Source organism: Nonomuraea sp. NPDC004186 (assembly GCF_053603495.1).
Genome location: NZ_JBSGFQ010000047.1, coordinates 1 through 91704, shown reverse-complemented (window position 1 = coordinate 91704; position 91704 = coordinate 1). Strand labels below are relative to the sequence as shown.

The window sequence follows — 91704 nt, the reverse complement described above, 5'->3', positions numbered from 1 at the left end:
GTAACTGATCTGCTTCAGGAAACCGCCCCGGTCGTACGGCAGCACCCGGTAGACCTCATAATCGCAGCCGGGCATGCAGAAGTAGTTGGTCTCCCACTCGTAGGTGCCACCAGCATCAGGCCCGCGGCCGCGGGCGCCCGACAACGCCTGTTATGAATCACGGATCGGCACCGATCTCATCTGGGAGAGCGCTCTCTCTCCTACTGGAGGTACCGTGTTCCGATCCAGACGCCCGTTATGGGTGGCTCTTTCCCTGGTCGCCGCCCTGATCGTCGCACCACAGGCGGCTGCGGCCGCCGACCCCCTCACGATCACCGATTTCGAGTCGGACAGCGTTCCCTCAGGCGTGTACGCCTGGGGCAACGACGCGGCCTCGACCCCCACGCTCACGATCGAGCCTGGCCCCGGCAGGCCGGGAGCCCCGGCGACCAACCGGGTGCTCAAGTCGGTCTACACCGTGAGCCAGTGGGGCGGCTGGTCGCACGATCTGGCCGCCACCCAGGACTGGTCCCCGTACGAGGGCTTCTCCTTCTGGGTGAACGGCGCCGCCTCGGGCCAGAAGATCTTCTTCGAGGTCAAGGACGGTGGCGGCGGGGCAGGCGCCGCCGAGCTGTTCGAGTCGTCGTTCACCGACGACACGGCGGGCTGGCGGCAGGTGAAGGTGCCGTTCGGGAGCTTCACCAGGCGCGCCGACTACCAGCCCGGCGGCGCGCCGTCCGACGGTGAGCTGGACCTGGTCGCCATGTGGGGCTACTCGATGCGGCTCCCGGCCTCCTCCCAGGGCACCCTGGAGTGGGACCAGGTCGAGCTCTACGGCACCGCTCCCCCGCGCCCGGTCAGGCTGTCCACTGACCGGCCCGTCTACCCGGTGAACGAGAAGGGCGAGGCCAAGGTCAACGTCACCGTCGCCACCGCCGACGGCCGCCCCCTGCCCGCCGACCTGGCCGTGTCCTACAGGACCGGTACGGGCACCGCGACCCCCGGCGGCGACTACACGCCCGTCGAAGGCACGCTGACGTTCCCCGCGGGCACGGCGTCCGGGGCCGCCAAGGCGTTCACGGTCAAGACGCTGAAGGACGGCCAGGACGAGGTCGCCGAGACCATCCCGATCGAGCTGTCCGGCACGGGCACCAGGCCCCCGGCCGAGGCCCCGGTGGTCATGATCAACGCACACGGCCTCCCCTACCTGAACCCCCGCAAACCGATCAAGGAACGCGTCGCCGACCTGATCGGGCGGATGACGCTGGACGAGAAGATCGGGCAGATGACGCAGGCCGAGCGCGGCGCGCTGGGCAAGCAGAGCGACATCGCCACGTACGTGCTCGGCTCCCTGCTGTCGGGCGGCGGCTCCACCCCCTCGTCCAACACGCCGCGGGCCTGGGCCGACATGATCGACGCGTTCCAGCTCCAGGCGCAGCGGACCCGGCTCCAGGTGCCGCTGATCTACGGCGTGGACGCCGTGCACGGCCACAACAACGTGGTCGGCGCGACGATCTTCCCCCACAACGTGGGCCTGGGCGCCACCCGCGACCCGGACCTCGTCGAGCGGGCGGGCGAGATCACCGCCCGCGAGGTCAAGGCCACCGGCATCCCCTGGGACTTCGCGCCGTGCCTGTGCGTGTCGCGCGACGACCGGTGGGGGCGGGCCTACGAGTCGTTCGGGGAGGACCCGGCGCTGGTGTCGCGGATGGCCACGGTCATCGACGGCCTGCAGGACAACGGGGTGCTGGCCACGGCCAAGCACTACGTCGGTGACGGCGGCACCGCGTACGGCTCCTCGACCAGCGGCGACTACACGATCGACCAGGGCGTCACCAAGGCCGGCCGCCAGGAACTGGAGGCGGTCCACCTGGCGCCGTTCGTGGAGGCGGTCAAGCGCGGCGTGGCCACCGTCATGCCGTCGTTCTCCAGCGTCGACTTCGGTGACGGCCCGCTCAAGATGCACGCCCACAAGGAGCTGATCACGGACGTGCTCAAGGGCCGACTGGGCTTCAAGGGATTCGTGATCAGCGACTGGCAGGCCATCGACCAGATCCCCGGCGACTACCCGAGCGACGTGCGCACCTCCGTCAACGCCGGGCTCGACATGATCATGGTGCCATACGCCTACCCGGCCTTCGAGAGCACGCTGAAGGCCGAGATCGAGGCCGGGCGCGTGCCGGTCGGCCGGGTGGACGACGCGGTCGCCAGGATCCTGACCCAGAAGTTCCGGCTGGGGCTGTTCGAGCACCCGTACGCCGACCGGTCGGGGATCGACGACGTCGGCTCGGCGGCGCACCGGGCGGTCGCGCGCACGGCGGCGGCCAGGTCGCAGGTGCTGCTGAAGAACGACGGCGGCCTGCTCCCCCTGCGCCGCGACGCCAGGATCTACGTGGCCGGCTCGAACGCCGACGACATCGGCAACCAGACCGGCGGCTGGACGATCAGCTGGCAGGGCTCGTCCGGGCCGATCACTCCCGGCACCACGATCCTGTCAGCGATCCGTTCCCGCGCGTCCTCCGTGACGTACTCGCGCGACGCCTCGGCCGAGCTGGCCGGGCACGACGTGGGCGTCGTGGTGGTGGGCGAGACCCCGTACGCCGAGGGACAGGGCGACGTGGGCCGCGCCGGGCGCACGCTGGAGCTGTCGGCCGCCGACCGGGCCGCGATCGACAAGGTGTGCGGGGCGATGAAGTGCGCGGTCCTGGTCGTCTCCGGGCGTCCGCTGCAGCTCGGCGACCTGTCGGGCGTCGAGGCCGTGGTGGCCTCCTGGCTGCCGGGCACCGAGGGCGCGGGGGTGGCCGACCCATTGTTCGGGGCGGTGCCGTACACGGGGCGGCTGCCGTTCACCTGGTTCCGTTCGGTGGCGCAGTTGCCGATCAACGTGGGCGACGCGGCTTATGACCCGCTCTGGCCTTACGGGTGGGGGCTGCGTACCGACCGGGCCCGCGACCGGCTCAAGGCGGCGCGCGACCGGCTCGCCTCCGGCGACGGGTTCTCCAAGGCCGCGTCGCTGCTCCTCGCGCTGCCCGCGCGCGCCTGGAACGCCGACGGGTCCGTACGTGACGCGCGGGCCGTCCTGGGCGCCCTGGGCACGGCCGCGACGCTGCTCGAACGGTCGAAGACGGACGCGTACACCGTGGACGACGCCGTCGTGTCGGTGGCCAGGGACGTCGCGCAGGGCGCGGGCAGGCGGCCCGACCTGCAGGCGGCGGCCGACCACGAGCTGGCGGCGGGCAACCTGAGGAAGGCGGTGGACCTGCTGGCCCAGGCCGCCCGCTGAGGTCACGAGGGGCTGTTCCCGCCCCGGCGGGAACAGCCCCTCACATCAGTCGCGGCACAGGCAGAACGGGTGTCCGGCCGGATCCAGGAACACCCGGAAGCTGTCGTCCTCGCTCGGCTGGTGCCCGTGCTTGGTCGCGCCGATCTCGATCACCTGCTTCTCCGCCTCGTCCATGTCGACCACCGTCACGTCGAGGTGGAGCTGCTGGGGACGCTCCGGGTCCGGCCAGGTGGGCGGCCGGAAGTCGGGGGCGAGCTGGAACCCCACCCGCTTGGGAGCCCCGCCGTCGCTCACCACCGCCCACTCGTCATCGGCGTAGGTGACGGGCCATCCCAGCAGCCGGGAGTAGAACTCGGCCAGCGCCCTGGGGTCGGGACAGTCGAGCACGACAGTGCGGAACTCAGCGATGCCACTCACTCGATTCACCTCTCATATTCGTTTGCGGGCACGTCCGCAGACAAGAATGGATGCCATGGCTGCCAACTCGTACATGGTGCCGCTCGGCACTCCAGCACCCGCCTTCGACCTGACCGCCATCGACGGCGGCAGTGTCTCACTCGGGGATCTCAAAGGCTCGCCCGCCACTCTGGTGGTCTTCCTGTCCAACCACTGCCCGTATGTGCGCCACATCGAGAAGGGCCTCGGCGCCTTGGCCGCCGACTACGGCGCCAGGCTTTCCATCGTCGCGATCAGCAGCAATGACAGCGTGAACTACCCGGACGATGATCCGACACACCTGGCTGAGCAGGCGGCGCGGGCCGGGTTCTCGTTTCCGTACCTGCTGGACGACACCCAGGAGGTCGCCAAGGCCTACCGGGCGGCGTGCACGCCTGACTTCTTCCTGTACGACGCGCACCTGCAGCTCGTCTACCGGGGCGAGTTCGACGGCGCCAGGCCGGGCAACTCGGTGCCGGTGACCGGCGAGTCGCTGCGCGCCGCCATCGACGCCGTGCTCGAGGGCGAGCCGGTGCCCGGGGAGCAGAACCCTTCGCTGGGCTGCGGCATCAAGTGGAAGCCGGGCAACGCTCCCGCGTGATCCGGTTCCGGCCCTGCTCACCGGGCGGTGCCCAGCCGAGCAGCTACCGGGACGCGGTGACGGCCGACCGACCTCGGCAAGCCGGTCGGAAGTGCCCCGCTGCCTGCCCGTGTGGCGCGTCGCCATCGCCTGCCCCCGGCAGTCACCTGGTCGGCCCTGGCGGTGGGGGCCGCCGGGAAGGAGCCGGCGCTGCGGCCGCGAGAAGGTGGCACGCTTGTTCGCCGGGTTCGACGTGCTCGAACCCGGCGGCACCCGCGTGGCGGAGCCCGCGGGCGGCGAGCGGGCGGGCCGCTCAGGCGCCCGCGGCGCTGACGGCGGGCGGGAGGGCCAGCAGCAGTTCGTGCGGCTCGCCGCCGTCCCAGTGGCGGATCAGCTGGTTGCCTCCCTCCCCTGGGTCGAAGCTCTCGCACCCCAGGGGCCCGTAGCAACCCGCCTGGTCCAGCATGAGGATCAGCGGATCGTCCTCGGGCAGGCTGGCCGCATAGGCGGCGGTGTCGAGGAGAGCCAGGGCCAGCCTGGCGTTGCGACCGCCGTCCTTGGACTCCACGCGGTCGAGGCGGCGCCGGGCTTGGGCACGGAGGTACTCGGCGAGCGATTCGGACCTACTCACGACAAACCTTCTTCGATCACGTACATACGGCTACGACATCATCACGCAAGGTGACGGTTTTTCGTGGGACGTTTGCCAACTCCAGCCAGTCGCCACCCCGTCCATCACTGGCTTTGGGGCGCAGTGCATCATTTGTTGCATGAGTGCGTTCGACGACCTGTATGCCGCCAACGCGAGGTTTTCCAAGAAGTTCGGAAACTCCGGCCTCACAGGCCGCGCCGGCCGTGGGCTGGCCGTCGTGACCTGCATGGACTCCCGCATCGACCCGCTCGGCCTGCTGGGCCTGAAGCCCGGCGACGCCAAGATCCTGCGCAACGCGGGCGCCCGGGTGACGGACGACGTCCTGCGCACCCTGGTGCTGGCCGTCTACCTGCTCGGCGTGGAACGCGTCCTCGTCATGCCCCACACGGACTGCGGCATGGCCAAAGTCACCGACCCGGACGTCCACGCCCTCACCCAGGAACGCGGGGTGGACACCCGCAGCCTGGAGTTCCACACGGTCCCCGACCAGACCGAGGCGCTCCGCCACGACCTCACCCGCATCAGGACCAGCCCGTTCCTGCCGGAGGGCATGCCGATCGCGGGAGCCATCTACGACGTCCGCACGGGCCGGCTGACGCCTGCCGCGTTCTGAAGGACTTCACCTGACCTGAGTGGTGCCCGGTCCGTACAGCATGACCGGGCGCCCCGGGCCCGCCCTGGGCGCGTACGAGAGGACGCGCTTTGGGCGATCCGAGCTCTCCCCCCGTCCCCGTACGAGAGGACGCGCTTTGGGCGATCTGAGCTCTCCCCTCGTCCCCGACGGCGCGAGCGCGGACGACTTCGTGGGGGCACTGCGCCGGTTGCGGTTGTGGGCGGGCTCGGTGGAACCAAGGTGGTTTCAGGGACCGAAGTCGCCGTCATGCCCCTCAGCACGATCTCGTACGTGCTGGCGGGGTCGGGCTGCCCAAGCTGCCGCGCCTGAAGTTCGTGGAGGCGTACGTCGCCGTCTGCCTCGCGACCTGCGCTTGTCCGGAGGGGGACATACGGGAGCAGGTGGAACACTGGCGCACGATCTGGCGCCACTTATCCCACAACCGACCAGCCGGTACCAGGCACCCCAGACGGCGCGAGCGGCCCGCTCATTCAAAGCCCAGGACCCTCACAACCGAGCAGCCCGCACACCACGACCCCTGAGACGACCCGAGCGGCCCCGCAAAGGCCCTGAGAACCGTCAGCGAAGAGCCAGCGGCGCACGCGTAGCAATCCGGAGCCCCGCTCCGCGCGTCAGAGCCTCGAGAGGCCGCGCTGAGCCGCGACCCGGGGTACCACTCCAGGAAATCGCCAAACGGCCCTGCATGGCACCTCAGAGCCGCGCGCGCATGCCTCAGGAACTCCCCTGACCGTTCACAGGGGGCTCACCAGCCACCCTGGGCACCCCGGGCTGTCTCTCCCTGGGTCCCTTGGGCGGCCTCCCAGACGCCCGCCGCGCACACAACCTCACCGGACAGCAGAACGGCTCCACGTCCTCACCGGACGGCGGAACAGCTAGGCGTCGATGTGGTCGCGATCGACCTCGGCGGCGCTGTTGACGATGAACTCCCGCCGAGGCGCAACCTCGCTCCCCATGAGCAGGTTGAAGATGGCCTCGGCCTCCTCGACGTCCTCGATGCGGACGCGGCGCAGGACGCGGTGGCGCGGGTCCATGGTCGTCTCGGCCAGCTGGTCGGCGTCCATCTCGCCCAGACCCTTGTACCGCTGCACGGGGTCCTTCCACCGCTTGCCCCGGCGTTCGAGATCCCGCAGCACCTTCTGCAGCTCGGCGTCCGAGTAGCAGTAGATGTACTTCTCCTTGCCCCGCCCGGGATTGGTCAGCTCGATGCGGTGCAGCGGCGGCACGGCGGCGAACACGCGCCCCGCCTCCACCATCGGCCGCATGTAGCGGTGGAAGAGGGTCAGCAGCAGGCAGCGGATGTGGGCACCGTCCACGTCGGCGTCGGCCATGAGGATGACCTTGCCGTAGCGGGCGGACTCGATGTCGAACGAGCGCCCGGACCCGGCCCCGACGACCTGGATGATGGCGGCGCACTCGGCGTTCTTGAGCATGTCGCTCACGGACGCCTTCTGGACGTTGAGGATCTTGCCCCGGATCGGCAGCAGCGCCTGGAACTCCGAGTCGCGGGCCAGCTTGGCCGTGCCAAGGGCCGAGTCACCCTCGACGATGAACAGCTCGCTGCGGTCGATGCCGTCGCTGCGGCAGTCGACCAGCTTCGCCGGGAGCGCCGAGTTTTCCAGCGCGCTCTTGCGCCGCTGGTTGTCGCGGTGCTCGCGGGCCGCGATGCGGGCCTTGGCGGCGGCGACGATCTTCTCGAGCACGGCGCGCAACTGCTGCTTGAAGCCGCGCGGCGGGTTGGTGAACAGCTCCCTCAGCTCGCGGGAGACCACGTGGGAGACGATGCGGGTGGCCGCAGAGGTGCCGAGCACCTCCTTGGTCTGGCCCTCGAACTGCGGCTCCGGCACCCGGACCGTGACCACGCCGGTCAGGCCCTCGGAGATGTCGCTGTTGGTGACGGGGTCGTCGCCGTTCTTCAGCAGGCGCGTCTCGCGCAGCAGCTCGTTGACCGTGCGCACCAGGCCGCGCTCGAACCCGGTCAGGTGGGTGCCACCCTTGGGGGTGGAGATCACGTTGACGAACGAGCGGACGGTCGACTCGTAGCCCTTGCCCCAGCGGATCGCCACGTCGACGGTGAGCTCGCGCTGCACCTCGGTGGGCGTCATGTGGCCCTGGTCGTCGAGGACCGGCACGGTCTCGTGGAAGTGGCCCAGGCCCTGCAGCCGCAGCACCTCGCACACGGCCTCGTCGCGGGCCAGGAACTCGGTGAACTCGGAGATGCCGCCGTCGAAGCGGAACTCCTCCTCGGTGCGCTCCTCGTGCCTGCTGTCGAAGACGGCCAGCGTCAGGCCGGGCACCAGGAACGCGGTCTGCCGCAGGCGCACGTGGATCTCGTCGAGCGAGACCTCGGCGTCGGGCAGGAAGATCTGCTTGTCGGCCCAGAAGCGCACACGGGTGCCGGCGGGGTTCTTGGGGAGCTTGTCGCCGATGCGCAGGCCGGACTTCTTCTTGAACTTCGCGGTGGGCCCGGGGCCGTCGAAGATCCCGGGGACGCCACGGCGGAAGCTGATCTCGTGGACCTTGCCGTCGCGGTCGACCTCGACGTCCACTCGCGAGGACAGGGCGTTGACCACGGAGGCGCCGACGCCGTGCAGGCCACCGGACGCGCCGTAGGAGCCGCCGCCGAACTTGCCGCCCGCGTGCAGCTTGGTATAAACCAGCTCGACCCCGGCCAGACCGCTCTTGGGCTCGATGTCGACGGGGATGCCCCGGCCGTTGTCGCGCACCTCGATGGAACCGTCGGCGTAGAGCTCGACCTCGATGCGGTCACAGTGACCCGCCAGCGCCTCGTCGACGCCGTTGTCCACGATCTCCCAGAGGCAGTGCATGAGCCCGCGGCTGTCGGTGGACCCGATGTACATACCAGGGCGCTTGCGAACTGCTTCCAGGCCCTCAAGCACCGACAGGTGACGAGCCGTGTAACCCGCCTCCACTAGCGTCACTCCAGCTCCCCTGGTCTAGGCATCGAACACGTGTGCGTAGCTTACCGTTCTTCCCACACGCGCGCGTACAAGCTTGCCATGCCGACACGTTTGCCGTTACCAACCGGCTGATCGTCATTACTTTGGGACACATTCCGCTCTGGGCGTAGAGAGGGGGCGGTTGGGAACGTCCACGTCCGGTTAGATGTTGTTCCAAGTGACTGACGCCAGATCCTCGCTTCGGCGGGGGTGACCCGAAAGGCGATACGTGACTGGAGCTCTCGCCCCCGTTAAGCCGCTGACGGCCCTCGACCGCTGCGACCGCTGCGGCGCCCAGGCCTACATTCGCGCGACCCTGCCTGTGGGTGGGGAGTTGCTGTTCTGCGCCCACCACGGGCGTCAGCACATCGCAGCGCTGCGCGAAAAGGGTGCCGACATCCTGGACGAGTCGGCTCGACTCAGCGAAACCTCTTCAATTGCCCCCAACGACGAGCGCTGACGCAGCGCCTGTCGTGCTGAGATAACCACATATAGCGACAACGCAGAACGGCGACCCCGGCACCGCCCGGGGCCGCCGTTCTGCGTTCAGTCACTCTGGTATGCCCGGAGACACGCCGTCATGCACGGAGAACGGGCTTTATACGAGCGGATCGGCCGGTGCACACGCAGACGCGCGACTTCGCAGGCAGGTCGGTCACTTCGCAGGCAGACGCGCGACTTCGCGACAGACGCGCCGCTTCACAGGCAGACGCGCCGCTTCGCAGGCAGACGCACGACTTCACGGGCAGACGTGCGACTTCACGGGCAGACGTGCGACTTCACGGGCAGGTAAGCCGCTTCACGGGCAGACGCGTGACTTGGCAGGCGGACGCGCGACTTTGCGGGACGCCAGACCCCCGCAGAGCGGCCGCCGGGACCGATATCGACGCGGTCGTGCCCAGAAGCATCGGCCGCGCCCAAAGCGACAGCGAGGCCGGTCAGCGGACCCGGTAGTGGTACCGGTCCACGATCTCGAGTCCCTCACCACGGTAGAGAGCCTGCGCGGCCAGGTTCGGGGCCGTGGTGACCAGGTAGGCGGATTTCGCATCCGCATGCCGCACGAGCGCCCGGATGACCGCACGAGCCAGTCCCCGCCTGCGGGCCTGGGGCAGGGTGGCCATGCAGTAGATCCCAAGCGTGTCACTCTGCGAGGACGCCTCGTCCCGAGAGACACCGTACGTGCCGGCCTGGGGCACGGCCCGGCCGACGGCCAGCGCCACGCCGTCCTCCTCGAACGCCGCGTACCAGGCGGGCACCCCGGTGCAGATGCGCTCCGCCTCCTCGAACCCGGTGCCGTAACGACCGTCCACGGCCCACCACGTCTCCAGCCAGCCCTGCCACGGCCGGTCCTCGATCCTCACCTGGTACGGGGGCGGAGGGCCGGCGGGCGAGCCGGCCATGATGACGGTCGGATCGACCAGTTCATAGCCTCTCCGCTCCAGCTCCTCGTCCAGCCCGGGCGTGGCGTTCGGCCCCAGCGAGAAGACGCAACGCACCCCGCGCTCCCCGTAGAAGGCCTCCGCCGCCTCGATCGCCCCGTCCAGGTCGGCGGGCTCGTCCAGAGGGAGTACCGAGTTGGCCCGCTTGGTCACGCCACCGGCGTAACGAAGCACCCATCCGTCGTGAACGCGCTGCTCATAGGCGGGCCAGGCTTCATGGACAAGGAGGTCGAAATTCACCCGCGCAGCCTAGCCGACCTCCGAATACGCCCTCCCTCCTGCCTGCCGGGCGCCGGTTGCCGGGGCTGAAGCCTCCCCAGAACGCTTCCACAGCGTGCCGCAGGGCCGGGCCGACGCCGGAGCGGGACTCGCCGCCATGCCGGGAGCCTGCGCCCGAGGCCGACGATTCAGCGAAGAACATGGCCCAGAGGGCGCCGTTGCGGCGGCCCCGGCCGTGTCCACCCGGTGAGCGTCACCCTGGACAGAGCCCGGCCACGGTCGGCGGGTGGTGCCCGCTTGGGCCACCGTAAAAGATCGTGACGGGGACGGCGGGAGAGCCTCCGACCAGGAGCAATAAGGTAAGGGGTTGTGCTGATCCTGTTGCCGCCGTCCGAGGGGAAGGCGCCCGAAGGCAGCGGGCCGCCCGTCGGCGAGCTGTCCTTCCCCACCCTCGACAAGGCCCGCAAGCGCGTGCTGAACGCGCTCGTACGGGCCTCCAAGCGCCGCGACGCCCTCGACGTGCTCGGCCTCACGCCTGGGCTCGCTGGCGAGCTGGTCAAGAACGCGGCCCTCAAGACCGCCCCCACCCTGCCGGCCGCCGACCTCTACACCGGCGTCCTCTACGACAACCTCGGGCTGGGCACCCTCGACGACGAGGCGCGGAGGCGGGCGGAGGAGGCGGTGCTGATCTTCTCCGGCCTGTGGGGTGTGGTGAGAATCACAGATCTCATCCCGCCGTACCGGCTCTCGATGGGCGTCAATCTCCCGCCTCTCGGCGGGCTGGCCACGTTCTGGCGTCCGTTGATCGCCAAGGAGCTGGACCGGGTGCCGGGGCTGGTGGTGGATCTCCGTTCGGCCACGTACGCGAGTGCCTGGCAGCCTGGTGCACGGTCGGTGACGGTACGGGTGTTCCGGGACGGCAAGGTCGTCAGCCACATGGCCAAGGCGACCCGGGGCGAGATCGCCCGAGCCCTTCTGCGGCACGACACCGCCCCGGACACCCCTGACGAGCTGGCCAAGACCCTCGATGCCCTGGGCTACACCATCGACCTGGCCGAGCCCGCCCGCGCCAACCGCCCCTGGACCCTCGACGTGCACGTCACCGACCCGGCGTAAGGGGTCGCGGGACGGCTACTGCCCATCGCCCGATCGCAGGGAGCCGGTCAAGGGCGGGCCCGCCCTGGTGATGCCGCCTCTCGACGGTGACCGTCCGTAGCGACGACCCTCAGGCGGGGATACGTCTCCACGAGCCGTGCCACAACGGGCGTGGGGTGGGGCGATTGGCGTGCGGTGGGGGTACTGGGACTGCTGACCGTCGCTGACGCGGGGCATACATCCGGGCTCGGGCGAGGCGCATGCGCCTGAGCTCGGGCGTGTCGGAGGCACGCGGCGGGCTGCGGGCCACGATCGTCAGCGCAGCGCCCCGGGCATGTCGCACGATCGCGAACTGCCCGGGCATGTCGGAGGCACGTCACGGGCTACGGCCACGATCGTCGGAGCAGCGCGTTGGGCATTTCGCTCGATCGCGGGCCGCCCGGGCGTGTCGCACGATCGCGAACTGCCCAGGCGTTTCGCACGATCACCGGCTGCCCGGGCGTGTCGCACGGCCGCGACGCTGGATATACGCGGCGCCAGCGATGCGACCGGGGGCGCCCCGTAGTGCGGTGGAGAGCGACGGGAGCGCGACAGAGCCACCCGTGGTGCAGTGGGGGCGGTGGTGACAGTGCGTCAAGCCATCGACGCTGCAGCGGCGGTCCCGTAGGGGTACGGCGGCGCGGCGATGGTGCAACTGAGGCGTTGGGGACTGCGAAAAGCCACCGACGGCGCAGCGGCGGTGCCACCGGCCGAGGGGGCGGAGGTGCAGCCGAGGTGCCAACGGCCGATGGGGCGGGGCGGCGGCATGGGTGCAGCCGAGGTGGCAACGGCCGGGTGCAGCTGAGGTGCCAACGACGCGACGAGCGACCATGATCCAGCGGCGGTGCGGGGAGTACGGCAGAACCGTCAGCGGTCTGGCGCGGCGTGCAGCAGGGCCGTCGGCTGGGTGCTGGGGCGTGCAGCAGGGCCGTCAGTCGGGTGACGGGGCGTGCAGCAGGGCCGTCGGCTGGGTGGTGGGGCGTGCGGCGGAGGCGGCTGCGGTGTGGCAGACGCGGAGTGGATGGTGGGTGGGAATGCCGCCGCCCCGCACGGAAGGACCGGGCGGGGCGGGGGATTCGTGCGGGTTAGTCCAAGTAGTCCCGGAGGACCTGGGAGCGCGAGGGGTGGCGCAGCTTGGACATGGTCTTCGACTCGATCTGGCGGATGCGCTCACGGGTGACCCCGTAAACCTTGCCGATCTCGTCCAGCGTCTTCGGCTGCCCGTCGGTGAGACCGAAGCGCATCGAGACGACGCCCGCCTCCCGCTCCGACAACGTGTCGAGAACGGAGTGCAGCTGCTCCTGGAGCAGCGTGAAGCTGACGGCGTCGGCCGGGACGATGGCTTCGGAGTCCTCGATGAGGTCGCCGAACTCGCTGTCGCCCTCCTCACCCAGCGGGGTGTGGAGAGAGATGGGCTCACGGCCGTACTTCTGGACCTCGACGACCTTCTCGGGCGTCATGTCCAGCTCGCGGGCCAGCTCTTCCGGCGTGGGCTCGCGGCCCAGGTCCTGCAGCATCTGCCGCTGGACGCGGGCCAGCTTGTTGATCACTTCGACCATGTGGACCGGGATGCGGATGGTCCGCGCCTGGTCGGCCATGGCACGCGTGATCGCCTGCCGGATCCACCACGTGGCGTAGGTGGAGAACTTGTAGCCCTTGGTGTAGTCGAACTTCTCGACGGCCCTGATCAGACCCAGGTTGCCTTCCTGGATCAGGTCGAGGAAGAGCATGCCGCGGCCGGTGTAGCGCTTGGCCAGCGAGACCACGAGCCGGAGGTTGGCCTCCAGCAGGTGGTTCTTGGCCCGGCGACCGTCCTCGGCGATCCACTCCAGCTCGGCCTTGACGTCGACCGGCAGCCCCTCGGTCTCCCCGCCGCCGAGCTGCTCCTCGGCGAACAGGCCCGCCTCGATGCGCTTGGCGAGCTCGACCTCCTGCTCGGCGTTGAGCAGGGGGACCTTGCCGATCTGCTTGAGGTAGTCCTTGACCGGGTCGGCGGTGGCGCCGGCGGCGGCCACCTGGGCGACCGGGGCGTCATCGTCGTCGTCGGACAGGATGAGGACCTCGTCCTCGGTCTTCTGGACCGCGGCGACCTCGGAAGGCTTGGGCTCGGCGTCGGACTCGTCGTCGGACTCCTCCTCACCTTCGGAGTCGGAGTCCTCGGCCACGATCTCGTCGTCCTCGACGTCGATGTCCTCGAGGTCCTCCAGCTCCACGTCGCCGTCGAGCTCGATGTCCTCGTCGTCGTCGGCGTCGGCCCGGGACTCGGGCTTCGGCTTGGTCTCGGCAGGCCCAGCGCTCTTCGGCTCGGCCTTCTTGGCGGCGGCGGGAGCCGCGGCCTTCTTCGCCGCCGGAGCGGCCTTCTTGGCAGGGGCCGCCTTCTTGGCGGCCGGCTCGGCTTCAGTGGTGCCCACGACCGCGGTCACGGTCTCGGGCTGCTGCTCTTTGGCGGCCGCTGCCGTCTTGGTCTTGACGGGGGCAGCGGTGCGGCGCTTTGCTGGACCACGAGACTTCTTCGGCGCAGCCGAATCCGCGGCGGTCACGACCACGGTCACGCCCTCTTTGCTGAGGTTCCGCAAGAACGCGGCGGCGTGCGACATGGGGATGTCCGCCTCCTCAAAGGCCTGACGGACATCCTCAGACTCGAGGAAACCCTGCGAGCGCCCACGCTCGAGCAGTCGCTGAATGACGGGCTCGTTCAGCTCTTGTGGCTTCGAGCGAGTCGAACTTGCAGGCGACACGAACACCTCTCGAACGAACGCGTGGCGACTATGGACCCAGATGCCCGCTGGGGGGCTGTTGCCTCTCTCGGAGATCGGTGAGGCCGTGCGGACCGCGACGGACCTGCACAGCATTCTGGCACGACCCCGCGCTCCGTACGGCCACCTCCCGGCGGTTGACCTCCACCCTAGGCCGACCGAGACAGTAGTGCGTACGTAAGCGGGGCACTGATACCCGAAAGCAACCGTTATGACTGTTTCATTCAGTCACTCTTCGTGGCTGGCGGGACGTGAATTGCTAGCGCGGTAACGTCATCATCCTGTTCATATCCAGACAACATCCGGTCAACCAGGAAGTCCAGCAACATGTGCGGACTACTCACAACTTCAGGCGGAGCTTCGGTCACAACACTGCAAAGGTCTGCCAATCCGGCATCCAGCCCGCGCTTCCTGTTCTCGACGAGACCGTCGGAGTAGAGCACGGCGGTATGGCCGGGCGGCACCACGAACCGGAACTGCCTGCGGCTGGTCGGCCAGCCTAGCGGAGTGCCGGGCTCGCCGTCGCACAGGATCGCCGTGCCCTGCGGCGAAACCAGGACGGGAGGCGGGTGGCCGGCCAGGGCCAGAGTGCCCTCGCCGGTGACCGGCTCCACGACCATGTACGCCAAAGTCGTGACCTGTTCTTCCTCTTCCGTGGCCTCGAAGACCCGGTCGAGCCCGGTCAGCACGGCCGCGGGCGGCGGGTTGGTCAGCGCCAACGCCCGCATGGCGTTGCGGATGCGGCCCATGCCCGCCGCGGCCTTGACGCCCTTGCCCATGACGTCGCCGACGACCGCCGCGACCCGCCCGTCCTGCAGGACGAACGCGTCGTACCAGTCACCGCCGACCTGGACGTGGCGGCTGCCCGAGCGGAAGCGCTGGGCCAGCACCAGACCCTTGATCACGGGCAGGCGGTCGGGCAGCAGGCTGCGCTGCAGCGTCTCGGCGGTGCGGTGCTCACGCTCGAACAGCGTGGCCCGCTCGACCGCCAGCGCGCACTGGCCGGCCAGCGCCTCCAGGAAGACGCCGTCCTCCTGGGAGATCTTCACCGGCCTCGTGAAGGAGAATCGGAGCGCTCCCAGAGCCCTCCCCGCCGCCAGCAGCGGCAGGCCCACCCAGGCCCGCTCGTCGCCGTGGGTGATGAAGCCGGCCAGGATCTCCTCGTCGTCGCCCGCCTCGAGCAGCTGGGCCTTCAGCGACTCGGGCGACTCGGCGAAGACCGGGCGGCGGCTGTTGACGGCCATGGTCATCACGTTGGAGTGGGACAGCGGGATCTCGTCACCCGTGATCCCGGAGGCCTCCATGATGCCCTCGCCGTTGATCAGCTTGAGCGCCGCGCGGTCGGGGTCGAGCAGCGCCACGGCCGAGCGGTCGGCGGCCAGGGCCGTGCGGCCCACGTCGATGATGACCTGCACCACCTGCTCGACCGTCAGGGCCTCGGCCAGCTGGGCGGTGGCCCCCTGGAGCCGGGCGGTGCGCAGGGCGGCGGCGCCGAGCTGGTCGGTCAGCCTGCCGCGCATCTCCTCGGCCTCGCGCTGCGGGGTGACGTCGGTGTTGGCGCCGACCCACTCGACGACCCGGCCGTGCCTGATGATCGGCACGGCCCGCACCTCGAAGTGCCGGTAGCCGCTGGCCCGGGTGCGCACGCGGTAGTTCCACTCGAACATGGTGCGCCCGCGCAGCGCCTCCCTCCAGGCCTCCTCGGTCTGCTGGCGCTCCTCGGGGTGGACGACCTCCAGCCAGCCGTTGGCGAGGTATTCCTCCAGGCCCTGGCCGGTGATGGCGCGCCACTGGGGAGCGTCCTCGACGACCGCGCCGGTGGGGGAGGTGATCCAGACAAGCTGCGACTGGGCCTCGACGAGCGAGCGGTAACGCTCCTCGCTGCGGCGCAGCGCCTCCTCGGTCTGGCGGCTCTCGGTCACGTCGAGCCCGACGAGCGCGATGGCGCGCAGCTCGCCCGCCGCCTCGTCGTGGACCGGCGAGAACGACAGCGACCAGTGCCTGGTGTCGCCCTCCGCCGTCCGCACGCGTACGCGGCCCTCGGTGACGGGCGCGTCGGTCTCGATGACGGCCTGCACGGCGTGGGTGATGATCTGACTGAGGTCGGCGGCCAGCACCTCGACCGGCAGCCTGCCGGCCATGCGCTCGGCGGGCACGTTGACGACGTCGCTGAACACGTCGTTGACCCGCTGGATGCGGCCGTCGCCGTCGAAGAACGCGAAGGCGAACTCGGCCTCCGACAACATGCCCTTGAACAGAGCGGAGTCCGAGATGTCCACATCCGACTCCCGGGGACGGGGAACGGAGGTCTCGGCACTCATGGTCCGCACCTCCGTCGCGTGCCAGGGTCTCCCACGCGGCACATCTCCATAACTGTGTATCGGCGTAGCGCAGCTCCGGGCGACCGGATTCTGCAGTACATCATCGGCGATGGGCATGTGCGGACGGAAGCCCCCGCCGCGGCCCGGTCGCCTTTAGGGTCTACGCATCCTGTCAAAGTCGCTCCACATTGCGCAGCAAGATCAGGTTACAGCGCTCGATGGCCGGGGCCGAGACCCCGGCCCCAACTACTTCGCCGCGCGCTTCGCCTCCTGCTTGAAGGCTCGCACTCGGGCCAGGCTGTCGGCGTCGACCACGTCGGCGACCGACCGGCTCGACCCCTCCTCGCCATAGTGTCCGGCCGCTTCCCGCCAGCCCGGCGGCTGGACCTCCAACTGCTTCCCCAGCAATGCCAGAAAAATCTGGGCCTTCTGTTTGCCGTATCCCGGCAGGGCCATCAGTCGTTTCAGCAACTCTTTGCCGTCGGCGGCGTCTGCCCACAGCTTCTCCGGCTGACCGTCGTAGTGCTCGACGAAGTAGGCGGCGAGCTGCTGGACCCGGGCCGCCATGGACTTGGGGTAGCGGTGCACGGCCGGCTTCTCGGCCAGCAGCGCCGCGAACGCCTCCGGGTCGTAGGAGGCGATCTCCCCGGCGGTCAGGTCGTGGCCCAGACGCTGGGAGATCGTATATGGCCCCGTGAACGCCCATTCCATGGGGATCTGCTGGTCGAGCAGCATGCCGACAAGCAGGGCGAGCGGGCTGCGGCCGAGGAGCTCGTCTGCCTCGCTCCGCTGGGCGAGCTGGATGCGCATGGAGACAGCTTCGCACGAATGGGCACCGGGTGAAGTGAACACAACCGCCGCGGAGCCTTGACAGCAGCCCGAGAAAAGGTGAAATGAGAGCGCAAGTCGCCCTGCCGACATTCCTGGGGGTTTGCCCCCTGGTCTCCAGAGGAATCTCACTTCTATGCTCGCTCTGGCCACACGGTTCCTGCGGGAGCCGGTCAGTCTCAGGCTGGCCGAAGAGTTCCTGACCGTGCCCGTGGACACGATCGACCGCTGCGTGGCCGACGTGTGCGCGTGTGCGCAGCATCTCGGCGTCTCGGCGACGCCGGAGATCGTGGAGCGCATCGCTCGCGAGCATCTGCTCGCGATCGTCAACTCAGCGCCTCCGCCCCGAAGTTCCCGGTAGACAAACAAAAGCCCGGAAGTCGAGTTAAGTCCCATCCAGAAGTCCCCGATAACATCGGGGTCACCAGGCCGAGTTCTCCGCACCGTTTGCGCCTGGAATACGAGAGAGTGAGGGTGTGCGCCGACACCGACGAGATCCCCGGGAGAGCACCCCGCCAGACGACGTGTTCAAGGAGATGGTGCAGGCGGCTCGCGAGCTGCTCGCCGTACGCACCCCTCTGGACGCGGAGCTGATGGTCTCCGACATGATCGGGGCCTGGTGGGGCAGGCGGGTCAGGGGCGGCGACGTGGAGCAGGTGCTCGGGGAGGGACTGGTCGACTACGCCGCCAAGGCCGGCACGCCGGCCTCGCTGACGCTGCTCATCTGCCTGGCCTATCTGGGCACGGCCCGCCAGGGCGCCAAGGCCGAGGGCGCGGCGCTGGCCATGATGGAGTCGGGGGTGGCCCGGCCTGGCTGGGCCGACAGGGTGGGCGCGGTCAAGCCGGCGGGCTGTTACGTCTCCCGCGACTCCTACGGCGACCAGGACACGGTGATCTGCACCTTCGCCTACCGCTGGGACGAGGACTCGCTGCCCGTCGACCGGCACGCTCTCGTCATGGTGGTCGACTACAACATGAGCGGCATGGCCCGGGACGCCTGGGTGTCCTCGCAGGTCGACAAGCTGCTGGAGCAGGCCAGGGCCGAGGCGGCGGGCAATCCGCTGCTGCTGTTCGAGGAGATCGAGCCCGAGCAGGCCAGGGCGCTGCTGGAGTCGGCCATGAAGGCCACCAGGGAGCCGAAGACGCCGCCGCCGGTGAGCGACAGCTACAGCGCCTACCACGCCTTCGCCCGCGCCAGGCTCAAGGCGCTGCCTCCCGGGCGCAAGCGGCCTGCGCCGCGGCACACCGAGGCCCCGTACAGCAGGGAGCGGCGGGCCATGCTGGCGGCGGAGTTCCTGGCGTCCGACGCGGCCGAGCACCTGTCCGACCCGTCGGCGGCCTCGCGCTGCGCCGACCACATCATCGACTACGGCTGCGACCAGGACTTCAACCGTCCGCTGCGGGTCAGCCCGACCAAGTGTGAAACGTTCCTGCTCGACTGGCTGCCGCGCAAGGTGATGCTGAGCGTGGCCGAGCAGGAGGCGATGCCGCACGTGCTGTCGGCGTGGGTGCGCTTCGCCGCCCACCGCACGGGCCTGCCGGAGCAGGGGCTCAAGGCCACGCTGGACGCGGTGTGGGAGGCGATCGGCAAGTTCCCCGAGGCGTACCGGGACCCGACGTCCTTCGGGCTCGACCGGCCGCTGCTGGAGCGGCTGCTGCCGGACGGCGACCTGTCGGCGCTGGCCAGGCGGGTCTTCGCGTTCCCGTACCTGCAGGGCGTGCACAACGGGATCGAGCTCGACAAGCTCAACCCCGCCGACCAGGCGGACCGGCGTACGCTGCTCGAGATCGACCACGGCGACGCGATCGACCAGGAGCACCTGGCCTGGCACGAGGAGATCGCCACCCGGCTGTGGGAGGGCGACCCGCCGCAGCTGTGGGAGGCCGCGCAGCGCCTGCTCGACCTCGGCCACGACCGCCACGACGTGCTCCACGTGCTGATCGAGATCGCCGAGCGGATCGGCGGCGACCCCGACGAGCTGGCGGCGGCGCTGGACGACATCGCCGACATCCCGGACGAGTTCTAGGAACGGTCCCCGCGACGGACCGCCGGACGCGAACCGCCGTAGAATTTTCTTCTATGGCGATGTACACCCGCTTGACCGAAGGGCGTTATCGGTCGTCCGAGCACACGCAGGGTCCGTGGGACCCGCGCACCCAGCACATGGGCCCGGTCACCGCCCTGATCGTCCATGAGCTGGCCCAGACCGCGCCGCGCCCGGGCCTGGAACTGTCCAAGCTCGTGGTGGACGTGTTCGCCCCCGTGCCCGTGGCCGAGCTGGAGATCGCCACCGACGTGACCCGCGACGGCAAGCGCGTGCAGTGCCTGTCGGCGAGCGTCTCGTCCGGCGGCCGCGCGTACGCCAGGGCGAGCGCCTGGCGCATCCGTACGGCCGACACGCCCGCCTCGCCGGTCCCCGGGCCGCCGGGGCCGGTCCCGCCGCCCTCGGAGGAGGTCGCCGGCTCGTGGCTCGGCTCGGGATTCGGGTACGGCCGCGCGCTCGACTGGCGTTTCGCCGAAGGCGGCCCCATGCGGCCCGGCCCCGCCACGGTCTGGGGCCGGTTCACGGTGCCGCTGGTCGAGGGCGAGGAGTTCACCCCGATGGAGCGCCTGGCCGCCTTCGCCGACAGCGGCAACGGCGTCAGCGCCGCCCTCGGCTTCGACACGCACGTGTTCGTGAACGTGGACCTGACCATCTCGCTGTTCCGCGCCCCCGAGGGCGAATGGATCTGCATGGACGCCGCCACGGTCGTCGGCCCGTCCGGCAGGGGCCTGACCCGGTCCACCCTGTACGACGGCACAGGTGAAGTCGGTACGGCGATCCAGACGTTGTTCGTCGCACCGAGATAGGCGCCGAGATAGCCTCTACTGCCATGGTGATCGACCTCAACGCCGACCTGGGTGAAGGGTTCGGCGTCTGGCGGCTCGGCGACGACCTCGCCCTGCTCGACATCGTCACGAGCGCCAATGTGGCCTGCGGTTTCCACGCGGGCGACCCCGTGACGATCAGACGCACGTGCGCGGCGGCCGTCGACCGCGGGGTGACGATCGGCGCGCAGGTGTCCTACCGCGACCTGGCCCACTTCGGGCGCAGGGAGATGGACGCCGAGCCGGAGGAGCTGTGCGCCGAGGTGCTGTACCAGCTCGCGGCCGTCGACGGCATCGCCAAAGCCATGGGCGGCCGGGTCTCGTACATCAAGCCGCACGGCGCGCTCTACAACCGGATCTGCCGCGACGAGGTGCAGGCGGCGGCGGTGATCGACGCGGTGGCCGACTACGACCCCTCGCTGCCGGTGCTCACGCTGCCCGGTTCGGTGGTGCACGCGGTGGCGGCCGCCGCGGGCGTCCCGACCGTGAACGAGGCGTTCGCCGACCGCGCGTACACCCCCGAGGGGACTCTGGTGTCGCGCAGGGAGCCGGGCGCGGTCATCCACGACCCCGCCGCGGTGGCCGACCGAGCGTGCCGGATGGCCGTGCACGGCTCCGTGACGGCCATCGACGGCAGTTCTGTCCCGGTTTCGGCACGTTCCATTTGCGTGCACGGCGACACGCCTGACGCCGTCCGGCTGGCGCAGGGAGTGCGGGACGCGTTGCTGGCGGCCGGAGTGGTCCTGCAGGCGTTCGCGTGATCCGGGCGGCCGGGGAGCACGGGCTGCTCGTGGAGACCGGCTCGCTGGAGCTGTCTCACCGGCTGGACGCGGCGCTGCGGGCCGATCTGCCGGCCGGGGTGGTGGAGATCGTGCCGGGGCCGGAGACGGTGCTCGTGGTGGCTCCTGGGGCGGATCAGGCGCGGCTGCGGGCGCTTCTGGCGGACGTCGTCGGCCGCGAGCGGGACAGGGCCGGTGTACGGGCGGCCGAGGGGGAGGTCGTGACGATTCCCGTCGTCTATGACGGGGCGGATCTCGATTCCGTGGCGGCACTGGCCGGGATCCCGGTGGACGAGGTGGTCTCCCGGCACGCGGGGCGGGAGCTGGTGGTGGGCTGGCTGGGGTTCGCCCCGGGGTTCGCCTATCTCACGGGGCTGGATCCGGTGCTGGAGACGCCCAGGCTCGACACGCCGCGCACGTCGGTGCCGGCCGGGTCGGTGGCGGTGGCGGGGCCGTACTCGGCGGTCTACCCGAGCGCCTCGCCGGGCGGGTGGCGGCTGATCGGGCGCACCTCCGTGCGGGTGTGGGACGTGACGGCCGACCCGCCCTCGCTCTTCAGGCCGGGCGTGCGCGTACGGTTTCAACCCACATGATCGAGGTGATGGCGGCCGGGCCGTACGCGACCGTCCAGGATCTGGGGCGGCCGGGCCTCGCCCACCTGGGGGTGCCCCGCTCGGGGGCGGCCGACGCGCCGAGCCTGCGGCTGGCCAACAGGCTCGTGGGCAACCCGGAGGGGCTGGCGGGGATCGAGCTGACGTTCGGCATGGCGCGGCTGCTGTTCCACGACGGGGCATGGGTGGCGCTGGCGGGCGCGCCCGTGGACAGCGCGGCGGGGATGGGGTCGCCGTACTGGGTCGCGAAGGGCACGGAGCTGCGGCTGGGCATGCCGGACTGGGGGCTGCGCACTTATGTGGCCGTGCGCGGCGGGATCGCGGTGGAGCCGGTGCTCGGCAGCCGCTCCACCGACTCGCTGTCCGGGCTCGGCCCGGAGCCGCTGCGGGCGGGCACGCTGCTGCCCGTCGGGCGGCCCGAAGGCGTGATCTCCGTCGACCTGGCGCCGCCGCCCGGGCCCCGGCCCGCCGTGCTGCGGGTGACGCCGGGGCCGCGGGACGACTGGTTCGTGCCGGACGCGCTGGCCGAGCTGTGCGCGCGGCCGTACTCGGTGAGCCAGGACAGCAACCGCGTCGGGGTGCGGCTGAGCGGCGCCGAGCTGGTCAGGGCCAAGGAGGGCGAGCTGCCGAGCGAGGGGATGGTCACCGGGGCGATCCAGGTGCCGCCGAGCGGGCAGCCGATCGTCTTCCTCGCCGACCACCCGCCGACGGGCGGCTACCCGGTGATCGGCGTCGTACGCGAGGCGGACCTGCCGGTCGCCGCCCAGCTGCGGCCGGGCGACGAGGTGCGGTTCACAGTTCGACCTGGCCGGTGACGCAGGTCAGCACGGAGCCGCCCACCCACACGTCACCCTCGGCGTCGGTGGAGATGTGCACCCGGCCCGAGAAGCCCAGCACCGTGCCCTGTCTGGCCACGTACGGGGCCTTGGCCCGGCCCGAGCGCAGCAGCCACTGGGCCATGGAGGCGTTGAGGCTGCCCGTCACCGGGTCCTCGATGGTGGAGCCGTGCGCGTGCGTGAACGCCCGCACCTCGAAGTCGTACGGCGCCCCCTCGGGGTAGGGGCCCGCCACGCCCACGTAGTTGGGGACGAGGCCCGGGCGCAGCGCGAGCACGGACTCGGCGTCCGCGAGCAGCACCGCGATCCAGCCGGGGCCGTTGTCGGCCCACTCCATGTCCACGATGTCGGCCCGCCCGATCCCGAGGGACTCGGCGATCCGCCCGGCCAGCGGCTCCTCCACGGGGCCCGACCGCACGAGGGGCGGCGCGTGGAAGGCCAGCCCGTCGCCGCTCCTGCGTACCCGTACCAGCCCGGCCGCGCACTCCTGGACGATCTCGCCCTCCTGGTGCGGCACTCCCCCGGCCTCCAGCCAGGCGTGGCAGGTGCCGAGGGTCGGGTGCCCGGCGAAGGGCAGCTCCACGGACGCGGTGAAGATCCGTACCCGGTAGTCGGCCTCGGGTGTGGTCGGCGGCAGCAGGAAGGTGGTCTCGGCCAGGTTCGTCCAGGTGGCGAACCGCTGCATCTCCTCGGTCGTCAGCCCCTGGCCGTCGAGCACGACCGCGAGCGCGTTCCCGTGGTACGGGGTGGTGGTGAAGACGTCAACCTCGGTGAAAGGGCGCAACATAATTCGGAGTCTCGCAGACAGGTCTTTTCCCGTTAACACGCCACCAGCAGACTGGACGGTGTGGCGGACTTTGATGTTGTGGTCCTGGGTTCCGGGCCAGGTGGACAGAAGGCCGCGATCGCGGCGGCGAAGCTCGGCAAGCGTGTCGCCGTGGTCGAGAAACGACACATGCTCGGCGGCGTGTGCATCAACACGGGGACGATCCCCTCCAAAACCCTCAGGGAGGCCGTCCTCTATCTCACAGGGCTCAACCAGCGGGAGCTGTACGGCGCCAGCTACCGCGTCAAGGACGAGATCACGGTCACCGACCTCGGGATGCGCACCCAGCACGTGATCGGCCGCGAGATCCAGGTGATCCGCAGCCAGCTCGCCCGCAACCACGTGACGGTGCTGCAGGGCACCGGCCGGTTCCTGGACGCGCACACGATCGGGATCACGCACGAGGAGGGCAAGTCCGAGGAGACGAAGATCACCGCCGAGAAGGTCGTGATCGCCACCGGCACCTCGCCCGCCCGTCCCGACAGCGTCGAGTTCGACGACAGGACGATCATCGACTCCGACGCGATCCTGCACCTCGACCGGATCCCCGAGACCCTGGTCGTGGTGGGGGCCGGGGTCATCGGCATCGAGTACGCCTCCATGTTCGCCGCCCTCGGCACCAAGGTGACGGTGATCGAGCGGCGCGAGCGCATGCTGGAGTTCTGCGACCTGGAGATCGTCGAGGCGCTGAAGTACCACCTGCGCGACCTGGCCGTGACGTTCCGCTTCGGGGAGAACGTGGCCGCCGTCGAGCGCCGCCCCGGCGGGGCGCTGACCCTGCTGGAGAGCGGCAAGAAGATCCCCGCCGACTGCGTCATGTACTCGGCCGGGCGCCAGGGCAAGACCGCCGAGCTGTGCCTGGAGGCCGCCGGCCTGGCCGCCGACGCCCGCGGCCGCATCTCGGTGGACTCCAACTACGCCACCGAGGTGTCGCACATCTACGCCGTGGGCGACGTGATCGGCTTCCCCGCGCTGGCGGCCACCTCCATGGAGCAGGGGCGGGTGGCCGCGCAGCACGCGTGCGGGGAGCCGGTCGAGGACGCCCGCGAGCTGCCGCCCATCGGGATCTACACCATTCCCGAGATCAGCTTCGTCGGCCGGTCGGAGGACGAGCTGACCCGGGACAAGGTGCCGTTCGAGGTGGGCATCTCGCGGTACCGGGAGCTGGCCAGGGGGCAGATCATCGGCGACTCGTACGGGATGCTCAAGCTCCTCGTCTCCCCCGAGGACCGGCGGCTGCTCGGCGTCCACGTGTTCGGCACGGGGGCGACGGAGCTCGTGCACATCGGGCAGACGGTCATGGGGTGCGGCGGGACGATCGACTACCTGGTCAACGCCGTGTTCAACTATCCGACGCTGGCCGAGTCGTACAAGGTGGCCGCGCTGGACGCGATGAACAAGATGCGGGTGGTCGCCCGCCTCACCGCCGGCATGTGATCACGACAGCGTCCACTTCTGGTTGGCGGCGCCCGTGCAGGTCCAGATCTGCAGCCGGGTGCCGTCGGCGCTGGAGTTGCCGGTGACGTCGGCGCACTTGTTCGCGGCGGGGTTCACCAGGTCGCGGCCCGAGGTGTAGGTCCACTGCTGGTTGGCGCCGCCCGAACACGACCAGAGCTGGAGCTTGCTGCCGTCGGCGGTGCCGCGGTCGACCACGTCGAGGCACTTGCCGAGCGCGCGCAGCGTGCCGTCGCCCGGGCGGGTCCACTGCTGGGCGGCGGTGCCGTTGCAGGTGTAGAGCTGCACGGCCGCGCCGTCCGCGCTGCTGCCGCCGGCCACGTCGACACACTTGCCGCCCAGGCCGGTGATCGCGCCGGCCGGGTTGCCGCCCGGCGTGCCCGACCAGGTGAAGGTCGCGGTGGTACGGGCGGGCAGCGTGTACACGAACGACTGGTTGCCCCAGTTGACCCTGACCGACTGGGCCGAGGTGCCGCCGTTGTGGGCGATCAGGGCCTTGGAGCCGTCGGGGTTGCGCCAGGCGACGTTCTGCACCGTGGAGTTGGCGGTCGAGTCGATCCGGTACGCGCCAGGTCTGACGAACTTGGTGAGGTGGCCGGTCGTGTAGTACTCGATCGTGTAGTCCACCTGGCCGGCGCGCGAGCCGCCCTCCTGGACCGTGATCAGGCCGGTGCAGGTGCCGCAGCCGCCGTTGTGCGGGCCCATCTGCTGGTTGAGCGCCAGGCTCCACTTGACCAGGCTGCGGCTCCAGTTGCGGGTGTAGTTCACGATGTCGGCCATGTCCTCGTTGTGCTGGTTGCCGATCCAGGTGCCGCCGGAGTGCTCGGTGCTGAACTGGGGCACCGACGGATACTGGTCGTGCACCTGCGAGCCGACCGCCGGGTCGCCGAAGTAGCCGTGCCAGGCGATGCCGCCGAACAGCGGATCGTTCCGCAGCGCCGCGTCGGCCAGGATGGGGCCGCCGATCTGGCCGTAGTCGCCGTAGTTCCAGTCGTGTACGAGCACCTTCGTGGTGATGCCGGCGGCCCGGAAGGCCGGATACACGAAGTTCTTGGTCAGCTCGATGAGGCCGGAGGAGTTCCAGTTCATGCCGGGGTAGTTCATGGCGGTCGGGTTGGACGCCTGGCAGCAGTTGGGCTCGTTCTGGACGGAGATGTAGTTCACCGGGACCCCGGCGGCCTGGTAGCTCTGGACGTACTTGACGAAGTACTGGGCGTACATGGCGTAGTACTGCGACTTCAGCCAGCCCATCTGGTCCATCCGGCCGTTGTCCTTCATCCAGCCGGGCGCGCTCCACGGCACGCCCTTGACCCGCAGCTCCGGGTTGAGCTGCTTGGCCTGGACGGTCAGCAGGCGGACGTTGGTGTCGTAGCCGTTGGCGCCGAAGTCGTTGAGATCGCAGCAGGTGTCGTCGAGCGAGACCATGCCGGGGCGCGACAGGTCGGAGGCGCCGATCGGGTTGCGGACGAACGACAGGCCGATCCCGTCCGTGGGCGAGAACAGCTTGCGCATGGTCGCGTCCCGCGTGGCCGCGCTGACCGGGCCGCCGCGCAGCAGGTACGCGGTCGTGTCGGTGATCGACGCGCCGCCGCCCTCGAACTGCTGGTACGTGGTGCCCTCGTTGACGGTGATCGTCTGGTTGGCGCTGCCGCCGGCGGAGCCGAAGGCGATCGGGGTCTGTTGCGCGAGGCCGCGGGTGACGTTCCGGCCTCCGGAGTCCGAGGTGGTGGTGAGCCAGACGTTCACCGTCTCGCCGGCGGCGTACGCCGGGACGGGCACGGCCAGCGCCAGCACGGCCGCGCAGACAAGCGTGAGTATTCGGGACACGGCGTTGTTTCCCTTCCGGGCTGGGGGTGATGTCCATGTAACAAATGAAACAATAAAGAAACTTTCTTTTAGGTGACCACGGGTCATGGGCAGCGTCAAGGCCCATTTGTGGCTATGAAACAAATGAAACGATCAGGCAGGGCCGGTGGAGCCCCGGACGATCAGCTCGGTCTCGAGCGAGACGTGCAGCGCCTCCACCGTGTGGCGGCTCAGCAGCCGCATCAGCAGCGTGACCGCCATCCGGCCCATCTCCTGCAGGGGCTGGCGCACCGTGGTGAGGGCGGGCGAGGTGGCCCTGCTGACGTCGATGTCGTCGAAGCCCGCCACCGACAGGTCGCCCGGAACGCTCAGCCCGCGCTCGGCCGCCGCCCACAGCGCTCCGACGGCCATCTTGTCGTTGAACGCCACCAGCGCCGTCGGCCGCTCCGGCAGGTCGAGCAGCTCGCAGGCCGCCAGGTAGCCGTACTCGGTGCTCGGCTCCGGCACGCTGCGCAGCAGCTCGGGCTCGGGCAGCACCCCGGCGTCCGCCAGCGAGGCCGTGTAACCCGCGAGCCTGGCCTCGCTCGGCAGCCACTCCACCGGGCCGCCGATGATCCCGACCCGGCGGTGGCCCAGCCCGACCACGTGCGCCATCAGCTTGCGCCCGCCCGCGAAGTGAGCGGCCGAGACCGCCGCGATGTCCTTGGGGGGCGGGGTCCGCGGGTCGATCACCACGAAGGGGAAGCCGCTGTCGCGCAGGCGCACCAGCTCGTCGCCCGGCTCCGGGGGCAGGATGAGGATCGCGCCGGCCACGCCCTGCCTGCCGGGCAGCCCGGCGAGCACCGGGGCGTCCTGGGCGGCCTCGCCCGCGCCGAGGATCATCTGCCTTCCGTGCAGCTCGATGGTCTCCCCCACCGAGGAGACGATGAGCCCGAAATAGTCGGTCAGCACGTACGGGCAGCGCACGTACACGGCGCCGGCCGACGGGTCGTGGATCGTGCGCGGCCGCGGCGCCTGGTCGCCGAGGCGCCCGACGGCGCGCAGCACCAGCTCCCGGGTGTGCGGGGCGACGTTGGCCTGGCCGTTGAGCACGCGGGAGACCGTGGCGATGGACAGCCCCGTCTCCGCCGCGACGTCACGCACCGTCGCGCGCGCCCTGCCGGACCTGGCCGCCATCCACGCCCCTCGCTCCGCCCTGCCGCCAGAATAGCCGGGGCGGTCACGGCCTGGCCGAGGTGGCCGCCTCCCATGTGCGGAGGTAGGACTCGGCGCCGGCCGCCATGTCCCGGACGATCTCGTCGCCTGCGATGATCCGCATGTCCTCGATCCAGTCGGGCACCAGGCCGTAGTTGGCGACGCCGTCCGTGTTGACGTCCCACACCCGCTGGCCGGTGCGCAGCCGGTCCAGGAGCACGCTGCCGTCGTACGACCTGAACGGGTACGTCACCCCGGTGGCGCCCGCCCGCGCGGCCGGCAGCCTGCCCATGCCGTTGACGTCGAGCCCGTAGCCGTAGCCGGCGACCTGGTGCGCCTGCCTGGAGGGTCTGGTGCGGGCCCACTCGGCGACGAAGTGCTCCGCGTCGTGGCCGTACTGCGTGATCATGCCGCCGAGGGCGTAGATGCGGTCGAAGTAGAGCGGGTCGGCCCAGCTGTGGGAGGAGATCACGCCCGGGTAGCGGGCGGCTTCGAGCAGGTCGAGCGTGCGGGCGGCGGCCTTGACGCTCATGTGGTCGAGCTCGATCAGCATGCCGCGGCGGATCATGCCCTGGACCATGTACTCGCCCAGCGCGGTCAGGCCCCTGGTGTTGCAGTGCGGGGCGGGGGGATAGACCGGCAGCGAGATCCCGGGAGGCAGCAGGCCCGCGATCGGGTCGGGCAGGACGCCGCCCGGGTCGATCGGGTTGTCGTGCTCGGGGGTCGTACAGGTGCGGGCCTGCCAGAAGGAGCCGGTGCCGAGGAAGTTGCCCAGGTTGACGATCGCGCCCTGGGTGCCGGAGTCGAACCGCACGCCGCACAGGGCGTTGTCGTACTTGTGGCAGACGAACATGCTGCGTACGCCCAGCGCGTACATCTCGTCCAGGCCGCGGTCGATCTGCGCCCTGGTGCACTGGGGGATGCCCAGGATCTGGCGGCAGCCGAACGGCTCGGAGGTCTCGATCCCCAGGACCACGGCCAGCTTGCCGGCCTGGATGACCTGCCGGGCCTCGGCCGGATCGGCCACGATCCGGAACCAGCCTTTGCCCGGCCCGCCCTGCTCGGCGTCGATGTGGTCCTGCAGCTCCCTCGCCCGCTGGGCCTGGAGCCTGATGATGGTCATCTCGTCGCACGAGTTCTTCTTCAGGGGGTAGATCGCGCACAGCTGGCGGTTGGCCACCAGGTCGTTCACCAGGATCCGCAGTCCGCCCCGCCAGGCGCGCTCGACCCAGGTGTAGTAGGCCTGCTGGTGGGTCAGCGAGTCGTTCGCCGGCCAGTCCCTGAACGTGGGCCAGCCGACGGGGTCGTGGGTGCCGGTGACCGTGCCCTTGCGGGTGAAGTTCTCGAACCAGGCCAGTTCGCCGTTGGGGTAGTGGTCGGGGCAGTCGGTCAGCGCCTTGGCGATGCCGTCGGGGTCGAACGGCTTGCCGCACATGAGCCGGCCGCCGAACGCCTCGTAGGAGAAGAGGTGGCTGTGGGCGTCGATGAAACCGCTGACCTGGGCTGCCGTGGTGGTGGTCTTGGCGGTGGCCGTGGCCTGGGGGATCACCAGGGTGCCGGCGAGGAGGAGCACGAGGACGATCAACCGGTGGGCTGAGCGGCGCGGCATGGGGCACCTCACGGGGCTGGGGGTACCGGGGGCTCGCCCACCAGCATCCGCCGCGTCCGCGTGACCAACAAGACCCAAACATGAGCCCATCTCACATGCCACGCGCCCCCGGACGGCCCCGCCCCACCGCCCGCCGCGAGGGCCTCCAGGCGGAGGTGACGCGCGGCCTCCGCCTCACCCGGCGCCGGGTCGGCGAGGCGGGGTGCGGCGGAGCTCGGCGCAACGCGGTCGGCGGCCAGGCGATCCGACCGCGAGACGGCGCACGCGAGACGGCGCAGGCGAGACGGCGCAGGCGAGACGGCGCACGCGCGAGACGACGCGACGGGTCAGCCGGAGGACGCGCGAGACGGCGGGACGGTCAGTCGGAGGGTGGGCGACGGGTGCGGGCGGTGGGTTTCTTGCGGCCGGCGACCAGGGTGTCGCCCGGTGCCGGTGCGGGGTCCTCCGCGCGGCTCGTCTCCCCGCTCTTGGCGCGCGGCCGGGGATGGGGCGCCGTGTCCTCCGTGGCGGCGGTGTCCTTGGGCTCGTCCTTCGCCTCCGGCTCCGGAGCCGGTGATTTGTCGGGTCCCCGGAGTGAGGCGATGACGCGGTCCGCCTCCGTGTCGGCCGCGAACTCGTTCGCCGCCTCCGACTCCCTCCGCCTGATCACCACCATGTGGTCCACCGACACCCGTCCCGCGCCCACCACGGCGAGCAGGAGGGAGGCGGCGCCGAGGAGGATGAGCTCGTTCAGGCTGATGGGGTTGAGCGGCGGGGCCACCACGAAGACCCCCAGCGCCTCGGCGAAGAGGATCAGGCCCGTGACCGAGACGGCCAGGCCCGCGATCAGCAGCGCGCCGCCGATGAGCTCGGTGAGCATGGTCACCGTGGCCCAGGCGCCGGGTGCGGGAGCGCCCTGCGCGAGAAACTTCGCCCCGGTGGCCTTCAGCCCGTCTTCCAGCTTGGTCCAGCCGTTCGCGAAGAAGATGCCGCCCACGCCGACGCGGGCGACTAAAGCAGCAAGATCACGAAGGGCCTGTTTCACGGTAGTTGTCTGCCCTAATCGGGACATGGCACACCTCAATCACGGCTGAGCAGCGTGGCCACCGCGACGGCGGTCAGGCTGAGCAGGACGACGCTCACGACCACGGTCGTGTGCAGGGCGTTCACGAAGGCCCATCGGGCCGCGTCGAGCAGGGCGCCGCCCGCACTGCCGCCCACCTCGTGCGCGACGTGCGCCGCGCCCGCGAGCGACTGCCTGGCCTTGTCCATGCCGCTGGCGGACACGCCGGGCACCGAGTGCAGGCCGGGGGCGTACACGACGGCGGTGATCGTGCCGAGCACGGCCACTCCCAGGCCGGCGCCCAGTTCGTACGCGGTCTCCTCGATGGCCGCGGCCCCGCCCGCCTGGGACTCCGACGCCGCGGACATGATCGTGTCGGAGGCGGCCAGCAGCGCGACCTGGACCCCGAACCCGATGCCCACGAAGCAGAACGCCAGCATCACGGGATGACCCTCGACGCCCCAGGAGAGCGTGGGGGTGAGGGAGAGCGCGACGAGCCCGAGCCCGCCGCTCATCGTGGTCCGCATGCCGATGCGCGGCAGGATGTGGGCGGCGGCGAGCCCACCGGAGATGGCCGAGATCACCAGCGGCAACATCCGGACCGCCGCGCGCAGCGGGCTGTCGCCGAGCACGAGCTGCAGGTATTGGGCGAGCATGAGCTGCAGGCCCACCAGCGCGAACACGCCGAGCAGCACGCCGGCCACCCCGGTCGTGAACTCGCGCCGCCGGAACAGCCCGACCTCCAGCAGCGGGTGGCGCAGGCGCGTCTGGCGGCGTACGAACAGGAAGAGCAGCCCCAGCCCGGCCAGGAACACCAGCACCGACGCCCACAGCGGCATCAGGCTGCCCGAGCCCGCCTCCTTCAGCCCGAACGCCAGCGCCAGGATGCCGAGCACCGACAGCACCGCGCTCGCGCCGTCCCATCCCCCGTCCTTGCGCCCCGGCGAGTCCGGCAGCAGGCGGACGGCGGCGGGGATCAGCGCCAGCAGGATCGGCACGTTGATCAGGAAGACGGCGCCCCACCAGATGCCGACGAGCACGCCGCCGATGAGCGGGCCGACGGCCGCGCCGGCCGCCGCCACCGCGCTCCAGACGCCCAGCGCGATGGCGCGCTCGCGCCTGTCGGTGAAGATCTGGCGGATCAGGGACAGCGTGGCCGGCATGATCATCGCTCCGCCGATGCCGAGCAGCGCCCTGGCCAGGATCAGGGTCAGCGGCGTCGGGGCGAACGCGGCCCCGGCCGAGGCCAGGCCGAACAGTACGTAGCCGCACAGCACCAGCCGTTTGCGCCCGTACCGGTCGCCGAGCGTGCCGAACATGATCAGCAGCGGCGCGACCACCAGCGAATAGATGTCGATGATCCACAGCAGTTGCACCGCGGACGGCTCCAGCGCGGCAGTGAGCGCGGGCACCGCGATGTGCAGGACGGTCGCGTCGACGGTGATCAGCAGCAGGCTCACGCAGAGCAGCACGAGAATGGACCAGCGGCGGTCCCCGTGCTCCCGATCGGCAGTCCGTACGAGGGGTGCGGCCTGTATGACGGTCATGGGCCTCCTTGCAGGCCGATCCGTTGACAGGGCCCGCACGTGCTCTTTGGTCGGCGGCGGGAGCCCGGCTCGACGCTCGCTCCTCCCGAGCTCCTCCGCCTCGACTCCTCGCACTCCGGCTTGCGTCGCAGCTTAGGGCATGTCCAGCACTTGTCATAGCAGTATCGACTGATCCACAGATGCCCCGTTACCTCTCTAGAGAGATACAGCCATATGTCGGCATCTATCCAGGGTTCGCCCTCGACCCGATCATGGAGACCGTGGGGAGCGACGAAAGTGACAGAAATGGCGATATTTCCGACCGATCCTCACGTGAATGGTGTGACGAGGCCCTGACCAGGCTGAACGCCGGCCGCCCCGAGTCCGCGCTCGACGCCGCCCGCCGCGCGGCCGAGCTGGATCCGGGCGCGGAATGGGCGTACCGGCTCATCAGCCTCGCCCACGAACGGCTGGGCCGCGACGCCGACGCGCTGCCCGCCGCCGAGCATGCCGTGGAGCTGGCCCGCGGCTCCTGGCCGGCCCGCCTGCGCCTGGCCGCGATCCTGCGGCGCTCCCCTGGCCGCTCGCGGGAGGCGGTGGAGCACGCCACGCTGGCCGGGAAGTTCGCGCCGGAGCGGCCCGATCCCGAGGTCATGCTGGGCGACCTGGCCCTGCTGGGCGGCGACCACACCGGCGCCGAGCGGTCGTACCGGGCCGCGCTCGCCGCCGACCCCGCGAACCCCCAGGCCCGCATGAACCTCGGCCTGTCCCTGCTGCGCTGGGACCGCCCCCGCCCGCACCACGACCCCGCCTGGCCGGTCGACCCGCGTGAGACGGGCCGGGTCAGGCGGGCGCTCGAGGTCTGGTCCCGCCAGGCCCGCCTGCTGGTCGCGCTCGCCACGCTCGCGATCGCCGGGGCCGCGCTCCTCCTCGACCGGGACACCCAGCTCGGCGGGTTCGCCGTGCTGGTGCTCCTGGCGCCGCTCACGGTCAGGCAGGCGCGGCGGGTGGGGCTGTGGTCGTACGTGCCCGCGATGCTCTGCCGGGATCCCTGGCTCGGCGCGGCGGTGGTGTCGGCGGCCGTGTCGGTGGTCGCGTTCGCCGCCTGGCTGCTGCTGGGGGCGGTGCCGTCCGTTCCGTCCGCGCTCGACCCGGTCTGGGCGGGGCTGGCGGGCATCGTGGTCCTGGGCTGGCCCGCGCTGGCGGCCGTACGGGCCCTGGCCGAGACGTGGCGCGGCCGCCCGCTCCTGGCGCTGGCCGAGACCACGCGCGCCGGGGAGGCCCGGGAGCACGCCCACGCGGCGCAGATCGACCGCACCGCCCGCAGGAACGCCGGCGTCCTGCTCTGGATCCTGCTCGGCAGGACCTGGTCCGTGCTGGTCCCGCTGGTGGGCGGGGCGCTCGCGGTGGAGCCCAGGGCCGCCGTCGCCGCCGTGGCGGTGCCGTACCCGATGGTGCGCGGCTACCTGCGCGCCCGTCACAGCGGCGACCGGTGGCTGCCCACCGCGACCGCGCTCGTCGTCCTGGCCGCGGCCTCCTGCGCGGCGGGCGGGCTGCTGGAGGCCTGGCGGGCCGAGCCGGCGGCGACGTGGGCGTGGCGGCTCGGGCTGGGCGCGCTCGCGGCGGCGATGGCCGTGTTCGGGGCGCGGGCGGCGTGGGCCTGGTGGCGGGGCGGGCCGGGCCCGTTGCGGACCTCCCTGATCATGTGCGACCTGCCCGTGGGCGCCGAGCCGTCCGTCACGCTGGACGCGGAGGTGCGCCAGACCTTCTCGTACGCCCGCAGCATCGTCCTTTCCTACGGCGACGCCCTCGGCCCCCGGGTCGCCGGCGCGGTGGCGACCGTCACCTCGTCGGGCGAGCTCCGGGTGATCACGGAACTGGAGGCGTGGGACGCCATCGCGGCCGACCCCAGGGTGGCGGTGTTCGCGGCGGACCCGCTGCAGCGGCGGTTCTGGGTGGAGGTACGCGGGATCGCCCAGCCCGACTCCGACGTCCTGCGTGTCACCCCCAAACAAGTGCTCGTCGGCGAATTCCCTGGGCGGCACCAGCGCCGCTAGCTAGAATCTTGTTCTATGCGTATCCTGCGCACGCCAGAAGAGCGCTTCGCCGGCCTGCCCGGCTTCCCCTACGAGCCCCGCTACGCCGAGGTCGCCGACGGCCTGCGGATGGCGTACGTCGAGGCGGGTCCCGCCGACGGCGAGCCCGTCGTGCTCCTGCACGGCGAGCCGAGCTGGTCGTTCCTCTACCGGCACGTCATGCCCGAGCTGGCCGCGGCCGGGCTGCGCGCGATAGCGGTGGACCTCGTCGGGTTCGGCCGCTCGGACAAGCCCGCCGACCAGGCCGAGCACACCTACGCCAGGCACGTCGAGTGGACCCGCGCCCTGCTGCTGGACGCGCTCGGGCTGAGCCGCGTCACCGTCGTCGGCCAGGACTGGGGCGGCCTGATCGGGCTGCGGATCGTCGCCGAGCACCCCGAGAGCGTCGCCAGGATCGTGGCCGCCAACACGGGCTTGCCGACGGGTGACATTCCCATGCCCGAGGTGTGGCACCAGTTCAGGAACGCCGTGCTCAAGGCCCCGGTGCTGGACATCGCCCGGCTCGTCCAGGCCGGCTGCAGGACGGAGTTGCCCGAGGAGGTCCGGGCGGCCTACGACGCGCCGTTCCCCGACGAGTCGTACAAAGCGGGCCCTCGCGTCATGCCGAGCCTCGTCCCGATCACCCCCGACGACCCGGCCGCGCCCGCCAACCGCGCTGCCTGGCAGGTTCTCACGACACTCGAGCGGCCTTTCCTCGTGGCGTTCTCCGACGGAGATCCGATCACCGGGGGCATGGCGCCCATTCTGCTCAAGTCGATCTCGGGCACGTCCGGCCTGCGGCATCCCGTCATCAAGGGCGCCGGGCACTTCCTGCAAGAGGACGCGGGGGCCGAACTCGGGCGACAGATCGCCGCTTTCGTGACCTCCACCTAGCGTGTCAGGAGCGCCCAATCGTCGGTCCGGTGCGGTATAACCGGGGGCGGACCGGGGAGGCGTGATGCAGGAGTCCGGCAGGGCCCAGGCCGCGGGGCGGGTCGCGGCGCGGGATCTGTTCGAGAAGGTTCGGCTGCGTTATTACCAGATTCCCCCGGCCGTGCGCCGGGTCCTCTACGTGGTGGTGCTGGTCGCCGTCATGGGCCTGGGGGCGGCGCTCGGGTGGAATCTGCTCAACACCTTCCCCCTCGTCCTGCTGGGGCTCGCGTTCGTCGCGCTGACCATGCGCTTCCCCCGCGCCGCCGCCACCGTGCTGGTGGTCGCGGGCTGGGTCGTGCTGACGCTGCCGATCTTCTCCGGGCTGTTCCCCGCGGGCTCCGGCTCGGTGCACCTGATGGTCGCGCTGGCCCTGCCCGCCGCCGCGGGCGCCCACCTCATCCGCTGGGTGGCGCCGTGGGTGACCACGCTGCTGGCGCTCGCCCCCGCCGGCGTGCTCGCCGTGCCGCTCTCGTTCGTCTCGGCGAACGTGGCGGTCTGGGTGGCGTACGCGGTGGCCGCCGCGGTGCTGGTCTACCGGTTCGTGCTGGCCCGCAGGGTCAAGGCGGAGAGCGCCGCGGCCGAGGAGCAGCAGGTACGCGTCAGGGCGCGCGAGGGCAGGCCCGAGTCCCCCCAGGACAGGCAGGGCGGGCTTCCGCAGATCTCCGTCGAGGAGGCGCTCAGCGAGCTGGAGAGCATGGTCGGCCTGGCCCCCGTCAAGGAGCAGGTGCGCTCGATCGCCGCCTCCATCGAGGCGTCCCGGCTGCGCGCCGAGGCCGGCTACACCACCGAGCGGCCCACCAGGCACTTCGTCTTCCTCGGCCCGCCCGGCACCGGCAAGACCAGCGTCGCCCGCGCGCTCGCCAAGATCTTCTACGCGTTCGGCCTGCTGGAGACCCCCTACGTGGTCGAGGCGCAGCGGGCCGACCTGGTGGGCGAGTTCCTGGGCGCTACCGCGATCAAGACCAACGAGCTGGTCGACCGGGCCCTGGGCGGCGTGCTCTTCATCGACGAGGCGTACGGGCTGGTCAACTCCTCCGACGGGCAGCCCGACAGGTTCGGGGCCGAGGCCGTGCAGACGCTGCTCAAGCGCGCCGAGGACGACCGCGAGCGGCTGATCATCATCCTGGCCGGCTACGAGCAGGAGATGGGCGCGTTCCTGTCCAGCAATCCCGGGCTGGCCAGCCGGTTCGCCACCCGGGTGCGCTTCCCCGGCTACTCCCCCGCCGAGCTGGTCGAGGTCACCGAGCTGCTCCAGCGGCGACGGGGCGACACGATGGACGCCGAGACCAGGCGGGTGCTGCTCGGCCTGTTCGAGGACGTGCACCGGCGCGGCCTGGTCGACGAGCTGGGCAACGCCAGGTTCGCGCGCAGCCTGGTCGAGGCCGCCGCGCAGGCCCGTGACGTGCGTGTGGTGGGCGCGGGCGGCACCCCGACCACCGAGGACCTGGTGACCACCACCACGCCCGACGTGACCAAGGCGTTCGAGGAGCTGACCGCGCGCTTCCGCGGCTACGTCGCCACGCCCACGCTGGAGGAGGCGCTGGCCGACCTCGACAGGATGGCGGGCCTCGCGCCCGTCAAGCGGCAGGTCCACGCCATCGCGGCCCAGCTCCAGATGGCGCGCATGCGGCAGGAGCGCGGGCTGCCCACGCCGCCGCAGATGCGGCACTTCGTGTTCGTCGGCCCGCCCGGCACCGGCAAGACCACGGTCGCCAGGGTCATCGGCCGCATCTTCGCCGCGCTCGGCCTGCTGGCCAGGCCCGACGTGGTCGAGGCGCACCGCGCCGACCTGGTCGGCCAGCACCTCGGCGCCACCGCGATCAAGACCAACGAGCTGGTCGACCGGGCCCTGGGCGGCGTGCTCTTCATCGACGAGGCCTACAGCCTGGTCAACCCCGGCTACCAGGGCGGCGACGCGTTCGGCGCCGAGGCCGTGCAGACGCTGCTCAAGCGCGCCGAGGACGACCGCGACCGGCTCGTCATCGTGCTGGCCGGCTACGAGCGCGAGATGGACGCGTTCCTGTCCACCAACCCCGGCCTGGCCAGCCGCTTCAACCAGCGGGTGGGCTTCCCGAGCTACTCGCCGCAGGAGCTGTCCGAGATCGCGGTGCTGCTGGCCGGGAAGGCCGGCGACACCTTCGACGAGGAGGCGCTGCGCGACCTCGACGACGTGTTCGCCTGGGTGTGCGAGGAGCGGCTGATCGACGGGCTCGGCAACGGCCGCTTCGCCAGGTCGCTGTTCGAGCGCGCCGCCATGCGCCGCGACGTGCGGCTGGCCGCCCATGCCTCGCGCGGCGGGTCCGCCAGCTCCGCCGACCTGACGACGATCACGAGCGAGGACGTCCGCACCGCCGTGGACGAGCTTTCCGGACGCTGACCATCTCCAGAGCCGACCATCTTCGGCGGTTCCCTGCGCGCGACCCGTCACATGGTGTAGCAATATAACTACGTGCGGTGCGCGTCGGAGGGGGAGCGCGATGGCGGGGTTTCTGGCCCGCAGGCTGCTCAACTACGCCGTGCTGGTCGTAGTGGCCGCCAGTCTCGCCTACCTTCTGGCTGCCACGGCTCTCAATCCCCGCTCCAACTACGCGGACCGCACGCCAAAACCTCCGCCCGCCGTCGTGGACGCGCAGCTCACGGCGCTCAACCTCAACGACAAGACGCCGCTGCTGCAGCGCTACGCCACCTGGGCGGGCGGGGTGATGCGCGGCGACTTCGGCAAGTCCGTCGGGGGCGCCCCGGTCAATGAGGATCTCAAGCGGCGCATGGGTGTGACGGCCCGGCTGGTCGTGCTGGGGATGCTGTTCGGGAGCCTGCTCGGGGTGCTGGTGGGCGCCTTCGCGGCGGTCCGCCAGTATGGCTGGTTCGACCGGATCTCGACCGCCCTGTCCTTCGTGGTGCTGGCCGTGCCGGTGGTCGTGCTGGCCAACATGCTGATCCTGGTCGCCGCCTGGGCCAACGAGAACGTGTTCGGCCGCTCGGTGTTCCTGGTCAGCGGCGAGTACACCGACGGACTGGAGGCCGGGTTCTGGGGGCACGTGGTCGACCGGCTGCAACACCTGATCCTGCCGACGATCTCGCTGTCGGTGGGGCTCGTCGCGGTCTTCAGCCGCTACCAGCGCAACATGATGCTCGACGTGCAGGGCGCCGACTTCGTCCGCACCGCCCTGGCCAAGGGGCTGAGCAGGCGCCGGGCGCTCGTCAAGCACGCGCTGCGGACCGCGCTCATCCCGGTCGTGACCTATTTCGCGTTCACGTTCGGGGCGCTGCTGACGGGGGCGACCTTCACCGAGAAGATCTTCGGCTGGCACGGGCTGGGTGAGCAACTGATCAACTCCATCTTCAGCAACGACGTCAACACCGTCGCGGCCATCTCCCTTCTCGCCGCCGTCGCCGTGCTGTGCTCCGCGCTGGTCTCCGACCTGCTGCACGCGGCGCTCGACCCGAGAGTGCGGGCGTGATGACGCTTTCCGACGAGGAGCTCGCCGAGGAGCTGACCGACGGCACGGCGGCCACGGCGCCGTCCCGGCTGCGGGTGGTGGCCGGGCGGTTCTTCCGCTCCCCGCAGGGGCGGGTCGGGTTCGCGGTGCTGGCCGCGATGTTCCTGCTGGCGTTCGCGGGGCCGATCTTCTCCAGGTGGACGTACACCGACAAGGACTTCACCGCGTTCATGCAGCCGCCGTCGGCCACTCACTGGTTCGGAACGCTCCAAACCGGCGCCGACGTCTACGCGGTCACGCTGCGCGGCATGCAGAAGTCGCTGGTCGTCGGGCTGCTCGCGGCCCTGATCTCCACGGCGCTGTCGGCCGTGGTGGGCGCGTTCGGGGGCTACTTCCTGGGGTGGACGGACCGGACGCTGAATTGGGTGACCGACCTGCTGCTCGTGCTGCCCGGCTTCCTCATCCTGGCGATCATGTCGCCGCTGTTCGAGACCGGGCAGTGGCCGCTGTTCGTGGTCATGCTGGCGTTGTTCCTGTGGATGGTCACCTCGAAGATCGTCAGGGGCATGACGATCTCGCTGAAGGAGCGGGAGTTCATCCAGGCCGCCCGCTTCATGGGCGTGTCCCCCGTACGGATCATCTTCCGCCACGTGATCCCCAACCTGTCGTCGCTGCTGATCGTGGACGCCACGCTCAACGTCAGCAGCGCGATCCTCACCGAGACCTCGCTGTCGTACTTCGGGTTCGGCATCCAGCCGCCCGACGTGTCGTTCGGGACGCTCATCGCCGACGGGTCCAGGACGGCGGTCTACGCGCCGTGGACGTTCTGGTTCGTGGCGGGGCTGCTGGTGGTCACCGTGCTCGCGGTCAACCTCATGGGCGACGCGCTGCGTGACGCGTTCGACCCCTCGACCTCGCGGAGGAGGCGGCGATGAGCCCGGTCCTCGAGGTCACCGACCTCAACGTGTCGTTCGGCGGCGTGCCGGCCGTACGCGGGGTGAGCTACCACGTGGAGCCCGGCGAGGTCCTGGGCATCGTCGGCGAGTCGGGGTCGGGCAAATCGGTCACCTCGGCGGCCGTCATGGGGCTGCTGCCGCCCGGAGCGCGCGTCACCGGGTCCGTACGGCTGCACGGCAAGGAGCTGATCGGGGCCCCCGAGCGGGAGCTGACGTCCTTCCGCGGCAAGACCATCTCGATGGTGTTCCAGGACCCGCTCTCGGCGCTCACCCCCGTCTACCGCGTCGGCGACCAGATCGCCGAGGCGGTGCGCGTGCACCAGCGGGTGAGCAAGGAGACGGCCATGGTCAAGGCCGTCGAGCTGCTGGAGCTCGTGGGCATCCCGCGGCCGGCCGAGCGGGCGCTGGCCTTCCCGCACGAGTTCTCCGGCGGCATGCGGCAGCGCGTGGTGATCGCGATGGCCATCGCCAACGACCCCGACGTGATCATCTGCGACGAGCCGACCACCGCGCTCGACGTCACCATCCAGGCACAGGTGCTGGAGGTGCTGAAGAAGGCGCAGCGGAAGACCGGCGCCGCGATCATCATGATCACGCATGATCTGGGGGTCGTGGCCGGGTTCGCCGACCGGGTGCTGGTCATGTACGCCGGGCGTCCCGTCGAGGTCGGCGACGTCGATGACATCTACTACGGGATGCGGATGCCGTACACGGTGGGCCTGCTCGGCTCGATCCCGCGCGTGGACCGGGGCGCGCGGCAGCCGCTGGCGCCCATCGAGGGCAGCCCGCCCTCCCCCGAGGCGCTGCCGCCGGGGTGCCCGTTCGCGCCGCGCTGCCCGATGAAGATCGACGCCTGCGACGAGGGCGAGCCGCCGCTGTTCGACGTGGGGGCGGGGCACCGGGCGGCCTGCATCCGCTGGCAGGACGTACGCCCCCGCGAGCCCGTCCTCGTCCCCGTCGAACCGGGACGGCGCGAGCGCGGCGAGCGCACGGTGCTCGAGGTGCACGGCCTGGTCAAGGAATATCCGCTGCTCAAGGGCGCGATCTTCAAACGCAGGGTGGGCACGGTGCACGCGGTGGCCGGGGTCGGCTTCGACATCCGGCAGGGCGAGACGCTGGGGCTGGTCGGCGAGTCGGGCAGCGGCAAGACGACCACGCTGACGCAGATCCTGGAGCTGGCCGCGCCCCAGAGCGGGCGCATCGTCGTGCTCGGACGCGACACCGCGCGGCTGAGCGGCCCCGAGCGCAAGGCGATCCGGCGCGACATGCAGGTCGTCTTCCAGGATCCGCTGGCCTCGCTCGACCCGCGCATGACGGTGCACGACATCCTGGCCGAGCCGCTGCGTACGCACGGGCGGCGGCGCCCCGGGCGGCGCATCGCCGAGTTGCTCGCCCTGGTCGGGCTCGACGCCTCCCACGCGGCCCGCTACCCGCAGGACTTCTCGGGCGGCCAGCGGCAGCGCATCGGCATCGCCAGAGCGCTGGCCCTGGAGCCCCGGCTGCTGGTGCTGGACGAGCCGGTCTCCGCGCTGGACGTGTCGATCCAGGCCGGGGTGATCAACCTGCTCGGCTCGCTGAAGGCCCGGCTGGAGCTGTCCTACCTGTTCGTGGCGCACGACCTGGCCGTCGTGCGGCACATCGCCGACCGGGTGGCGGTGATGTATCTCGGCAGGATCGCCGAGATCGGCCAGGTGGACGCCGTGTTCGACGCCCCGGCGCACCCGTACACGCAGGCTCTGCTGTCGGCGATCCCGCTGCCCGATCCGGTACGCGAGCGCGCCCGGGAGCGGATCCTGCTCGAAGGCGACCTGCCCAGCCCGGCCAACCCTCCGACGGGCTGCCGATTCCGCACCAGGTGCCCGAAGTTCCGCGGCGAGCTCACCGACGAACAACGCAGGCTCTGCGTGGACGTCGAGCCCGAGGTGCGTCCGTTGGGCGAGGACCAGGGGGCGGCCTGCCATTACGCCGAGAGGCGCGAAGTCGTATAGACCTCGCTCTGACCAGGAGGAATTCTCTCGATGAAAGCATCACGTCTTGTCGTGGCCGCCGTTGTCACGGGCTCGTTGTGCCTGGCGGGCTGCGGCAAGGGCACGGGGAGCGGGCCGGGCCGGGAGAGCGGCGGTGACGAACGTACGATCAAGGCCTACGACATCAACCCGCAGCCGCGCGACAAGGTCAAGGACGGCGGGACGCTGCGGTGGGGCATCAACGAGTTCCCCGCGCAGTGGAACAGGAACCACGTCGACGGCAACCTGGCCATGGCCGCCGTGGTCAGCAACGCGCTGCTGCCCTCGCCGTTCCATTCCGACGAGAAGGCGGAGATCTCGGTCGACCGCAACTACGTGCTCGACGCCGAGGTGACCGCCCAGCGGCCCAAGCAGGTGGTCACGTACAAGCTGAACCCGAAGGCGAAGTGGTCCGACGGGAAGCCAATCACCTGGGCCGACTACGAGGCCCAGTGGCACGCGCTGAACGGGCGCAATCCGGCCTTCCACATCGCCTCGTCCACCGGCTACCAGGACATCGAGAAGGTGGCGCGGGGGAAGGACGACTTCGAGGTGGTGGTGACGTTCGACAAGCCGTTCGGGGACTGGCAGGCGCTGTTCGGGCCGCTGCTGCCCGCCGCCACCAACCGGACGCCCGAGGCCTTCGACAACGCCTGGCTGAACAAGATCCCGATGACGGCCGGGCCGTTCAGGTTCGGAGGGTTCGACCAGACGGCGAAGACGATCACGATCGTGCGGGACGACTCGTGGTGGGGGAACCGGGCGAAGCTCGACAAGATCATCTATCGGTCGTCGGAGCAGGACTCGCTGATCTCGGCGTTCAGCAACGGGGAGCTCGACCTCATCGACGTGGGGCCGTCGGCGCCCGACTACGCGCGGGCGAAGGGCACGCCTGGGGCGCAGGTGCGGCAGGCGGCTGGCCCCGATTTCCGGCATTTCACCTTTAACGGGTCCAGCGAGCTGCTCAAGGACCGCAACGTCCGGCAGGCCGTCCAGCTGGGCATCAGCCGCCAGGCCATCGCGCAGTCGGACCTCCAGGGCCTCGACTGGCCGATCGCCCTGCTGAACAACCACTTCTTCATGAACACCCAGGAGGGCTACCAGGACAACGCCGGGAAGCTCGGCGCGTACGACCCCGGTCAGGCGCGGCGGCTCCTGGACGCGGCCGGGTGGAAGCTGAGCGGCTCGTTCAGGCAGAAGAACGGCAAGGTGCTGGAGCTGCGGTTCGTGGTGCCGTCGGGGGTTCAGATCAGCAAGGCGGAGGGGGAGCTGGCGCAGACCATGCTCGCCCAGATCGGCGTGAAGCTGACCATTCAGGCCGTGCCGAGCGATGACTTCTTCACCAAGTACGTCATCCCCGGCAACTTCGACATCACGCCCTTCGCATACATCGGGACGCCTTTCCCGGTTTCCAGCAGTTTCGGGATTTATGCCAATTCCGCCGATGGCAAGACCTGGAACGCGAACTTCGGCCGTACCGGCTCGCCCGCCATCGACCAGGCCATGAACCGCGCCGCCCAGAGCCTCGACCCGGTGCGGGCGCGCGCGGCGGCCAACGAGGCGGATGCGCTGATCTGGCAGGAGGTCAACGTGCTGCCGCTCTACCAGCGGCCGCAGAACGTCGCCGCCCGCCAGACGCTGGCCAACGTGGGGGCCCGCGGCTTCTACGACCTCCGCTACGAGGACATCGGCTTCACCGGCTGACCCGTTCGGAAGTGTCGGCGGCCGGGTGTAGAAGTGGACGCGTGACTACCAAGCTGACCTGGCCGCAGATCCTGGCCTGGCGCCTGCGCAGACAGTTCGTGAGCGAGCCGGACGCGCCCGACCCCGTGGCGGTGGCCCGGCGGCTGTGCGGCGTCCAGGCACAGGTCGCCTCCTCGGCCCAGCTCGCGGTGGCGGTCCGGAGCGACAAGCCCGACCCGGGCGGCATCGACCAGGCCCTGTGGAGCGACCGCACGCTGGTCAAGACGTGGATCATGCGGGGCACCCTCCACCTCCTCCCCGCCGACGAGCTGGCCGACTTCTGCGCGGCCCTGGGCACGTTGCGCTTCTGGGAGAAGGGCTCGTGGCAGCGCGGCCACGGGGTCACCGCCGACGAGATCGCGGCGATCATCGACGCGGTCCCCCGCGCCCTGCGCGACGGGGCGCCGGGCGGGCCGGCGCTGACCAGGGAGGAGCTCGTCGACGCCGTGGTGACGGTGACCGGGGACGCTCATCTGCGGGAGGCGCTCACGTCCGGCTGGGGTGCCCTGCTCAAGCCGCTGAGCCGCCTGGGCGAGCTCTGCTACGGCCCGCCCCGCGACGGCAGGGTCACCTTCACCTCCCCGCGCACCTGGCTCGCCGGATGGCCCGCCGCGCTGCCGCCGTACGAGGAGGCCGGGGTACGGGTGGCGCGCGCGTTCCTGGGGGCGCACGGGCCGGCGACGCCGGAGATGTTCGACACGTGGCTGTTCGGCGGCGTGGCGAAGAAGACGGTGCTGAAGGGATGGTTCCGCGACCTGGCACCCGAGCTGACCGAGGTGGAGACCGACGACGGCCGGACCCTGCTGGCCCTGACCGAGCACCTCGACGACCTCGCCGCCACCGGCCCGTCGGCCGAGGTCCACCTGTTGCCGGGCTTCGACCAGTACATCCTCGGCGCCCCACGCGGCCTCGCCCCGCTGATCCCGCCGCCCCTCAAGCCCAAGGTGAGCCGTCAGGCGGGGTGGATCTCCCCCGTGGTCGTCCACGAGGGGCGGGTCGCGGGAGTCTGGGAGGCCAAGAACGGCCACATCACCGTCGACCTCGCCGCCCCCGTCCCCCCGGGCCCTCTTGAGGAGGCCATCACCCGCATCCGCACCCTGCTCCCGTAACCAGCCCGCGCCCGGGGGCGGGGTGGGTCAGCGGCCGGTGGTGGCCATGATGCGGTCGACGAGGCCCTGGCTGCCTTCCTCGCGCGCACAATGCGCACAGCAGTACCAGTGCTCGCCCGACTGCACCCCATGCCCGATGACCTTGGTGCCACAGTGCTCGCAGATGGGCGCCATCGCCTCGATCGCACACTGGAAGCAGTCGAAGGTGTGCACAGCTCCCTGCGCATGCACCTCGAACGCCATGTCGTAGTCATTTCCGCAGGTCTCGCAGACAGCCATGGTGATCCCTCCTACAGTCCATTCCGCCGGGGGGATACCCGGTTCTATGGCCTCTCTTCCTCAAAGGCCCACCAATTTCCCCAAATGTCCCTCGGAATCGGTCAGGGCCGGGCGAAGCGGGCCACCAACGGCAGGCCCAGGAGGCCGAGGAGGGCCAGGGCGGAGGGCAGGCCGAGCCATCCGCTCAGAGCCGCGACGAGCAGCGGGCTGATCACGAACCCCGCGTACGAGATCGTCGACACCCCCCACACCAGCGTTCCGCTCGGGTCGTCGGCGGCGGCCCGGCTGAGGAGGGCGGGCACCAGCGGGCCCAGCGCCAGCCCGGTCGCCGCGAAGCCCGCCATCGAGGCGAGCACGGTGCCGCCCAGCCCCGCCAGGGCGATGCCCGCGCCGCCGCCCACCCCCGCCACCAGGTACAACGCCCGCAGCGGCACCCGAGGCAGCGCCTGCACGATGAGCCGCCCGGCCGTCAGCGCCGCCATGTAGACGGACGGCGCGGCGCTCGACACCAGGGGCGTGGCCCCACGGTGCTCCTCCAGCAGCAGCACCGACCACTGCTCGACCGAGTTCTCGATGACCAGGACGCAGGCGGCCAGCGCCCCCACCACGACCGCGGCGCCCCACAGCGCGCGCCTGTCCGGGCCGCCGGACGAGGCGGACGTTCCCTCGCCCGCGGGCAGCGCCAGCACTGTCAAGGACGTGGCGATCACGATCACGGCGATGATCACGATGACCGTCCCGACGCTCAGACCCAGGGATCGGGCCAGGCCGGTGGCGGGGGACGCCGCTATGACGGCGACCGGGAAGGCCGCGTGGACGGGCTGGAAGAGGCGGCGGCCGGTCTCGCGCTCGGCGCGCCCCGTGGCCAGGTTCAGGGCGATGTCGAGCGCCCCGCTGGTCGCCCCGACGAGCAGCAGCGACAGCGCGAGCTGCCAGGGTGTGGCCACCAGCCCGATCCCGGCCACGCTGAGCCCGAACAATGCCGTCGTCACCAGCAGGGCGGTCCGCTCGCGCCCCCGCACCAGCCGCCCGGCCAGCGCCATCGCGGGCAGGGCCCCCACGGGTACGGCGCTCAGCGCGAGTCCCAGGTCCCCCGCCGAGATGCCCAGCTCCACCTTGATGGCAGGCAGGAGGGCCGACCAGGAGCCCCAGAACACGGCCCAGGCCGCACACACCGCGATAAGCGGCATTTACCACAACCCCTTGATATTTCGGTCAAGGCACAGTAAAGATCGACGTTGTCCTTATTACCCCTGCCGAAGGGAAGCTCGTGCTCACCCGAACGGTCATCGCGACGGCCTTGGTCGCGGCCGGGATCGTCGCCACCCCCTCCTCCGCGTACGCGGCCACGGCCCGCTTCACCCCCGAGCGGGTCTGCGGCCCCGGCTTCCATCGTGTCAAGGACGGCCAGCGGGCGATGAAGACCCGCGAGGGCGCGGTGCTGGGACAGGTGTACCTGATGTACAACAAGCGGAGCGGCAAGAACTGCGTGACCGCCATCAAGAGCGCGTACACGGGCACGCGCACGGTCACCGGCGCCTACCTGGAGGTCAGGGGCGGCGGCCGGGCGGAAGACGTGCAGAAGTACCGCTTCTACGCCGAGACCGGCCACATCGACGGCAAGTGGAAGTGCGTGAAGTACGCCGGCTGGACCCGCGACCCGGACAACCGCGTCGAGGCCTGGGGCGGCCGCAAGACCTGGGGCAACTGCAAGGGTTGAGGTCCCTGGAGGGCGGCGTCCCGTCAGGGGCAGACGTTCTGGTACGGCACGCCGCCCAGGTACCGGGCCCACTCGTCGGCCGACAGCGAACGCCCGGCCCGCGCGCACACCTCCTGCGCGACCCGTTCACTCCGCACGGGGATCGCGTGCAGGGCCTCGTCGGTCCCGGCGTGCAACGTCTCCCCGTCCGCACTGAACGCCAGCGACACCGGGCCGTCCCCCAGCCGGTAGGACCCGCCGAGCCGCCGCCTGGTCTCGACGTCCCAGAGCTGGAGCGCGCCTTTCTCCGTGACGGAGGCCAGGGTCCTGCCGTCGGGTGAGAAGGCCAGCAGGAGGAGTTCGTCGGCGGCCCGGGGCAGGGCGGGGCTCAGCCGGGTCGGCCCGTCCACCGACCACAGCCCGATCCGCCCGGTGGCCGCCTCGTTCACGGCCATGAGCCCGTTCCGGCTGAACTCGATCGCGTTCGTGGCCCCGAACCCGGCCCCCACGGGCTTGCCGGTGCGCAGGTCGACGAACCTGCCACCGAGCAGCGACGCGTACGCCGTGCCGCCCGGCAGCAACGGCCCGCCCTGGTACCTGGTGTCGGTCGAGCTCAGCACGCGGCCGTCGGCGGCGTCGAGCACCACTTCCTTGGCCACCGGGTTCTGGGGGAACACGACGTTCGTCACCAGCCGCCGCCCATCCCGGGTGAAGTGCACGTCGGTGACGGCGCCGGCCGGCTTGGACACCCGCGTCGACCAGAGCTTCGCGCGGGTCCGCGCGTCCCAGAGCGCGATCGTGCCGTTGGCGTCCGAGACGGCCAGCCTCGTTCCGTGGAACTCCTCGGGCTCCCCGTCGTCATCGCCGACGGGAAGGCTGCCGGTCTCCTTGCCCGCGCGCACGTCCCAGATCCGAAGCCGCTTTCCGGCTTGGAGCGCCGCCCACCGGCCGTCCGGGCTGAGGAAGGCCGAGCCCGGCGTCTGCGTCACGTGCGTACGCGACCGCAGGTCCAGGCCGACGACGGCGTCGTCCACGACGTACCGCAGCGTCCTGCCGTCGGGGTCGAAGGCGACGTCGGCCAGCTCGCCCTCGGCGCGGTAGCCGAGTGCCGCCCGCCGGGTGCGCAGATCCCAGACCTGCACGTCTCTGCCGCGGTAGGCCGCGAGGTGGCGGCCGTCCGGGCTGAAGCGCAGCTTGCTTTCCGATCCGCAGACCTCGCAGGTCAGCGGGTAGCCGAAGGCCCGGCCCGAGGCGACGTCCACGAGCGCGACCTCGGTCCCGTTGCCGCAGGCGAGCGTCCTGCCGTCCTGGCTGAACGCCGCCAGGTCGGGGTGCGTCACGCAGGCGCGGAAGGGCCGCTCGGCCCGCCAGCCCGGCAGCGAGCGCTGGTCGAAGCGGGCTCCCGGCAGCAGCAGGTGCCTGCCCGAGGGGTCCACGAGCGGATCGTTCACCGCCACCTCGCCGCGCTGTTCGAAGACGCCCTTGCCGAACCGCCTGCCGGTGGACACGTCGAGCAGGTAGTAGATCTCCTGCCTGGCGTACATCAGCGTGAGCGTGGTCTCGTGCTCGCCGAACACGGCGGTGTATTCGCCTTCGAACGCCGGTGGAATGCGCCGTTCGAGGAGCTTTCTGCCGGTCTTCAGGTCCCAGACACCCAGCTCCTCCGTGGAGGTCTCGGCCAGCAGCCGGCCGCTGCGGCTCAGCGCGGGCGTGCCGGTGATCGTCCCGTTCACCTTCATCTCGGGCCAGCTCGCCGTGCGCTCGTGGGTGCGCACGTCGTACACGTTGACCCCGCCCTCGCTGGCGCTGACCAGCGTGCGGCCGTCGCGGCTGAGCAGCCGCTCGGCCGAGCCCTTGACCGGCGGCTCGCGGAAGACGGCGGCCTCCTGCTGCTGCAGTGAGGCGATCAGGCTGGAGCGGGCCTCCGGCTGTGCCGGCGAGACCCGCCAGGCCGCCACGCTGAGCAGCATCGCCAGGGCCGGGTCGGCGGTACGCATGCGGTCGGCCTCGGCGGCCACCTGCTTGGCGGCGAGGATGTCGCGCTGGCGGGCGGTCTCCTGGCGCTGCCGGACCGCCAGCCCGCCGGCCACCAGCGCCACCACGAGCAGCAGGGCCAGCGTGACCGTGGTCAGCGTCCGGCGTCTGGCCCGGCGCCTGGTCAGGTCGGTGCCGGCGCGCAGGAAGTCGCGTTCGAGCGGGGTCAGCGTGACGTGACGGCGTCCGGTGGCGGCCCAGCTCAGCGCCTGTTCCAGGCGGCTGCCCTGGAACGCGTCGGCGTCGCGGCGGCCGTTGCCCGCCCAGTGCCGGGCCGCGGCGTTGACGGTGTTCAGCAGGGCCAGGCCGTCGCGGTCGGCGTCCACCCACATGCGCAGCCTCGGCCAGGCGCGCAGCAGGCCGGGACGCGACAGCGCCACCGAGCCGTCCCCGTCGGCGATCACGTACGAGAACGCCTCCAGCACCCGCTTGACCGCCGCCGACTCGCGCTCGGACCGCCCGCCGAACAGCTCCTCGTACCCGGCCGTCCGCCCCTCCTCGTGCCCGTCCCCGTCCACGGCCACCAGTCGCAGGAACACCTCGGCCGCGACCTCCCGCTCCTCGGGAGCCAGCGACTCGTAGGCGTCCTCCGCGATCGTGCCGAGCGCGGGATCGGCGTGGCCGGGACCGTGCACGTCCCGGGCGGTCCGGCTGCCGGCCGCCAGCAGCCCCCTGATGTCGGAGCCGGTCCCGCTGACCAGCGCGAGCAGCAGGTCGTGGGCCGCGGGCCGGGCCGCCGGGTCCTTGTCGATGGCGGCTTCGACCAGCGCGGCCAGCCGCGGGGGCAGCGCGCTCAGGTCGGGCCGGTGCGAGAGCACCCGGTGCATGACGCCGCCCAGGTTCTCGGCGCCGAACGGCTCGTGCCCGGTCGCGGCGAACACCATGACCGCGCCCCACGCGAACACGTCGGCCGGAGCACCCGCCCGCTGCCCCGTGAACACCTCGGGCGCCATGTACGCCGGCGTGCCCGACACCTCGCCGGTCTTGGTGAGCGACATGTCGATCGTGCGCGCGATGCCGAAGTCGATCACGCGTGGGCCGTCGGGTCCGAGCAGCACGTTGTCCGGTTTGAGGTCGCGGTGCACGACCCCGGCGTCGTGGATCGCGGTCAGCGCCGTCGCCACCGCCGTGGCCAGCCGGTGCAGGTCGTCGCCGCCGAACCGGCGCCCGTCCCGCACGGCCGCGCCCAGGCTCGGCCCCGGCACGTACTCCGAGACCAGGTACGGCTTGCTCCCCTCCAGGTCGGTGGCCAGCACGCGAGCCGTGCAGAACGACGACACCCGCCCCGCCGCCATGGCCTCCTTGGCGAACCGGTCGCGGATCGCGCGGTCGCCGTTCGCGTGCAGCACCTTGACCGCGACCCGTCTGCCGCCGGCGTCGTAGGCGTCGTACACGACCCCCTGCCCGCCCGAGCCCAGCCGCCCCGCCAGCCAGTAATCCCCGATGCGCTGGGGATCCCCCGTTCTCAGCGCCTCCATGGCGGGTTAGATGGCACTTTCTTCGCGGAAGTTGTCACAACTGGGCGGCCCATCCCGTCCTCCTACAAACGAACTGAGGAGAGACACATGACCCAGCGGATCAACGTCGCACAGCAGGTTCCGCAGGCGTACCACCACTTCCTGGCCGTGGAGAAGCTGCTGCACGAGAGCGAGCTGCCGACCACCACCCTCGGGCTGATCAAGTTGCGCGCCAGCCAGATCAACGGCTGCGGCTACTGCGTGGACATGCACAGCCGCGACCTGAAGAAGGCCGGTGAGAGCGATGAGCGCCTCTGGTCGGTGGCCGCCTGGCGGGAGGCGACCGTCTACACGCCGGCCGAGCGGGCCGCGCTCGCGCTGGCTGAGGAGGCGACCAGGCTGGCCGACGGCGCGGGTGTGCCGGACGCGGTCTGGGAGGAGGCCGCGAAGCACTACAGCGAGAAGCAACTGGGACTGCTCATCGTGGCGCTGGCCATGATCAACGCGTGGAACCGGATCGGTGTCACGGCCCGGCTCACTCCCGGAGCATGACATTCGTAGAAATGCATTGAGAGAGTCGGTGGTGGCCCGTTAGGTTGGCGCGCATGGCGGGTGGCAGGCGCCCGTCATGCCACCGGCCGGCGGCGCGGACACGCGCTTCCGAAGGGGGAGGCCATGAAACGCGTCAGAGTCTCGAAGTCGACGACCAAGCGGCCCACGAAGCCGGCTCTGGAGCTGGACCTGCGGACCCCGGCGGGCCGCACACTCCCCTACTGACGTGCTCTCTTTACGCCGGATTTATCGGTCCTTCGGTAGATAACTAGATAACAAAGTCATCACGGGGGACTCACGATGAAGAGGCTTGTGGTGGTGCCGCCACACATCGCCAGGCACAAGGTCCGCGAGATTCCTTCGGCCGACCGCCGCAAACAGCCCGCCGATCCCAAGGTGATCGACCTGCGGGCCTACAGCGGCCGCAACGTCATCCGTTTCCCGGGCGGTCCGACCTCCGCCGCCTGAAACGCTTTGACAGCACCGTCGCCCGGCCCGGGGCCGGGCGCGGGGCGCCGAGGTCATCCGGAGTTGGGCGCGGCGGTTGGGGTTGCGGATTATCTGTGGAGCGGGTGGGGGGTTTTCACCACATTGAGAGCGTCCTTGACGAGCCGCGCGTGGGAGGGCAGGACCTCGGGCTCCCAGCTGTCCGGCTTCCACAGCGAGGAGCGCAGGAACGCCTTGGCGCAGTGGAAGAAGATCTGCTCGATCTCCACCACGAGCGCGAGGTGCGGGCGATGGCCCTTCACGATCATCTCGTCGAAGAACGGGGCCTCGCGGATGAGCCTGGCCCGGCCGTTGATGCGCAGGGTCTCGTTGCGGCCGGGGATCAGGAAGATGAGCCCGACGTGCGGGTTCGTCAGGACGTTGAGGAATCCGTCAGCCCTGCGGTTGCCCGGCCGGTCCGGGATGGCGATCGTGGTGTCGTCGATGACGTGGACGAACCCGGCGGGGTCACCCTTGGGCGAGACGTCGCAGGCGCCCGCGTCGTCCGACGTGGCGATCAGGCAGAACGGGGAGGCCGCCAGCCACTCCCGGTCACGCTCGTGCAGCCGTACGCGCTCCTTGGTCGCCGCCCTCGGCATGACCTCGCCGAGCAATTCGCGTAGCTCGGTCTCGGACCCGATCTCCACCCAGCTCATCTGCTCTCCCTTCGAGGGTTCACCCCATTTTGCCAGGGGGCGTCCGGGTCACCAGCGGCGGGCGTTCGCCATCATGCCCAGATGCGCGTCGCGTTCCACGGCGAAGCGGACCGGGTCCATGCCCTGGCGCTCGGCCCGCAGGTGCAGCATGGTCAGCTCGGTCGCCGCCTGCTGGTAGTCGCCCATGGCCCGGCCGAGCCCGGCGCCCCTGGCCCACTTGCGGGCCGCCTTGCGGCCGGACAGCGTGCTGAGCATCCTGACATCGGCCTCCGTGATCAGCCCGGTCTGCTGGTAACCGGGCAGGTAGACGCCCATCCTGGTGACGAGCTGGCGGCGTTCGATGACGGTCACGGTGATCAGCAGGATGAGCGCCCCCATGATCACGAGGTACGCGGCGGCCACCCAGGCCAGGGAGCCCGTGGTGGCGGAGCCGTTCCAGAGACCGTGCAGGAAGACCGCGCCCAGGTAGCCGAGCGGGATCGCGGCGAACCTGGCCGCGGTGCGCCTGGTCAGGGCGTAGGCGACACCGAGGCCGATCATGGAGGTGTAGATGGGGTGGCCGAGCGGGTCGATGAGGCCCCTGATCACGAACAGTTGCAGCGCCCCGCCGGCCCCGTCCTCGTTGTACGCGAGCAGGTAGTAGCCGACGTTCTCCACGGCCGCGAAGCCCAGGCCGGCCATGGAGGCGTACACGATGCCGTCGGTCAGCCCGTCGATCTCCCGCCGCCTGCGCAGGAGCAGCAGCAGCGCCGAGCCCTTGAGCGCCTCCTCGATCACGGGGGCCAGCAGGACGGTGCCCACGTCGTCGACGACCGCCTCGCCGAACCCGGCCCTGGTGAACAGCGCCTCCCCCACGAACGACAGCGCGATGCCCAGCACGATCGCCACCCCCGCGCCCCACGCGAAGGCGAACGCCAGGTTCAGCTTCGGCTCGGGCTCCAGCCTGTCGAGCGAGAGCACGGCCGCCAGCAGCACCGGCAGCGGCGCCACGCCCAGCAGCGCGGACAGCCCGAACCCCACGGGCCCGCCCGACAGCAGCATGACGGTCAGCACGATCAACGCCAGGGCGCTGGACACGACCAGGCCGATCAAGAGGGCCTTGCTGGGACGCTGGACTGGCATCGTGGTGCCTCCCTTTCGCTGGTCCGACCACTATGCTCGGCCCGCATCTACAGCCGCTTAACGGTCACTTGATTCGCGGTAATACGGATCCGCCACGACGGCCTCGCCGTCGGCGTAGGTGTACACCTCCCGACCGGAGACGAACACCCGCAGCGCCCGGCTCATGACGTCCAGCGGGTCCCCCGACCAGATCACGACGTCGCCGTCGAGCCCGGGACGGAGCGCGCCCACCCGGTCGTCGATCCCCATGATCCGGGCCGGGTTCAGGGTGATCGAGCGCAGCGCCTCGGCCGGGTCCAAGCCCTCCTTGACCGCCAGCGTGGCCTGGTGGACGAGGAAGTGGATCGGCACGACGGGATGGTCGGTGGTGATGGCCAGCCGCACGCCCGCCCGCGCCAGGATGCCCGGGTTGCGCAGCGAGCGCCGGCGCAGCTCGACCTTCGACCGGCTGGTGAAGAGGGGACCGATGATGACGGGGACGTCCCGGTCGGCCAGGGTGTCGGCCAGCAGGTGGCCGTCGGTGCCGTGGTTGATGATCAGCCGGTAGCCGAACTCGTCCGCCAGCCTGAGCGCGGTGGAGATGTCGTCGGCCCGGTGCGTGTGCTGGCACCAGGGCAGCTCGCCGTCCAGCACGCGGACCAGGATCTCCAGCGTGCCGTCCCGGTCGAACGGCTTGCCCTCGTCGGCGGCCGCCGCCCGCCTGGCCTTGTAGTCCTGCGCCTTCATGAACGCGTCCCGGATCACGGCGGCCACGCCCTGCCGGGTGGACGGCAGCTTCTTCTGGTCGCCGTACACGCGCTTGGGGTTCTCACCCAGCGCGCTCTTGACGCTGGCCGGCTCCTTGACCAGCATCTCGTCCACGGACCTGCCCCAGCACTTGATCGCGACCGTCTGGCCGCCGATCGGGTTGCCGGAGCCCGGCTTGATCACCGCGGTCGTCACGCCGCCGGACAGCGCGTCGGCGAAGGCCAGGTCGGCGGGGTTGATGGCGTCGAGGGCGCGCAGGCGGGCGCCGTTCGGGTCGGTCATCTCGTTGGTGTCCTGACCGGCCCAGCCCTCGGCCTCCTCGTACACGCCGAGGTGCCCGTGGGCCTCGACGAAGCCGGGCAGCACCCAGCCGCCGGCGGCGTCCACGACGGGGGTCCCCTCGGGCACGGCCACGTCCCGGCCGACGGCGGTGATCTTCCCGTCCTGGACGAGTACGGTGCCGCCGTCGATGGGGTCGCCGTCGATCGGCACAACGTATCCGCTGGTAATAGCAAAATTCATGACTCGTAACCTACCGGTGGGCGGATCGCCGAGCCCGTACGCATCGGGTCCTCCGGGGCCAGGTGACATGGGGATAGGCTGATATTTCAGGATTTGCACGAGGGAGAGGATGCATGTCGCAAACGTACGGGCCAGGCGCGGGCCCGGCCCCCCAGTCCCTCGGCGACGAGGAGCTCTCGCAGTTGCTGGCCGGGCAGCGCTTCGGCGCGCTGGCGACGAACAAGAGCAGCGGCCACCCTCACCTGTCCACCGTCCTGTACACCTGGGACCCCGACCAGCGCGTGGTGCGGATCTCCACGATCGCCGACCGGCTCAAGGTCCGCCAGCTCCACAAGGACCCGCGCTGCGCCCTCTACGTGGCCAGCGACGACTTCTGGTCCTACGCCGTCGCCGAGGGCCAGGCGGAGCTGTCGCCGGTGAGCGCCGAGCCGGGCGACGAGGTGGGCATGGAGCTCCTCGCCATGCAGCAGCACATGGACGACCCGTACGCCTTCCTGCGGCAGATGGTCGAGGACCGGCGGCTGGTGATCAGGATCCGCGTCTCGCGTTTGTACGGGACCGTGCTGCCCGTTTCGTGACGACGGCGCGGTGGCGGTTGTAGGCCACCGACGCGATCACGACGAGGACGAGCCCCAGGTCGATGCCCGCCGACCAGCGCATGGCAGTGACGTGGTGCCCCCCTTCCGCCGCCGCGAAGAAGACCGCGCCGATCACCGCCACGCCGCCCGCGCCCGCGAACTGCTGCGCCGTGCTGAGGATGCCCGACCCGATGCCGGCCTGGTGCGGGGCGACCTCCACCAGCGCCGCGCCGATGAGCTGCGGCAGGACCAGCCCGTTGCCCGAGCCGACGAGCATGAGCGCGGCCATGATGTACGGCAGGCCCAGCCCGGCCCCGACCACCATCAGGGCCAGTCCGAGCCCGATGATCACGCCGCCGATCACGACGACGATCAGCCCGTACCTTCTGACCAGTCGCGTCCCCAGGATCGACGTGACCGAGAACAGCACCCCCATCGGCGCGAACGCCAGCCCCGCCTGGAAGGCCGTCAGCCCCAGCCCGCCCTGCAGCAGCAGCGTCAGCGTGAACATGAACGAGGCGAAGTACGCCATGAACGCGACGATCGAGCCCACACCCGCCAGGTAGGAGTGGACCTTGAGCAGCGCCAGGTCGAGCACCGGCTGCCCGCCGCGCGCCCCGAGCGCCTGCTGCCACCGCCAGGTCAGCACGAACACGGGCACCGCGGCCCCCATGCTGATCCACGTCCAGACGGGCCAGCCCAGGCTGTTGCCCAGGCCGAGCGGCACCAGCACCAGAGCCAGCCCGACGGCCAGGCCCGCCGCGCCCGGCACGTCGAGCCTGGCCCGCCGGGCGGTCTCGACCTCGGGCAGCAGCCAGATGGCCAGCGGCACCACGATCAGGCCGACGGGCAGGTTGATCAGGAAGATGACCCGCCAGCCGAGCCCCAGCGTGTCGGCGGTCAGCAGCAGGCCGCCGAGCACCTGGCCCGCGATCGAGCCCAGGCCGCCCGCGACGCCGTACCAGCCGAGGGCGTGCGCCCGCTCCGACGGCGAGTAGGCCGCGGAGATCGTGGCCAGCACCTGCGGCACCATCGCCGCGCCCGCCAGGCCCTGGAGCAGGCGGGCGGCCACGAGCTGGACCGGGTTGACGGCCATCCCGCACAGCACGGACGCGATCGTGAACGCGACCACGCCCCAGATGAACAGTCGCCGGTAGCCGTAGCGGTCGCCGAGCCGGCCTCCGGTGATCATGCCGGCCGCGTAGGTGAAGGCGTACCCGCCCACGATCAGCTCGAGGGCGGCCGGGCCCGCGTGCAGGTCCCGTTCGATGGAAGGAGCGGCCACGTTGACCACGAAGAAGTCGAACTGGGCCATGAACCAGGCCGCCAGGAGTACGGCCAGCATCCCACCATGCTTCACGACATTCAGGCTAGAACTCCATGATTCGCTCCTCCGGCACGGGGGTCGCGTGTCGAATGCTCATCGGTCGGGCACCGGGCCGTTACTCTGCCATCAACCTGCAGTCATGAGATCTTGTCACCGTCGAGTCGACTGTCTCTCCCCACCCGAGGAGACCCATGTTCAGGCGACTCGCCGTCATGATCGCGATCTCGTCCACCCTCCTGACGACCCCTGCCGAGGCGGCCACCGCCGTCGTCAACGTCGCGCACCGGGGCGCCTCCGCGTACGCGCCCGAGAACACCATCGCCGCCTTCGAGCTGGCCGACAAGCAGCGGGCCGACGTGTTCGAGCTCGACGTCCAGGAGACCAAGGACCACGAACTGGTCCTGATGCACGACACGACCCTGGCCCGCACCACCGACGTCGAGCGGGTCTTCCCCGGTCATGCGCCGTGGCGCGTCGGAGATCTCACGCTCGACCAGATCCGCAAGCTGGACGCCGGCTCGTGGTTCTCCGACGAGTACGAGGACGAGCGGGTGCCCACGCTCGACGAGACGCTCAGCGAGATGAGCGGCTCGGGGCTGGACCTGCTGCTGGAGATCAAGGCTCCGGAGCTCTACCCCGGCATCGAGGCCCGCGTGGCCGCGGAGCTGCGCCGCCATCCCGGCTGGCTGGCCGAAGGGCGGCTGGTGGTGCAGTCGTTCAGCTGGGCATCGATGCGGACCTTCCACCGCCTGCTGCCCGACGTGCCGATCGGGCTGCTCGGCACGCCGTCCAGCGCCGACCTGCCGGGGCTGGCCAAGTTCGCCGACCAGATCAACCCGCCGTACACCTCGTTGTCGGCCTCGTACGTACGGCGCGTGCACGCCCTCGGCATGCAGGTGCTCGCCTGGACGGTGGACAACCCGGACATCATGCGGCGGATGCTGGACTACCAGGTGGACGGCATCATCACCAACAAGCCGGACGTCCTGGACGAGCTACTGAGCGGCTGAGACGGCGAGCACGGCCTGCGCGAGCGCTCCCAGGACCGCATCCACCCCTGTGAAGCGGTCCCCCACTGAGACACTTGGCCCGGTCATCGACCGGCCTCCCCCACGCCCAGCGCGCAGGCTTCCCTCACGCCCAGCGCACAGGCCGAGGACGATCACGTACCCACCGAACAAAGTCGGCAGCACAGGCGACGAGCCCAAGCCACTCACGACGGCCCCACTTCTCGCAGCCGGCCGAATCCGCTCACGGCGAGCCGCACCGGGCCCCTTCCTCAGACGGCGGGGCGCAGCACCCTCACGATGGCCCCGCGCTCAGGCGGCGAGCCGAATTCCTCGGGAGGACCCGCGCCGGGATCCGCCCCCGAGACGACGGGGCGGGGCGAGCCGAATCCGCTCGCCCCACCCCCCAGACGACGAGGCGGAGGCGAGCCGAATCCGCTCGCCCCGCCCCGGTCAACCGATCTCGCGACTAGCTGCAGCCGCTGGTGGAGCCGCAGCCCTCACAGACGTAGCAGCTCCCCGCCGGCCGCATCTTGGTGCCGCAGGTCATGCAGAGCGGCGCGTCGGCCGTGAAGCGCTGGTGGCTCTCCAGCGTCAGCTCCTTGACCGCCGGCGACTGCTCGGCGACCTCCGCCTTCGGCTTCTCCTCGATGGGCGCCGACTGGGCCAGCGCCTCGCGGTCCACCGTCTCCTGCAGCGCCGCCGGGTCCTCGCCGCGCTGCTGCGCGGCGCGCTCGGCCGCCGAGAAGATGCCCAGGGCCGCCCGCTCGTCGTAGGGCAGGTGGTCGAGGGCCAGGCGGCGGAAGATGTAGTCCATCACCGACGTCGCCATCCGGATGTCCGGGTCGTCCGTCATCCCGGCCGGCTCGAACCGCATGTTGACGAACTTGCTCATGTACGTCTCGAGCGGCACGCCGTACTGCAGGCCGATGGAGATCGCGACGGAGAAGGCGTCCATGACGCCCGCCAGCGTCGAGCCCTGCTTGGACATCTTGAGGAAGACCTCGCCGAGCCCGTCGTCAGGGTAGGACGAAGCGGTCATGTAGCCCTTGGCACCGCCCACCGTGAAGCGGGTGGTCATGCTCGGCCGCTGGTTGGGCATGCGCCGCCGGGTCGGCCGGTTGACCTCGATGACCTTGACCTCGGGCTCCGCCTTGGCGGCCTCGTCCTTCTTGGCGGCCTCGTCCTTCTTGGCGCCGTTGCCGGCCGACAGCGGCTGGCCGACCTTGCAGTTGTCGCGGTAGACGGCCAGGGCCTTGAGCCCCAGCTTCCAGCCCTCCTGGTAGACCTGCTCGATGTCGTCGATCGTGGCCGACTCGGGCAGGTTGACCGTCTTGGAGATGGCCCCCGACAGGAACGGCTGCGTGGCCGCCATCATGCGCACGTGGCCCATCGGCGCGATCGCCCGCTCGCCCATCGCGCAGTCGAACACCTCGTAGTGCTCCTGGCGCAGGCCGGGCGCGTCGACGACGTGGCTGTGCTCGCCGATGTACTCGACGATGGCCTCGATCTGCTCCTGCTGGTAGCCGAGCTGCTTGAGCGCCCGCGGGATCGTCTGATTGACGATCTGCATGGAGCCGCCGCCGACGAGCTTCTTGAACTTGACCAGCGCCAGGTCCGGCTCGATGCCGGTGGTGTCGCAGTCCATCATCAGGCCGATGGTGCCCGTGGGGGCCAGCAGGCTGGCCTGGGCGTTGCGGTAGCCGTTCTTCTCGCCGAGCTTGAGGCACTCCGACCACTGGCGGGACGCCTCGGAGTGGATCTTCGCGTCCATGGAGCCGACGGTGCGCAGGTCGTCGTTGGCCGCCGCGTGCTTGCGCATGACGCGCTTGTGCGGCTCCGCGTTCCTGGCATATCCGTCGTACGGGCCGACCACCGCGGCCAGCTCGGCACTGCGGCGGTAGGACACGCCGGTCATCAGCGACGTGATCGCCCCCGCCACGGCGCGGCCGCCGTCGGAGTCGTAGGCGTGGCCCGTGGCCATGAGCAGCGCGCCGAGGTTGGCGTAGCCGATGCCGAGCTGACGGTACGCCCGCGAGGTCTCGCCGATCTTCTCGGTCGGGAAGTCCGCGAACGTGATCGAGATGTCCATCGCGGTGATGATCAGCTCGGTCAGCTTGACGAAGTTGGGGACGTCGAAGGAGTTGTCGTCCTTCAGGAACTTCAGCAGGTTGATGCTGGCCAGGTTGCAGGAGGAGTTGTCCAGGTGGACGTACTCGGAGCACGGGTTGCTGGCCGTGATCCGCCCCGTCTCGGGGGTGGTGTGCCAGTCGTTGATCGTGTCGTCGTACTGCACGCCCGGGTCGGCGCACTCCCAGGCGGCCTTGGCCATCTTGCGGAACAGCTCCCGGGCGTCGACCGTCTCGATGACCTCGCCGGTCAGGCGGGCACGCAGGCCGAACTTCTCGCCCTTGTCCACCGCGCGCATGAACTCGTCGGAGACGCGCACGGAGTTGTTGGCGTTCTGGTACTGGACGGAGACGATGTCCTTGCCGCCCAGGTCCATGTCGAAACCGGCGTCACGCAGCGCGCGGACCTTGTCCTCTTCGCGCGCCTTGGTCTCGATGAACTCCTCGATGTCGGGGTGATCGACGTCGAGGACGACCATCTTGGCCGCCCGGCGGGTGGCGCCGCCGGACTTGATCGTCCCCGCGGACGCGTCGGCGCCGCGCATGAAGCTCACCGGGCCGCTGGCCGTGCCGCCGCTCGACAGCAGCTCCTTCGAGGAACGGATGCGGGACAGGTTGACACCCGAGCCCGAGCCGCCCTTGAAGATCACACCCTCTTCCTTGTACCACTCGAGGATCGACTCCATCTGGTCGTCCACCGAGAGGATGAAGCAGGCGCTCACCTGCTGGGGCGACTTGGTGCCCACGTTGAACCAGACCGGCGAGTTGAACGCGAACACCTGGTGCGCCAGCGCGTGCTTGAGCTCGTGATCGAAGATCTCGGCGTCCTCGTCACTGGCGAAGTAGCCGTGCTCGATGCCCGTCTTGGTGTAGACGCCGACGACCCGGTCGATCAGCTGCTTCAGACTCCACTCGCGCTGCGGGGTGCCCACGGCGCCGCGGAAGTACTTGGTCGTCACGATGTTGGCCGCGTTGACCGACCAGAACTCGGGAAACTCGACGCCCCGCTGCTCAAAATTGATCGAGCCGTCGCGCCAGTTCGTCATGACGACGTCGCGGCGCTCCCACTGGATCTCGTCATACGGGTGCACGCCGGGCTTGGTGAAGATCCGCTTCATCTTCAGCCCCTTACGCGGACGCTTCCCCCCGCGCGCGACTGAACCGCTGGCCGTCTCCGTCATGACTCCCCCTTCTCCGCCTTCAACTGTGAGATCTCGGCCTCGAAGTCCGCCAGGCTCTCGAAACCGCGATATACCGATGCGAACCGCAGGTAGGCCACCTCGTCGAGGTCCCGCAACGGGCCCAGGATGGCCAACCCCACCTCGTTGGAGGGGATCTCGGCCGCGCCCTTGGCCCTGATGGCCTCCTCCACCCGTTGCCCGAGCTGCGCCAGCGAATCCTCGCCCACCGGTCTGCCCTGACAGGCCCGCCGCACGCCCGCGACGACCTTGTCCCTCGAGAACGGCTCTGTCACTCCGCTGCGCTTGCTCACCATCAGCAGTACGGTCTCCTGCGTGGTGAACCTGCGCCCGCACTCGGGACAGGTGCGGCGTCGCCTGATGGCCGCGCCGTCATCCGTGGAGCGGCTGTCGATGACCCTCGTGTCAGGGTGGCGACAGAACGGACAGTGCACGCTTTCGCCTCCTAGACCTACGGCCACCACACGCCGCGAAACCGCCGTCGAGGGACGCTCGCGCACGCTCCACGGCTAGCCGTGGAGCGGTACATAAAACACAAGGTGTGGTGAACTACATCGGTGTAACTACTAGATGTTGTGGTCCAACCGTAGAAGCGAGCGACCATGAACGCAAGTTGAGCAAGCCCATCGAACCGAAGTCGCTGATCAGCCCGCCGTCACCGGCGGAGCTTGGGCGTGTCGCCCGTCGAGGTGATCTTTGTGCTGCTGGAGGCGTCACACGAGTTGCTTACGCACCCCTTCGTGAACAAACCTCACAACGGTACCCAACCCCCAAACCTTCCCCCACCAGCCCCACCACCGCACCCCCCGAACCACTCCACAACCGGACAGCCTCGCAACGCCAACGGCCCCACGGGCAACCGTTCCCATGCCCCGACCCGGCCCCCACCGCCAGGCCACTCCGCACCCCACGCGACACACCGCCAGTCAGTCGCACCCGAGCAGCCTGACGACGCAGCTCCCACGCGTGAACCTCGCGGCCCAGACGGACTCCCGACCCGGACGGACTCCCGACCCGGACGGACTCCCGACCCGGACGGACTTCCGGGTTCAAGCGGACCAGCGTCTCGGTCGCAATCACGGTCCGAGCGGACTGGCGGTCCGAGCAGGCTCGCAGGTTCGAGCGGGCTCGCAGCCCAAGGGGACCAGCGTCTCGATCGCGATCACCGTCCCAGCGGGCTGGCGACCCCAGCAGACTCCCGGGCCGAGCAGATCCACAGCCCAGCCGAACTGGCGGCCCGAGCAGACTCACAGCCCGAAGCAGGGTTGCGGCCCGGACAGACCGGCAGCCCCGCGGCCCGAGCGGACCGGCAGACCGGCAGCCCGGGCAGACCGGCAGCCCGAGCGGATGGCAGCCCGAGCGGACCGGCGGGCCAGCCGAACTGGCGCCCTGGGCGGACTTGCGAGCCGAGCGAACTCACAGCTCGGGCGGACCGGCGGGCCGGACGCACCCGCGGGTCGGGCGGTCAGCGTAAGGCGGCGGTGTTGCTCGGGACGTACAGGCGGGTGCCCGGGCGAACGGGGGAGTCGGACAGGCCGTTCAGGCGCTTGATCTCCTCCACCACAGGGCCGGGGTCGCCCCCCTGGGAGAGCGCCTCCCCGATGGCCCAGAGCGTGTCACCCTCGCGCACCTCCACCCACGGCAACCCCGCATGGCTGGTCACGACGACCTGCACCGCCGCCTGCCCCACCGCACGCGTACCGAGCCAGAACCCGCCGAGCGACAGCAAGGCCACGGCGACCACCAGCACGACCCGCCCGCGCCGGGTCAGCCGCAACGGCGGAGCGGACCGCCGACGCACGCGCGCCAACGCACGCCGCGCGCGCCACCTCGCCACCCGACGGCCCCACCGGCGAGATCCCCAGCGCGTGCCACCTGTGCCGCGCCGAGATCGGCCGGCCCGGACGACGCCTCCCCGCGCAGCCCGGTCATCCCCGCCAGCACCCCGAACGCCCTTCCCGACCCCCTGGACACCCCCACTCCGAACACCATGAACGCCTCCCCCAGCACCCCGGACGCCACGCCGGACACCCCGAGCGTCTCTGCCAGCACCTTGGACACCACTCCGGGGCTCCCGCACGCCCCCGCCAGCACCGTGGACACCACCCAAGGGCTCCCGAGCGTCCCCATCAGCACCCTGGACACCATCCTGGGGGCCGCGAGCGCCTCCCCCCGCACTCCGGGCACCACTCAGCGGGCTGCGAACGCCTTCCCCAGCACCCTGGGCGGCACGACGACCGCCGCGAGCGCCCTTTCCAGCACTTCGGCCATCACCCCCGGGACCGAAGTCCTTTCCCCCAGTGCTTCGGATGCCGCCCCTGGGGCCAAGGATCTTTCCGACGGCTTTCCGGACGCCACCCCTGGAGCCAAGAGCCTTTCCCACGGCTCTCCGGGCGGGACCCCGGGGACTGCGCGCGCCTTCCCCAGCGCTCCGGGCCAGGCCCCGGGCACCGCGAACGCCTTCCCCGGAGCCCCGGACACCACCCCCGAGACCGAGAACCTCTCCCCCAGCACCCCGAGCTCCGTCGACGTCTCTCCCCGCGATCTGCGCGGGGCGCCGACTGCCGCGTGTGCCACCCTCGGCGGACTGGACGCCACCTCGAGGGCCGACGGCGCCTCCCGCTTCTCTCGTCCCGGAGCTTCCTGGTCCGCGCGCCCGCGACCGCGCGTCGCCCGCAGGGGCACGTGCACCCCGATCGTCCACCCTCGTCCCCCGCCCAGCGTCGGCGCCCCCGCCCGAGCGCCGTTGCTCTCTGTCTGCGCCGGATCTCCGGCCGGCCGCCGTTTCGTCGCCCTCGTCCGCACGGGCTCCTCCCCTGCCCGGCGGTACGGTGGCGTCCGCGTCGGAACCCGGACGCGGCGGCGGTACCAATCGCAAATGGGGCCTTCCACCATGAGCCGTGCGGGGCCCCAACCTCTTCCCCGAATTCCCGCGGGAACCGGCCTCAGTCCGCGTATTGTCTCCCCGTCGATCGTTACCCTGCGTGGCGTCGGCGATGAGTGTGAGTCGTTTGGCGTCTTGGCTGGTCATGTCGGTATTTGTGGGTGTTCGCATGGTTGACCTCCTGCCGTGCGGCCCGAGGAAAAGGCCAAATAAAGATCAGCAAATCGAACACGGTGTCGATCGAACTCCCGTACGATGTTGTACACCACGCTGGCGACAATTTCGAGGAAGACTCGAACAATTGTTTGAAGATGATCTTCAACAGCGATACGGTCGCTGTGTGCGACATTGGGACCACAGACCGGGAGGTGCGCCGGTGAGGCGGGCCGCCAGGCGAGGAGGAAGAGCATGAGCGAGCAGGATGGCGCAAACGGGGTCAGCGACCTCGCGGTGCGCCGGCGCGACTCTCTGGGCCTGACGCCCAGGCAGCGCAAGATCCTTGAAGTCATCCGCGACTCGGTGCAGCAGCGCGGTTATCCGCCCTCCATGCGCGAGATCGGCGAGGCGGTCCAGCTGACCAGCACGTCGAGCGTGTCGCACCAGTTGACGGCGCTTCAGCGCAAGGGTTACCTGCGTCGCGACCCGCACCGGCCGCGCGCGCTCGAAGTGCGCCTCCCGGGCGAGCCCGTGCTGTGGGTGGACCCTGACGCGACCGACGAAGAGCCCACGATCAACCGCCCCACGGCCGCCTATGTCCCGCTCGTCGGCCGCATCGCCGCCGGTGGTCCGATCCTGGCCGAGGAGAGCGTGGAAGACGTCTTCGCGCTGCCCAAGCAGCTCGTCGGCGAGGGCACCCTGTTCCTCCTGCAGGTCGCCGGTGACTCGATGATCGAGGCCGCCATCGCCGACGGCGACTGGGTGGTCGTCCGCCAGCAGCCGGTGGCGGAGAGCGGCGACATCGTGGCCGCCATGATCGAGGGTGAGGCCACCGTCAAGACCTTCAAGCGCAAGGACGGCCATGTCTGGCTCGTCCCCCACAACCCCAACTACGAGCCCATCCCCGGCGACGAGGCCAGCGTCCTGGGCAAGGTCGTGGCGGTCCTGCGCCGGCTCTAGCAGCGGTCAGGGCCCCGAAAGGGTCTCGGGCGCGCGTCCAACCGCTCGCGCCGCGTTCCGGCGCGCGCCGAAACACACCTGTTCATGGGTACGTACGGCTCCAACTCCACCTCGCCCTCGGGCCGAGGCCCCGTCACCGGCCATCCGGACCGGCGAGGGACGCCATGCCCCTGGAGACTGAGCCGTCCGGGGGCGCCATCCAGTCCCATGTTGTCGGTCGCGGCGCTCAAGGCCACCCAACGCCGACATCGCACCGTGTCGCCACCCCGCCATCGGACATTGGCGCCGAACTCGGTCTCGGCATCGAACCATTCCGCGGAACTCGGTCTCAGCATCGCTCCATGTCGCCACCCGGCCCTCGGGCACTGGCGCGGAACTCGGTCTCAGCATCGCACTGTGTCGCCACCCCATCCTTCGCCAACACCCGCAGCGCCCAGAAGTCGCCGCCTCCATGACCGCTTGACGAAGCCACAAGCCGCCCGCTCGACTCGATCAAGGGCCCAGATTGGGAGGGCGTCTACAACGCACCGCCTTCAGCAACGCCCGATGAGGAAGCACCACACCAAAGGTCGCGCCGTTGGAGCAGCCGCTCGGATGCGCGCCCGGCGCGGTGCAGGAAGTCGCCGCACCGGCCCGCTCACTCCGGCACGAAGCTCGCGCTGCCCTTGAAGGCGCTCGACCCGTCGTTCTGCTCGACCCGCGAGTCGCGGCCCGCGTGCGGCACCGACTGAAGGTCCCGGGGCTTCTAACGGGCCGCGTACAGCTCGTGCGCGGCCATGATCGCCTGATCGGCGAAGGCGAGCACGTCGCGCCGCCGTTCGAACGGCGAGCCGTACAGGGACTTGCGGGGGGTGCCGAAGTGCTCGCTCAGCCCGCTGACCGCGCCCGAGAGCGTCGGCAGCGCGGTCTCGTCCTCCTCGCGCAGGCGTAGCGCCTCGTTCACCACCCGATGCCAGCGCTCGGGGAACACCGCCAACGCGTACTGCCCGGCCCTCGACTTGGAGGTGATCTCGCCGGTCGCCAGCGTGTAGTGGAGCCGGGCGACGCCCGTGACGACCCAGACCGTGTTGTAGCCGCCGAGACAGGCCAGCCCCCAGGGCGAGGCCAGGTGGGAGGCCCTGGCCACCAGGCGGCGCCAGTACCGGTCGAGGTTGCCGTCGGTCCAGGCCGCGAGGACGGCTGGATCGTGCCAGATATCGATCTCGTCCGGCTTGGGGCCGCGGCAGGTCAGGCCGTTCTGGGCCAGCGTGTGCCAGGTGACCGGGTTGAGGCCGCCCCGTGGGTTGATCTTCCCCGCGTGCGCCCGGGGACGCGTCCCCAGCTCCGCGGGGTCCCGGCCGAGGTCGTCCCACGTGAGGTAGCAGCCCTCGAACGGGTACGCGCCCAACCGGGCGTGAATGCGCTCCACCACCCCGAACGGCGCCTCCGAGGCCGTCACCGCGACGAAGTCCACGTCGCTCGCGCCGGGCCGGTAGTCGCCCAGCGCCGCCGAGCCCTCCAGATAGAGACCCTCCACGAGCCCGGGAGCCTCTGCGTCGGCCACCGACAGGTAGGTCTCGACAATGGCATCGACCTTGGGGTTAGACATCATCGCCGTCCAGCCTCCCATAAGCGGCCTCGCCACCTCATCACAATCAATAATCCTAGAATTGCCGCGTGAATGAGGCATATACCCCTGAAGACCTCAAGACATCCCACGATGGCATCAAGTGGTCAGAAGTCCCGCCGGGCGTCATCCCCGCCTGGGTCGCCGACATGGACCTGTCCACCGCTCCCGAGGTGATCGAGGCACTGCGGCGCCGGGCCGCCGGCGACCTGGGCTACCCGACCTGGCTCGAACAGCCCTCAGCCGGGCCGCTGGCCGAGGCGTTCGCCGAACGCATGGCGAACCGGTACGGCTGGCAGGCCGATCCCTCGCTCGTACGCTCGTTCAACGACCTCAACCAGGCGCTCCAGGTCCTCCTCCAGGTCTGGACCCGGCCGGGCGACGGGGTCGCGTTGCACACCCCGGCCTACCATCCGTTCCTGGAGACGCTGAAGGTCATGGAACGGCCCCTTCATCCGATCCAGCTGGAGCCCGACGGGGACGCGTGGCGCTTCGAGGTGCCCGACCTGTCGGGCTGCCGGGTGCTCCTCCTCGTCAACCCGCACAACCCGACCGGCCGCTCGTTCACCCGCGAGGAGCTGGCGAAGCTGGCCGAGCACGTCGAACGCCATGACCTGCTGGTCATCGCGGACGAGATCCACGCGGACCTCACGTTCGAGCCGCACCAGCACATCCCGTTCGCCACGATCCTCCCCGAACGCACCGTCACACTCACGTCCGCCACGAAGGCGTTCAACCTGGGCGGCATCCGCTGCTCGGTGGCCCACCTGGGACACGCGGGCGTCCGCAAGGCCCTGGAGGCGCAGCCGCCCTTCGTGTACGGCTCCGCGAACCTCTTCGGCGTGGAGGCCACGGTGGCGGCGTGGCGGCACGGGGACGCCTGGCTGGAGTCGACCCGCGCCCTGCTGGACCGCAACCGCCGCATCATCGCCTCCCGGCTGCCGGCATCGGTCGGCTATCGGGTTCCGCAGGCCACGTACCTGGCGTGGCTGAACGTGGGGCGGCCGGGAATGGCGGAGGTGTACGAGCGGGAGGCCCGGGTGCGGCTGGTCGACGGCGCGGTCTTCGGGCCCGGCGGCGAGCATTACGTCCGGCTGAACTTCGCCACCACGGAGGCGATCCTGGCCGAGATCCTCGACCGGCTGACCCAGATGCCCTGACCCTGGTTTTCCCAAGGGGCGTGGCGGGATCCCCACGACACTCCTGCCACGCCGCCCGGCTGGGTGGTGATGGACCCGCGCACCGGACAACGGGGTACCCAGGCAAGCGTCCGTCCCACTGGGCGCGCGAATGGCGCGACGCACGAGGTGGCGCGGCACGCATCGCGTGGAGAAGGGGAACGGCGGGCTGCGCAGAGCGAAGGCGTGGGCGGCCCAGCAGTGCAGCGTGCCGGCGCCAAAGGCGCGCGGCTCGGTGTGGCGGCATGGTGTGGCGGCGCGGCGTTGGCGGCGCGGCGTGGGCGGCGTGGCGCGGCGACGTTGGTGCGGAGGTCGGCAGGGGTGCGGCCCGGTACCGGAGGTGGCGGAGCGGCGGGAACGCTCGGGGCGCGGCACGTCGGTGTGGACATGAGGCGCAGGGGGGTGGGCCCGACGGCGAGGCTAGCTGCCAGGTGGCGAATGGGGGGTGAGTGGGCAGAGGCCCCGACGGCGAGGCTGGCGGCCGGGTGCCGGTCGGGGCGGTGGGTGAGGCGGTGAGTGGGGGGTTACCGCAGCGAGGTTACTGCAGCGGCGGGAGGTCCGGCGGCGTGGCGGATGGGTGTTCTTCGAGGGCGGACAGCGCCAGCTCGATCGCCTTCTCGAGCTGCGGGTCCCGCCCCGCCACCCGGTCCTGTGGCGTGATCACCACCTCGATGTCCGGCTCCACCCCGTAGTTCTCCACGCCCCAGCCGTGCCCTTCGAGCCAGAACGAGTACCGGGGCTGCGTGACCCGCGTCCCGTCGACGAGCGAGTACCGGGAGTCGATGCCGATCACCCCGCCCCAGGTCCGCGTCCCCACCAGCGGGCCGATGCCGCGGATCTTGATCCCGGCGCTGACGATGTCCCCGTCCGAGCCCGCGAACTCGTCGGTGATCGCCACGATCGGCCCCCGGGGCGAGTCCTCCGGGTAGCGCATCGGCTCGTAGCCTCGTGCCCGCGACCACCCCGTGACCTTGCGGGACAGCTTCTCCAGCACGAGCTCCGACAGGTGCCCGCCGCCGTTCTCGCGCACGTCCACGACCAGCCCGTCAAAGGCCATCTCGGTACGCAGGTCGCGGTGGAACTGCGCCCACCCCGTCGCCACCATGTCGGGCACGTGCAGGTATCCGAGCCTGCCGGCGGAGGCCTCCCGGACGCGGGCGCGGCGGCTCTCCACCCAGTCGTGGTAGCGCAGCCGGGTGTCCTCCGCGATGGGGCTGACCACGACGCGGCGGGTGTCCCCGCCGGCGGCCGGCCGTACGGTCAGCTCAGTGGGCTGGCCGGCGGTGCCCGCCAGGAGGGCCAGCGGACCGCGTACCGGATCCACGGGACGCCCGCCCACCGCGACGATCGCGTCACCGGGACGGACGGCCACCCCGGGCGCGAGCAGCGGGGAGCGCGCGTCGTGGTCGGAGGACTCGCCGGGCAGGATGCGTACGACCCGCCACACGCCGTCGTCGTCCCTGGCGAGGTCCGCGCCCAGGAGCCCCTGGCTGCGGCGCGGGTCGACGCCGGCGCCGGTGGCGCTCGCGTACGCGTGGGAGGTGCCCAGCTCGCCCTGCGTCTCCCAGAGCAGGTCGATCAGCTCGGAGTGGGCGCCGATGCGCCCCACCAGGGGCTCGTAGCGGTCGAGCACGCCTTGCCAGTCGACGCCGTTCATGTCCTCGCGCCAGAAGTGGTCGCGCATGAGGCGGCCGGCCTCGCGGAAGCCCTGCCGCCACTCGGCGATCGGGTCGATCTCCACGGCGATCCGGTCGAGGTCGATGGAGACAACCTCGTCGCCCTCTGTGGCGGCGCGGGTCTGCAGGCCGTTCTTGCCGTTGGTGACGAGCCTGCCGCCGTCGCCGCTGACCTCGAACGCACGCACCTCCTTGCCCAGCTCGGACTTGGCGCGCTTCTTGAGGTCGTAGCGTTCGAGCACGATCTCGGTGACCGGCTCGGTGCCGTCGCCGATCTGCCCCGCGAGGGGGTGGCGCAGCCAGAGCAGGGCGTCCTTGGCGGTACGCAGGTTGCCGTAGCGGCCCGCGGGCACCGGCACCGGCACCACGCGCGAGGGGAGCCCCTCGGGATCGACCTCGGTTCGCGGTGCGGCGTCGTCCTTCTTGTCGTCCTTGGCGGGCTTGTCGTCCTCGCCGTTGAACCCGCGTCCCTGCAGGGAGGGGTCGAACGGCGACGGCGTGGTGGCCTGCAGGGGCACGATGTACGGCTTGCACCCGCCATGGAAGGACATGTCGAAGACGTGCGCGTCGTACACCGGGTCGAAGGTCCGCATCGACAGGAACGCCAGGTGCTTCCCGTCCTTGGTGAACATCGGATCGAAGTCGGAGAAGCGCACCGACGTCACGTCGATCACCGACGTCCCGTCGACCCGCCCCATCTTGATCTGCGACAGCGGCTCGTGGTGCGGGTGCACCCAGGCCAGCCACCCCGAGTCGGGCGAGAACGTGAGCCCGCTGACGTCTCCCTGCGTGGTCCGGTCGAGCTGCCGGATATTTCCGGACTCGATGTCGACGACCAGCAGCCGCCCGTCATGCGTGGCGACCGCCACGTGCTTGCCGTCGGGCGAGACCGTCAGTTCGAGCACCCGCCCGAGCTCCCCGGTGGCCAGCGTCCTGATCTCGCCGCCCGGCGTGCCGATCTCCAGCCCGTCCTCGCCGCTGGCGTCCGACACCCAGACGGCCCGGCCGTCCGCGTCGAGCACCTGCGGCAGCCGTACGCGGACGCCCGGCTGCGCCCGCAGCACGCCCGCGGGCCCGTCGCGGTGGGTCACCCAGTGGGCGGTGCCGCGGATCTCCACGGCGCTGGCCCGCCCGCTCGCGTCCGGCGAGAACGCGCCGACCCGCAGCGGCGCGGGGCGCTTGGCCCGCCCCGGCCGCGGCCCGCCCAGCGTCACGTCCAGCCGGTACGGCTCCGCGTCCAGGCTCTCCAGCAGCCAAAGGTCCCCGGCGTGGCCGTAGATGACCCGCTCCCCGTCACCGACGGCGTGGCGGGCGTAGAACTCCTGGTGATCGCTGTGCCTGCGCAGGTCGGACCCGTCGGGCAGGGCGGAGTAGACGTTGCCGACGCCGTCGACGTCGGACAGGAAGACGAGCCGGTCCCCCACCCAGTTGACCGCCCAGTACTGCGCGGTGCTGTCGGCGAACAGGCGGGCGAACTCCCCGTCGCCCTCCGCGTCGACCCAGATCTTGCCGGCCGTGCCGCCCCGGTACCGCTTCCACTGCGACGGCTCGCGCCACATCGGCGACACGGTGGCCACCCGCGCGCCGCTGACGGCCACGTCGCTGACCCACCCGTACGGCAGGCGCGTGGCGGGGCCGCCGTCGAGCGGCACCGCGTACGCCCAGGTCCGTCCCCGCTCGCTCTGCCCGGCCGCGGTGACCGCCAGCACGTCGCCCTCGCCCGTCCAGCCGCGTACGCCGGTCGTGGCGCTACCCCAGTAGGTCAGCCGCTCGCCCTCGGGGCCGTCGATCCCGGCCGCGAACACCTCCGGCGCGCCCTCCTTGCCACCCGTCCACGCGATGCGCGTGCCGTCGGGCGAGAATCTCGGGTGCGACACCGGGACGCGGTCGGCGGTGAACCGCCAGGCCCTGCCTCCGGACAGGGGAGCCAGCCAGACATCGTCGTCTGCGACGAAGGTGACCATGTCACCGTGGATATGCGGGTATCTGAGGTATGCGCCATTTGTCACATGTGCACATTAATGCCAGATGCCAAGGTCAGCCCAAGAATTCTCCCTCGAACGGGCCCACCACGTCCCGCGAACTGTCAAGTAGGGGATGTGCCTGAAATGCCGGGAAGAGGGTGGACTATGAAGTTTTGCGCCCGTCCACACCAGCTCCCGTCCCGCCTGGCGGCCGCGGCCGTCATCCTCAACTCCGGGCTCAGCAAGGTCCACGCCGACGAGCAGACCGCGGCGGGCCTGCACGGCATGGCCGCGAACACGTACCCGTTCCTGCGTGACATGGACCCGGTGGCCTTCACCAGGCTGCTCTCCAGAAGCGAGATCGCGCTCGGGACCGCGCTGCTCGTGCCGATCGTGCCGTCGCTGGTGGCGGGGGCCGCTCTGACCGGGTTCGCGGCGGGGCTGGTCGGCCTGTATCTCAGGACGCCGGGGATGCGGCAGGAGGGCAGCCTGCGCCCGTCCGAGCAGGGCATCGGGCTGGTCAAGGACATCTGGCTGCTCGGGATCGGCATAGGGCTGGTGCTGGAGGAACTCCAGTCCGGCGACTAAGACTGACAAACCCGGGTACGCGGCACCATATGGTACAAATCGGCTACACCTTGATGTCCGAACAGACCCCCGCGCGGGAGCTGGTCGATCACGCCGCGGTGGCCGAGCGGATCGGCTTCGACTACGCGGTCATCTCCGATCACTACTTCCCGTGGATCGAGGAGATGGGGCACTCGCCGTACTGCTGGTCCGTGCTCGGCGCGGCGGCCCAGGTCACCCGGCGCCTGCCGCTCATGACGTACGTGACCTGCCCCATCATGCGCTACCACCCGGCCGTGGTGGCCCAGAAGGCGGCGACCATGGGCGTGCTGAGCGAGGGCAGGTTCACGCTGGGTCTCGGGGCTGGCGAGAACCTGAACGAGCACGTCATCGGCGAGGGCTGGCCACCCGTGGACACCCGGCACCGGATGTTCGCCGAGGCGATCCGGATCATCAAGCTGCTGTTCGGCGGCGACTACGTCACGTACCAGGGCGAGTTCTACGACGTCGACTCGGCCAAGCTCTACGACCTGCCGGAGCGGCCGGTCCCGCTCGCCATCGCCGCCTCGGGCGGCCAGTCCGCGGAGATCGCCGCCGAGTACGGCGACGTGCTGGTGGTCAACGAACCGCTGCCGGACGTGGTCAGGCAGTTCAACGCCGCGGGCGGGCACGGCAGGCCCGTGTACGGGCAGCTGCCCATCGCGTACGACACCGATCCCGAGGCTGCCAGGGATCGCGCACACCGCCTGTGGCGCTGGGCGGCCGCCGGCGGTTGGAAGGTCATGGCCGAGCTGCCCGGTCCGGTGAACTTCGCCGCCGCGACCGGCACCGTACGGCCCGAGGACGTGGCCCAGAGCGTGCCGTGCGGGAACGACGTGGACGCGGTCGTGCAGGGCGTCAGGCAGTTCGCCGACGCCGGGTACACCCACGTCGCGCTCGTCCAGATCGGGCACGACCAGCAGCAGCCCTTCTTCGACTGGGCGGAGAAGGAGCTGCTGCCGGCACTGCGCGAGCTATGAGTTACGGGACGATGTTGACCAGCTTGGGCGCCCGGACGATCACCTTGCGGGGCGAGTTCGTCAGGTAAGGGGCGACCTTCTCCGAGGCCAGCGCCAGCTGGCGCAGCTCGTCCTCGGTGATGTCCGGCGAGACCTCCAGCCGGTCGCGCACCTTGCCCGCCACCTGCACCACGCAGGTGACCGACTCCTGCACCAGCAGCGCGGGCTCGGCCACCGGCCACCCGGCGAAGGCGACGGCGCCGGTGCGGCCCAGCCGCTCCCAGCCCTCCTCGGAGGTGTACGGGGCCACCAGCGACAGCATGATCGCCAGCGTCTCCGCGGCCTCGCGCACCGCGGGGTCGCCCGCGCCGGGGCCGGAGTCGATGGCCTTGCGCGTGGCCGAGGTCAGCTCCATCATGCGGGCCACCGCGACGTTGAAGCGGTAGGACTCGACCAGCTTGGTGACCTCGTCGATCGTGCGGTGGGTGACCTTGCGCAGCTCCACGTCGCCGCCCTCGAACGCCACGCCGGGCGCGCTGTCCACCTCGGACATGACGCGCAGCGCGCGGGCCAGGAACTTCAGCGACGCCGCCGGCGAGAGGTCGGCCCAGTCGATGTCGTCCTCGGGCGGCCCGGCGAAGACCATGGTCAGGCGCACGGCGTCGACGCCGAAGTCGTCGATCTGCTGCCCCAGGTCCACGCCGTTGCCCAGGGACTTCGACATGGCCTTGCCGCCGTTGATCACCTGGCCCTGGTTCAGCATGCGCCGGAACGGCTCGGTGAAGTCGACCATGCCCATGTCGTGCAGGACCTTGGTGAAGAACCGCGAGTAGAGCAGGTGCAGCACCGCGTGCTCGATGCCGCCGACGTACTGGTCGATCGGGCCCCACTTGCGCACCCGCTCGACGTCGAACGGGCCGTCGGTGTAGCCGGGCGAGCAGTAACGCAGGTAGTACCACGACGAGTCGACGAACGTGTCCATCGTGTCGGTGTCGCGCTTGGCCGCGCCGCCGCACTTGGGGCACTCGACGTTGACCCACTCGGTGGCGCTGGCCAGCGGGGAGACGCCCTTGGGGGCCAGTGCCTCGCCGCGCATGTCGGGCAGCGTGACCGGCAGCTGCTCGTCGGGGACGGGCACCTCGCCGCAGTCGCCGCAGTGGATGATCGGGATCGGGGTGCCCCAGAACCGCTGGCGGGACAGCAGCCAGTCGCGCAGCCGGTAGTTGACCGCGCCCGTGCCCCTGCCCTCGCGCTCCAGGATCTCGATGATCTTGGAGATGGCCTCGACCTTGGTCAGGCCGTCGAGCGGCCCGGAGTTGACCAGCGTGCCCTCGCCCGGCGTGGCCTCGCCGGTCTCGCCCGGGTCGGCCAGGCCGGTGTGCACGACGACCTTCACCGGCAGCTCGAACTTCACCGCGAAGTCCAGGTCGCGCTGGTCGTGGGCGGGCACGGCCATGATGGCGCCGTGGCCGTAGTCGGACAGCACGTAGTCGGCCGCCCAGACCGGGATGCGCTCGCCGTTGACCGGGTTGACCGCGTAGCGGCCCAGGAAGACGCCGGTCTTCTCCTTGTCGGTGGACAGCCGCTCGATGTCGCTCAGCTTGGCGACCTCGGCGCGGTAGGCCTCGAACTCGGCGCGGTGCTCGTCGGTGACGATCTCGTCGGCCAGCTTGGCGTCCACGGCGACCACGAAGAAGGTGGCGCCGAACAGCGTGTCGGGCCGCGTGGTGTAGACGTGGACCGGCTCCTCGCGGCCCTCGATCTCGAACAGCACGTCGGCGCCCTCGGAGCGGCCGATCCAGTTGCGCTGCATGGTCAGCAGCCGCTCGGACCAGCCCTCCTGCAGCTGGTCCATGTCGTCCAGCAGGCGCTGCGCGTAGTCAGTGATCTTGAAGTACCACTGCGTCAGCTCGCGGCGGACGACGTCGGCGCCGCAGCGCTCGCACTTGCCGGCCACGACCTGCTCGTTGGCCAGCACGGTCTGGTCGTTGGGGCACCAGTTGACCAGGCCGCCCTTGCGGTAGGCCAGGCCGCGCTCGAAGAACCGGTTGAACAGCCACTGGTTCCAGCGGTAGTAGTCGGGGTCGCTGGTGTGCAGACGGCGCGACCAGTCGAAGGACAGCGCGTAGCGCTTGAACGAGGTGACCTGCGTCTCGATGTTGGCGTAGGTCCACTCGGCCGGGTGGGCGTTCCGCTTGATCGCGGCGTTCTCCGCCGGCAGGCCGAAGGAGTCCCACCCGATCGGGTGCATGACGTTGTAACCCTGCTGGTACCAGTAACGAGCGACCACGTCGCCCAGCCCGAAGGCCTCGGCGTGCCCCATGTGCAGGTCGCCGGACGGGTAGGGGAACATGTCGAGCATGTAGCGGCGCTCGCGCGGGTCAGCCGGGTCTTCGCTCGCCCGGTAGGGTTCCTGCTCCTCCCACCGCTGCTGCCACTTGGCCTGCAGCGCCTGCGGATCGTACTCACTCACGGCTACTGTCCTTCTGGCTTGATTCGGACCCCATAAGAAAACCCCCCGTGCACACAACGAGGGGTAGCCGCGACGGCGAGAATCTTCAGGGCCGTCGCGGCCCGCTAAGAAGCAGGGTCGCGGAACGCATGTGTCAAGCCTAGCGCACGTCTTCGGCTGAATGCAGATACTCGATCGAGGTCCGCAGGCACAATGGACCCTTCAGGTCCAGCGAGACCTGATGGTGATGTATCCGTTGTGACCTCATTCGTCCCCTATGAATACCCTTGTCACCGTGGTGTACCCAGCTGAGCCCGAGCGACCGGAGGCAGGCCTGCCCATGCAGGACCCGCCGACGGATCCGCACGGCTTCGCTCGTTTCGCTGCGGAACCACCTGTATCTCCTGGAAAATCCCATGAGATCATGCCTGGTACGTCGAATCCGGATATAACGGGCTATCCGGACAGATACTCGGGAGGGCCGGCAGCAATGGCAACGGAGAATTCCGGACCACACCTGCCACCGTCCTGGCCAGACGCACCGCGCCGCGACGCGCCCGGCTCCCCCGCAACGGAGGTCCCCATGTCCTGGCCCGAGGCCCCGAGGTCCGCTCAGCAGGACCCGGCGTGGCCCGAGCCGCCGCGCACGGACGACTCCTGGCCGGAGCCACCCCGCAGGTCCCGCCCCGAGCCCGCCCGTTCCGAGGCCGGGGGCCCGCAGTCGTGGCCGGACCTGCCGCCCCAGGGCGCCACCGGACCCTCCTGGCCGGCCCCGCCGGCCCGCGACGCCACCGGCCCCTCCTGGCCCGAGCCCTCCCCGCAGGGCCACTCCGGCCCTTCCTCCTGGCCGGACGTGCCGCCCCCGAGCGCGGCGGGCCCGTCCTCCTGGCCCGACTCGTCGCCGCAGAGCGCCGGACCGTCCTCCTGGCCGGAGGCGTCGCCGCAGAGCGCGCCGACCGCCTGGCCCGACTCTCCGCCGCAGAACGGCCCCTCCTCGTGGCAGGACTCCCCGCCACAGAACGGGCCCTCCTCCTGGTCCGACTCCCCGCCGCAGAACGGCCCGGCCTCGTGGCCGGATGCCGCGCCGCAGGGCGGGCGGTCCTCCCGGCCCGACCTTCCGCTCCCCGGCGGACCGTCGCCGCTCCCCGGCGGGCCGTCCTCGCTCCCCGGCGGGCCGTCCTCGCTCCCCGGCGGGCCGTCCTCATGGCCGGACGGGCCTCAGCAGGGCAGCGCCGGGCCGGCCTCCTGGTCCGAGGCGCCGGGACGGGGCGGCTCGGAGTTCCCCCCGCGAGGCGGGGAGCGCCCGGTGCCGGACCCGATCCCCGCGTGGGAGCAGCCGCCGGACCCGATCCCGGCGTGGGAACAGCCGCCCCCGGCCGCCGGCTCCTGGTCGAACCTCTCCTCCCCCGCCCCCTGGCCCCCCGCCGAGCGGGACAACGCCGGCTCCCCGGAGCAGGCGACGGCCATGTACCAGGTCGACGACCTTCCGCAGGGCGCGCACGCGCCGCCCCGGCAGGCACACCCTTCCGAAGAGCGGACGATGACGTACGGCCAGCACACGGAGAACCTGCTCAACGACCGCGCCACCCCCTCCCCCACCATGGACTCATCGAACATCAGCGCCACGCCCCCCGCCGAGGACACCGGCGCCCCGCGCCCCGGCTCGAACCTGAACCGCGACCCCTCGGACCCCGACCGCCCGTTCGTGACCGCAGGCCAGATCAGCGGCTCCCGCACACCGCCGCCGGAGCGCCAGCAGGAGCTCTGGAACACCGTCTTCGGCGACGACTACCAGGCCATGGGCGACGAGGACTCCCTGGAGGAGGAGAGTCAGGGCAGGCCCATCTGGATCTACGCGCTCGGCGGCTCCGTGGCGATCGCGCTGGTCGCGGCGCTGCTGTGGGCGTTCCTCGCCGGCCCGCTGGCCGGTGACGACCCGGCGGCCTCCAACACCGTGGCCGAGAAGCCCACGACCTCGCAGAAGCCGAGCTCCACGAGGTCCTCGACCACGATCGGAGCGCTGCCGAAGTACCCGGGCAAGGCCGCCCCGATCCTCGGCAGGGTGCCCGACGCCGCCGCCGGGATCTCGCTCCCGCGCCTGGGCGGCACGTGGCGGCTGGACACGCGCACCACCGTCAAGGCCACGTACAACTACGACACCCGCCAGTTCGTCCCGATCACGCAGGACACGAGCGCCCAGCTCATGTCGGGCCCGCTGCCGCAGAAGCTGGCCTCGTACTACGAGAAGGACAACCTGGAGCCGGTCATCAAGCAGGTGGTGCTGGACGCGCGCAAGCGCTTCTTCCCCACCGGCAACAAGGTCCGCAAGATCGCCCAGCAGCCGATCAAGGTGGGCGACAACACGGGACGGCTGATCGCGTACTCGCTGACGTCGGAGACCGAGAAGGCCACGATCGTGACGATGGCCGTCAACACCGGGGGCAACGTCCCGGCCATCGTCTACATGTCGATCCCGGCGGACAGCAAGCAGCTCCTGCCCGACATCCGCACGGTCATGAACCAGCTGAGGATTGGCGCCCAGGGCTGATCAGAAGTCGCACTCCATGTGCTTGATCCCGTTGATGAACATGGAGTGCAGCCGGTCGGGCCGGCCGCCCTCGATGCGCGGCACGCGGCGCAGCAGCTCGCGGAACATCACCGTGATCTCCCGCCGGGCCAGGTGCGCGCCCAGGCAGAAGTGGGGCCCGGGCCCGCCGAAGCCGACGTGCGGGTTGGGCTGCCGGGTGATGTCGAAGCGGTGCGGGTCGGCGAACACGCTCTCGTCCCTGTTCGCCGACCAGTAGAACAGGACCGCCTTCTCGCCCTTGCGGTACAGGTGCCCGTTCATCTCGTGGTCCCTGGTGACCTTGCGGCGCATGAAGTTCACCGGGGAGGCCAGCCGGACGATCTCCTCCACGGCGCCGGGCGCGTGCCCGTCGATGTCCTCCAGCCAGAGCGCGCGCTGGTCGGGGTTGTTGGTGAGCAGGCGCAGCCCGTACGAGATGGCGTTCCTGGTGGTCTCGTTGCCCGCCACCACCAGCAGGATGAAGAACGACCCCAGCTCCTGCATCGTCAGCCGCTCGCCGTCGATGTTGGCGTTGACCAGGGACGACGTCAGGTCCTCCGTGGGGTTCTCGGCGCGGTGGGCGGCGAGGTCCTGCACGAGCTGCTGGAGCTCCATGCCGGCGGTGAGCAGGCGCTCGGCGAGCTGGGTGAGGTCGGCGCCGCCGTATTCGGGGTCGAAGCCGCCGAGGATGACGTTCGAGTGCTCGAAGACGAACCGGTAGTCCCGCTCGGGGATGCCCATCATGTCGCAGATGATCTTCAGGGGAAGGCGCGCGGCGACCTCGGTGACGAAGTCGCCGCCCGGCCCCTTCGCCAGCAGGTCGTCCACGATGCCGGCGGCCGCCGCCTCCACGTCCGCCTCGAACTGCTTGATCATCTTGGGCGTGAACGCGCGCGAGACGATCCTGCGCAGCCTGGCGTGGCGCGGGTCGTCCATGTTGATCATCGAGCCGAAGTACTCGGCGAACTCGGCGGGCATGTCGGGGATGTTCGTCGCGCCGCCGTCGCCCGAGCAGAAGACCTCGGGGTTGCGGCTGGCCTCGAGGATGTCGGCGTGCTTGACGAGGGCGTGGTAGCCGGGGCCCCTGGGCGCGAAGTCGATCTCCATCTCCTGGAAGAAGGCGGGGGTCCGCAGCGCGCGCAGCCGCTCGAACGCCTCCTCGCGCTCGCTCATGGGCCTGGCCCAGAAGTCGCGATCAGACAGATCGAAGTCAAGGACGCTCATAAGGCCATCTTTTGTGAAAGCAACCACTTACGTCAATGTGCTCATGGCCCCGGAAAACCAGTGGCTCCCGGTGGCGGGCGGGCTCTAGGGTGGCGCGCATGACGTTCTTCTTCTTCCACCTCCGGTAGCGATCCGCCGGCGGGTCGCGGACGACCCCACCGCCGGCGATGCGGGACGGCTGAGCGAGCGCCGTCCCGGGTCGCGACGTGGGAGAAGGACACGTGCATACCTTTGCCGTGGCCAGGGCGGTGCATGGCATCGAGCCCCTGGTGGCCACGGAGATTCGACGTTCCCGGCTGGGCGTGGTGCACGGGGTGCGCCATCGCGAGGTGTGGTTCGAGGCCGCGCCGGGAGCCGACCTGACGGGCCTGCGGACCGCAGACGACGTGCTGCTGGCCGCCGCCGTGGTGGACGGGATCGGCCACGGCCGCTCCGCGCTGCGCCGGCTGGCCCTCGCGGCCCGCTCCGTGAGCCTGGGAGGGCTGACGGGCAGCGGGGTGGAGGTGTCGGCGTCGTTCGTCGGGCGGCGCAACTACACCCGGTTCGAGATCGAGGACGCGGTCGGGGCCGAGCTGGCGCGGCCGCTGCGGCTGCCGTACCACTCCAGGAGGGACGGGGGGCGGCCGCCGCGGGACGCGATGTCGTGGCGGGTCACGATCGAGGGCGACCGGGCGCTCATCGCGCTGCGGCTGGCGGACCGGCCGCTGCACCGGCGGGCGTACAAGACGGACTCGATCCGGGGCACGCTGCACCCGCCGGTGGCCGCCGCCATGGCGGCGCTGGCCCGCCTCGGGGGCGCGGGGACGGTGCTCGACCCGTGCTGCGGCGCGGGCACGACGCTCATCGAGGCCCACGCGCTGGCCCCCAGAGCGCGTCTCCTGGGCTTCGACCACGACCCGGCCGCACTCCGCGCCGCCACCGCCAACGCACGGGCCGGGGGCGCAGCAAGCGCCGGGGTCGGGGCGGCGTTCGGGTGGGGGGTGGCGGACGGCGGGCGGATCCCGCTGGCCGACGGGAGCGTGGACCGGGTGCTGGTGAACCCGCCCTGGGGGCGTCAGGTGCCGCCCCGCGGGCTGCTCGCGCGGGACCTCGGCCCGCTCTGGCGGGAGGTCCGGCGGGTGCTGGCCTCCGACGGGCTCGCCGTGGCGCTGGTGCACGACGGGATCCCGCGCGGGTTCGCGCTGGAGGAGGCGGTCCGGGTCAGCCTCTCGGGGCAGCATCCGGAGATCGCGGTCCTCAGGAAGGAGGCGGGCCGCGTCAGGAGGTGAACCCCCGCGGGCGGACCTGGGTCATCTCGGCCGCGGACGGCGAGCCGAGCCAGTCCAGGATCAGCCGATTGACCTCGGCCGGGCGCTCCAGGTGGAGGAAGTGCCCGGCGCCCGCCACCAGCTCGGCCCGCGACCCCAGGGGCAGGTGGCTCATCGCGTTCTTGGCCAGCTCGGCGCTCAGGCATCCGTCCTGGGCGCCGTGCAGGAACAGGACGGGGGCGGTGATCCCGCCCTCCAGGGCCGGGTAGCGGCCGGACGGAGGCGTGGTGCCGAGCATGGCCCGGTAGTAGCCGAGGGCCGCGCTCAGGTTGGCGGGCTCGCCGATGCTGCGCCGTACGAACTCCAGGTCCTCGCGCGCGTCGTAGCCGGGCGACCAGTCGCGCCAGAGGTTCTCGAGGAAGCCGGGGCTCGCGGCGGCCGCCTCGCCCACGGCCGTCTGGAAGAGGAAGACGTAGAACGACCGCTTGAGCTGCTCGTACTCCAGGAACCCGGCGCCGAGCGAGCCGGGCGGCGGCACCGCGAGCGTGACGGCGCGCCGGAAACGTCCTGCCAGGTGGTACACGGGGAAGGCGCCCCAGTCGTGCCCGATGACGACCGCGTCCTCGTCGCCCCCGAGCTCCTCGTGCAGCGCGCGGACGTCGGCGACCAGCGCGGCGTCCTCGTACGCGCCGTCGGCGGGCACCTCGGTGGGCGCGTATCCCCGCATGAACGGCGCGACCGCGCGGTAGCCGCGCTGGGCCAGCGCGGGCATCAGGTGCCGCCAGGTGTGCGCGGAGTCGGGGAAGCCGTGCAGGCACAGCGCCAGCGGCCCCTCACCCAACGACAGATACGCGAACTCCACCCCGTTGGCGTGGATAGTCCTGATCTCCATGACTGCGAAACCTAGCATTCGGCCCGCCTCGGAGGTACCACTACTCGAAGGGGCCTGTATCACAGAGGAGAACTCATGCGGCGGGGATGGGTGCTCGCGCTCGCGTCATTGACCATCGTGCTCGTCGTGGTGGACCTGACCGCCGTGACGATCGCGCTGCCCGACATCCGCTCCGGCCTGGGGGCGAGCCTGCCCGAGGTGCAGTGGGTGGTGGACGCGTACGCGCTCACGCTGGCCGCGGTCCTGTTACCCGCCGGGGTCCTGGCCGACCGCTACGGCAGGCGCCGGCTGCTGACGATCGGGGTCTCGGTCTTCACCCTGGCCTCGCTGGCCTGCGCCCTGGCCCCGACGGCGCCCCTGCTCGACCTGGCCAGGGGCGTGCAGGGCCTGGGCGCGTCGGCGCTGTACGGGACCACGACACCGTTGATCGCCTCCGTCTACCCCGAGGGGCCGGAGCGGGGCAAGGCGCTCGGGATCTTCAGCGCGGTCTCCGGCCTGGCCATGACGCTGGGCCCGGTCGTGGGCGGGGCGCTGACGGGGGCGTTCGGCTGGCGGGCGATCTTCCTGATCAACCTGCCGATCGGCGCGTTCGTGCTGGTGGCGCTGCGGCAGCGGGTGGCGGAGTCGCGCGGCAGAGGCCATCTCGACCCGGCGGGGATCGTGCTGGTCGCGGCGGCGCTGTTCGCGATCATCCCGGCGCTCATCCACGACCTCCCGTGGCTGCTGGTGGCGGGGCTGGTCCTGCTGGCGGCGTTCGTGGTCGTGGAGCGGCGCTCGGCCGAGCCGATGATCGACTTCGGGCTCTTCAGGAACGGGGTGTTCGCGGTCGGCACGGGAACGACGCTGCTCATGCTGGCCGCGCTGCTGGGCGCGTTCACGTACCTCACCCTGTACGTGCAGGGCGAGCTGCACACCAGCCCCGTCGAGGCGGGCACGCGTTTCCTGGCCTTCAGCGCGGCGGCCGTCATCGGGCCCGTCGCGATCGGCCGGGTGCTGCACCGGTGGCCGATGGGCGTGCTCATCGCCGCCGGCCCGGCGCTGATCGCGGTCGCGCTGCTGGTCATGAGCGTCCCCGCGGCCGACCCGTGGACGCCGATCATGTTCGGGCTGTTCCTCGGCGGCCTGGGCCTGGGCGCCGGGAACGTCGTCGCCAACCAGGTCGGCCTGACCGCGCCGATGGACCGGGTGGGCATGGCCACCGGCGTCGTGAACACGGTCAAGCAGATCGGCACGGCCGTGGGCGTGGCCGTGCTGGCGGCGCCGTACCGGGCGGGGGTCACCTCGATGTTGCTGGTGGCGGCCGGGCTGGCGCTGGCCGGAGCGCTGCTGCCGGTGGCGCTGCTCCGGCGCGCAGGTCAGAAGGTGTAGCTCATGTGCTTGATGCCGTTGATGAAGTTGGACAGCAGGTGGTCGGGCTCGCCCACGGCCTTGATGTGCGGCACGCGGGTGAACAGCTCGCGGAACATCACGGTCATCTCCCTGCGCGCCAGGTGCGCGCCCAGGCAGTAGTGCGGCCCGGGCCCGCCGAAGCCGACGTGCGGGTTGGGGTCGCGGGTGATGTCGAAGGTGTCGGGGTCGGCGAAGACGGCCTCGTCGCGGTTGGCGGAGTTGTAGAAGAGCAGCACCTTGTCGCCCTTCTTGTACCGCATGCCGTTCATCTCGTGGTCCCGCGTCAGCGTGCGGCGGAACTGGATCACCGGTGTGGCGTAGCGGATGATCTCGTCGCACGCGGTGACGATGTGGCCGTCGAAGTTGTTCAGCAGGATCGCGCGCTGGTGGGGATGCTCGGTGAAGAGCCTGAGGCCGTGCGCGATGGCGTTGCGGGTGGTCTCGCTGCCCGCCACCACGAGCAGGATGAAGAACGACCCGAGTTGCTGCGGGCTGAGCCGCTCCTCGCCGTTGACCAGCAGGCTGACCAGGTCGCCCGTGGGGCGCTTGCGCCGCTCGTCGCCGAGGCGGGCGGCCAGCCGGTTGAGGGAGTAGCCGGCGCGCAGCAGCTTGCCCAGGCCCTTGGCGACGTTGCGGCGGGTGAGGTCGGTGCCGACGCCGGTGTACTCGGGGTCGGTGTTGCCCAGGATGACGTTGGTCTGCTGCAGCACCATGTCATGGAACTCGGCCGGGATCCCCATCATGTCGCAGATGACCCGTACGGGGAGCTTGGCGGCCACCTGCGCGACGAAGTCGCCCGGCCCCTGCTCGATCGCGTCGTCCACGATCTCGGCGGCGGCCCTGGCGAGGTCCTCCTCCATCTTCGCCAGGATGCGCGGCGTGAACGCTCTGGAGACGATCCGCCGTAACTGCGCGTGCTTCGGGTCGTCCATGTTGATCATGGAGCCGAAGTACACGCTCAGCCAGCGGGGCATGTCGGGGATGCTGTTGGAGCAGGGCTCGCTGCTGAACACGGCTGCGTTCCTGCTGGCCTCGGTCACGTCGGCGTGGCGCACCAGGGCGTAGAAGCCGGGGCCGCCGCCGATGAACGGCACGATCTGCTCCCGCATGAAGACCGGGCGGTCCATCTGTCGCAGCCTGCGAAAGGCCTCATTGCGCTCGGACTGCGGCAGGCCCCAGAACGGGATCTGCGACAGGTCCAGGTCGGCGGACAGTGTCATATCACACAAGCCTTCTGCAAGTGCCCACTTACGTCAAGAGGCACTTACCGGTGCTTCCCGATCAGATCGGCTGCCTTTTCGCCGATCATGATAGCCGGGGCATGGGTGTGGCCGCGGTTCAACGTCGGCATCACCGACGCGTCGACGACCCTGAGCCCTTCGACTCCGCGTACGCGCAGGGAGGGGTCGACCACGGAGGCGTCGTCCGTCCCCATGCGGCAGGTGCCGACCGGGTGGTAGAGCGTCTCGCCGCGCTCGCGCACCCACCGCGCTAGCTCCTCGTCGCTCTCCGGCGCCCAGTACGGCGCCATCGGCCCGCCCGCCCACGGCTTCATCGCGGCCGTGGCGAAGACCTGCTTGGCCGTCTTCAGCCCCGCGACCAGGCGTTTGACGTCGGCCTCCGCGCTCAGGTAGCCGGGGTCGATGACCACGTCCCGGCCGTTGAGCCCGACCCTGCCGCGGCTCTCCGGCTGCAGCAGCACGACGCCGACGGTGAGCCCGTGGCCGGTCGGCGGGGTGAGGCCGTGGTCGACGAACGGCCCGGGCGCGAAGATCAGCTCGATGTCGGGGGCGGGCTCCTCGGCCGAGGTCCTGATGAACGCGACCGCCTCGCCCACGTTCGTGGTGAGCATGCCGGAGCGCAGCACGATGTAACGCAGCAGGTTGCTGATCGACTCGGCCTTGGTCAGCGTCACCGGCTGCTTGCATTCGACGTACACGCCGCTCGAAAGGTGGTCCTGGAGGTTCTTGCCGACCTCGGGCAGCTCGTGCACGACCGTGACCCCGGCGTCGCGCAGCTCGTCGGGGGCGCCCACGCCGGAGCGCATCAGCAGGTACGGGGACCCGATCGCGCCCGCGGACAGGATGACCTCACCCTTGGCCCTGACCTGGGCGCCGCCGCTGTGCTCGATGCCGATCGCGCGCCTGCCCTCGAACACCACCCGGTCCACGGTGGCCCCGGTGATCACGTGGAGGTTGGGCCGGCCCTTGGCCGGGCGCAGGTAGGCGTCGGCCGAGCTCCATCTGCGGCCCCGGTTCTGGGTGACGGGGGTGGGGCTGTAGCCCTCGTTGGAGGGGCCGTTCAGCTCCTTGAGCCGGGTGAGCCCGAGCTCCTCGCACGCCTTGAGGAAGGCGGCGGTGGTGACGTTGGGACTGCGCAGCTCGGAGATGTAGAGGGGCCCGGAGGTGCCGTAGACGCCGCCCTCGTTGCTGCCGACGCGGTGCTCGGCCCTGGTGAAGTACGGCAGGACCTCGCCGTACGACCAGCCGGGCACGCCCCACTGGTCGTAGTCGCGTTCGCAGCCGCGCACCCACATCTGGGCGTTGAGCGAGGACGAGCCGCCGATCACGCGGCCGCGGGGCCAGTAGAGCTCGCGGCCCGACATCTCGCCCTGTTTGGCCGTGGTGTAGTTCCAGTCGTAGTCGGTCTTGAACAGCTTGGCGAAGCCCGCGGGCATGCGGATCTCCAGTTTGTCGTCCTGGCCGCCCGCCTCGACCAGCGCGACCGTCACGCCGGGATCGGCCGAGAGCCTGTTGGCCAGCACGCACCCGGCGGATCCCGCCCCGACGATCACGTAGTCGTACTCCATGGCTCCTCCAAGTAACTTGTTACTTGCTTACTCCAGGCCGGGCGGCACGTCCATACGCAGTTGTGACCTCCGTTACCTACCGGTCGGTATGGCCTGCTGCGAGGATGGCGCCCAAGCCCCGGCTTTGAGGAGGAAGGCGTCATGCTCAACCTGTCGACCGTCCTGGAGGACAGCGCCAGGAACACCCCTGACGGCACCGCCATCGTCTTCGGCGACATGCGACTGCCGTACTCCATGATCGACACCATAGCCAACCAGGTCGCGAACCTCCTGGTCGCCCGCGGTGTCGGCAAGGGGGACAAGGTGGCGCTGGCGTGCCCCAACCTGCCGTATTTCCCGTTCGTCTACTTCGGCATCCTGAAGGCCGGCGCCACGGTGGTGCCGCTCAACGTGCTGCTGCAGTCGCGGGAGATCACCTACCATCTCGGCGACAGCGACGCCAAGGCCTTCTTCTGCTTCGAGGGCACCCCCGAGCTGCCACTGGGCGAGCGCGGCAAGGCGGGCTTCGAGGCCGCGGAGGGCTGCGAGCACTTCTTCGTGCTGCCCGCGACCCCGCTCGCGACCGAGTCCGAGTACGGCGAGTCGGTCTGGGCGGCGCTGGGCGGCATGGCGGGCGAGTTCGAGACCGTGCAGACGTCGCCGGACGACACCGCGGTGATCCTCTACACCTCGGGCACCACGGGCCAGCCCAAGGGCGCCGAGCTCAGCCACCAGAACATGCTGCTGAACGCCATGGTCAGCGACAAGATGTTCCCCCGCTCCGACGAGGGCGACACGTACCTGGCGGTCCTGCCGCTGTTCCACTCCTTCGGCCAGACCGTGGTCATGAACACCGGCTTCCTGCGCGGCGCCACCGTCGTGCTGCTGCCGCGCTTCGACCCGGGCGACGCGCTGGCGCTCATGGCCAAGGAGGGCGTCACCTTCTTCGCCGGGGTGCCGACGATGTACTGGGGCATGCTCACCAAGATCCACGCGGACGGCGTGGAGGTCCCCCGCTCCCTGCGCGTCGCCGTCGCGGGCGGCGCGTCCTCGCCGGTGGAGGTGCTCAAGGACTTCGAGCGCACCTTCGGCATCGGCATCCTGGAGGGGTACGGCCTGTCGGAGACGTCGCCGGTGGCCAGCTTCAACCAGCTCGGCCGTCCCACCAAGCCCGGCACCATCGGCACCCCGATCTGGGGCGTGGAGATGAAGCTGGTCGACGGCGACTGGAAGACCGTCGAAGGCGAGGGTCCCGGCGAGATCGCCATCCGCGGCCACAACATCATGAAGGGCTACTACGGCCGCCCGGAGGCGACGGCCGAGGTGATGAACGACGGCTGGTTCCGCACCGGTGACATCGCCACCCGTGACGCGGACGGCTACTATTCCATCATCGACCGGGCCAAGGACATGATCATCCGTGGCGGCTTCAACGTCTATCCGCGGGAGCTCGAAGAGGTCCTGATGACCCACGAGGCCGTGTCGCTGGCCGCCGTGGTGGGGGTCGCGCACGAGTCCCACGGCGAGGAGATCAAGGCGTACGTCATCCCCGCGCCGGGCTCTGCGATCACCGAGGACGAGCTGATCGCCTGGGCCAAGGACAACATGGCGGCCTACAAGTACCCCCGGATGGTCGAGTTCCGCGACTCCCTGCCGATGACGGCCACGGGCAAGATCCTCAAGCGCGAGCTGCGGTAACCGGTCGACTCCTTTCCCTCAGGCGCGGGCACTCTGCCCGCGCCTTTCTCTTTGTGGAGGTCTCGTGGCGGACGGGTACGTCGTCATCACCGGAGGGCCGGGCGCCGGGAAGAGCACCCTGGTCGAGCACCTCGCCTCGCTGGGGTTCCGGGTGCAGCCGGAGGCCGGGCGGGCGATCATCCGGGACCAGGTGGCGATCTCGGGGCCGGCGCTGCCGTGGCTGGACCCGGAGCTGTTCGCCGAGCTGATGCTGGCGTGGGACCTGCGGTCCTACCACGCCGCCTCGGGGACGGGGCCCGTGGTCTTCGATCGGGGGCTGGTCGACACGATCGGATATCTGCGCATGCTGGGACGTACGGTGCCGCGGCATCTGCACAACGCGGCGCGGACGTACCGCTATCACCGGCGCGTGTTCGCCGCGCCGCCGTGGCCGGAGATCTACGAGCACGACAGCGAGCGGAGGCAGAGCCTCGGGGAGGCCGAGCGGACGTACGACGCGGTCGTGCGGGCCTACGCCGACTACGGCTACTCGGTGGTCACGCTGCCCCGGGCGCCGGTCGAGGAGCGGGCCGCCTTCCTCATCCGCGCGGCCGGCTGGCCGGCACGTACGTGAACGACACCGCCTCCATCAGCGGCCGGCGCCGGGTGTTGTGGAAGGACGCGATGCGCCACCTGTCGTCGGCCTCGCGGACCAGCGTGTACGTCTGCACCTTGGCCAGCTTGGCGGGGCGCTTCTTGGCCACGTCTCCCCTGCCGGTGACCACGGCGGCGCCGGGACCGTAGAAGCGCACCTCCGTGATCTCGTTGAACATCTTCGTGCCCTTGAGCACCGTGTCGAAGAGGGCCTGGTGACCGGCGGCCAGGTCGTCGCGGCCGTGGTAGACGGTGCCGACGAAGGTCGTGTAGCTGGCGTCCTCCGTGAAGCATGCCCCGTACGCGATGCCGTCGCCGCGGTCCCAGGCGCCCTCCAGCTCGGTGAACAGGTTCTGGATCTCGCTGGTGATCATTTCCGCTCCCTCTGATATTATTTGCACTGGTTAAATCTCTGCTCTCATGCAGATATCAACTTAAGGAAGAGGAGTTGGGCTTGTCAACCGACCCGAGCGCCGTCTTCCGGCGCTACCTGAGCGCGATGGTGCTCAACAGCCTGGCCGCCGCCGAGGCCGCCGGGCTCAACGCCACCGACTACTACGCGCTCAACCTGCTCGACCTCACCGGCCCGCTCACCTCCGGCGAGCTGGCCGCCCAGACGGGGCTGACCACCGGCGCCACGACGCGGCTCATCGACCGGCTGGAGCAGGGCGGGTACGCACGCCGCGCGCCGGACCCCGCGGACCGGCGCAAGGTGATGGTCGAGTCGGTGGGCCGGCCGGAACGGCTCGACGAGGTGCTGGCGGGGACCAGGGCCCGGCTGGCCGAGCTGCTGCAGGGCTATCCGGAGGCGGAGCGGACCACGTTGTTCGACTACTTCGAGCGGGCCGCGACGGCGTACCGGTCGGCCACCGACGAGCTCATCGCGGCGCGGGACGCATGACCCGACGCCTGGCCCTCTTCGACCTGGACAACACGCTGATCGACCGGCTGGCCGCCTTCGAGCTGTGGGCCGCCGAGTTCGCCGCCGGGCGAGGGCTCGGCGAGGGGGCGGCGGCGTGGATGGTGGCGACCGACGCGGACGGGTCCCTGCCCATGGACGCGTTCTTCGGGCTGGTACGCGAGCACTTCAGGCTGGCCGAGCCGGCCGACGAGCTGTGGGCGGCGTACCGGGCCCGGCTGCCGCACCTGGTCCACTGCCCCGGTGAGGTGCTCGACGGGCTCGACCGGCTTCGGGCGGCCGGATGGGCGGTGGGCATCGCGACGAACGGGATGGCCGACAACCAGACCGGCAAGATCGAGCGTACGGGGCTCGCGACCCGCGTGGACGGCTGGGCGATCTCCGGGGCGGAAGGCGTGCGGAAGCCCGACGTTCGGCTGTTCGAAATCGCGGCCGGGAGATGCGGCGCATCGCTGGAATCGGGCGGCTGGGTCATCGGCGACGACCCCGAGAAGGACGTCGAGGGCGGCCGCCGGGCGGGGCTGCGGACGATCTGGATCGACCGGGGAGTCACCGGCGGGGTCGTGGCCGATCACACGGTGACCGACGCGCTCTCCGCCATCGAGCTGCTAATCCAGCTGAACTGAACCGCCCGGATCGATAGCGTGGCCGGATGCGGGACAGGCCGGATGCTTTCGACGAGGGGTTGCTGCTGCCCGCGCTCGGCGCGTGGGGCATCGGGGCGCGCACGCTGGACTACGCGCCGGTCGGCTTCGGCGACTACCACTGGGTCGCGGACGGGCGCTGGTTCATCACGGTCGCGGACGTGCGGCGGCGCGGCTTCGACGGGCTCGGGCTGGCCATGGACACGGCCGCCGCGCTGCGGGCCGAGGCGGGGCTCGACTTCGTGGTGGCGCCGCTGCGCACCGCCGACGGCGCGACGCTCCTGCGGCTCGACCGCCACCGGTGGGCGATGAGCGTCTTCCCCTACGCGAACGGTCTCGCCGGCGAGTTCGGCGAGGAGCGGCCGGCCGGAGACCGCGCCGCGATCATCGACCTGCTCGCCACCCTCCATGCCACGCCGCCGCCCCTGTCCACTCCCCCGCGCCCCCTGGAGCTCTCGGGCCGGGCCGTCCTGGAGCAGGCGCTCCAGGACACGCGCCGGCCCTGGCCGGGCGGCCCGTACGCGGAGCCCGCCAGGGAGGTGATCGCCGACCACGCCGGAGTGCTGCGCCGCAGGCTCGCGGAGTTCGACCGGACGGCGGCCGGCGCCGGCGAGCCCGTGGTGACGCACGGCGAGCCGCACCCGGGCAACCTGCTTCGGTCCGGCGAGCGGTGGCTGCTGGTCGACTGGGACACGGTGGGGCTGGCGGTGCCCGAACGCGACCTGTGGCTGGTCGCCAGGGACGCCGACGACCTGGCCCGCTACGCCGACGCCACCGGCCGCACGCCCGACCCGGCGGCGCTGGAGCTCTACCGGCTGCGGTGGGCCCTCGACGACGTGGCCGAGTTCGTGGAGTGGTTCCGCTCGCCGCACGGGCGCACGCCGGACGCCGAGGAGAGCTGGGACGCCCTGACGGGCACCCTCAAGACGCTGGCCTCCTAGGGTGACGGCCGGGCGATCCACCACGCACGACATCGAGATCCGCGACGACATCGTGATCAAGCGATACCGCTCGTGGGAGCGTGGCGAACACCGCCGCGAATGGGCCGCCCTCAACGTGCTCGCCGAGCACGCCCCCGGTCTCGCGCCCGCTCCCGTGCGCGCCGACCTCGACGGATCGCCGCCCACGGTGGTCATGAGCCGCCTGCCCGGCACCCCGCTCCGCGGCCTCCCCACCGGCCCCGAGCAGGTCCGCGCCCTCGCCACCGCCCTCACCCACCTCCACCACGCCATCTCCGGAGCAGACCCCCTCGACTCCACCTCCCGGCACTCCCCCGACCCCACCCCCGGGCACCCGCTCGAACCCACCCCCGGGCACCCGCTCGAACTCGCCACCGGGCACGTGCTCAAGCCTGCCGCCTGGCATCCGGCCGCGGCCGTCGCGCACGTGCGCGCCCTCGCCGCCGCCCACCCCGACCTGGGCGACTCCCCCGGCGCCCGTCGGGCCTTCACCCTCGGGACGGCCTGGCTGTCCGACCCGTCCCTCGACCGGCTGCCGGTCAACCCGTTCCCGCCCGTGCTCGGCATGGCCGACGGCAACCTCGCCAACTACCTCTGGGACTCTGACACCGCCCGCGTCCACATCATCGACTGGGAGGACTCCGGCCTCGCCGACCGTGCCTTCGAACTCGCCGAGGTCGCCGAGCACATCTCCCACGTCGACGGCGACCTGGACAGCGACCTCCTCCTGGCCCACCTCGACCTGGCACCGGCGGAGGCGGCCCGCGTCCACGAATTCCGGCGGCTGCTCGCGCTCGGCTGGCTCCTCATGCTCGGCCCCGACGGCCCCGCCACCCGCCGCAATCCCCCCGGCACCCTCGACCGCCAGGCCGAACGCGTGCTCGCCCTCCTGGATTCGTGAATCTTACTCTTGCTTCAATGCATACTGTAGCCATATGGTCACCCTTAGCAATGACGTTCGCCAAAGGAGATCACGTGGGCAGGCACGCCAAGCCCCATAGTCCCAAGGACGAGCTACCAGAGCCCCAAGAGGACTCCACCGAGGACGAAATCCACACCAGTCGCGGAAAACACGCCAAGGACCGGCAGCCCTCACAGTAGACGCGCATCGCTCCCCACCAGGGGACGGCGCCCCGGGAGATCGATCGCCTGGCCGCGGCAGGCCTGGTGGGCGCTCGGAAAGCAGGCAACATGCGGATGGCCAGCGCCGACACGAACGCGGTCGTGGCCCGCCCGCTGACCGAGTTGCTCGCCTTGACCTACGGCCCGGTGGCCGTGCTCGGCGAGCAACTGTCCGGCATCGCCGGCATCGAGGAGGCCTGCATTCACGGCTCCTGGGCCGCACGCTACTCCGGCGAGCCGGGCAGGGTGCCGAACGACGTGGACGTCCTCGTCGTCGGCATCAGTGAGGTGAGAACAAGGACGTGCCGACGGCGGAACGAGGCCGAGTACCCGCGGCCGGGCGCTCCGCGATTCACGGCGGACGATGTTCGCGCCGACATACCGATGGTCGAAGCGATCCTTGCGATTGCGGCAACGGTGCTCGACGAAGTGCGACCCTTCTGACGGGCGGACGAGACCCTGATCGCCGCGGATCAGCAGCGTGGCCGCCTTGATGCCGCGCGGCCGTCCGCGAGGCTGAGCCGCCTGCCCACATCCCACTGGATAGTTGCGCGCTGAAATAAGTAGAGGATAGTCTCGCACTAAATCTTCCAGTGCTGAACTAACTGTGGAACGGAGCACCGGCATGCACCCAAGCGACCTCACCGGCACCTACACCCTCGACCCCGCGCACAGCCGGTTCGGCTTCGTGGCCCGCCACGCGATGGTCACCAAGGTTCGCGGCGACGTCCCCGTCAAGGAGGCCACCGCCTTCCTGGACGCGGGCGACCCGGCCGCCTCCACCGTTCACGTGGTCCTCGACGTGGCCGGCATCCAGACCGGCAACCAGCACCGCGACGACCACCTGCGCACCGGCGACTTCCTGGACGCCGCCGCGCACCCGTACATCACCTTCGACGCCACCGACGTCAAGCACCTCGGCGGCGACAGCTTCGAGGTCACCGGCGAGCTGACCATCCGCGGCGTGACCCGGCAGGTCACCGTCCCCCTCGACTACACCGGCACCGCGATCGACGCCCAGGGCCTGACCCGGGTCGGCTTCGAGGGCAGCACGGTGATCAACCGCAAGGACTTCGGCATCACGTACAACGCGGTTCTGGAGACGGGTGGTGTGATGATCTCTGAGAAGGTCACGCTCGAGTTCGACCTGTCCGCCGTCAAGGCCGCCTGATCACCGCACGTCGCCACCCCGGCGCCACGCCCGCAGTACCAGCACGAGTCCGGCCGTGTAGGCGAGGGCGTACCAGAGGGGCAGCGGGGCCCCGGTCACCGCGGCGGCGAGGCTGACGGCGCCGACCAGGGCCAGCAGCGTCGCGGGCCCCGGCGGGGGCCGGCGGGGCGCGGGGGGCCCCCCGG

73 protein-coding genes are annotated in these 91704 nt (G+C 70.8%); 40 read left to right on the top strand and 33 right to left on the bottom strand.

Annotated features, from left to right (window positions below; translation table 11 throughout):
- The first annotated feature begins 214 nt into the window (after window positions 1–214).
- Window positions 215–3262: a glycoside hydrolase family 3 N-terminal domain-containing protein gene (locus tag ACWEPL_RS33315; protein WP_452438526.1), complete on the top strand. Its 3048-nt coding sequence runs from the start codon at window positions 215–217 to the stop codon at window positions 3260–3262.
- Window positions 3263–3307: 45 nt separating this feature from the next.
- Here the strand turns inward: ACWEPL_RS33315 and ACWEPL_RS33310 are convergent, their stop codons facing one another.
- Window positions 3308–3679, bottom strand: coding sequence for a VOC family protein (locus ACWEPL_RS33310; RefSeq protein ID WP_452438525.1), 372 nt, complete (start codon window positions 3677–3679; stop codon window positions 3308–3310).
- 55 nt (window positions 3680–3734) lie between these two features.
- Here ACWEPL_RS33310 and ACWEPL_RS33305 point away from each other — a divergent pair, with 55 nt between their 5' ends.
- The gene (locus ACWEPL_RS33305) at window positions 3735–4298 is read left to right on the top strand and encodes a thioredoxin family protein (RefSeq protein WP_363966238.1); all 564 of its coding nucleotides are present in this window, start codon (window positions 3735–3737) and stop codon (window positions 4296–4298) included.
- A 292-nt stretch (window positions 4299–4590) separates the two neighbouring features.
- On the opposite strand, the gene ACWEPL_RS33300 is transcribed toward ACWEPL_RS33305, so the two are convergent.
- A complete protein-coding gene (locus ACWEPL_RS33300; protein WP_350739125.1) occupies window positions 4591–4908 on the bottom strand; it encodes a hypothetical protein in 318 nt (105 codons plus the stop codon).
- 139 nt (window positions 4909–5047) lie between these two features.
- Here ACWEPL_RS33300 and ACWEPL_RS33295 point away from each other — a divergent pair, with 139 nt between their 5' ends.
- Complete coding sequence (locus ACWEPL_RS33295; RefSeq protein ID WP_452438524.1) at window positions 5048–5542, top strand: beta-class carbonic anhydrase; 495 nt, start codon at window positions 5048–5050, stop codon at window positions 5540–5542.
- 893 nt (window positions 5543–6435) lie between these two features.
- Here the strand turns inward: ACWEPL_RS33295 and ACWEPL_RS33290 are convergent.
- A complete protein-coding gene (locus ACWEPL_RS33290) occupies window positions 6436–8502 on the bottom strand; it encodes a DNA gyrase/topoisomerase IV subunit B (RefSeq protein WP_363966241.1) in 2067 nt (688 codons plus the stop codon).
- 247 nt (window positions 8503–8749) lie between these two features.
- Here ACWEPL_RS33290 and ACWEPL_RS33285 point away from each other — a divergent pair, with 247 nt between their 5' ends.
- Window positions 8750–8980 carry a DUF7455 domain-containing protein gene (locus ACWEPL_RS33285; protein ID WP_192786721.1) on the top strand — a complete coding sequence of 77 codons (231 nt, stop codon included), beginning with the start codon at window positions 8750–8752 and terminating at the stop codon, window positions 8978–8980.
- Between the two features lie 478 nt (window positions 8981–9458).
- Here the strand turns inward: ACWEPL_RS33285 and ACWEPL_RS33280 are convergent, their stop codons facing one another.
- Window positions 9459–10199, bottom strand: a complete 741-nt coding sequence (locus ACWEPL_RS33280; RefSeq protein ID WP_363966243.1) for a GNAT family N-acetyltransferase — start codon at window positions 10197–10199, stop codon at window positions 9459–9461.
- Window positions 10200–10547: 348 nt separating this feature from the next.
- Here ACWEPL_RS33280 and ACWEPL_RS33275 point away from each other — a divergent pair, with 348 nt between their 5' ends.
- The gene (locus ACWEPL_RS33275) at window positions 10548–11294 is read left to right on the top strand and encodes a YaaA family protein (RefSeq protein WP_452438522.1); all 747 of its coding nucleotides are present in this window, start codon (window positions 10548–10550) and stop codon (window positions 11292–11294) included.
- Between the two features lie 1103 nt (window positions 11295–12397).
- Here ACWEPL_RS33275 and ACWEPL_RS33270 read toward each other — a convergent pair.
- The 3 genes from ACWEPL_RS33270 to ACWEPL_RS33260 all read right to left on the bottom strand — a co-directional run bounded on the left by ACWEPL_RS33270 (window position 12398) and on the right by ACWEPL_RS33260 (window position 17199).
- Window positions 12398–14050 carry an RNA polymerase sigma factor gene (locus tag ACWEPL_RS33270; protein ID WP_355204569.1) on the bottom strand — a complete coding sequence of 551 codons (1653 nt, stop codon included), beginning with the start codon at window positions 14048–14050 and terminating at the stop codon, window positions 12398–12400.
- Between the two features lie 242 nt (window positions 14051–14292).
- Entirely contained in the window at window positions 14293–16389 is a 2097-nt protein-coding gene (locus ACWEPL_RS33265; RefSeq protein ID WP_355204572.1) for a SpoIIE family protein phosphatase, read from the bottom strand.
- Between the two features lie 246 nt (window positions 16390–16635).
- Window positions 16636–17199, bottom strand: coding sequence for an HhH-GPD-type base excision DNA repair protein (locus ACWEPL_RS33260; protein WP_350739143.1), 564 nt, complete (start codon window positions 17197–17199; stop codon window positions 16636–16638).
- A 154-nt stretch (window positions 17200–17353) separates the two neighbouring features.
- On the opposite strand from ACWEPL_RS33260, the gene ACWEPL_RS33255 reads away from it, so the two are divergent.
- The 6 genes from ACWEPL_RS33255 (at window position 17354) to ACWEPL_RS33230 (ending at window position 22291) form a co-directional block, all read left to right on the top strand.
- On the top strand, window positions 17354–17578 hold the full coding sequence (locus ACWEPL_RS33255; protein ID WP_185078019.1) for a hypothetical protein: 225 nt from the start codon (window positions 17354–17356) through the stop codon (window positions 17576–17578).
- A 175-nt stretch (window positions 17579–17753) separates the two neighbouring features.
- Window positions 17754–19244, top strand: a complete 1491-nt coding sequence (locus ACWEPL_RS33250) for a hypothetical protein (RefSeq protein ID WP_350739327.1) — start codon at window positions 17754–17756, stop codon at window positions 19242–19244.
- A 53-nt stretch (window positions 19245–19297) separates the two neighbouring features.
- Complete coding sequence (locus ACWEPL_RS33245; RefSeq protein WP_363966252.1) at window positions 19298–20068, top strand: thioesterase family protein; 771 nt, start codon at window positions 19298–19300, stop codon at window positions 20066–20068.
- A gap of 23 nt (window positions 20069–20091) precedes the next feature.
- On the top strand, window positions 20092–20847 hold the full coding sequence (locus ACWEPL_RS33240) for a LamB/YcsF family protein (protein ID WP_397364941.1): 756 nt from the start codon (window positions 20092–20094) through the stop codon (window positions 20845–20847).
- A complete protein-coding gene (locus ACWEPL_RS33235; RefSeq protein WP_452438521.1) occupies window positions 20844–21458 on the top strand; it encodes a 5-oxoprolinase subunit B family protein in 615 nt (204 codons plus the stop codon). The genes ACWEPL_RS33240 and ACWEPL_RS33235 overlap by 4 nt, the downstream gene beginning before the upstream one ends.
- On the top strand, window positions 21455–22291 hold the full coding sequence (locus ACWEPL_RS33230) for a 5-oxoprolinase subunit C family protein (protein WP_350739153.1): 837 nt from the start codon (window positions 21455–21457) through the stop codon (window positions 22289–22291). Before ACWEPL_RS33235 ends, ACWEPL_RS33230 begins: the two co-directional genes overlap by 4 nt.
- Here ACWEPL_RS33230 and ACWEPL_RS33225 read toward each other — a convergent pair.
- Window positions 22269–23099: a PhzF family phenazine biosynthesis protein gene (locus tag ACWEPL_RS33225; protein ID WP_355204586.1), complete on the bottom strand. Its 831-nt coding sequence runs from the start codon at window positions 23097–23099 to the stop codon at window positions 22269–22271. The two genes, ACWEPL_RS33230 and ACWEPL_RS33225, sit on opposite strands and share 23 nt — an antisense overlap.
- A gap of 60 nt (window positions 23100–23159) precedes the next feature.
- On the opposite strand from ACWEPL_RS33225, the gene sthA reads away from it, so the two are divergent.
- The gene (sthA, locus tag ACWEPL_RS33220; protein WP_350739158.1) at window positions 23160–24575 is read left to right on the top strand and encodes a Si-specific NAD(P)(+) transhydrogenase; all 1416 of its coding nucleotides are present in this window, start codon (window positions 23160–23162) and stop codon (window positions 24573–24575) included.
- Here the strand turns inward: sthA and ACWEPL_RS33215 are convergent, their stop codons facing one another.
- The 5 genes from ACWEPL_RS33215 to ACWEPL_RS33195 form a co-directional block, all read right to left on the bottom strand.
- A complete protein-coding gene (locus ACWEPL_RS33215) occupies window positions 24576–26420 on the bottom strand; it encodes a ricin-type beta-trefoil lectin domain protein (RefSeq protein WP_452438520.1) in 1845 nt (614 codons plus the stop codon).
- 132 nt (window positions 26421–26552) lie between these two features.
- Window positions 26553–27575, bottom strand: a complete 1023-nt coding sequence (locus ACWEPL_RS33210; RefSeq protein ID WP_452438519.1) for a LacI family DNA-binding transcriptional regulator — start codon at window positions 27573–27575, stop codon at window positions 26553–26555.
- Between the two features lie 43 nt (window positions 27576–27618).
- Window positions 27619–29202 (bottom strand): Coagulation factor 5/8 type domain-containing protein, encoded by a 1584-nt coding sequence (locus tag ACWEPL_RS33205; protein WP_452438518.1) that lies wholly within the window; start codon window positions 29200–29202, stop codon window positions 27619–27621.
- Between the two features lie 358 nt (window positions 29203–29560).
- On the bottom strand, window positions 29561–30226 hold the full coding sequence (locus ACWEPL_RS33200; protein ID WP_363966262.1) for a DoxX family protein: 666 nt from the start codon (window positions 30224–30226) through the stop codon (window positions 29561–29563).
- Window positions 30227–30261: 35 nt separating this feature from the next.
- Window positions 30262–31791: an MFS transporter gene (locus ACWEPL_RS33195; protein ID WP_452438517.1), complete on the bottom strand. Its 1530-nt coding sequence runs from the start codon at window positions 31789–31791 to the stop codon at window positions 30262–30264.
- Window positions 31792–32051: 260 nt separating this feature from the next.
- Here ACWEPL_RS33195 and ACWEPL_RS33190 point away from each other — a divergent pair, with 260 nt between their 5' ends.
- The 8 genes from ACWEPL_RS33190 to ACWEPL_RS33155 all read left to right on the top strand — a co-directional run bounded on the left by ACWEPL_RS33190 (window position 32052) and on the right by ACWEPL_RS33155 (window position 44032).
- A complete protein-coding gene (locus ACWEPL_RS33190; RefSeq protein ID WP_452438516.1) occupies window positions 32052–33827 on the top strand; it encodes a tetratricopeptide repeat protein in 1776 nt (591 codons plus the stop codon).
- A 15-nt stretch (window positions 33828–33842) separates the two neighbouring features.
- Window positions 33843–34739 carry a haloalkane dehalogenase gene (locus tag ACWEPL_RS33185; RefSeq protein WP_452438515.1) on the top strand — a complete coding sequence of 299 codons (897 nt, stop codon included), beginning with the start codon at window positions 33843–33845 and terminating at the stop codon, window positions 34737–34739.
- Window positions 34740–34803: 64 nt separating this feature from the next.
- Entirely contained in the window at window positions 34804–37155 is a 2352-nt protein-coding gene (locus ACWEPL_RS33180; protein ID WP_452438514.1) for an AAA family ATPase, read from the top strand.
- Between the two features lie 100 nt (window positions 37156–37255).
- Window positions 37256–38239, top strand: coding sequence for an ABC transporter permease (locus ACWEPL_RS33175; RefSeq protein WP_350739178.1), 984 nt, complete (start codon window positions 37256–37258; stop codon window positions 38237–38239).
- A complete protein-coding gene (locus ACWEPL_RS33170) occupies window positions 38239–39153 on the top strand; it encodes an ABC transporter permease (protein WP_363966624.1) in 915 nt (304 codons plus the stop codon). Before ACWEPL_RS33175 ends, ACWEPL_RS33170 begins: the two co-directional genes overlap by 1 nt.
- Window positions 39150–41162, top strand: a complete 2013-nt coding sequence (locus tag ACWEPL_RS33165) for an ABC transporter ATP-binding protein (RefSeq protein WP_363966272.1) — start codon at window positions 39150–39152, stop codon at window positions 41160–41162. Before ACWEPL_RS33170 ends, ACWEPL_RS33165 begins: the two co-directional genes overlap by 4 nt.
- Before the next feature lie 30 nt (window positions 41163–41192).
- Complete coding sequence (locus tag ACWEPL_RS33160; protein ID WP_363966274.1) at window positions 41193–42884, top strand: ABC transporter family substrate-binding protein; 1692 nt, start codon at window positions 41193–41195, stop codon at window positions 42882–42884.
- A gap of 41 nt (window positions 42885–42925) precedes the next feature.
- Window positions 42926–44032 carry a winged helix DNA-binding domain-containing protein gene (locus ACWEPL_RS33155; protein ID WP_363966276.1) on the top strand — a complete coding sequence of 369 codons (1107 nt, stop codon included), beginning with the start codon at window positions 42926–42928 and terminating at the stop codon, window positions 44030–44032.
- Between the two features lie 27 nt (window positions 44033–44059).
- Here the strand turns inward: ACWEPL_RS33155 and ACWEPL_RS33150 are convergent, their stop codons facing one another.
- A complete protein-coding gene (locus ACWEPL_RS33150) occupies window positions 44060–44311 on the bottom strand; it encodes a hypothetical protein (RefSeq protein ID WP_350739188.1) in 252 nt (83 codons plus the stop codon).
- A 101-nt stretch (window positions 44312–44412) separates the two neighbouring features.
- Window positions 44413–45501, bottom strand: a complete 1089-nt coding sequence (locus ACWEPL_RS33145) for an MFS transporter (RefSeq protein WP_452438513.1) — start codon at window positions 45499–45501, stop codon at window positions 44413–44415.
- Window positions 45502–45581: 80 nt separating this feature from the next.
- Here ACWEPL_RS33145 and ACWEPL_RS33140 point away from each other — a divergent pair, with 80 nt between their 5' ends.
- Window positions 45582–46031, top strand: a complete 450-nt coding sequence (locus ACWEPL_RS33140; RefSeq protein ID WP_350739193.1) for a hypothetical protein — start codon at window positions 45582–45584, stop codon at window positions 46029–46031.
- A gap of 23 nt (window positions 46032–46054) precedes the next feature.
- On the opposite strand, the gene ACWEPL_RS33135 is transcribed toward ACWEPL_RS33140, so the two are convergent.
- Window positions 46055–49522 carry a protein kinase domain-containing protein gene (locus ACWEPL_RS33135; protein WP_452438512.1) on the bottom strand — a complete coding sequence of 1156 codons (3468 nt, stop codon included), beginning with the start codon at window positions 49520–49522 and terminating at the stop codon, window positions 46055–46057.
- 87 nt (window positions 49523–49609) lie between these two features.
- On the opposite strand from ACWEPL_RS33135, the gene ACWEPL_RS33130 reads away from it, so the two are divergent.
- Window positions 49610–50053 carry a carboxymuconolactone decarboxylase family protein gene (locus ACWEPL_RS33130; protein ID WP_350739199.1) on the top strand — a complete coding sequence of 148 codons (444 nt, stop codon included), beginning with the start codon at window positions 49610–49612 and terminating at the stop codon, window positions 50051–50053.
- A 300-nt stretch (window positions 50054–50353) separates the two neighbouring features.
- Window positions 50354–50521, top strand: a complete 168-nt coding sequence (locus ACWEPL_RS33125) for a hypothetical protein (RefSeq protein WP_350739201.1) — start codon at window positions 50354–50356, stop codon at window positions 50519–50521.
- Between the two features lie 89 nt (window positions 50522–50610).
- Here ACWEPL_RS33125 and ACWEPL_RS33120 read toward each other — a convergent pair whose 3' ends face one another.
- From ACWEPL_RS33120 to ACWEPL_RS33110, 3 genes are read right to left on the bottom strand one after another with little or no spacing between them, the layout of a single operon-like run.
- A complete protein-coding gene (locus tag ACWEPL_RS33120; RefSeq protein WP_452438511.1) occupies window positions 50611–51195 on the bottom strand; it encodes a pyridoxamine 5'-phosphate oxidase family protein in 585 nt (194 codons plus the stop codon).
- A gap of 48 nt (window positions 51196–51243) precedes the next feature.
- Window positions 51244–52317, bottom strand: coding sequence for a PrsW family intramembrane metalloprotease (locus ACWEPL_RS33115; RefSeq protein WP_452438510.1), 1074 nt, complete (start codon window positions 52315–52317; stop codon window positions 51244–51246).
- A 57-nt stretch (window positions 52318–52374) separates the two neighbouring features.
- Window positions 52375–53586: an amidohydrolase gene (locus tag ACWEPL_RS33110; protein ID WP_350739210.1), complete on the bottom strand. Its 1212-nt coding sequence runs from the start codon at window positions 53584–53586 to the stop codon at window positions 52375–52377.
- Between the two features lie 113 nt (window positions 53587–53699).
- On the opposite strand from ACWEPL_RS33110, the gene ACWEPL_RS33105 reads away from it, so the two are divergent.
- The gene (locus tag ACWEPL_RS33105; RefSeq protein ID WP_363966286.1) at window positions 53700–54164 is read left to right on the top strand and encodes a PPOX class F420-dependent oxidoreductase; all 465 of its coding nucleotides are present in this window, start codon (window positions 53700–53702) and stop codon (window positions 54162–54164) included.
- Here the strand turns inward: ACWEPL_RS33105 and ACWEPL_RS33100 are convergent.
- Entirely contained in the window at window positions 54115–55524 is a 1410-nt protein-coding gene (locus ACWEPL_RS33100; protein WP_452438509.1) for an MFS transporter, read from the bottom strand. The two genes, ACWEPL_RS33105 and ACWEPL_RS33100, sit on opposite strands and share 50 nt — an antisense overlap.
- Window positions 55525–55682: 158 nt before the next feature.
- Between ACWEPL_RS33100 and ACWEPL_RS33095 the strand changes: the two genes are divergently transcribed.
- Window positions 55683–56501, top strand: a complete 819-nt coding sequence (locus ACWEPL_RS33095) for a glycerophosphodiester phosphodiesterase (RefSeq protein WP_452438508.1) — start codon at window positions 55683–55685, stop codon at window positions 56499–56501.
- A gap of 466 nt (window positions 56502–56967) precedes the next feature.
- On the opposite strand, the gene ACWEPL_RS33090 is transcribed toward ACWEPL_RS33095, so the two are convergent.
- The 4 genes from ACWEPL_RS33090 to ACWEPL_RS33075 all read right to left on the bottom strand — a co-directional run bounded on the left by ACWEPL_RS33090 (window position 56968) and on the right by ACWEPL_RS33075 (window position 62004).
- Window positions 56968–59808 (bottom strand): vitamin B12-dependent ribonucleotide reductase, encoded by a 2841-nt coding sequence (locus ACWEPL_RS33090; RefSeq protein ID WP_350739220.1) that lies wholly within the window; start codon window positions 59806–59808, stop codon window positions 56968–56970.
- A complete protein-coding gene (nrdR, locus tag ACWEPL_RS33085) occupies window positions 59805–60260 on the bottom strand; it encodes a transcriptional regulator NrdR (RefSeq protein ID WP_185078046.1) in 456 nt (151 codons plus the stop codon). The genes ACWEPL_RS33090 and nrdR overlap by 4 nt, the downstream gene beginning before the upstream one ends.
- 1031 nt (window positions 60261–61291) lie before the next feature.
- On the bottom strand, window positions 61292–61603 hold the full coding sequence (locus tag ACWEPL_RS33080) for a LysM peptidoglycan-binding domain-containing protein (protein ID WP_452438507.1): 312 nt from the start codon (window positions 61601–61603) through the stop codon (window positions 61292–61294).
- Window positions 61594–62004 carry a hypothetical protein gene (locus tag ACWEPL_RS33075; protein ID WP_452438506.1) on the bottom strand — a complete coding sequence of 137 codons (411 nt, stop codon included), beginning with the start codon at window positions 62002–62004 and terminating at the stop codon, window positions 61594–61596. Before ACWEPL_RS33075 ends, ACWEPL_RS33080 begins: the two co-directional genes overlap by 10 nt.
- Window positions 62005–63118: 1114 nt before the next feature.
- On the opposite strand from ACWEPL_RS33075, the gene lexA reads away from it, so the two are divergent.
- Window positions 63119–63826 (top strand): transcriptional repressor LexA, encoded by a 708-nt coding sequence (gene lexA, locus ACWEPL_RS33070; protein ID WP_221520107.1) that lies wholly within the window; start codon window positions 63119–63121, stop codon window positions 63824–63826.
- Between the two features lie 745 nt (window positions 63827–64571).
- Here lexA and ACWEPL_RS33065 read toward each other — a convergent pair.
- Entirely contained in the window at window positions 64572–65417 is an 846-nt protein-coding gene (locus tag ACWEPL_RS33065) for a nucleotidyltransferase domain-containing protein (RefSeq protein WP_363966297.1), read from the bottom strand.
- A gap of 65 nt (window positions 65418–65482) precedes the next feature.
- On the opposite strand from ACWEPL_RS33065, the gene ACWEPL_RS33060 reads away from it, so the two are divergent.
- Window positions 65483–66592, top strand: coding sequence for a MalY/PatB family protein (locus ACWEPL_RS33060; protein WP_363966299.1), 1110 nt, complete (start codon window positions 65483–65485; stop codon window positions 66590–66592).
- A gap of 556 nt (window positions 66593–67148) precedes the next feature.
- Here ACWEPL_RS33060 and ACWEPL_RS33055 read toward each other — a convergent pair.
- Window positions 67149–70250, bottom strand: a complete 3102-nt coding sequence (locus ACWEPL_RS33055; RefSeq protein ID WP_452438505.1) for a S41 family peptidase — start codon at window positions 70248–70250, stop codon at window positions 67149–67151.
- Window positions 70251–70415: 165 nt separating this feature from the next.
- Here ACWEPL_RS33055 and ACWEPL_RS33050 point away from each other — a divergent pair, with 165 nt between their 5' ends.
- Together ACWEPL_RS33050 and ACWEPL_RS33045 are read left to right on the top strand one after the other, a co-directional pair.
- Window positions 70416–70838: a hypothetical protein gene (locus ACWEPL_RS33050; RefSeq protein ID WP_363966303.1), complete on the top strand. Its 423-nt coding sequence runs from the start codon at window positions 70416–70418 to the stop codon at window positions 70836–70838.
- Window positions 70839–70867: 29 nt separating this feature from the next.
- The gene (locus tag ACWEPL_RS33045; RefSeq protein ID WP_350739242.1) at window positions 70868–71836 is read left to right on the top strand and encodes a TIGR03557 family F420-dependent LLM class oxidoreductase; all 969 of its coding nucleotides are present in this window, start codon (window positions 70868–70870) and stop codon (window positions 71834–71836) included.
- Window position 71837: 1 nt separating this feature from the next.
- Here the strand turns inward: ACWEPL_RS33045 and leuS are convergent, their stop codons facing one another.
- Entirely contained in the window at window positions 71838–74288 is a 2451-nt protein-coding gene (gene leuS / locus ACWEPL_RS33040; RefSeq protein WP_355204652.1) for a leucine--tRNA ligase, read from the bottom strand.
- Between the two features lie 562 nt (window positions 74289–74850).
- Between leuS and ACWEPL_RS33035 the strand changes: the two genes are divergently transcribed.
- Entirely contained in the window at window positions 74851–76815 is a 1965-nt protein-coding gene (locus tag ACWEPL_RS33035; protein ID WP_452438504.1) for a hypothetical protein, read from the top strand.
- Here the strand turns inward: ACWEPL_RS33035 and ACWEPL_RS33030 are convergent, their stop codons facing one another.
- Complete coding sequence (locus ACWEPL_RS33030; RefSeq protein ID WP_363966309.1) at window positions 76816–78057, bottom strand: cytochrome P450; 1242 nt, start codon at window positions 78055–78057, stop codon at window positions 76816–76818.
- A 221-nt stretch (window positions 78058–78278) separates the two neighbouring features.
- Between ACWEPL_RS33030 and ACWEPL_RS33025 the strand changes: the two genes are divergently transcribed.
- Window positions 78279–79325 carry a methyltransferase domain-containing protein gene (locus tag ACWEPL_RS33025; protein WP_452438503.1) on the top strand — a complete coding sequence of 349 codons (1047 nt, stop codon included), beginning with the start codon at window positions 78279–78281 and terminating at the stop codon, window positions 79323–79325.
- On the opposite strand, the gene ACWEPL_RS33020 is transcribed toward ACWEPL_RS33025, so the two are convergent.
- The gene (locus ACWEPL_RS33020; RefSeq protein WP_452438502.1) at window positions 79315–80196 is read right to left on the bottom strand and encodes an alpha/beta fold hydrolase; all 882 of its coding nucleotides are present in this window, start codon (window positions 80194–80196) and stop codon (window positions 79315–79317) included. The genes ACWEPL_RS33025 and ACWEPL_RS33020 overlap by 11 nt on opposite strands.
- A gap of 75 nt (window positions 80197–80271) precedes the next feature.
- On the opposite strand from ACWEPL_RS33020, the gene ACWEPL_RS33015 reads away from it, so the two are divergent.
- On the top strand, window positions 80272–81564 hold the full coding sequence (locus tag ACWEPL_RS33015) for an MFS transporter (RefSeq protein WP_452438501.1): 1293 nt from the start codon (window positions 80272–80274) through the stop codon (window positions 81562–81564).
- On the opposite strand, the gene ACWEPL_RS33010 is transcribed toward ACWEPL_RS33015, so the two are convergent.
- Window positions 81552–82805 (bottom strand): cytochrome P450, encoded by a 1254-nt coding sequence (locus ACWEPL_RS33010; RefSeq protein WP_363966317.1) that lies wholly within the window; start codon window positions 82803–82805, stop codon window positions 81552–81554. The two genes, ACWEPL_RS33015 and ACWEPL_RS33010, sit on opposite strands and share 13 nt — an antisense overlap.
- Before the next feature lie 44 nt (window positions 82806–82849).
- A complete protein-coding gene (locus ACWEPL_RS33005; RefSeq protein ID WP_452438500.1) occupies window positions 82850–84394 on the bottom strand; it encodes a GMC family oxidoreductase in 1545 nt (514 codons plus the stop codon).
- Between the two features lie 141 nt (window positions 84395–84535).
- Between ACWEPL_RS33005 and ACWEPL_RS33000 the strand changes: the two genes are divergently transcribed.
- Both ACWEPL_RS33000 and ACWEPL_RS32995 read left to right on the top strand, forming a co-directional pair.
- Window positions 84536–86071: a long-chain-fatty-acid--CoA ligase gene (locus ACWEPL_RS33000; RefSeq protein WP_355204674.1), complete on the top strand. Its 1536-nt coding sequence runs from the start codon at window positions 84536–84538 to the stop codon at window positions 86069–86071.
- 64 nt (window positions 86072–86135) lie between these two features.
- Window positions 86136–86684, top strand: a complete 549-nt coding sequence (locus ACWEPL_RS32995; protein WP_364258663.1) for an AAA family ATPase — start codon at window positions 86136–86138, stop codon at window positions 86682–86684.
- On the opposite strand, the gene ACWEPL_RS32990 is transcribed toward ACWEPL_RS32995, so the two are convergent.
- On the bottom strand, window positions 86650–87078 hold the full coding sequence (locus ACWEPL_RS32990; RefSeq protein WP_452438499.1) for an SgcJ/EcaC family oxidoreductase: 429 nt from the start codon (window positions 87076–87078) through the stop codon (window positions 86650–86652). The two genes, ACWEPL_RS32995 and ACWEPL_RS32990, sit on opposite strands and share 35 nt — an antisense overlap.
- Before the next feature lie 80 nt (window positions 87079–87158).
- Between ACWEPL_RS32990 and ACWEPL_RS32985 the strand changes: the two genes are divergently transcribed.
- The 6 genes from ACWEPL_RS32985 to ACWEPL_RS32960 all read left to right on the top strand — a co-directional run bounded on the left by ACWEPL_RS32985 (window position 87159) and on the right by ACWEPL_RS32960 (window position 91519).
- On the top strand, window positions 87159–87605 hold the full coding sequence (locus ACWEPL_RS32985) for a MarR family winged helix-turn-helix transcriptional regulator (protein WP_363966324.1): 447 nt from the start codon (window positions 87159–87161) through the stop codon (window positions 87603–87605).
- On the top strand, window positions 87602–88249 hold the full coding sequence (locus ACWEPL_RS32980) for an HAD family hydrolase (protein ID WP_452438498.1): 648 nt from the start codon (window positions 87602–87604) through the stop codon (window positions 88247–88249). The genes ACWEPL_RS32985 and ACWEPL_RS32980 overlap by 4 nt, the downstream gene beginning before the upstream one ends.
- A 26-nt stretch (window positions 88250–88275) precedes the next feature.
- A complete protein-coding gene (locus tag ACWEPL_RS32975) occupies window positions 88276–89208 on the top strand; it encodes a phosphotransferase family protein (protein ID WP_452438497.1) in 933 nt (310 codons plus the stop codon).
- Window position 89209: 1 nt separating this feature from the next.
- Window positions 89210–90127, top strand: coding sequence for a phosphotransferase family protein (locus ACWEPL_RS32970; RefSeq protein WP_452438496.1), 918 nt, complete (start codon window positions 89210–89212; stop codon window positions 90125–90127).
- Between the two features lie 290 nt (window positions 90128–90417).
- Complete coding sequence (locus ACWEPL_RS32965; RefSeq protein ID WP_452438495.1) at window positions 90418–90792, top strand: hypothetical protein; 375 nt, start codon at window positions 90418–90420, stop codon at window positions 90790–90792.
- 181 nt (window positions 90793–90973) lie between these two features.
- Window positions 90974–91519, top strand: a complete 546-nt coding sequence (locus ACWEPL_RS32960) for a YceI family protein (protein ID WP_452438494.1) — start codon at window positions 90974–90976, stop codon at window positions 91517–91519.
- On the opposite strand, the gene ACWEPL_RS32955 is transcribed toward ACWEPL_RS32960, so the two are convergent.
- Window positions 91520–91704, bottom strand: a 185-nt coding sequence (locus ACWEPL_RS32955; RefSeq protein ID WP_452438493.1) for a hypothetical protein, incomplete at its 5' end; no start/stop codon positions are given.

What these genes read in the sequence shown, in the direction of transcription:
- ACWEPL_RS33305 (WP_363966238.1), top strand. Translation starts at nt 3,735, where the DNA reads ATGGCTGCCAACTCGTACATGGTGCCGCTCGGCACTCCAGCACCCGCC.
- ACWEPL_RS33295 (WP_452438524.1), top strand. Translation starts at nt 5,048, where the DNA reads ATGAGTGCGTTCGACGACCTGTATGCCGCCAACGCGAGGTTTTCCAAG.
- ACWEPL_RS33265 (WP_355204572.1), bottom strand. Translation starts at nt 16,389, where the DNA reads ATGAGTGCCGAGACCTCCGTTCCCCGTCCCCGGGAGTCGGATGTGGAC.
- ACWEPL_RS33260 (WP_350739143.1), bottom strand. Translation starts at nt 17,199, where the DNA reads ATGCGCATCCAGCTCGCCCAGCGGAGCGAGGCAGACGAGCTCCTCGGC.
- ACWEPL_RS33255 (WP_185078019.1), top strand. Translation starts at nt 17,354, where the DNA reads ATGCTCGCTCTGGCCACACGGTTCCTGCGGGAGCCGGTCAGTCTCAGG.
- ACWEPL_RS33250 (WP_350739327.1), top strand. Translation starts at nt 17,754, where the DNA reads ATGGTGCAGGCGGCTCGCGAGCTGCTCGCCGTACGCACCCCTCTGGAC.
- ACWEPL_RS33245 (WP_363966252.1), top strand. Translation starts at nt 19,298, where the DNA reads ATGGCGATGTACACCCGCTTGACCGAAGGGCGTTATCGGTCGTCCGAG.
- ACWEPL_RS33240 (WP_397364941.1), top strand. Translation starts at nt 20,092, where the DNA reads ATGGTGATCGACCTCAACGCCGACCTGGGTGAAGGGTTCGGCGTCTGG.
- ACWEPL_RS33230 (WP_350739153.1), top strand. Translation starts at nt 21,455, where the DNA reads ATGATCGAGGTGATGGCGGCCGGGCCGTACGCGACCGTCCAGGATCTG.
- ACWEPL_RS33225 (WP_355204586.1), bottom strand. Translation starts at nt 23,099, where the DNA reads ATGTTGCGCCCTTTCACCGAGGTTGACGTCTTCACCACCACCCCGTAC.
- ACWEPL_RS33210 (WP_452438519.1), bottom strand. Translation starts at nt 27,575, where the DNA reads ATGGCGGCCAGGTCCGGCAGGGCGCGCGCGACGGTGCGTGACGTCGCG.
- ACWEPL_RS33205 (WP_452438518.1), bottom strand. Translation starts at nt 29,202, where the DNA reads ATGCCGCGCCGCTCAGCCCACCGGTTGATCGTCCTCGTGCTCCTCCTC.
- ACWEPL_RS33195 (WP_452438517.1), bottom strand. Translation starts at nt 31,791, where the DNA reads ATGACCGTCATACAGGCCGCACCCCTCGTACGGACTGCCGATCGGGAG.
- ACWEPL_RS33185 (WP_452438515.1), top strand. Translation starts at nt 33,843, where the DNA reads ATGCGTATCCTGCGCACGCCAGAAGAGCGCTTCGCCGGCCTGCCCGGC.
- ACWEPL_RS33180 (WP_452438514.1), top strand. Translation starts at nt 34,804, where the DNA reads ATGCAGGAGTCCGGCAGGGCCCAGGCCGCGGGGCGGGTCGCGGCGCGG.
- ACWEPL_RS33175 (WP_350739178.1), top strand. Translation starts at nt 37,256, where the DNA reads ATGGCGGGGTTTCTGGCCCGCAGGCTGCTCAACTACGCCGTGCTGGTC.
- ACWEPL_RS33170 (WP_363966624.1), top strand. Translation starts at nt 38,239, where the DNA reads ATGACGCTTTCCGACGAGGAGCTCGCCGAGGAGCTGACCGACGGCACG.
- ACWEPL_RS33165 (WP_363966272.1), top strand. Translation starts at nt 39,150, where the DNA reads ATGAGCCCGGTCCTCGAGGTCACCGACCTCAACGTGTCGTTCGGCGGC.
- ACWEPL_RS33160 (WP_363966274.1), top strand. Translation starts at nt 41,193, where the DNA reads ATGAAAGCATCACGTCTTGTCGTGGCCGCCGTTGTCACGGGCTCGTTG.
- ACWEPL_RS33150 (WP_350739188.1), bottom strand. Translation starts at nt 44,311, where the DNA reads ATGGCTGTCTGCGAGACCTGCGGAAATGACTACGACATGGCGTTCGAG.
- ACWEPL_RS33145 (WP_452438513.1), bottom strand. Translation starts at nt 45,501, where the DNA reads ATGCCGCTTATCGCGGTGTGTGCGGCCTGGGCCGTGTTCTGGGGCTCC.
- ACWEPL_RS33135 (WP_452438512.1), bottom strand. Translation starts at nt 49,522, where the DNA reads ATGGAGGCGCTGAGAACGGGGGATCCCCAGCGCATCGGGGATTACTGG.
- ACWEPL_RS33130 (WP_350739199.1), top strand. Translation starts at nt 49,610, where the DNA reads ATGACCCAGCGGATCAACGTCGCACAGCAGGTTCCGCAGGCGTACCAC.
- ACWEPL_RS33125 (WP_350739201.1), top strand. Translation starts at nt 50,354, where the DNA reads ATGAAGAGGCTTGTGGTGGTGCCGCCACACATCGCCAGGCACAAGGTC.
- ACWEPL_RS33120 (WP_452438511.1), bottom strand. Translation starts at nt 51,195, where the DNA reads ATGAGCTGGGTGGAGATCGGGTCCGAGACCGAGCTACGCGAATTGCTC.
- ACWEPL_RS33115 (WP_452438510.1), bottom strand. Translation starts at nt 52,317, where the DNA reads ATGCCAGTCCAGCGTCCCAGCAAGGCCCTCTTGATCGGCCTGGTCGTG.
- ACWEPL_RS33110 (WP_350739210.1), bottom strand. Translation starts at nt 53,586, where the DNA reads ATGAATTTTGCTATTACCAGCGGATACGTTGTGCCGATCGACGGCGAC.
- ACWEPL_RS33105 (WP_363966286.1), top strand. Translation starts at nt 53,700, where the DNA reads ATGTCGCAAACGTACGGGCCAGGCGCGGGCCCGGCCCCCCAGTCCCTC.
- ACWEPL_RS33095 (WP_452438508.1), top strand. Translation starts at nt 55,683, where the DNA reads ATGTTCAGGCGACTCGCCGTCATGATCGCGATCTCGTCCACCCTCCTG.
- ACWEPL_RS33090 (WP_350739220.1), bottom strand. Translation starts at nt 59,808, where the DNA reads ATGACGGAGACGGCCAGCGGTTCAGTCGCGCGCGGGGGGAAGCGTCCG.
- lexA (WP_221520107.1), top strand. Translation starts at nt 63,119, where the DNA reads ATGAGCGAGCAGGATGGCGCAAACGGGGTCAGCGACCTCGCGGTGCGC.
- ACWEPL_RS33065 (WP_363966297.1), bottom strand. Translation starts at nt 65,417, where the DNA reads ATGATGTCTAACCCCAAGGTCGATGCCATTGTCGAGACCTACCTGTCG.
- ACWEPL_RS33055 (WP_452438505.1), bottom strand. Translation starts at nt 70,250, where the DNA reads ATGGTCACCTTCGTCGCAGACGACGATGTCTGGCTGGCTCCCCTGTCC.
- ACWEPL_RS33050 (WP_363966303.1), top strand. Translation starts at nt 70,416, where the DNA reads ATGAAGTTTTGCGCCCGTCCACACCAGCTCCCGTCCCGCCTGGCGGCC.
- ACWEPL_RS33045 (WP_350739242.1), top strand. Translation starts at nt 70,868, where the DNA reads ATGGTACAAATCGGCTACACCTTGATGTCCGAACAGACCCCCGCGCGG.
- ACWEPL_RS33035 (WP_452438504.1), top strand. Translation starts at nt 74,851, where the DNA reads ATGTCCTGGCCCGAGGCCCCGAGGTCCGCTCAGCAGGACCCGGCGTGG.
- ACWEPL_RS33030 (WP_363966309.1), bottom strand. Translation starts at nt 78,057, where the DNA reads ATGAGCGTCCTTGACTTCGATCTGTCTGATCGCGACTTCTGGGCCAGG.
- ACWEPL_RS33020 (WP_452438502.1), bottom strand. Translation starts at nt 80,196, where the DNA reads ATGGAGATCAGGACTATCCACGCCAACGGGGTGGAGTTCGCGTATCTG.
- ACWEPL_RS33015 (WP_452438501.1), top strand. Translation starts at nt 80,272, where the DNA reads ATGCGGCGGGGATGGGTGCTCGCGCTCGCGTCATTGACCATCGTGCTC.
- ACWEPL_RS33010 (WP_363966317.1), bottom strand. Translation starts at nt 82,805, where the DNA reads ATGACACTGTCCGCCGACCTGGACCTGTCGCAGATCCCGTTCTGGGGC.
- ACWEPL_RS33005 (WP_452438500.1), bottom strand. Translation starts at nt 84,394, where the DNA reads ATGGAGTACGACTACGTGATCGTCGGGGCGGGATCCGCCGGGTGCGTG.
- ACWEPL_RS33000 (WP_355204674.1), top strand. Translation starts at nt 84,536, where the DNA reads ATGCTCAACCTGTCGACCGTCCTGGAGGACAGCGCCAGGAACACCCCT.
- ACWEPL_RS32990 (WP_452438499.1), bottom strand. Translation starts at nt 87,078, where the DNA reads ATGATCACCAGCGAGATCCAGAACCTGTTCACCGAGCTGGAGGGCGCC.
- ACWEPL_RS32980 (WP_452438498.1), top strand. Translation starts at nt 87,602, where the DNA reads ATGACCCGACGCCTGGCCCTCTTCGACCTGGACAACACGCTGATCGAC.
- ACWEPL_RS32975 (WP_452438497.1), top strand. Translation starts at nt 88,276, where the DNA reads ATGCGGGACAGGCCGGATGCTTTCGACGAGGGGTTGCTGCTGCCCGCG.
- ACWEPL_RS32965 (WP_452438495.1), top strand. Translation starts at nt 90,418, where the DNA reads ATGCGGATGGCCAGCGCCGACACGAACGCGGTCGTGGCCCGCCCGCTG.
- ACWEPL_RS32960 (WP_452438494.1), top strand. Translation starts at nt 90,974, where the DNA reads ATGCACCCAAGCGACCTCACCGGCACCTACACCCTCGACCCCGCGCAC.